The organism is Streptococcus halitosis, from assembly GCF_003143695.2.
GTDB classification, from domain to species: domain Bacteria; phylum Bacillota; class Bacilli; order Lactobacillales; family Streptococcaceae; genus Streptococcus; species Streptococcus halitosis.
Genome location: NZ_QEMY02000001.1, coordinates 847,843 through 963,185, shown reverse-complemented (window position 1 = coordinate 963,185; position 115,343 = coordinate 847,843). Strand labels below are relative to the sequence as shown.

The 115,343-nt window shown below is 41.8% G+C and carries 110 protein-coding genes and 1 pseudogene (2 of these 111 only partly in view); 8 read left to right on the top strand and 103 right to left on the bottom strand.

From position 1 onward, the window contains the following. From bgaA to miaA, 15 genes are all read right to left on the bottom strand, one after another. Positions 1-4,870, bottom strand: partial view of an LPXTG-anchored adhesin/beta-galactosidase BgaA gene (bgaA, locus tag DB729_RS04805; RefSeq protein ID WP_109290116.1) — the 5' portion only. It extends 2,369 nt beyond the left edge of the window; only the first 4,870 of its 7,239 coding nucleotides appear in the window; the start codon lies at positions 4,868-4,870; its stop codon lies beyond the left edge, outside the window. A 403-nt stretch (positions 4,871-5,273) separates the two neighbouring features. Next, on the bottom strand, positions 5,274-5,831 hold the full coding sequence (locus DB729_RS04800; protein ID WP_084939823.1) for an SMI1/KNR4 family protein: 558 nt from the start codon (positions 5,829-5,831) through the stop codon (positions 5,274-5,276). Between the two features lie 14 nt (positions 5,832-5,845). Continuing rightward, complete coding sequence (locus tag DB729_RS04795; protein WP_084939824.1) at positions 5,846-7,594, bottom strand: glycoside hydrolase family 13 protein; 1,749 nt, start codon at positions 7,592-7,594, stop codon at positions 5,846-5,848. A gap of 239 nt (positions 7,595-7,833) precedes the next feature. After that, positions 7,834-8,028, bottom strand: a complete 195-nt coding sequence (locus tag DB729_RS04790; protein WP_033584559.1) for a helix-turn-helix transcriptional regulator — start codon at positions 8,026-8,028, stop codon at positions 7,834-7,836. 6 nt (positions 8,029-8,034) lie between these two features. After that, positions 8,035-8,364, bottom strand: a complete 330-nt coding sequence (locus tag DB729_RS04785) for a hypothetical protein (RefSeq protein WP_033584556.1) — start codon at positions 8,362-8,364, stop codon at positions 8,035-8,037. Between the two features lie 151 nt (positions 8,365-8,515). Next, positions 8,516-9,370 (bottom strand): hypothetical protein, encoded by an 855-nt coding sequence (locus DB729_RS04780; protein ID WP_244201072.1) that lies wholly within the window; start codon positions 9,368-9,370, stop codon positions 8,516-8,518. Between the two features lie 120 nt (positions 9,371-9,490). After that, positions 9,491-10,240, bottom strand: a complete 750-nt coding sequence (locus tag DB729_RS04775; protein ID WP_109290118.1) for a hypothetical protein — start codon at positions 10,238-10,240, stop codon at positions 9,491-9,493. Further along, positions 10,237-10,824: an SMI1/KNR4 family protein gene (locus DB729_RS04770; RefSeq protein ID WP_001175979.1), complete on the bottom strand. Its 588-nt coding sequence runs from the start codon at positions 10,822-10,824 to the stop codon at positions 10,237-10,239. Before DB729_RS04770 ends, DB729_RS04775 begins: the two co-directional genes overlap by 4 nt. Before the next feature lie 44 nt (positions 10,825-10,868). Beyond that, complete coding sequence (locus DB729_RS04765; RefSeq protein ID WP_109290119.1) at positions 10,869-11,933, bottom strand: ankyrin repeat domain-containing protein; 1,065 nt, start codon at positions 11,931-11,933, stop codon at positions 10,869-10,871. Positions 11,934-11,935: 2 nt separating this feature from the next. Next, on the bottom strand, positions 11,936-12,373 hold the full coding sequence (locus tag DB729_RS04760) for a hypothetical protein (RefSeq protein ID WP_000394429.1): 438 nt from the start codon (positions 12,371-12,373) through the stop codon (positions 11,936-11,938). A gap of 219 nt (positions 12,374-12,592) precedes the next feature. Further along, positions 12,593-13,348, bottom strand: a complete 756-nt coding sequence (locus DB729_RS04755; RefSeq protein WP_109290120.1) for an SDR family NAD(P)-dependent oxidoreductase — start codon at positions 13,346-13,348, stop codon at positions 12,593-12,595. A gap of 20 nt (positions 13,349-13,368) precedes the next feature. Beyond that, entirely contained in the window at positions 13,369-14,298 is a 930-nt protein-coding gene (rnz, locus tag DB729_RS04750; RefSeq protein ID WP_000354325.1) for a ribonuclease Z, read from the bottom strand. A gap of 14 nt (positions 14,299-14,312) precedes the next feature. After that, positions 14,313-14,936, bottom strand: coding sequence for a cystathionine beta-lyase (locus tag DB729_RS04745; RefSeq protein WP_109290121.1), 624 nt, complete (start codon positions 14,934-14,936; stop codon positions 14,313-14,315). Continuing rightward, complete coding sequence (gene hflX / locus DB729_RS04740; protein WP_033584543.1) at positions 14,929-16,167, bottom strand: GTPase HflX; 1,239 nt, start codon at positions 16,165-16,167, stop codon at positions 14,929-14,931. The genes DB729_RS04745 and hflX overlap by 8 nt, the downstream gene beginning before the upstream one ends. Then, positions 16,160-17,044, bottom strand: a complete 885-nt coding sequence (gene miaA, locus DB729_RS04735) for a tRNA (adenosine(37)-N6)-dimethylallyltransferase MiaA (protein WP_109290122.1) — start codon at positions 17,042-17,044, stop codon at positions 16,160-16,162. The genes hflX and miaA overlap by 8 nt, the downstream gene beginning before the upstream one ends. A 120-nt stretch (positions 17,045-17,164) precedes the next feature. Here miaA and DB729_RS04730 point away from each other — a divergent pair, with 120 nt between their 5' ends. Next, positions 17,165-17,335 carry a DUF3042 family protein gene (locus DB729_RS04730; protein ID WP_001051782.1) on the top strand — a complete coding sequence of 57 codons (171 nt, stop codon included), beginning with the start codon at positions 17,165-17,167 and terminating at the stop codon, positions 17,333-17,335. A 42-nt stretch (positions 17,336-17,377) separates the two neighbouring features. Here the strand turns inward: DB729_RS04730 and DB729_RS04725 are convergent, their stop codons facing one another. From DB729_RS04725 to DB729_RS04575, 31 genes are all read right to left on the bottom strand, one after another. Beyond that, positions 17,378-18,217 carry a thymidylate synthase gene (locus DB729_RS04725; RefSeq protein WP_109290123.1) on the bottom strand — a complete coding sequence of 280 codons (840 nt, stop codon included), beginning with the start codon at positions 18,215-18,217 and terminating at the stop codon, positions 17,378-17,380. 52 nt (positions 18,218-18,269) lie between these two features. Continuing rightward, positions 18,270-18,704, bottom strand: coding sequence for an HD domain-containing protein (locus tag DB729_RS04720; protein ID WP_109290124.1), 435 nt, complete (start codon positions 18,702-18,704; stop codon positions 18,270-18,272). A 93-nt stretch (positions 18,705-18,797) separates the two neighbouring features. After that, on the bottom strand, positions 18,798-19,757 hold the full coding sequence (locus DB729_RS04715) for an ROK family glucokinase (RefSeq protein ID WP_049484369.1): 960 nt from the start codon (positions 19,755-19,757) through the stop codon (positions 18,798-18,800). Positions 19,758-19,857: 100 nt separating this feature from the next. Then, entirely contained in the window at positions 19,858-20,658 is an 801-nt protein-coding gene (locus tag DB729_RS04710) for an excalibur calcium-binding domain-containing protein (protein ID WP_165442224.1), read from the bottom strand. A gap of 104 nt (positions 20,659-20,762) precedes the next feature. Continuing rightward, the gene (gene pabB, locus DB729_RS04705) at positions 20,763-22,484 is read right to left on the bottom strand and encodes an aminodeoxychorismate synthase component I (RefSeq protein WP_109290126.1); all 1,722 of its coding nucleotides are present in this window, start codon (positions 22,482-22,484) and stop codon (positions 20,763-20,765) included. A gap of 74 nt (positions 22,485-22,558) precedes the next feature. Beyond that, the gene (locus DB729_RS04700) at positions 22,559-28,492 is read right to left on the bottom strand and encodes a ZmpA/ZmpB/ZmpC family metallo-endopeptidase (protein ID WP_109290127.1); all 5,934 of its coding nucleotides are present in this window, start codon (positions 28,490-28,492) and stop codon (positions 22,559-22,561) included. A gap of 2 nt (positions 28,493-28,494) precedes the next feature. After that, positions 28,495-29,058 (bottom strand): TIGR01440 family protein, encoded by a 564-nt coding sequence (locus DB729_RS04695; RefSeq protein ID WP_045616863.1) that lies wholly within the window; start codon positions 29,056-29,058, stop codon positions 28,495-28,497. 109 nt (positions 29,059-29,167) lie between these two features. Further along, the gene (locus DB729_RS04690; RefSeq protein WP_109290128.1) at positions 29,168-30,859 is read right to left on the bottom strand and encodes a cache domain-containing sensor histidine kinase; all 1,692 of its coding nucleotides are present in this window, start codon (positions 30,857-30,859) and stop codon (positions 29,168-29,170) included. Continuing rightward, the gene (locus tag DB729_RS04685; protein WP_033584528.1) at positions 30,856-31,593 is read right to left on the bottom strand and encodes a response regulator transcription factor; all 738 of its coding nucleotides are present in this window, start codon (positions 31,591-31,593) and stop codon (positions 30,856-30,858) included. Before DB729_RS04685 ends, DB729_RS04690 begins: the two co-directional genes overlap by 4 nt. A 70-nt stretch (positions 31,594-31,663) precedes the next feature. After that, positions 31,664-32,776, bottom strand: a complete 1,113-nt coding sequence (msrB, locus tag DB729_RS04680) for a peptide-methionine (R)-S-oxide reductase MsrB (protein WP_109290129.1) — start codon at positions 32,774-32,776, stop codon at positions 31,664-31,666. A gap of 9 nt (positions 32,777-32,785) precedes the next feature. Then, positions 32,786-33,349 carry a redoxin family protein gene (locus tag DB729_RS04675; protein ID WP_000759267.1) on the bottom strand — a complete coding sequence of 188 codons (564 nt, stop codon included), beginning with the start codon at positions 33,347-33,349 and terminating at the stop codon, positions 32,786-32,788. A 13-nt stretch (positions 33,350-33,362) separates the two neighbouring features. After that, the gene (ccdA2, locus tag DB729_RS04670) at positions 33,363-34,073 is read right to left on the bottom strand and encodes a thiol-disulfide oxidoreductase-associated membrane protein CcdA2 (RefSeq protein WP_109290130.1); all 711 of its coding nucleotides are present in this window, start codon (positions 34,071-34,073) and stop codon (positions 33,363-33,365) included. 162 nt (positions 34,074-34,235) lie between these two features. Then, positions 34,236-34,787, bottom strand: coding sequence for a GNAT family N-acetyltransferase (locus DB729_RS04665; protein ID WP_109290131.1), 552 nt, complete (start codon positions 34,785-34,787; stop codon positions 34,236-34,238). A gap of 297 nt (positions 34,788-35,084) precedes the next feature. Further along, entirely contained in the window at positions 35,085-35,909 is an 825-nt protein-coding gene (nadE, locus tag DB729_RS04660) for an ammonia-dependent NAD(+) synthetase (protein WP_109290132.1), read from the bottom strand. After that, complete coding sequence (locus DB729_RS04655; protein ID WP_109290133.1) at positions 35,906-37,366, bottom strand: nicotinate phosphoribosyltransferase; 1,461 nt, start codon at positions 37,364-37,366, stop codon at positions 35,906-35,908. Before DB729_RS04655 ends, nadE begins: the two co-directional genes overlap by 4 nt. Before the next feature lie 116 nt (positions 37,367-37,482). Further along, complete coding sequence (locus DB729_RS04650; RefSeq protein WP_000797158.1) at positions 37,483-37,971, bottom strand: DUF6773 family protein; 489 nt, start codon at positions 37,969-37,971, stop codon at positions 37,483-37,485. Continuing rightward, a complete protein-coding gene (locus DB729_RS04645) occupies positions 37,961-38,170 on the bottom strand; it encodes a helix-turn-helix transcriptional regulator (RefSeq protein ID WP_001107504.1) in 210 nt (69 codons plus the stop codon). The genes DB729_RS04650 and DB729_RS04645 overlap by 11 nt, the downstream gene beginning before the upstream one ends. A 148-nt stretch (positions 38,171-38,318) precedes the next feature. Then, complete coding sequence (locus DB729_RS04640; protein ID WP_033584516.1) at positions 38,319-38,915, bottom strand: HAD family hydrolase; 597 nt, start codon at positions 38,913-38,915, stop codon at positions 38,319-38,321. 59 nt (positions 38,916-38,974) lie between these two features. Further along, the gene (locus DB729_RS04635) at positions 38,975-39,385 is read right to left on the bottom strand and encodes a GNAT family N-acetyltransferase (protein WP_081730809.1); all 411 of its coding nucleotides are present in this window, start codon (positions 39,383-39,385) and stop codon (positions 38,975-38,977) included. A gap of 99 nt (positions 39,386-39,484) precedes the next feature. Beyond that, the gene (locus DB729_RS04630) at positions 39,485-40,849 is read right to left on the bottom strand and encodes an amino acid permease (protein ID WP_033584514.1); all 1,365 of its coding nucleotides are present in this window, start codon (positions 40,847-40,849) and stop codon (positions 39,485-39,487) included. 76 nt (positions 40,850-40,925) lie between these two features. Then, the gene (gene greA, locus DB729_RS04625; protein ID WP_000818770.1) at positions 40,926-41,408 is read right to left on the bottom strand and encodes a transcription elongation factor GreA; all 483 of its coding nucleotides are present in this window, start codon (positions 41,406-41,408) and stop codon (positions 40,926-40,928) included. 61 nt (positions 41,409-41,469) lie between these two features. Continuing rightward, positions 41,470-43,221, bottom strand: coding sequence for an endolytic transglycosylase MltG (gene mltG, locus DB729_RS04620; protein WP_109290134.1), 1,752 nt, complete (start codon positions 43,219-43,221; stop codon positions 41,470-41,472). A 90-nt stretch (positions 43,222-43,311) separates the two neighbouring features. Further along, entirely contained in the window at positions 43,312-43,800 is a 489-nt protein-coding gene (locus tag DB729_RS04615; protein ID WP_109290135.1) for a GNAT family N-acetyltransferase, read from the bottom strand. Further along, entirely contained in the window at positions 43,797-44,264 is a 468-nt protein-coding gene (locus DB729_RS04610) for a GNAT family N-acetyltransferase (RefSeq protein ID WP_084852411.1), read from the bottom strand. Before DB729_RS04610 ends, DB729_RS04615 begins: the two co-directional genes overlap by 4 nt. An 8-nt stretch (positions 44,265-44,272) precedes the next feature. After that, positions 44,273-45,607, bottom strand: a complete 1,335-nt coding sequence (murC, locus tag DB729_RS04605; protein ID WP_000048097.1) for a UDP-N-acetylmuramate--L-alanine ligase — start codon at positions 45,605-45,607, stop codon at positions 44,273-44,275. A gap of 11 nt (positions 45,608-45,618) precedes the next feature. Further along, positions 45,619-46,230, bottom strand: coding sequence for a divisome accessory protein ZapJ (gene zapJ, locus DB729_RS04600; protein WP_084853350.1), 612 nt, complete (start codon positions 46,228-46,230; stop codon positions 45,619-45,621). A 47-nt stretch (positions 46,231-46,277) separates the two neighbouring features. After that, positions 46,278-49,373 carry a pilus expression-regulating Snf2 family helicase gene (locus tag DB729_RS04595; RefSeq protein WP_109290136.1) on the bottom strand — a complete coding sequence of 1,032 codons (3,096 nt, stop codon included), beginning with the start codon at positions 49,371-49,373 and terminating at the stop codon, positions 46,278-46,280. Between the two features lie 92 nt (positions 49,374-49,465). Beyond that, positions 49,466-50,632: a MalY/PatB family protein gene (locus DB729_RS04590; RefSeq protein WP_109290137.1), complete on the bottom strand. Its 1,167-nt coding sequence runs from the start codon at positions 50,630-50,632 to the stop codon at positions 49,466-49,468. Positions 50,633-50,639: 7 nt separating this feature from the next. After that, on the bottom strand, positions 50,640-51,734 hold the full coding sequence (locus tag DB729_RS04585) for a cystathionine gamma-synthase (RefSeq protein ID WP_109290138.1): 1,095 nt from the start codon (positions 51,732-51,734) through the stop codon (positions 50,640-50,642). Between the two features lie 145 nt (positions 51,735-51,879). Next, positions 51,880-53,838 (bottom strand): peptide ABC transporter substrate-binding protein, encoded by a 1,959-nt coding sequence (locus tag DB729_RS04580; protein ID WP_109290139.1) that lies wholly within the window; start codon positions 53,836-53,838, stop codon positions 51,880-51,882. Positions 53,839-54,040: 202 nt separating this feature from the next. Next, a complete protein-coding gene (locus DB729_RS04575) occupies positions 54,041-55,663 on the bottom strand; it encodes a putative polysaccharide biosynthesis protein (RefSeq protein WP_070696319.1) in 1,623 nt (540 codons plus the stop codon). A gap of 105 nt (positions 55,664-55,768) precedes the next feature. On the opposite strand from DB729_RS04575, the gene DB729_RS04570 reads away from it, so the two are divergent. Next, positions 55,769-57,214, top strand: a complete 1,446-nt coding sequence (locus DB729_RS04570; protein WP_109290140.1) for a UDP-N-acetylmuramoyl-L-alanyl-D-glutamate--L-lysine ligase — start codon at positions 55,769-55,771, stop codon at positions 57,212-57,214. Positions 57,215-57,245: 31 nt separating this feature from the next. On the opposite strand, the gene DB729_RS04565 is transcribed toward DB729_RS04570, so the two are convergent. The 20 genes and pseudogenes from DB729_RS04565 to DB729_RS04470 all read right to left on the bottom strand — a co-directional run bounded on the left by DB729_RS04565 (position 57,246) and on the right by DB729_RS04470 (position 74,221). Continuing rightward, positions 57,246-57,446 (bottom strand): CsbD family protein, encoded by a 201-nt coding sequence (locus DB729_RS04565; protein ID WP_033584493.1) that lies wholly within the window; start codon positions 57,444-57,446, stop codon positions 57,246-57,248. Between the two features lie 101 nt (positions 57,447-57,547). After that, positions 57,548-58,198, bottom strand: a complete 651-nt coding sequence (locus DB729_RS04560) for a DUF1803 domain-containing protein (protein ID WP_109290141.1) — start codon at positions 58,196-58,198, stop codon at positions 57,548-57,550. Then, positions 58,182-58,694 carry a YiiX/YebB-like N1pC/P60 family cysteine hydrolase gene (locus DB729_RS04555; RefSeq protein WP_109290142.1) on the bottom strand — a complete coding sequence of 171 codons (513 nt, stop codon included), beginning with the start codon at positions 58,692-58,694 and terminating at the stop codon, positions 58,182-58,184. Before DB729_RS04555 ends, DB729_RS04560 begins: the two co-directional genes overlap by 17 nt. Positions 58,695-58,780: 86 nt before the next feature. Continuing rightward, positions 58,781-59,716 (bottom strand): manganese-dependent inorganic pyrophosphatase, encoded by a 936-nt coding sequence (locus tag DB729_RS04550; RefSeq protein ID WP_109290143.1) that lies wholly within the window; start codon positions 59,714-59,716, stop codon positions 58,781-58,783. An 85-nt stretch (positions 59,717-59,801) separates the two neighbouring features. Further along, positions 59,802-60,086 carry a GIY-YIG nuclease family protein gene (locus DB729_RS04545; protein ID WP_033606141.1) on the bottom strand — a complete coding sequence of 95 codons (285 nt, stop codon included), beginning with the start codon at positions 60,084-60,086 and terminating at the stop codon, positions 59,802-59,804. Then, positions 60,076-60,825: a tRNA1(Val) (adenine(37)-N6)-methyltransferase gene (locus DB729_RS04540; protein ID WP_084852423.1), complete on the bottom strand. Its 750-nt coding sequence runs from the start codon at positions 60,823-60,825 to the stop codon at positions 60,076-60,078. The genes DB729_RS04545 and DB729_RS04540 overlap by 11 nt, the downstream gene beginning before the upstream one ends. Before the next feature lie 53 nt (positions 60,826-60,878). Further along, positions 60,879-61,238 (bottom strand): S1 RNA-binding domain-containing protein, encoded by a 360-nt coding sequence (locus tag DB729_RS04535; protein ID WP_000689615.1) that lies wholly within the window; start codon positions 61,236-61,238, stop codon positions 60,879-60,881. A 1-nt stretch (position 61,239) separates the two neighbouring features. Continuing rightward, on the bottom strand, positions 61,240-62,640 hold the full coding sequence (locus DB729_RS04530; protein ID WP_109290144.1) for a bifunctional Cof-type HAD-IIB family hydrolase/peptidylprolyl isomerase: 1,401 nt from the start codon (positions 62,638-62,640) through the stop codon (positions 61,240-61,242). A 122-nt stretch (positions 62,641-62,762) separates the two neighbouring features. Next, a complete protein-coding gene (locus DB729_RS04525) occupies positions 62,763-63,866 on the bottom strand; it encodes a family 8 glycosyl hydrolase (RefSeq protein WP_109290145.1) in 1,104 nt (367 codons plus the stop codon). A gap of 8 nt (positions 63,867-63,874) precedes the next feature. Beyond that, a complete protein-coding gene (locus DB729_RS04520; protein WP_109290146.1) occupies positions 63,875-65,185 on the bottom strand; it encodes a glycosyltransferase family 2 protein in 1,311 nt (436 codons plus the stop codon). 142 nt (positions 65,186-65,327) lie between these two features. After that, on the bottom strand, positions 65,328-66,107 hold the full coding sequence (locus DB729_RS04515; protein WP_109290147.1) for a hypothetical protein: 780 nt from the start codon (positions 66,105-66,107) through the stop codon (positions 65,328-65,330). Positions 66,108-66,113: 6 nt separating this feature from the next. After that, positions 66,114-67,262: pseudogene (wecB, locus tag DB729_RS04510) on the bottom strand (non-hydrolyzing UDP-N-acetylglucosamine 2-epimerase). A gap of 437 nt (positions 67,263-67,699) precedes the next feature. Continuing rightward, positions 67,700-68,209 carry a GNAT family N-acetyltransferase gene (locus DB729_RS04505; protein ID WP_109290148.1) on the bottom strand — a complete coding sequence of 170 codons (510 nt, stop codon included), beginning with the start codon at positions 68,207-68,209 and terminating at the stop codon, positions 67,700-67,702. 342 nt (positions 68,210-68,551) lie between these two features. Beyond that, complete coding sequence (rpsR, locus tag DB729_RS04500) at positions 68,552-68,791, bottom strand: 30S ribosomal protein S18 (RefSeq protein WP_000068664.1); 240 nt, start codon at positions 68,789-68,791, stop codon at positions 68,552-68,554. A 31-nt stretch (positions 68,792-68,822) separates the two neighbouring features. After that, positions 68,823-69,293: a single-stranded DNA-binding protein gene (locus DB729_RS04495; RefSeq protein ID WP_109290149.1), complete on the bottom strand. Its 471-nt coding sequence runs from the start codon at positions 69,291-69,293 to the stop codon at positions 68,823-68,825. 11 nt (positions 69,294-69,304) lie between these two features. Further along, the gene (rpsF, locus tag DB729_RS04490; protein WP_001151775.1) at positions 69,305-69,595 is read right to left on the bottom strand and encodes a 30S ribosomal protein S6; all 291 of its coding nucleotides are present in this window, start codon (positions 69,593-69,595) and stop codon (positions 69,305-69,307) included. A 134-nt stretch (positions 69,596-69,729) separates the two neighbouring features. Continuing rightward, entirely contained in the window at positions 69,730-70,935 is a 1,206-nt protein-coding gene (locus DB729_RS04485; protein ID WP_057489460.1) for an MFS transporter, read from the bottom strand. A gap of 125 nt (positions 70,936-71,060) precedes the next feature. Continuing rightward, entirely contained in the window at positions 71,061-72,404 is a 1,344-nt protein-coding gene (gene asnS, locus DB729_RS04480; RefSeq protein WP_109290150.1) for an asparagine--tRNA ligase, read from the bottom strand. Between the two features lie 152 nt (positions 72,405-72,556). Continuing rightward, positions 72,557-73,735: a pyridoxal phosphate-dependent aminotransferase gene (locus tag DB729_RS04475; protein ID WP_109290151.1), complete on the bottom strand. Its 1,179-nt coding sequence runs from the start codon at positions 73,733-73,735 to the stop codon at positions 72,557-72,559. Between the two features lie 9 nt (positions 73,736-73,744). Beyond that, positions 73,745-74,221, bottom strand: coding sequence for a cell wall elongation regulator TseB-like domain-containing protein (locus tag DB729_RS04470; protein WP_057489463.1), 477 nt, complete (start codon positions 74,219-74,221; stop codon positions 73,745-73,747). Between the two features lie 118 nt (positions 74,222-74,339). Here DB729_RS04470 and DB729_RS04465 point away from each other — a divergent pair, with 118 nt between their 5' ends. Beyond that, on the top strand, positions 74,340-74,786 hold the full coding sequence (locus DB729_RS04465; protein WP_000816316.1) for a MarR family winged helix-turn-helix transcriptional regulator: 447 nt from the start codon (positions 74,340-74,342) through the stop codon (positions 74,784-74,786). A 91-nt stretch (positions 74,787-74,877) separates the two neighbouring features. Continuing rightward, complete coding sequence (locus tag DB729_RS04460) at positions 74,878-75,426, top strand: NADPH-dependent FMN reductase (RefSeq protein WP_000039632.1); 549 nt, start codon at positions 74,878-74,880, stop codon at positions 75,424-75,426. 31 nt (positions 75,427-75,457) lie between these two features. On the opposite strand, the gene yaaA is transcribed toward DB729_RS04460, so the two are convergent. The 5 genes from yaaA to DB729_RS04430 form a co-directional block, all read right to left on the bottom strand. Beyond that, positions 75,458-76,186 carry a peroxide stress protein YaaA gene (gene yaaA / locus DB729_RS04455; RefSeq protein WP_000697764.1) on the bottom strand — a complete coding sequence of 243 codons (729 nt, stop codon included), beginning with the start codon at positions 76,184-76,186 and terminating at the stop codon, positions 75,458-75,460. Between the two features lie 79 nt (positions 76,187-76,265). Next, positions 76,266-76,397: a DUF3953 domain-containing protein gene (locus tag DB729_RS04450; protein ID WP_002878149.1), complete on the bottom strand. Its 132-nt coding sequence runs from the start codon at positions 76,395-76,397 to the stop codon at positions 76,266-76,268. 86 nt (positions 76,398-76,483) lie between these two features. Continuing rightward, entirely contained in the window at positions 76,484-78,079 is a 1,596-nt protein-coding gene (locus tag DB729_RS04440; protein ID WP_084878688.1) for a hypothetical protein, read from the bottom strand. 11 nt (positions 78,080-78,090) lie between these two features. After that, positions 78,091-78,501, bottom strand: coding sequence for a peptide deformylase (locus DB729_RS04435; protein WP_000412252.1), 411 nt, complete (start codon positions 78,499-78,501; stop codon positions 78,091-78,093). Positions 78,502-78,605: 104 nt separating this feature from the next. Beyond that, on the bottom strand, positions 78,606-81,302 hold the full coding sequence (locus DB729_RS04430) for a cation-translocating P-type ATPase (protein WP_000032435.1): 2,697 nt from the start codon (positions 81,300-81,302) through the stop codon (positions 78,606-78,608). Positions 81,303-81,608: 306 nt separating this feature from the next. Here DB729_RS04430 and mntE point away from each other — a divergent pair, with 306 nt between their 5' ends. Then, entirely contained in the window at positions 81,609-82,796 is a 1,188-nt protein-coding gene (gene mntE, locus DB729_RS04425) for a CDF family manganese efflux transporter MntE (protein WP_109290152.1), read from the top strand. Between the two features lie 37 nt (positions 82,797-82,833). On the opposite strand, the gene DB729_RS04420 is transcribed toward mntE, so the two are convergent. The 8 genes from DB729_RS04420 to cdaA form a co-directional block, all read right to left on the bottom strand. Continuing rightward, positions 82,834-84,705 carry an ABC-F family ATP-binding cassette domain-containing protein gene (locus DB729_RS04420; RefSeq protein WP_109290153.1) on the bottom strand — a complete coding sequence of 624 codons (1,872 nt, stop codon included), beginning with the start codon at positions 84,703-84,705 and terminating at the stop codon, positions 82,834-82,836. After that, positions 84,702-85,901: a CCA tRNA nucleotidyltransferase gene (locus DB729_RS04415; protein WP_109290154.1), complete on the bottom strand. Its 1,200-nt coding sequence runs from the start codon at positions 85,899-85,901 to the stop codon at positions 84,702-84,704. The genes DB729_RS04420 and DB729_RS04415 overlap by 4 nt, the downstream gene beginning before the upstream one ends. Beyond that, positions 85,898-86,665, bottom strand: a complete 768-nt coding sequence (dapB, locus tag DB729_RS04410; RefSeq protein WP_000027878.1) for a 4-hydroxy-tetrahydrodipicolinate reductase — start codon at positions 86,663-86,665, stop codon at positions 85,898-85,900. The genes DB729_RS04415 and dapB overlap by 4 nt, the downstream gene beginning before the upstream one ends. Before the next feature lie 151 nt (positions 86,666-86,816). Next, entirely contained in the window at positions 86,817-87,665 is an 849-nt protein-coding gene (locus DB729_RS04405; protein ID WP_109290155.1) for a DegV family protein, read from the bottom strand. A gap of 2 nt (positions 87,666-87,667) precedes the next feature. Next, complete coding sequence (locus DB729_RS04400; RefSeq protein WP_001050092.1) at positions 87,668-88,042, bottom strand: DUF1149 family protein; 375 nt, start codon at positions 88,040-88,042, stop codon at positions 87,668-87,670. 73 nt (positions 88,043-88,115) lie between these two features. After that, a complete protein-coding gene (gene glmM / locus DB729_RS04395) occupies positions 88,116-89,468 on the bottom strand; it encodes a phosphoglucosamine mutase (RefSeq protein WP_109290156.1) in 1,353 nt (450 codons plus the stop codon). Between the two features lie 28 nt (positions 89,469-89,496). Beyond that, entirely contained in the window at positions 89,497-90,279 is a 783-nt protein-coding gene (locus tag DB729_RS04390; RefSeq protein ID WP_001230922.1) for a CdaR family protein, read from the bottom strand. Then, positions 90,266-91,123 carry a diadenylate cyclase CdaA gene (gene cdaA, locus DB729_RS04385; RefSeq protein ID WP_001011078.1) on the bottom strand — a complete coding sequence of 286 codons (858 nt, stop codon included), beginning with the start codon at positions 91,121-91,123 and terminating at the stop codon, positions 90,266-90,268. Before cdaA ends, DB729_RS04390 begins: the two co-directional genes overlap by 14 nt. Before the next feature lie 136 nt (positions 91,124-91,259). Here cdaA and DB729_RS04380 point away from each other — a divergent pair, with 136 nt between their 5' ends. Then, positions 91,260-92,228, top strand: coding sequence for an NAD(P)/FAD-dependent oxidoreductase (locus tag DB729_RS04380; protein WP_109290157.1), 969 nt, complete (start codon positions 91,260-91,262; stop codon positions 92,226-92,228). A 32-nt stretch (positions 92,229-92,260) separates the two neighbouring features. On the opposite strand, the gene whiA is transcribed toward DB729_RS04380, so the two are convergent. From whiA to DB729_RS04330, 10 genes are all read right to left on the bottom strand, one after another. Next, complete coding sequence (gene whiA, locus DB729_RS04375) at positions 92,261-93,172, bottom strand: DNA-binding protein WhiA (protein WP_000011266.1); 912 nt, start codon at positions 93,170-93,172, stop codon at positions 92,261-92,263. Further along, positions 93,169-94,146, bottom strand: coding sequence for a YvcK family protein (locus DB729_RS04370; RefSeq protein WP_109290158.1), 978 nt, complete (start codon positions 94,144-94,146; stop codon positions 93,169-93,171). The genes whiA and DB729_RS04370 overlap by 4 nt, the downstream gene beginning before the upstream one ends. Continuing rightward, positions 94,143-95,033 carry an RNase adapter RapZ gene (gene rapZ, locus DB729_RS04365; RefSeq protein WP_000163039.1) on the bottom strand — a complete coding sequence of 297 codons (891 nt, stop codon included), beginning with the start codon at positions 95,031-95,033 and terminating at the stop codon, positions 94,143-94,145. Before rapZ ends, DB729_RS04370 begins: the two co-directional genes overlap by 4 nt. A gap of 51 nt (positions 95,034-95,084) precedes the next feature. Then, entirely contained in the window at positions 95,085-95,465 is a 381-nt protein-coding gene (locus tag DB729_RS04360; protein WP_001140420.1) for a RidA family protein, read from the bottom strand. 9 nt (positions 95,466-95,474) lie between these two features. Then, on the bottom strand, positions 95,475-96,062 hold the full coding sequence (gene yihA, locus DB729_RS04355; RefSeq protein ID WP_000422603.1) for a ribosome biogenesis GTP-binding protein YihA/YsxC: 588 nt from the start codon (positions 96,060-96,062) through the stop codon (positions 95,475-95,477). An 8-nt stretch (positions 96,063-96,070) separates the two neighbouring features. After that, positions 96,071-97,303: an ATP-dependent Clp protease ATP-binding subunit ClpX gene (clpX, locus tag DB729_RS04350; RefSeq protein ID WP_002874765.1), complete on the bottom strand. Its 1,233-nt coding sequence runs from the start codon at positions 97,301-97,303 to the stop codon at positions 96,071-96,073. Between the two features lie 31 nt (positions 97,304-97,334). Beyond that, positions 97,335-97,505, bottom strand: coding sequence for a hypothetical protein (locus DB729_RS04345; RefSeq protein ID WP_000442251.1), 171 nt, complete (start codon positions 97,503-97,505; stop codon positions 97,335-97,337). Next, positions 97,505-98,011 carry a dihydrofolate reductase gene (locus tag DB729_RS04340; RefSeq protein WP_109290159.1) on the bottom strand — a complete coding sequence of 169 codons (507 nt, stop codon included), beginning with the start codon at positions 98,009-98,011 and terminating at the stop codon, positions 97,505-97,507. The genes DB729_RS04345 and DB729_RS04340 overlap by 1 nt, the downstream gene beginning before the upstream one ends. A 118-nt stretch (positions 98,012-98,129) precedes the next feature. After that, positions 98,130-98,804: a (d)CMP kinase gene (gene cmk / locus DB729_RS04335; protein WP_033584442.1), complete on the bottom strand. Its 675-nt coding sequence runs from the start codon at positions 98,802-98,804 to the stop codon at positions 98,130-98,132. Positions 98,805-98,813: 9 nt separating this feature from the next. Then, entirely contained in the window at positions 98,814-99,320 is a 507-nt protein-coding gene (locus DB729_RS04330; protein ID WP_001040924.1) for an SAG1386/EF1546 family surface-associated protein, read from the bottom strand. A gap of 45 nt (positions 99,321-99,365) precedes the next feature. Here DB729_RS04330 and DB729_RS04325 point away from each other — a divergent pair, with 45 nt between their 5' ends. Then, positions 99,366-99,569: a ferredoxin gene (locus DB729_RS04325; RefSeq protein WP_165442223.1), complete on the top strand. Its 204-nt coding sequence runs from the start codon at positions 99,366-99,368 to the stop codon at positions 99,567-99,569. An 82-nt stretch (positions 99,570-99,651) separates the two neighbouring features. On the opposite strand, the gene DB729_RS04320 is transcribed toward DB729_RS04325, so the two are convergent. The 7 genes from DB729_RS04320 to DB729_RS04290 all read right to left on the bottom strand — a co-directional run bounded on the left by DB729_RS04320 (position 99,652) and on the right by DB729_RS04290 (position 106,958). Then, positions 99,652-100,635 (bottom strand): glycosyltransferase family 2 protein, encoded by a 984-nt coding sequence (locus DB729_RS04320; protein ID WP_161802766.1) that lies wholly within the window; start codon positions 100,633-100,635, stop codon positions 99,652-99,654. Then, complete coding sequence (gene galE, locus DB729_RS04315) at positions 100,619-101,638, bottom strand: UDP-glucose 4-epimerase GalE (protein WP_033584440.1); 1,020 nt, start codon at positions 101,636-101,638, stop codon at positions 100,619-100,621. The genes DB729_RS04320 and galE overlap by 17 nt, the downstream gene beginning before the upstream one ends. Beyond that, the gene (locus DB729_RS04310) at positions 101,617-101,931 is read right to left on the bottom strand and encodes a hypothetical protein (protein WP_081730804.1); all 315 of its coding nucleotides are present in this window, start codon (positions 101,929-101,931) and stop codon (positions 101,617-101,619) included. Before DB729_RS04310 ends, galE begins: the two co-directional genes overlap by 22 nt. A gap of 6 nt (positions 101,932-101,937) precedes the next feature. Beyond that, positions 101,938-103,041 carry an NAD(P)/FAD-dependent oxidoreductase gene (locus tag DB729_RS04305; protein ID WP_165442222.1) on the bottom strand — a complete coding sequence of 368 codons (1,104 nt, stop codon included), beginning with the start codon at positions 103,039-103,041 and terminating at the stop codon, positions 101,938-101,940. Positions 103,042-103,057: 16 nt separating this feature from the next. Next, a complete protein-coding gene (locus tag DB729_RS04300; protein ID WP_084938991.1) occupies positions 103,058-103,855 on the bottom strand; it encodes a Nif3-like dinuclear metal center hexameric protein in 798 nt (265 codons plus the stop codon). Continuing rightward, positions 103,849-104,520 carry a tRNA (adenine(22)-N(1))-methyltransferase gene (locus tag DB729_RS04295; RefSeq protein WP_084938990.1) on the bottom strand — a complete coding sequence of 224 codons (672 nt, stop codon included), beginning with the start codon at positions 104,518-104,520 and terminating at the stop codon, positions 103,849-103,851. Before DB729_RS04295 ends, DB729_RS04300 begins: the two co-directional genes overlap by 7 nt. A 101-nt stretch (positions 104,521-104,621) precedes the next feature. Beyond that, positions 104,622-106,958 carry a cation-translocating P-type ATPase gene (locus tag DB729_RS04290; RefSeq protein ID WP_084938989.1) on the bottom strand — a complete coding sequence of 779 codons (2,337 nt, stop codon included), beginning with the start codon at positions 106,956-106,958 and terminating at the stop codon, positions 104,622-104,624. A 132-nt stretch (positions 106,959-107,090) separates the two neighbouring features. On the opposite strand from DB729_RS04290, the gene DB729_RS04285 reads away from it, so the two are divergent. Continuing rightward, on the top strand, positions 107,091-107,840 hold the full coding sequence (locus DB729_RS04285) for a lysophospholipid acyltransferase family protein (RefSeq protein ID WP_084938988.1): 750 nt from the start codon (positions 107,091-107,093) through the stop codon (positions 107,838-107,840). Positions 107,841-107,882: 42 nt separating this feature from the next. Here the strand turns inward: DB729_RS04285 and DB729_RS04280 are convergent, their stop codons facing one another. The 7 genes from DB729_RS04280 to DB729_RS04250 all read right to left on the bottom strand — a co-directional run. Then, positions 107,883-108,575, bottom strand: coding sequence for an alpha/beta hydrolase-fold protein (locus DB729_RS04280; RefSeq protein WP_084873396.1), 693 nt, complete (start codon positions 108,573-108,575; stop codon positions 107,883-107,885). Further along, a complete protein-coding gene (locus DB729_RS04275) occupies positions 108,556-109,566 on the bottom strand; it encodes an ABC transporter substrate-binding protein (protein WP_109290161.1) in 1,011 nt (336 codons plus the stop codon). The genes DB729_RS04280 and DB729_RS04275 overlap by 20 nt, the downstream gene beginning before the upstream one ends. 19 nt (positions 109,567-109,585) lie before the next feature. Continuing rightward, entirely contained in the window at positions 109,586-110,341 is a 756-nt protein-coding gene (locus DB729_RS04270) for an ABC transporter ATP-binding protein (RefSeq protein WP_000364120.1), read from the bottom strand. Between the two features lies 1 nt (position 110,342). Further along, positions 110,343-111,389, bottom strand: a complete 1,047-nt coding sequence (locus DB729_RS04265) for a FecCD family ABC transporter permease (protein WP_109290162.1) — start codon at positions 111,387-111,389, stop codon at positions 110,343-110,345. A 233-nt stretch (positions 111,390-111,622) separates the two neighbouring features. Continuing rightward, a complete protein-coding gene (locus DB729_RS04260; RefSeq protein WP_000531728.1) occupies positions 111,623-112,234 on the bottom strand; it encodes a CadD family cadmium resistance transporter in 612 nt (203 codons plus the stop codon). A 630-nt stretch (positions 112,235-112,864) separates the two neighbouring features. Then, positions 112,865-113,134: a 30S ribosomal protein S15 gene (gene rpsO / locus DB729_RS04255; RefSeq protein ID WP_001018251.1), complete on the bottom strand. Its 270-nt coding sequence runs from the start codon at positions 113,132-113,134 to the stop codon at positions 112,865-112,867. 144 nt (positions 113,135-113,278) lie between these two features. Beyond that, positions 113,279-115,343: the 3' portion of an ABC transporter permease gene (locus DB729_RS04250; protein WP_165442239.1), read on the bottom strand. The gene runs 641 nt beyond the window's last position; only the last 2,065 of its 2,706 coding nucleotides appear in the window; the start codon falls outside the window, past its right edge; its stop codon occupies positions 113,279-113,281.

Here is a 115,343-nt window from a genome sequence, read left to right as displayed (position 1 = left end):
TACGAATGCGAACCGCATAGGTTTCAACTTTATCAAAGCTGAAATGATTCATTTCTCCAGCTTTGAGTTGCGCTGGTGCTTTGAGATTGCTTACCTCTTTCCAGTTTGCAGGATCATTAAAGGCATGGTTTTCCTCACCTACAAAGCTAGGGTTTTTAGGGGCTGTTGGAACGGTCTTACCGACATAATATTCAATCACATAAGACTTAGGTACACCAACTCCGTGGTCTTCGTGGAATCCGACACTTAGATTATCAACAGAACGTTTGCTCAAGATACCTGAATCTCCGAATAGGACACCGACTGAAGCTTCTGGATTAGTACGATTCCAGTTTGTCCAACGGTTGGCTGGTCGGTCATTAAAGGAAATCAATTTATCGTTGACATTTGAAACAGGATCGCTTGGATTTGAGTCTGAAGCAAAGGCCAGTGGCAATTCTGAACCTGTCCATTGGTCAGAAATATTTGCTCCTTGCTCAGTTTGAGCAGACACACGAACATGAAGTTTGGTAGTTAATTGCGTACCTTCTAGGCGACCATTAACTGTAAAGACACCTTCCTTGGCGTATTGGTCTGATTGAATCGCATCCCATGTAACCTTGGCAGATGAAACGTGACCATTTGAATCGTAGGTACGAACACTTTCTGGTAATTGTGGCGCTTCTGCAATTGGTGTTGTCACGCTGACTTCTTCAACCGAAACAATACCTTCTACAGAGACTTTAGCACGCGCTTCAAGGTCAATTCCTTCAACTTTACCTAGTACTTCAAATGTTTGATAGGAGTCAAGTTTTTCTTTCGGAATAGCTTGCCAAGTGACTTTATGAGTTTTAGGGAAACCTTTGTCATACTCAACCGTTACTGTTGCTGGAAGAGTAGGTTCTTGATGCAAGTCTGTCACTACATTTACTGGACGGATAGATTGCGCAACCTTCTTCTCAGTATTGGCTTGGATAGTGAGTTCAACTTGGCCTTTAGCTCCATCATATTCCGCTTTCAGAGTGACTGCTCCTGGCTTATGTAACTCAAGCATTCCTTTACGAACTGCGACTTCCCCTTCACCACTTGTAGAGAAGGTTACTTTATCAGCTGGTAAAACTGCTTTTGTTCCGTCTTGATAGTGAGCGTGTACAGACAATTTCACTGTTTGGTCTTCTTTAAGACCGTCAGCTTGCTCTACTTGTAAGCTCAAGTGGTCAATTTTTGGTGCTTCTTCAAGGAATTGAATTGCATAGGTTTGAAGAGGTCCACCATCTTTTGGTTGAACATAGATGCTTGCACGCATGCCGTTTGCTGCACTTGCTTGGACTACAGTAACATCCGCATTTTCAGAACTTGCTACAACTTCTGGCAAGGATGCACCGTAAGCAAGAGTTCGATATTGCATTGGATTTTGAGTAGTAAGACCAGTGACAGATTCGCCACCAACCGTTACAGTTGGTACTGCAGGTACCGCAGCCTCACCTTCTTCTACTACAAGGGTAGCGTGAATAGTCTCACCACCCAGTTGACCAGTCATTTGAATACGTGATCCTGCAACTGACAGTTTAGCTTTATCTGCTTCCGCAATCTCCCACTTATCAACTTCGTATTCTTGAACGCTTCCATCCGTTACAGCGATAGAAACATATTTATCAACAGCACTCAAGTCTGTTCCTGGGGCAACACGTTTTACAGTAGGCAGTTCTTTCGCAATTGCTAGAACCTCAACACGAGCCTCTACCTCTCGTCCGTCAGCCGTGCCTTTGACCGTTACAATACCAGGCTTGCTCACATCAACTGAAGACCAAGTTACTGGACGTTTTTCACGACTGCCATCACTGTAGATAAAACCGACTGTCTTCGGCATTTTTGGCTCTTTCTCAATAACAGTACGTACTTTTGGTACCTCTGTTCCTAGAACGGTCTTTTCTTGGTCTTCTTTTTTACCTGTAAAGACCGTTACTTGACCAGATTTCAAGAGATCTGAATGAGCTGTTAGTGTGAATTTACCTGCTTGTTCAGTTGATTTAACAATGGCAACCCCTTTACCGTTAAAGGCTCTACGGATCCAAGAACCATCTGGTTGCGCCTTGTAGCGTTCACGGCTGGCTTGTTCCCCATTGTCGACACCGACCAGTTGACCCTGTCCATGCAATTGGAAACGAACCAAATTATTGGCAGTTGGTACCACATTTCCTTCACTATCTACGATTTCGTAGTAGATGTAGGTCAAGTCTTTTCCATCTGCTGCGATTGCATGTTCTTCCTTGACGAGGCGAACACCTGCTGGTTGGCCTGCAGTAGTGATCTTATCACGTGCAATTTCTTTTCCAGCTTCATCGCGAGCTACAGCTTCCAAAGTACCTGGTTGGTACGCAACCTTCCACTCAAGGTAGAGTTCCTTGGCATTGGCACCTTCTTGGTAGGTACGGCCATCACTAGTTTGTTTTTTGTTGAACTTTTTAACACCGAGAGATTGACCGTTCAAGAACAATTCTACGCTTGCAGCGTTTGAGTACGCACGAACTGGAATCTTTCCTTGTGCATCTTCTACTTTAGATGCCAATTCTCTATTTTCCCAGTTCCAGTGAGGAAGGAGGTGCACCATCGGTTTCTTCTTGGCAGAAACCCATTGGCTTTGGTAGAGATAAAAGTCATTTTTTGGAATACCAGCTGTATCTACGATACCAAAGTAAGAGCTCTTAACGGGAGTTTGGTTTTGATTGTGCCATGGTGTAGGTTCACCGATATAGTCCGTACCTGTCCAGATAAACTGTCCAGCATAGCCAGCGTTGTCACGGTCAAAGGTCCATGAAGCGGTTGCCGTTTTACCCCAACCAACACGATCATTTCCATAATCTGACTGTTCATAGTTACGATAAGCTTGGTTGCTATGTACCAATTCTTGTTCAGGACGATAATAGCTACCGCGTGTACGGGTTGCTGAAGATGTTTCTGAACCATAAATCAACCAGTTTGGATGTTTCGCACGAAGTTTCTTGTAGTTGTCTTCTGAGTAGTTGAAACCAACTGCATCCAGTTCATTAGCAATTTTCTCATGATCACCGCTACCATCACCAAAGCGGAACTTATCTGCTCCCATGGTAACATAACGTGTAGTATCAACATCTTTAATCACTTTTACTAAGCGTTTAACCGTTGCAAGAGAGTGAGCCTTTCCATCTGCTTCACCAATTTCATTCCCGATAGACCACATGAAGACAGCTGGGTTATTTTTATCTCTTTCGACCATGGTACGAAGATCGTAGTCAGACCATTTTTCACCTTTTCTAGCTTCTGGGTGAGTGGCATCTTTTTCAAAGAAACGCCCGTAGTCATAAGGTTTCTTTCCATTATACCACGTATCAAAGGCCTCTTCCTGAACCAGCAAACCAAGTTCTGCTGCGATTTGCAAAGTCTGTGGACTTGCAGGGTTATGAGTTGTACGGATGGCGTTAACGCCCATCTCCTTCATTTGTTTGAGACGACGGTATTCTGCCTTATAGTTTTCTTCTGCTCCAAGCGCTCCGTGGTCATGGTGCAAGGAAACACCATGGAATTTAATGCGTTCACCATTCAAAGAGAAACCTTCATTTGGAGTCCAATGATAGTAACGGTAACCAAACAAATCTTTCTTAGCATCGACTAATTGACCATCACGGTAAACACGCGTAATCAATTCGTACAAAGCAGGTTTATCATTTAAAACTGTCCAGAGTTTTGGTCTTTCAACTTCTAGAATCGCATCAAGGCTTGTTGACTCATGTGCTTTCAGGGTACGGCTAGCTGTACGAACCAAGCCTGTTACAGCCTGGCCACCACGTTCAACGATTTGATACTCTGCCACCAGTTCATGGTCTTTATCATCTGTATTGACGATTTTGCTGGCTACATGAGTTTCAACCTTGCCATGTTGCTGTTCTTCCAGTTTTGGTGTTAAGATAGTTGTTCCATTTTTCTCAACATGAACCTTATCTGTCACTTGCAAGGTCACATCACGGTAAATACCGCTACCAGAGTACCAACGGCTACTTGGTTGTTTGTTAACCGCATGGACAGCAATCACATTCTCACGACCATCTTTGTGAAGGTATTTGGTGATATCGTATGAGAACTGGTTATAACCATTTGGATAATGCCCCACTAACTGGCCATTGACATAGACTTGAGAGTCCATATAGACACCATCAAAGGTCACACGAACATTTTTCTTGAGATCTTTTTCATCAAGTTTAAAGGTCTTGCGATACCAAGCTTCACCACCATTGAGCTGTCCACCCTCATTTTGGGCAGGTGACTGATGGTCAAAATCGTTAAAGATACTCCAGTCGTGTGGGAGATCCAATTTTTGCCATGTTGATACATCGGCATCTGATTTCACAGCTTCTTTAGGATTCGCATTGAGTTTAAAGTGCCAATTTTGATTAAAATTCACTTTTCTATCTTCAATCATTTGATTCACTTCTTCATTTGTCGCAGCTTTCAACTCTTCCTTGACAGGCTTTTCTTGACTTGAAGCTTGAGATTCTACCTTTGGAGCTGTTTCTTCAGGTTTTAGAGATGCTTTCTCCTCTTTTGGAGTTACAGGTTCATCTTCTTTCACCTCTGGTTTGCTTGCTTCAATTGGTGCAGCTTGACTTTGGTCGACACTTGCAGCATCCTTGTGCTCTGCTACAGCTTGATTTTCTTTTTCCTCCACTGCCGGACTTTCCTCTTTTGCTTGTTCCACGGTGTGAGTAATTGGAGTTTCATCCGCGAAAACTGGTGATTCTCCAATGACACTTCCTCCAAATAGAACCGCACAGGTTCCAATCATGACAGAGCAAGCTCCTACGGCAAACTTACGAATGCTGTAGACTCTTTTACGATTCCAATGGCCTTTTTCCATAAAATCCTCCTTTAGTAACCGCTTCCATTTTCTTGTAAACGTATTACTTTTTCATAGCCTTTTATCCTTATTCTATAAAATAATATAGGAAATTTCAATAGCCTAAACACAAAAAATCATATTTTTGATTGTTTTTTCTATAATTTGTAGAAAAGTTTAAAAATCTGAATGTAGATTTAGTGAATGGTTTTACTAAAAAAGGCGGTGGGACAGAAATCGATAGACAAAGTCTCGATTTCGTAGTCCCAGCCTCGCGAGGATGATTAGGAGCTTTTTGGAGTCTAAAAGACGAACAAAAAGTTCAATCAGCTAACGCGTCAAAGTTTGATTGCTAAAAAAGTGAGGTCGGGATCTTTTGTCCCAACCTCTTTTACGGACTATCAAACTGATATTTCCTTATAGATTATTGACTAGATTTTCCCTTTTCCAAAAGATTGACCATCTCATTTTTACGCTCTTCTAGCTCGGCAATTTGCTGGAGTAAAAGTCCTGAAAAATCACAATTAAGCTCTTCAGTTTCGCCACTATTATACCAATCCAAAGCTACTATGTGATTGTCCTTATCAAAGCAGAAAATTACATCTCCATCACCGATGATAGACAGAAATGGAATATAATCCTCAAAGCCCAGAGCGTGTAATTCCTTGGTTTTAATTCGAATATCTAAGAAATCTGGGATGCCATTTGCAATTCCCAAGACCTTAATACCTCGACAGAAAGTCCAAAAAGGGGCTACATCGTAAGCCTTGGCTCTTGGCCATAGCTCTTCCCTGACTTCCATAAAGAGACCTCCCAGAGATGACATGGTGAATTCCCTGAAATCTCCTGGCAGACGAATGCCGTATTGATTTTCAAAATCCTGAACATCTTCTTCCGATGGTTCATTACCCATGCAGGCGACAACCTGATAAGTTTCCTTATCATAGTGACGAAAATACTCATAAACTTCCTTGAGTGCCATTATTTTAATCCTTTTTACTCAGAAATAGTAACTACAAATCCATCTGGCAAGATGACTTGCTGACCATCTTCAAACTGGCAATGACTCGCTAAATCAACTGAATCTCTGTCTAAGATAACATTCTCCTTAGACTGATTAAAGATAGCCTGAACTTCTTTTCCTTCGTAGGTCCATTTCAAGGAAAGAACATATGGTTTCACTTCTTGCAAGCTATATGAACCATGCTGAATAATGCTTGCAACTCCTTTACGGACTTGGATTAATTTCTTCATGAAATTCAGCATATCATTGTCCTCAGACACACGGTCCCAAGGCATGACACGACGGCAGTCGGGATCTGGTCCACCTATTAATGCAAGCTCTGTTCCGTAATAGATACAAGGAGTCCCTTTTTGAAGGTAGAGGAAGGTTAAAGCAGCCTTGACATGTTGCACATTGCCTTTGGCAGTTGTGAGGATACGCTCTGTATCGTGAGAATCCAGAAGGTTAAACATCACTTCTGAGATTTGTTGCTTGTAGTACATTGACTGGCTATTGATTTCTGAAATAAACTGCTCTGTCTTTTTATGCTGACGCAAGAAATAATCCTTGATACTTTCAGAGAGCGGGTAGTTCATGACAGCATGGAACTCATCCCCTTTTAGCCAAGGTTGAGACGTATGCCAGATTTCACCTAAAATATACAAATCAGGCTTTTTAGCGAGAACTGCCTTTCTAAAATCTTTCCAGAACTGATGGTCAATTTCATTGGCAACGTCCAAACGCCAAGCATCGATATCAAAATTCTCAATCCAGTAGGTCGCAACACTTAAAAGATAGTCTTTGACTTCAGGATTTGCTGTATTTAACTTAGGCATATAGCTAGCAAAGGCAAAGGTATGATAAGGGAGTTCTCTTGGATTCTGAAGTTTATCCTCTGTAATTGGAAACTCTTGAATATGGAACCAATCTTTATAAGGAGAATTTTCTCCATTTTTTAGAACATCCTGCCATTGGGCAGACTGGTAGCCGATATGATTGAAAACAGCATCTAGCATAATCTTAATGCCACGTTTATGGGCTTCCTCGACTAGATTACGAAAGACTTCCTTGTCTCCAAAGTGACGGTCAATTTCAAAATAATCCGTCGTATCGTACTTGTGATTGGTCGTTGCTTCAAAAATTGGACATAGGTAAAGTCCAGTGATTCCCAAATCTTTAAGATAGTCTAAATGGTCAATAATCCCTTGTAAATCTCCACCAAAAAAATCATCCATGTTAGGTGCAATGACAGCATCCCACTCTCGAGCTCCATCTGGAGTTAGATTAGGATTTCCATTAGCAAATCGTTCTGGGAAAATCTGATACCAAACGGTATTTGAAACCCAGTCAGGAACTTGGCAACCATCGATTTCGTGAATATAAGGAAGCTTGAAACCATTTCCTTCAGCATCCAAGTTTTCTTGAGTATGTTCTACGCAACCCTTATCACCGTAAAAAACACCTTGACCTTCTTTATCAAGGAGCTCAAAGAGATACTGAATGCGAGCAAAATCAACAGAGACCGTAACCTGCCAATAGTCAAATAGGGCATCTGAGGTTACTTTAGTCATTTCTTTCTTGGCTTCATACTTATCCTCGATGAAGATAAAGGGATCTCCATAATGTAAAATGACCTGCTGGACATCATCTTTCTTGGTTTTGATTCGGATATGTAACTGACCTTCTTTGTAAAGATAAGCATACTCTGATTCTGGTCTATGATAAATGGCTGTCAATTCCATGTCTTGTCTCCTAAATAATCATCATCAACAAAAACGCAAACGTTTTCATAACTAACAGAACTAGTATACTATTTAAAGATCCGATTTGCAATTTTTATACCAGTTTTACGATAGACATATAGATGGACAAGGGTAAAATTGAGTAGAATCTTTATGAGCTTTAAAAGAGAGTTTCCATGAACCGGAAAACTCTCCATCATTACGAATCAGATGATTAGAATAAATGCTATCTGATATCTTTAATCTTCTAAAATGAAAATTTCTTCAACATGTAGTTGTAGCAACCTTGCAATTTTCATTGCTAGTTCAAGTGTAGGATTGTACTTGTCATTCTCGATAGCAATAATGGTTTGTCGACTAACGCCTAATATTTTTGCCATATCTTCCTGACGTAGTCCTTCAGACTTTCTTAGCTGTTTGATATTATTTTTCATACAGCATTAGTCTTTCTGAAAACAATAAATGCCAATTGCCAAAACTACGATAAGGATAACAACCATCAAAATTACTCCTTGAACAAGTTTATTAGGTTCTTTAAAATCTTCATCACCATCAACCATTTTCTGTTTTATGGCAATTTGTGTAAATCCTTGAACAGAAATAGATAAACATAAAATCAGACATGGTAACATTTCAAGTTCAATGCCTTTTGTAATAGATTGATAAATATTAAATACTGTCCATCCACATAAGCCAAATAGAGCCGTTTTATAACCCCATTCCTCAGAACGTAGCTGAATCGCTCTGTCCATTTCATCCATTTTTCTCATAGTCCTGTTCCTCCAATCTGTCAAAACAATGTCAAGAGCTCTTTACATTTTTTATTATACTCTAAATCGATGAAATGTCAAGATGTTTTAACATTTTTAGGCTTTTTTATTTTCTTCTATTCTAAGAATATTTCTAACTCTGATTTACAGCCTAGTCAATCCGACAAAGGGCAAGTTCTTTTAATCCTCTGTCGTAAAGGAAGGTTAAACAAAAGTTGTCTGTCATATTTTGAAGCTTGTGTTTACTCATTCCTCTAGGCAAAGCTATATCGCACCATTCTCTCGTTGCCAGAGAAAATAGCTTTTGCTTACCCTTCCAGTCATCATTCTTAAGTAGGGGGCTCAGGATAAGATAAGGCGAATCCGTAAAAATTCCATTGACACCAGCTTTTTTGCCTAAAGCCTTTAAATGTTCAGATTCTAATAACTTTTCGATAATACGACCATCACTAGAGATTTTAACAAGAGCATAATAGTCCATGCCCCATTTATTGACAGAGGTTTGACTTTCTCCAGAGCTAAAGGCATAGAGCTCTTGCTTCCAAGATTTCATACTATCGATTTTAGGACAAAAACTTGAGTTCGTGTCGTGGTGGTTTAAATCTTTTTTATCAATATGCGAATAAGTGGTCCACTTCGCCTGCTTTTTCTCTCGATCAAATTCTAAAAGGGCAAAGTTTCTTGCCTGATTTGTATAAACTTGATTTTCAAAACACACGGGTATCTGGTCGCTATCTGATACGATTTGAAAATATCTCTCTTGTGCCTTTTTAGGAAGTATACTTTGCGGATCCTTTATGGCAATAATTTCTGGATTAGAAAAATCACCAGTATAATAGACTATTTCCTTGCCAGCCTTGATGATGCCAATATTTTGTCCATCTGTAAAGAGTAGAGGCTCTTCCTCCCAAACATGGTCACAATACCAAGCATCTATCTCCTTCACACCCAAAGGTGATACTTCAAGCAGACAGTAGAGATTGAAAGTTTCCTTCTCACTGGTCAAGACAAAGGCTCTACCATCATGTAACATGACAGAATTGAAAACACTATTGTAGTCCTTGTCTAGTTCCCATTTATTCAATAGACTTAACTTTAACTTCCCCATTTTCTCTCTCCTAATCCATCACCACTCGTTGATGGCAAATAGAATGGCTGATCTAATATTTCTTAGCAATTGATCTGAAAGTTCATCGTATACTTGACCCAGTCCCTTATCTTGTGCCAGCCATCCAGGTTCATCATTCCAGGAGCCCATTCCTCCAAAAACATCCGCTGAGCTTGCAGCTCTAAATATGCTTAGATGTTGCAGTGGAATTTGAGGTTCTACCAGCCCTTTACCAGATTCTGGGTCTAGCAAACAGTTTCTAGCAGATTGAAAGACTTTGGCAAAGTTGTCACATTCAATTTTAATTGCTAAATCTTCTATACGAGTCAATATGTCCTTAAATTCTTCGATATTATTTTCATAGTGGGGAATGTCTTGAGAAGACCTTTCCCATTCATACTCGGTGTAGGTAACATCCCAGCCCCTACCTGGGGAAGCAGATTTCCAATTTGGTAGGAAATAACTTGCCTTCCCATCTTTATAAAAACAGAGAATTGAACTCTGTGTTGTATTAGAGAAGCCTAAAATACCTCTGTCTTCAACTGAAATAGGACAAAATAATTGTAAGTCCTTCAAACCTTTTTCCTTAAGATTTTCAAACCAATCAGATACAGAAAGTTCTGTAGCTTCCCCATTTTTTGACGGCAAAATTTGAAAGCAAATCTTATTGATATATTGGTCAGGATGATACAAGATTGCCTGATCAGTTTTTAAAGCCTTCCTAGCTGCTGCCACGATACAGGCTATTTGGTACATTTGTCCATTCATATGATCTCATCCATTATCCCTTCAATCAGATTTGTAAGGCTTTCAGCCGCATAGATCACCTGGTCAGGATCATGGATGTAGCAAATAACCTGACCTTCCTGAGCCTCCTGGTCTGGATCAAAATCCAGCATAAGATAACAAGAGTCACAATACTGAGCAAAAGGAAGCCATTTTTTATTAAAAAGATAGGGCTTAATTCTACTATCATGCATGTTTTCTAGGTCTTGACTAGAAAAATAGTCGGGAAATTCGGTTAACAGAGCATCTCTATTTTGAAAGTACTTTTTACAAGTCTCAATTTCCTGTAGACTCATGAGAGAAAAAGTAAAATCTCTCTGGTCAATTACACAAGGTAAAATAGAGAGGTATTTACTCCCATTTTTATAGCTATAAAGCTCTTTGAAGTCACTAGGTAGACGAATGCCAAATATTTCCTCAAAGGCTTGAAGCTCTTCCTCAGAAGCACCAGAAATGCCCTGATAATCTTCCAGATATCCTTCCTCTACAGGATCATCCAAATCCCAGTCTTCAAAACACTCACAAATATAAGTTTCTATTTTTTTAACTTGGTCAATTAGTTGCATCATTTCACCATGATTTCTTTATTTTATCTGTCTTCCAATGCTTTTTACCGCTTATAACTTGTTTTTTCTAGGAGAAGGGGTTCAGGATTTTGCTTAATCCAAGCAATAGCTAGCTGACACAGGCGGTCTAGGCGAGGCTCGTCATCAAAATCTTTCCCATGAACTTGAGCAATAAGCTCTTTAGCCTCTTCTAATTTTTGATCTGAAAGGGGGATTCCTAGAGACAAGTATTGAGGGAGAGCTTGAAGCATTTTTCTATAGTCCCTGTCCCAGTTGACCCCACCATTGCGATCCAGTTCATCTCGAACTCGACCTGGTATACGAATAACTTCTCCCTGAACAGTTTTGGCTGCTCCACTTGAAGGAATCAAGAAAGACCATAGTTCCTCATATTGCTCCTCCCAACTACCTTCTTTTACGAGAATCGGAGAAACTCCATCGTGGGTTATTCGTTTGGCTACCGGCTTGACATCAAACAAAGCATAAAGTTTTTCTAGACCCTGATCTGCTGCTTCTAGATAGTCGGGATTGATCCCTTCTCTATGAAATTCAAAATCTTTACCGATATTTTCGACCTTTTCTTTCATAGTAGATGTTTTCTTAGCACCTGCATCCAACAGCATAGAGGCAATTTCAGCTGTTTGGGCAATATAGATTCCCCGACAGACAGTGAGAACGGAGTCTAGTGGAGTCTGTCCCCTATCATTTTTAGGGTTAACATCTGCTCCCTTTTCTATGAGAAGTGCAACGGTCTTAGGATGAAAAAACTCAGCTGCCATATGCAGAGGTGTATTTTCATAAGTATTGCTTTTTTCAATATCTGCCCCCAATTCGAGCAAGAGTTTTACAGTCTCTCTTCCCATGGTTGCCTGACGGTACAAAGGAGTCGCTCCATAATAATCAGGGATATTGATATCCAAGCCCTGTTCGACAAGCCAGATAACCAATTCATCCGGGACTCCTCCCATATGCAGAGGTGTACATAAGCTAAATCTTCCATCATGAGCGGTTAATTCACAACGGTCATAGACTGCTTTAAGGGCTTCAATATTTCCTTCATCCATTAAATCCTTAAACTCTTTTGGTAATGTAACTCTTTTCTTTGCCATTTTTAGTTCCTTTCTTCTGATTCAGCATCTAGGGCAAGCCAATGAAGTTTATCAACCGTTTTCAAAGTCAGGACTTGTCCATCATAATCATTTTTCAACTCAAGACCGTTTTGCTCAATAGATATATGATTGTACCAGTGGTCTAGGCTGGCGTATTCCCCCGTATGAATGTTGATGAGCATACTCGTTATGGGATTCCAAGTCCCTTTCTTAACTGTTTCTGCTAAGAGGTAGTAAGCATCTAAAAATATGAGATTTCTCCCATAGATCCAAAAGGGCAGATCAAGCCCCAACAAAGGCAACTTGGCAGAAAAAATCTCATCACCGTGTGGTGGAACGGTTTCATAATGAAATTCTATCTCACTGCCATAATAGGCAATCAGGGCTCCCTGACATCCGATATTTTGAGGAATCCCTTCCTCAGCTACAATAAATTCCATGGCCTGCTCCTTCTATCTTGACTTCATAAGCTTCTACTATAGATATACTTTTAGTTATGTTAGACTCGGAGTTTATTCTCTCTTTAATCTGCTCTCTTATCTCAATTATACTCCAAAACTATCAAATAGAGATAAACTACCAGTATTTTCAGGGATTATTTTTGATCAACAACTTCTCCTTATTAAAGCAAAAAGCCATTCCTCAAGGGAACAGCTTTCTCACTTATAATTAAAGATTCCCCCTGCCAACTTATCTGCTAACTTAGGAAAGAGGGTGTAAAACTTATGGGCTAGGTTCAACAAAACTGGGAGATTGAGTTCCCGTTTGTTTTTTCCTATACACTTAACAATCTTTTTAGCGACTGCATCTGGTTCTAAAAGAAAGCGGTCAACCGACTTGAGGTAGGTCCCATCTGGGTCTGCCTGGTCAAAAAAGGCAGTACGAATCGGTCCTGGATTAACCGTCGTTAGATAGACACCATAGGGCATGAGTTCGAGGCGCAGAGCATTTGAAAATCCAATAGCCGCAAACTTGGTTGCTGAGTAAAGACTAGACTTGCTAGTCGCTATCAAACCTGCCATACTGACGATATTGATGATATGGCCTTTTCGGATTTCTTTCATACGAGAAGCAATCAAACGTGATAGGTTCATCAGGGCAAAGGTATTAACCTCAAACATCTGGTGAATGTCTTGATCAGAGATCTTGTCAAACTCTTCAAAAATACCATAACCAGCATTGTTAATCAAGACATCAATCTTGCCATAACGGAGATAGAGGTCAGCGACCAGAGCTTCTAGGGCTGAGTCATCAGTAATGTCGATTTCAATCCATTCCACATTAGGATGATTCCCGTAGAGTTGTGCCAGTTTTTCCTTGTTTCTACCTAGCAAGATCAGTTGGTCATTTGGCAAGAGTTTGACCATTTCTTGGGCTAATCCACCGCTAGCTCCGGTAATGAGAATAGTACGCATACTTATCCTTTCTCAATCTTCTAGATTTCCACTTCTTCCAAGTCTTTAACCACATGGACATTCTCAAAAATACTAGCTGCATCTTTCTTAAGCTGGCTGATATCTTTTGAGAGGAAGCGAGCACTGATATGATTGAGCAAGAGGCGCTTAGCACTGGCTTCTGCTGCTACTTGTGCTGCCTGCATATTGGTTGAGTGACCGTGATTGCGAGCAATTTTTTCATCTCCCTTGCCATAAGTCGACTCATGGATAAGGACATCGGCATTGACAGCTAAACGCACACTAGCATTGGTTTTTCGGGTGTCACCCAGAATAGTAATAATCTTACCCGGACGGGGAGCTGAGATATAGTCTGCCGCCTTGATTTCAGTCCCATCATCCAAAACAACATCCTGGCCGTTTTTGATTTTTCCAAAAAGCGGACCAAATGGGACACCAGCAGCCTTGAGCTTCTCAGCATCCAAGGTTCCTTCTAAGTCCTTTTGCATGACACGATAGCCAACACAGAAAATAGTGTGATCCAGCTCCTCTGCATACACAGTGAATTTATCGGTTTCAAGGATTTTCCCTAGAGAATCTTGGTCAAACTCATGAAAATAAATGCGGTAAGGCAGACGAGAACCTGACACACGTAAACTAGTTAAGACAAAGGACTTGATCCCTTGCGGTCCATAGATGTCCAAATCTGTCTGCTCTTCATTGGCCTGAAAGGCACGACTAGAAAGGAAGCCTGGCAAGCCAAAGATATGGTCTCCATGCAGGTGAGTGATAAAGATTTTGCTGACCTTACGTGGTCGAATCGTGGTTTCCAGAATGCGATTTTGCGTTCCTTCTCCACAGTCAAAGAGCCAAACTTCGTTAATCTCATCCAAGAGTTTCAGGGCGAGACTTGAGACGTTGCGGGCTTTAGAGGGCTGACCAGCCCCCGTTCCTAAAAATTGAATATCCATTTGATACTTTCTAATTAATCAATATATAACATAGCTGTGCGATTTTCCGATCGGAAATAGCGCTTGCCAGAAAAAGTAACAGCTTCTTGTAATAAATCCTCTTGGCTATAACCTTTGAGACGTTTGCGACCATCAGCCAAGCTTTCCAAATCTGTCAAAGCTGTGAGACTCTCCACACTAACAACTTCTTCGTCTCCGGCATCCTTCATGTAAATCTTTCCAGACTCTTCAAAGACGAGCTGATGGGGGAAAATTTGCGCAATCTCAAAAAGCAAGTCATTCGAGATTTCCTCTTCATTTTCAGAGAAAATCCTTCCCAGTCCTTCACTCTCGTAGCAAAATCCAAAAGATTTGCCAGATAAATTAAGACGAATGAAAGGCTTATTTTCAAAGGTGAAACTTGGCTCAGCATTGTAGAGGTTCAATTCCTTGCTTAGTTCTGCAAAATAATCCGTCGCAGCTTGAGGACTCTTTTTCTGGTAGAGTTCTGCAAAGTAAGCATTCACTACACTGGGCGGAGGGGTAATGAGAGCCAACTGCTCTTGTTCTGTTTTGCCAGCTAGAAGTTGATCCAGATAGACCTTATCCAGACTTGTATAGCCCCCATATTTTAGAGCCAAGGTTTTAATATCAGTCATAAAATTCCTCTAACCTCCATTTGTTTTTCTCCGAAATATAGCCTGTAATCACTTCTCCATCATCTTGGTAGTCACGATCTTCAAGAATCGCTACACTTTCCAAATCATGAATCTTGTAGGACTTAGAAAAAGGCACCCGTAGAGTAAAGGATTCAAAAATATCCTTGATTTTCTCTAAAAATAAAGCCTGCAACTGCTCACGACTATCCTCAGACTTGGCAGAAATGAGGGTATACGGCGTTTGAGTAGGCGTGAAATCCTCCACCAAATCCGCTTTATTATAAAGGGTCAGACGAGGAATATCCTCCATATCCAAGTCTTTCATGATAGACAGAACCGTTTTTTCATGCTCCTCGTGGTAAGGATTGCTGGCATCAATGACATGAACTAGAAGGTCTACATGCTTACTTTCTTCCAAGGTTGACTTGAAACTGGACACCAATTCTGTTGGCAAATCTTGGATAAAGCCAACGGTATCAGTCAAGGTAACCTGTAGATTGCCCCCAAGATGGATGCTCTTCGTCGTCGCATCCAGGGTCGCAAATAATTCATCTGCTTCATACTGAGTCTTGCTGGTCAAGGTGTTCATGATGGTTGATTTCCCAGCATTGGTGTAGCCAATTAAGCCAATCTTAAAGGTACTCGACTCCAGACGTTTTTCTCTGACTGTCGCCCGATTTTTCTCAACCACCTTGAGCTGGCGCTCGATATCTGTAATTTGATTACGAACACTACGACGGTTCAGTTCCAGCTGGCTTTCACCAGGTCCACGGGAACCAATTCCCCCAGCCTGACGACTGAGCATGATTCCTTGACCAACCAAGCGAGGCAAGAGATATTTGAGCTGGGCCAGGTGGACTTGGAGTTTCCCTTCATGGCTTCGAGCCCGCATAGCAAAGATATCCAAAATCAACTGCATACGGTCAATCACCTTGACACCCAGAACTTCTTCTAGATTGACATTTTGCCGTGGAGTCAAGCGATTATTGACGATGACAGTGCTAATTTCTTCCGCATCTACCATGAGTGCAATCTCTTCCAACTTACCAGAGCCAACAAAGGTCTTGGAATCATATTTTTCACGTTTTTGTCTGTAGCTATCGACTACGACTGCCCCAGCTGTCTTAGCCAGACTGGCCAACTCTTCCATGGACAGGTCAAAATTATCCATGCCCTGCAGTTCAACACCAATTAGCAGGACCCGTTCTTCTTTTTTCTCCGTTTCAATCATTTAAAAACTCCTCAATCTGGCTTAGAATACGCTCCTTCACGCCAGACTCTCCTATCTGATAAAAGGTCACCTGCATGCGATTACGGAACCAGGTCAACTGACGCTTGGCAAAACGACGGGTAGCCTGTTTGAGACTCTCACTAGCTTCCTCTAAAGTCTGCTCCCCACGGAAATATGGAAATAGTTCCTTGTAGCCAATTCCTTTGGCTGCCTGCACATCTGGATAATGGTCAAAGAGCCACTTAGCCTCATCCAAAAGTCCAGCCTCAAACATCAGATCTACTCGACGGTTGATACGTTCATAAAGCTGACTGCGTTCATCATCCAAGCAGATAATCAGTGGTTCATAAGGACTTTCCTGATTTTCCAAATCCTGACCAAAATGGACAATTTCCAAGGCACGCATGGCACGACGACGGTTAAACTGGGGAATTTCAAGACCTGCTTGCTCCACAAGATGGGCTAATTCCTCATCTGAATAAGGCTCCAAACTAGCCCGATAAGCTACAATCTCCTCATGAGGTGTTTCCCCACCTAGATGGTATCCTTCCAGCAAGCTCTGGATATAAAGTCCAGTTCCACCAGCGATAATGGCTAGCTTGCCACGGCTTTGAATATCCTCAATAGCCTTCTTAGCTTCTGAAACAAAATCAAAAGCCGAGTAAGACTCGGTCACCTCTCTGACATCAATCAAATGATGAGGAACAACCGCTTGCTCCTCTGGGCTAGCCTTAGCCGTCCCAATATCCAACCCTCTGTATACTTGCTGACTGTCACCACTGACCACCTCTCCACCAAAGCGCTTAGCCACTTCAATAGCAAGGGCTGTCTTCCCAACAGCAGTCGGTCCAACAATCACAATTATTTTTGTTTTCATCTTTTTTCCTTGAAAAATTTCCATTTTTTCGTTACTATTATTATATCACAAAAAGGTCAGTCAGAAAAATGCTACCACTTGAGGAGCTAGGCTGATCGGGAAGATAAAGGAGGAAGACTCATGGCTAAAGGATTCGCTAAAGGTCTTGTAACAGGTGTCGCAGGAACTGTCGCTGCCGTTGCAGGTGCAGTATACGCAATTAAAAAGAAAGTGATTGAGCCAGAAGAGCAAAAAGCAGCTTTCATCGAAGAAAACCGTAAAAAAGCGGCTCGCCGTCGCGTATCACATTAAGCAACAAAAGAAGTTGAGAAATCTCAACTTCTTTTTATGTTATTAAATAGCCAAATCAAACTTCAGCTGTGGCTTAACCGGATCATAGTCAACCAACTCAAAGTCTTCTGCTTTGATATCAAAGAAATTGGTCCCATCAGGAACATTTAAAACCAAGCGTGGTTGGCAGTTTGACGGCTCACGACGGAGCAATTCCTCAGCTTGTTCAAACTGATTATCATAGATATGAAGGTTGTTGATAAAATAGAAAAACTTCCCAACCTTCCATCCAAAATGTTTGGCAATCATCATCTGTAGAGCCACATACTGCATAGCATTAATGTGGTGGGCCACCAGCATATCATTCGAACGCTGGGTCAAGGTCGCATCCAGATAGATTTCCCCATCTACTCGACGAACATCAAACATAGTCTGAAAGGCGCATGGAAGGAGGCCGTCTGTCTCCTCAAATGCTTGGTAATCCCAGAGTGAGATGATATTGCGACGATTCCAAGGATTGGCTTCCAGCTGCTTGAGAATCTTATTAATGATATCGTGTTTCTTAACGACTGCCCCATAACGCTCACCAATAGTTCCCGTATCTCCCACTTCCCAGTCATTCCAGTAGTGGACATTGTACTTGTTATTCAGCACTTCTAGGCTATTCGACTGATCCTGGTAGATCCAAAGTACTTCCTTGATAGCTGATTTAATCGCAATGGGACGCAAGGTTGTAATGGGGAATTCCCCCTTGGCCAAGTCATACTCCGCAAAGGCACCCGTTACGTACTTGGAATTGGCAACTGTCCCATCCTTGTACTTGGGACGAGCCTGCTCAGAAAAGACACCATCTTTGAGGATTCGTTCAATATTCTCTTTAAAAATTGTATCTGCTTTTGTCATTTACTCTCACCTCATTTATTGTCCTAACTAGTATAGCATAAAAAAATCTTTTCTACATACTCAGATAATCGATGGCCTTTTTATATTTTTCTAATCGTTCCAAATCCTTGTCAGTGATAGAACTCAGTCTAGATAAATCTGAATTATGCTTCAAATCTGCTAATTTGACAACGCGTGCTAGGGGATTAGATTTCACATTTTCTAGATATGTTTGATAGTCTTGCCCCTTTTTCTTTGACAAAATCTGAACGGTAGCAACTACTGTTTCTGGTAAACCAGCTAGTAATAGTTCTTCAGCTGTAAAAGGACTATCCTCAATAACATCATGTAGCAGAGCCACTGCTTTCTCTTCTTCAGAATCAACTTGGCTCGCAACAAAAATTGGATGTTCTATATAATCTATCCCTGCCTTATCAAATTGCCCCCTATGAGCTTCCGTAGCGATAGACAATGCTAGTTCAAGCATGGGTTGTTTTGATGTGTTCATCTAGCGACTCCTTCCCAAAATTTAAACCTATTTCGTTTTATTCGATTTTTAAAAAAGAGCTTGATAAACACCAAGCTCTATTATCAATCTATCTTATTGCAATACAAGTGATGCTGCTCCGATAACTCCAGCGTCATTTCCTAGAGTTGCAAGAGCTAATTTAGTTGTTGTGCGTACTTGAGGGAAGGTATTTTCATCATAAACCTTTTGCACGCCTTGGAGAAGGAATTCTCCCGCAGCTGACACCCCACCACCGATAACGATTGTTGATGGGTTGAGGATTGAACCGATGTTAGCACAAGCGATTCCCAAGTAACGTGAAAAGTTACGGTAAACGATCAAGGCAAGGTCGTCTCCTTCTTTAGCCAAATCAAAAACAGTTTTAGCAGTTACTTCTTCCCCATCGTCAATCAAACGTTTCAAGGCTGCATCGCCTTCGTATTCATCTGCATAACGACGAGTCAAGTTGACAATCCCTGTTGCTGAAGCAACTGTCTCAAGACAGCCTTTTTTACCACAGGTACATGCGATTGGTTGGTCAAAGTCAACAGTGATGTGACCAAGCTCACCAGCAGCACCAGCAACACCGTGAAGCAATTTGCCTTCTGCCACGATACCGCCACCAACACCTGTACCAAGTGTCATAAAGACAACGTCTGGTTGGTTTTCACCAGCACCCATCCAGCGCTCACCAAGAGCAGCAACGTTGGCATCATTATCAATGAAGAATGGAATACCCAAGGCTTTTTCAATCTTTTCTTTAATCGGTTGAAGGGTTTTCCAGTTTAGATTGTAGGCACCGATAACAGTCCCTTTCTCACGATCAACCACACCAGGTGATCCCATTCCAATCCCTCGGAAGTCTGTAGCTGACAACCCAAGCAAGTCCAAACGATGCTGAATAGACTCAATCATATCATCTACAATATGGCTTCCTTCATCCAAAATATTAGTCTTGATAGACCATTTTTCTTGGATTTCTCCCTCTTGAGTTAAAATTGCAAACTTGATAGATGTTCCACCAAGGTCAATCCCAATAATCTTTTGACTCATCGTCTTCTCCTTTTTAATTGAAAATGCTTACAGATATAGTATAACAAAATCGTTTCTTTTGTGCAAAGGTTTGCATTAACTTCCTAGAAATTATTCTGAGTTATGGTTTCCAAAGGCCAGAACCATCTACGTAGTATCTGCCACCATCAACTCGCTCATTCTTTGCCATTTTACCATCTGATTTCAAATAGTAATTTCCTTGCCAAGTATTACGAGCGTATGAACCATCTGATTTCAAGTAGTACCAGGATTGATAAGAAAAGTCATAAATCCACTCACCTTGTGCCATTTTACCGTTTGCTTTGAGATAAAAAGCGCCTTGCCAAGCATTTTGGGCATAGGATCCATCTGATTTCAAATAATACCAAGCTTGGTATGATGAATCATAAATCCATTCACTTTGAGCCATCTTTCCGTTTAGTTTTAGATAATAACTTCCTATCCATGTGTTTCGTGCATACGAACCATCCGATTTGAGATAATACCATCCTTTGTAATATGAGTCATATATCCACTCACTCTGAGCCATTGTCCCATCTGATTTGAGATAGTAGTCTCCTTTCCAAGAATTTGTTACTGGATTACCATTGTCAGAATAATAATACCAATATCCATCCTGCTTAACCCATCCACTAGAAGAAACTCTATTCTGTAGACTAGATTGGCGTGGTTTAAAAACACCTCGAGGAGCTTTTGAGCGTTCACAGGCAACTCCATCACCATCTTTGTCTAGTCTTGAAGAATATCCAGGCTCTCCTCTATGGATATCAGAATAGCCATTTTCCCACGCTTCTGTACAATTTGAAAAGTGAATTGTATCATTAGCAAAAGTCGGTTGAGCGAGCATCATCAACGCAGAAAAGCTAGCTAGACCAGCTTTAAAAAGAACTGTTTTTTTCATCATTTCCTCCCATAAAATGATATCGTTTTCCTCTTATTTTATCAAACTTAATCCAACAATTCAAACAATTCAACATATCCATTATGTTTTTTAGTTTATGAAGTTTATTTAGAATTCACTTCCAACTCATACAAGCCTCTGACTGCATTACAGCCATAGACAGCTTCTGCTTGGTTCAAGTCTGCCAAAGTCAGAATTTTCTCTTCTACCTGTCCTTTTCCTAGCAAATGCTGACGATAGATTCCTGACAAGATGCCAAGATTGATAGGCGGTGTGTAGAGCTTCCCGTCAATTTTCAGAACCAAATTCCCGATAGACGTTTCCAAAAGCTCCCCTGCTGCATTATGGTAAATGATTTCCTGTTTACCTAGACTTAAGTGTGGTCTATGAGTTGTTTTAAAGTAGGTAAACGCCTGATTCAAATCTGCTTCTTGCAGGCAGAGTTTAGCTTTGCAGAAGGTCGGACTAAGAGGTGTTAATACTTGCCGACTGAGTTCCATCTCTCCAGATTTGCTGAGACTAATTCGCAAACGGTAGTCTTGGTGGGAATCACAAGCTTGGCACTCTTCCTCTATCTTTTGTCTCAGTTCTTCTGGATCAAAAGGATAGGCAAAATAACGACTCGCCTTTGTCAGTCTTTCCAGATGTTGATCTTCAAACAGTAAGCTCTTCTGGCTGATTTTCCCAGTTGTAATCAATTGGAAACGAGCTTGTTTACGATAGAGAACCGCCGCCTTTTGATGAACTTCACGATATTCAGATTCCCAAGTACTATCCCAAGTAATGCCACCACCCACTCCATAGATGGCTTTCCCTTGATGCAGTTGGATAGTCCGAATGGCGACATTAAAAATCCGTCGCCCATTTGGAAGCAAGAGACCAATAGTTCCACAGTAAACCCCTCTAGGTCGAGGCTCCAAGTCCTTGATGATTTCCATGGTAGCAATTTTCGGAGCTCCCGTTATGGATCCACAAGGAAAGAGAGAGCGAAAAATGGCAACCAAGTCCACATCCAATCGTAACTGACTCTTGATGGTCGACGTCATCTGCCAAACAGTTGAATACTGCTCCACTTGGCACAGACGTTCTACATGCTCACTGCCCACTTCAGAAATACGGTTCATATCGTTGCGCAAGAGGTCCACAATCATCATGTTTTCAGAGCGATTTTTAGGATCCTGTTCTAGCCAGCTAGCTTGGGCAAGGTCTTCTTGGTCAGTCACTCCACGCTGGGTTGTTCCCTTCATTGGTCGCGTTGTCAACTCACGGTCATTTTGCTCAAAAAAGAGCTCTGGACTCATGGAAATCACTGCCATCTCGTCATGTTCAATATAAGCATTGTAGCCCGCCTCCTGCTCTACTACCATACGATTGTAGATGGCAAAAGGATTGGCACTTAAGTCTTGCTTGAGTTGGACGGTGTAGTTGACCTGGTAGGTGTCCCCCTGACGCAAATGATGGTGAATCTGGGCAATAGCCTTTTCATAGTCTGCTTCAGACGTTACTTCCTGCCAATTTGAAGGCAAATCAATATCATCATAAGTCAGAGGAATAGGCGATGTTTCTACCCTATCATGAACTGTAAAGTAAAGCAAGTACTCGCCCAGTAAAGGAGCTTTATGAACTGCTAATTTCTCCTCAAATGCAGGTGCGGCCTCGTAACTGACATAGCCCACGACATAATAGCCTTGCTCTTGGTAGCTTTCCACTTGTGCCAGCAGGTCCGTCACTTCTGCTAAATCTCTCGTTTTTAACTCTTTGATCGGCTGGGTAAAGATGTATCTCTCGCCCAAAGCTTTAAAATCAATCACTGTTTTTCTATGCATATCTTAAGTATAGCACAAAAAGGCAGATACAGACAAAGCTGATCTACCTTTTTTCATTTTACTAGTCCTATCTACTATTTAGTGAATAAATCTCCAGTAAATCCGTCTGATTTCTGCAAGAGTTGTTTGTAAACTTTCCATTTAAGATTCACTGTATTATCAAATTTATTACCTTGAAGGTCTTTTTCAACTGCAGCATCGAATAGCTCTTGAAGTTTTTCATATGTTGAAATCTTTTGACCATCAATTTCAATTTCTACAAAACCTTTCTCAGCTTTAGCTCTGACTTCTTTATACCATTCTTTCTTCCACTCTTCTAATGTATTAAATCTACCTTTAGAAACTTTTTGAATGATAAAGTCATCACCTAGACCTATGTTGCCGGCTGCTTTAGATTCTTGTTTATACTTGTTAGATGCATACCCTAAGAATCCATCAAGGTAACCGTAGTAGCCCCACATACGGAATGTATTGTGTTTGAATGAGATTGAGCCAGCCGTACTCTTACTTGTGTTACCACCGTAAATACCAGTCATCATATTCACAACAGTATAAGCAGAATCGAATCCTTCAGTACGGTAATGACCATTACCTGGTAGCCCGTGTTTAGTAGCGAAGTTGTTATCTACAAGTTGATCAATAGCTGTCAGTTTCATACTCTTCTCATCATCATTTAAATCACGAACTAAATCCCATTGGTGTGGTGCACCTTCTAACTTATTATAGCTCGCTTTTTCGCGATATTTCTTATCGATTTTCTTGAACCACTTATCGTTAGTTCCAGTATTTTTCTTGATGACAGATTCTGCTTCTAAGTAATCAAGCATCATCATTGATTCGTTATAGTTCTTCATGTAGTGATCAATCTTCTCACGACTACTTAACATATTAGGATCATAGTTATAAATTTGTGTACCATCATTTTTACGTTCGTACGCCATATTCAATCCAAGTGAACCATATTCACCATTATAGTTTGTAAGAGATGGTGATTGTAGCATACCTTGAGCAAATGATTCAATATCTGTCCCTTCACGGTGACGCCATGTTCCTAAGTAGGCCATACGGTCATTGATATGAGTTGTTTCGTGAGTGAATGCAGATGTACCATAATCACTAATCATACTAGAGATGATGTAGTATACAGCTTCTGAATTTTGTGGGTTAGAAAAGATATAAGCGTACGCACCCATACCGTTATATCCGTGCCATTTACCTGTAGGTCCATAGAACTCACGAACTGGAGCATAGTCACCATTCTTATTATGACCCATTCGGTCAGCCCATCCATTACCTGGAACATCTTGGTTATCCCAAATTGCTGATGGAACCATGTTTTCAGATTTCAACAACTGATTACGTACATTATCAGCAGCAAGTCTTGACCAGAAGTCTAAGTAATTAATTTGCTCTTGAGCACGTAAGTCGATTTCTTTCTTAAACGCTTCACGTTCAGATTCTGTATTCTTACCATATTTCTCAAATGCACTAAACGCTAGCGTATTGTACGTTGAAATTAAGAACATGTGAGCCTTCTTCGTATTAAGAAGTGGTAAAATGTATCGACCATGTTCACCGTTATTTAAGTTTTCATATAAGTGATATTTCTTATTAGCAAAATCAGGGTTAGATGATTGTTTCTCAACTACATAGTTAGTATGAGAAATAGCTTTCTTATACCATACATTCATATCAGTATCTTCTGTAAAGAGTTTCATGTTATATGTTAAGAAGTCATTTAAATTACCTTTACCTGTTGCTCCCGCAATCACATCACGATAAGCATCTTGAGTTCGGTCCCCTTTCAAGAAATGTTCACGTGAACCAATTTGAATCAATCTATCGATAACGCTAACGTTCTTACCATAAAAATCAGGCTTGAACATCATAAGGTCTTTAATGCTCATATCATTGTATTTAAATCCATAATAACGATTTAAATAAGTAAGACCCATCATAATCTTAGCTTTATTGTCTTCCACTTTTTTAAGAAGAGCTTTCATAGCCGCATCATCACTATTCAATTGATGGTCTTCGTTTTCAACTAAAGCTTTGACTAATTTATCCAAATTAGCTTTCGTTTCTTCAAAGCTTTCTTCAAGGAATAGATTTTTAATATAACCATCTTTACGACCATCAGTATTTTCTTCAGCTTTACCACGTTTATCCATTAACGCACGCACTTCAGGTGAAATCAATTCAACACCTGCTAATTTTGCTTTAATATCGTTGATTAATTGTGTTCTATCTTTAACAACCATATTCGGTGTATAAACGACGTCACCAAGACCTTCGATACTATATTCGCGAACTTGTTGGACTTGAGAATCAGCTTTACGTGTGACAACTTTTTCTTCCTTAGTACCATCAGCATAATGAATCATAATATGATCAACATCTGACAAGTCAGTTACAAATTGCCCATCTTTCATACCTGTCACAGATAATACTTCTGTAGTTAATAATTTAGATCCTTCAGGAGTCTTATTACCTTGATTCACAATCCACTCTTTATTGTAGAACGGTTGAAGTTTTTCAACATTTCGGTAAGCAAGTTCACGTTCTGCATTATAATCTTGAGTAGTTTTGTACGTGTCTTCTTTATACGCTACGTGATTTAATTTATCAGTCAAATATGGTGTGATTTCATATTTATCGGCTGTGATATTGAACGAAGCAATCCGTTTATCCGCTTCTGCTTGGTCGACACCCTTAATCTGTTTTGAACGGTTATAAGAAACGTTACCTGATGCAACATCGTTCACATACACATTGTTCTTGAAGTAATCAAATCCGAAGTATGGGTCACCTGAGTCAACTGACCCTGAACCATACATCATTTCACCATTTGTCACTTTCATCATGCTGACGTTATTTTCAACCCAACCCCAGTCATAGTTTTCGTGAATTAAACCACCGCTTTGATTATTGGTTTTGAGTGTCAATGTCCCTTTGATCACAGATTTAGTTAAACGACCTTTTTGTTTAACATCATTTGGATTTCCACCATGGTTGACTTTGGCAATCAATCCACCAAATTTAGCATTGTTGGCTTTAATGTCAGCTTCAACATAAGAACTATCTACATTGCTTCTCCAGCTTTCACTTACGAGTCCACCAGACCACCAACCTTTGTTACCTACGCTTTCGATTTTACCGATAAAGGCTACATTACGCATATTGGATTCATCTAGTTTGTTGACCATACCTGTAACGTCGTTATTACCAACCACATTACCCGTAACCTTAATATTCTCAATCGTTGAGTTCTTAAACACATCTCCAAGTGGAGCTGTTTTATCAGCCCACGGCATATTGATATTCACATTACCAAAGTTGATGTCATGAATATGAGCATTTTCAACACGGTTGAACAATGGTCGAGCTAGATTGTGAATGGTATAACGTTTATCACCTTCACTATACAACTTACCTTTAAAAATGTTCGTCACGTATTGTTTATTCGGAGTCGGAACATTTGCTGCATTAAGATCCGCACCAAGTTTAAACTCACCCGTTGGGTTAGCTTGCATATCTTTTACAAGCTCATTGAAGTTGTAATATACATTACCTTCTTTTAATTTTTGTTTTTCAAAGTAATGAACATACTCTTCACTGAAAGTATCATCTGCTCTACGTTGAACTAAGTTTGGAGCTTTTGCTACCACTTTGTACAATATTTTTCCATCGACAACCACTTCTTCAACAGAACTTACCGTAAGTCTTGTTGTCTTATTATCATGAGTTGTCACTCGTAAGTAAAGTGGAGCAACGTCTGTCGGTTTTTCAGTAAGTAAGCTCTTATCTGTTTCAACACCAGCATCATCCACACTCATCAAGCTTGTTTCTTTGATATTTTTGATTTCAACTTTTTTAAGGTCAAGTCTTAGCGGTTCTTCTTTCAGAACTTCTTCCTCATCACCCTCACCACGGTCATAAACCATCTTCGTTTCAAGTTTATAATCCTTGTAGTACTGTAAATCTGTCAGGGTAGTTGTCAAGTCGTCTGGTGAAACATTCAAGGTTTTGACAATCTCATCACCTTTTTTCAGAGTTAAGGTAATAGATTTAATGGCTGCCTTACTTGGATTTTCTAGACTATACTTAACATCTGAAGTACGCTTCAAATCCTTAGGCTCAACTGCTGTGATGGTCAATACTGGTTTTTCAAAGGTCTTGGCACCACGTTTCAAAATTTTGTCTTGAGGTGCCTCAAGAATTTCCTCTGTAACTTTTGGAGCGTCCTCTATTTTAACTCCCTTAATGGTATTAAAGGTCTTGGTGATTTTTTTCTGGCCTTCTTTTCCTTCTTGAGCTACAACTTCTAAGCCTTTTTTCAGTTGGTCATCTTCTTTAACAACTTCCTTAAATGGAATCTTTTCAAGACTTTCTTCTACAAGAGTTCCTTCAATTGGTTTAGTCCCACGACTTACCTGTTGGTTTACAGGCTCCTTGGTAACTTCTGTGCTAGTTGAAAGAACTTGGTCAGTTTTAACACCTTCTACTGTTTTATAAGTTGTTTTAGTAACTTGACTACCTTTTTCACCATTTCTTACGACAGTTTCTTCGTCCGTATACTTGGTTGGATCCTCAGTCGTTTCAGTTTTGTAGTCTAGGTCTGTAGTCGATGTTTCAACAAGGGTTCCCTCAGTTACTTTGTACTCAGGTAACTGTTCTTGTACAAGAGCTTGACCTACTTTACCTTCCTCTTGTGTACCTTTTACTTCTACTGGAGCATCTGGTAATGTTGGTTGCGTCAAAGCTTGACCTTCTTTGCCTTCTTCTTGGGTTCCTTTTGCTTCAACTGGAGTCTCTGGCAATTCAGGTTGCGTTAAGGATTGTCCTGCCTTACCTTCTTCTTGAGTTCCTTTTGCTTCTACTGGAGCCTCTGGCAATTCTAGTTGCGTTAGGGCTTGGCCTATCTTACCTTCTTCTTGCGTACCTTTAGCTACTTGGTGAGTTGGTTCAGCTTGTGGTACTGGAGTTGGAGCAGGTTGCACCTCTTTCTTAGTTCCGACTGCAATGACTTGCGACACAGGTTTTTGAACCACTTGGTCTTCAATGACTTCTCTAACTTCTTGACCGTTAACCATCGAAACTTTGGTTACAAGACGACGCTGACCATTTACTCCGGCTGTGACGATACGAGTCTGTCCTTCTGCTAGATTCGCATCTGGGCTTGTGACCGTTTCAAAAGGAATCTCTACCAAGCTCTCTTCCTGTCTAGCCTGAGGCTTCTCAGAAACTGGTTTTTCTTCAACCGCAGGAGCAACTGGATTCTCTACTACAGATTTTTCGACGGCAATTTCCGAAGCAACAGCAGGTCTTTCCTGAGCTACTTCTGTTTTCTCGATTTCTTTTGAACTTTGCTTTTCTACTGGCAACTGAGACTTTTCAGCTGAAGCTGGTCTTGATGGATGAAGTTCCGCTTCCTTGAAGTAACCGATGTATTCATAGCCATCAATATGAATAATCCCTTCAGCCAAGCCTTCATGTGTAGAGGCTGAAATAGTTTGGTTATAAGAAAGCAATTCCTTATTTTCAAAAGCAAATGTCCCATAAGGAACAAAGGTGCTAGCTCCTAAAGAACCAATCAAGAGAACACCTAGAACTTCTCTACGACCTTTTTTGGACACCAAAAAGACTGCTAGAGAAGCAGTTGCCAAGCCAAGACCTGCCAAAGCTAGTTCCTTACTTCCTGTGTAAGGAAGTTGTTGACTGTTAGTTGCCTTCTTACGATAAACTACATAAAGAATATCATCATCTTGAAATTCTGCTGGAACCTCATGGTGAATCAAGGCTTTTTCAGACTCAGTCAATTCCTGCTCCGCCAGATAACGGTAATGAACGCTATGAGCTCCGCCAACTTCATTGGCTTGCACCTTATCTACTGAAAAGGTACTAGCACCAAAAAGGAAGGCCCCGATGGCTACAGGACCTACCCCAACAGTTAGCTTACGAATCGAATATTTGGTGATTTTTTCTAGTTGTTGTTTTGTTTTTCTCATTCTCACGACTTTCTGATAGAATCTTGTGGATACTGCGCACGCGCACCTCCGATTAATTTTGGACGACTTGCAAGAGCCGTTACATGGGCATGCCCAATTTCTCTCAAAAGAGGGCGAATCGGAACCTGAACATGCTTGACATGCATGCCAATTGCAGTGTCTCCAATATCCAATCCAGCATGAGCCTTGATGAATTCGACCTCAACTGGATCCTGCATAAACTTGAAGGCTGCCAACTGACCCGAACCTCCTGCATGAAGTGTAGGAAGGACACTGACGATTTCAAGACCAAACTGCTCTGCCACCTGACGTTCAACGACGAGGGCTCGATTGACATGTTCACAACCTTGAACAGCTAGATGAATCCCTTTTTCCTCTAGGATATCTAGGATGGTCTTCACAATGATTTCCCCAATTTCTTGGCTGGATTCCTTGCCAATCTGACCACCTATCACCTCACTAGAAGAAAGGCCCAAAACAAAGATAGCTCCTTGCTTCAAATTAGCCTTTTCTAATACATCTTCTACAATCTGGCTTGTTGCTCTTTGAATGTCTTTTTCCTTCATACTTGATACCTCTTTTGTCACTATCTATCATATCTTTTTTTACTGATTTTATCAAGGCCAACTAATCATTCTGATTTTTAAAAGCAAAACTCCCAGAATAGACTGGGAGTTAGCTTGTTGCGATTTTATTGAGGTATATTTCAACTGTCGTTCCTTTTTCGGGTGCAGAATCAATCTTCATCTGGTAATTGTCTCCAAAATGAAGTTTGAGTCGTTGGTCGACATTTTGAAGGCCAACTCCCCCACGTTTGAGCTGACTTTGACTACTATCGCCAGCAGCTTGGAAACCAACACCATCATCCTCAATGCAGATGACAAGCCCTGTATCCTTTTTCTGAACAGAGACTTTAATATGGCCCTGACCTTCCTTCTCCTTAATGCCATGGTAAAGAGCATTTTCTACAAGAGGTTGTAACACCAGCTTGGGCAAGACTAAGTTACCAAAAGCAGGATCTTCATCAATCTCATACTCCAGCTTATCACCATAGCGTTGTTTCTGGATAAAGAGATACTGGCGGACATGATTGATTTCATCAGAAAGAGAAATCAAATCCTTTCCTTGATTGAGCGCCAAGCGGAAATAGGTTGCCAGAGACTTGGTCACCTGAACCACTCGCTGACTATCCTGAAATTCAGCCATCCAGATGATAGTGTCCAAGGTGTTATAGAGGAAATGGGGGTTAATCTGACTTGACAAGGCTTGAAGCTCATACTGCCGGGTCGCTTCTTCCTGCCTGCGAATAGCTGCCATCAGCTGATCAATCTGATCCAACATGGCATTGAACTGACGAGTCACTTCTCTCAGTTCATAGGCACCAGCTTCCTTGGCACGCAGATTTTGTGTACCAGAAGCAATTTCCAGCATGGTTTCTCTCAAATCCTTCAAAGGGGCAATCCAGCGCTTGAGACTGAACCACACCAAGCAGAGACAGGCAAGAAGAGATAAGGTACTAGCACCAAGCAAGGTCCACATGAGTTGACTCCGAACCTGGTCTAACTTCTCCAACGAAGACACGCCTATAACCGTCCAATCTGTTCCTGCAATCTGTTCCTGACTGACATAGGATTGATGATCCAGCGTATAGCCCTGCCCTGTCTCAATATAGGGTTTCATGGCCTCCATTTCGCTAGACGAACTATAAACTGTGTGTTTAGGATGGTAAACAAATTCATGGTTTTCATTGATGATAAAGGCAAAGCCCTGCTGCCCCAACTGAAGTTGGTTGAGATAGGCTTCCAGAGTTTCGTAGGAAATGTCCAAACGAAGCACACCAAGATTGGCCCCCTTTGCATCAACAAGTTCCTGAGTAACAGAAATGACCCATTGACTATCTGATTTACGAGCTGGGGTTAAAACTGGCTTAGCTCCCTGATGAATAGCCTTTTGGTACCAATCCTCAGCCATCATATCTGAGGAAGTTTTCATCTGCACACTGTCATCTGTAGAAATAACCTGACCGGATTTGGTTACCAGTACCACCGTTTTCAAGTCCTGGTCTGCCTTTAAGATAGTCAAAAACAGATCTCGGATTCCCTTGACCTTGTCTTGACTGGGATTCTCAGCATAGGCTAGCACATCCTTCTGCTGGGTTAAACTGGTAGAGGTGGTTTCTAATTTTTTGATATATGACTGAATAAAGTGGCTAGTTTGGCTGATAGTTGTTTGGCTATTGCCCTCAATAGTAGCCTCAATGGCTGATGAACTAGATTGATAATAGAAAGTCCCGACCACAGCTAGTAGAATGAGAAAGACCAGAAAGATGGAAATAACCATTCTGACTAAAAGAGAAGAACGCTTCATCGGCCTTCTCCCTTCTTAAACTGACGAGGTGTCACACCTGCAATCTGTTTAAAACGTTGAGTAAAGTAGTTCATATCTTCAAAACCAACCTTTTCGGCTATCTCATAAATCTTTAAATCTGTGGTCAGAAGCAAGAGCTTGGCTTGTTTGACACGCTCTCTCACCAGATAATCCTGAAAAGGCAGGCCCAACTCTTTCTTAATTAAGGAACTCAAATAAGTTGGGCTAAAGCCCAAATCACTGGCCAAGCTCTTTAAACTAAATTGACTGTCAGCCAGATGAGACTGGATTTTCTGGGCCAGATTTCCCTCAAACTTATCGGTTAATAAATCTTGTAACTGCTCTTCTTTTTCTTCCTTGTCTAGTTTTTGCTTTATTTTCCCCAACATTTCCTCAATATCTTGACGAGAAAAGGGCTTGAGCAGATAGTCATCTACACCGAGTTTGACGGCAGACAAGGCATAATCAAAATCATCGTAACCCGTCAAAAAAACTAGGTGAACCTGAGGATAGGTTTCTCGTACCAGACTAGCCAACTGGATGCCATTCAGCTGAGGCATGTTGATATCAGTTAAAATGATATCTGGCACCTGCTTTTGAATCAAGTCCCAAGCCTGTCTTCCATTTTCAGCCTGACCGATGATTTCCATATCGTAGGCTGCTACATTGACCAACTTGGTCAAGCCTTGTCTTACCAGATACTCATCTTCTACGATTAAGATTGTGTAGGTCATGCTCTGCTCCTTTACCACTTACTAGTATCAGTATAGCAAAATTCTCCTCTAACTGCTTAGGAAAGACTTCTTAATCAACATAATCTAGTAAATAAGCATAGCCTTTTTCTTCCATTTGGTCTTTGGGAATAAATCGGATAGAAAGACTATTGATACAGTAGCGTAAGCCACCCTTGTCCTTTGGACCGTCCGTAAAGACATGGCCAAGGTGAGAATCTCCAACTCGGCTTCTCACTTCCATGCGCGTCATATTGTAGGACTTATCTTCCTTGTAGGTAGCAACATCTGGACTAATTGGTTGGGTGAAACTAGGCCAGCCACAACCAGACTCAAACTTGTCTTTTGATGAAAAGAGGGGTTCACCAGTTGCCACATCCACATAGATACCGGATTCAAATTTATCCCAATAGCGGTTTGAAAAAGCTCGTTCTGTTTGATTTTTCTGGGTAACTGCATACTCCTCAGGTGACAAGGTCTTTTTCAATTCTTCATCGCTTGGTTTAGGATATTTGCTGGCATCAATGACAGGGTAGGCCGCCTGATTGACATTGATATGACAGTAGCCATTTGGATTTTTCTTGAGGTAGTCTTGATGGTAATCCTCAGCCACCACAAAATTCTTCAAGTTTTCCTTTTCAACTGCCAGAGGTTGGTCATATTTTTTAGCAACTTCATCAAAGACTTGGTTGATTACTTCCAAATCCTTTTCATCTGTGTAATAAACACCAGTACGGTACTGGGTCCCCACATCATTTCCTTGTTTATTTTTGCTGGTTGGATTGATAATGCGGAAGTAATGAAGCAGAATTTCCTTGAGGGAAATTTGCTTAGCATCATAAGTAACATGGACAGTCTCTGCATGGCCTGTTTGATTAATCAATTCGTACTTGGTTGTTTCCCCTCTACCATTTGCATAGCCTGAAACGGCATCGATTACTCCAGGCACGCGTGAGAAGTATTCCTCCACTCCCCAGAAACATCCCCCAGCTAGATAAATTTCGTGCAAGTCTGCGTCTTTACTCACTTCTGTTTTTTTCACTGTTTTTCCTCCTTGGCTAACGGATGCTTTCTCAATTTGCGAGCTATCTGTCTGCCCTGTATTTCGCATCAATAGAAAATAAAAACCGGTTATGGCTAGGAGAATGACTCCTGCCAAGACAAAAAGTTTTACTTTATCATTCATAGCCTTTCTCTACCCCATTTCTTTCAATTCTTTTAAAATCATTTCCTTATCCATAAAACCTGGTTGCGTTTTGACCAGCTTGCCTTCCTTGTCTATAAAGGCTTGAGTCGGATAAGAACGGACACCATAACTTTCCAAGAGTTTACCTGATGGATCAATTAAAACTGGAAAATTTTTATAATCCAATCCCTTGTACCAATTCTTAAAGTCCGCTTCTGCTTGTTCACCTTTGTGTCCAGGAGAGACCACTGTCAAAACTACATAGTCATCACCAGCATCCTTAGCGATTTCATCCGTATCTGGAAGGCTAGCTAGACAGATGGAACACCAAGAAGCCCAGAATTTAAGATAGACTTTCTTGCCCTTGTAATCAGATAAACGATAGGTCTTACCATCTACTCCCATCAGTTCAAAATCAGCGACTTCCTGACCTTTAGTCGCAGTTTTCGAACTAACTTGTTCTGTTTTGGATTGCTCCTTCATAGTAGACTCGTCTGACATGTTTTTAGTCGAACAGGCTGCCAAGCAACAAATTGAGCCTACTCCAAGGAGACATGTTTGCCATTTTTTCATTTCTTTTTCCTCTCTATTCAAATAATGTAGTCAAAATGGAAGCATTTCCCAAAAGCACCAAGATTCCCATCACGATAATGAGAAGACCACCCATTTTTTTGAGGGTTCCGAGATAAGGATGGAGTTTTCGGAAATGTTTCAAAACATAGCTGGAAGCAAGAGCTAGAACCAAAAATGGTAGCGCCAAACCCAGCGTGTAAATCAACATGAGACCAGCACCCTGCCAAGCTCCTGAACCACCTGAAGCCGCCAAGGCCAAAACAGACCCCAGAACCGGCCCCACACATGGCGTCCAAGCAAAACTAAAGGTTAACCCCAGTAAAAATGCCTGACTATAGCCGTTACCCTTTTGCTCCTGTCTCTTTAATTGTAGCCTTCTTTCCTTGTAAAGTCCCTGCAAATGTAAAACATCCATCTGGTGCAAGCCCAAGAGAATGATAATCGCACCCGTCATATACTGAAACCAAGAAGCATACAGCAAATTGCCTAAAAAACCAGCTCCATAACCCAGTAAGATAAAAACAAAGGAAATCCCCGCTATAAAGGCCAGAGTTCGCAATAAACTTACAACTGAGATTGAAATTTTTCCGCTAGAAACCTGAGCACCATCTTTGTCATCCAACAAGACCCCTGCATAGACTGGCAACAAGGGTAATATACAAGGAGAAAAGAAGGAAAGAATTCCAGCAAGAAAAACACTGATAAAAAAGATTACATTGTCCATATCTTTTCACCCTTCTTTCTTTTGATAAGTCTATTATAATTCCCAACTCTAAGAAAAAACAGGGACAATAATAGGGAAAAATAGGAATTTAATCAGTTTATTCAGAAATATGGTACAAAAAAAGCCAGACAAGGTCTGACTTTGATAGAAACAGAAAAGAAATCACCTGTCTTCCCTACTTATCTGGTAATAAATAAGGTCCGCAACGTAGTCTTTTCTCTCCACACCATTAGCAATGGTTTTTAGATAAGACATTCCCGCTTTTTCCATCACACGGCCTGAAGCTGGGTTGAGACTAGCGTAACGAGCTCTGACTTTTTGAAAGCCTGTTTGAGTAAAACAAAAGTCTAACACAGCTTTCAAGGCCTCCGTCATCATACCATTTCCCCAATAATCTTTTCCTAAAACATACCCAATTTCACAACTTGAATCAGGCTCATTCATCTCAACGATGCTGATATCTCCTATCACATGCTCAGGATCTTCTTTGAGACAAATGGCCCATTTGTAATAGTTGGGATTGGTATAGGATGCAACCCAATTTCGAATCGAATTCCGAGTCACCTCAACATCAGGATGAGGATCCCAGGTGACATAGATTAGATTCTCAGCAGACGAGGCCCAATTTTGAAACATGGCTTCCGCATCACTCTCCACAAATCTTCTCAAAATCAAACGTTCTGTCTGTAACATTTGCGTACCGATTGCTTTCATAATGTTACCTCGCTTTCTAAGCTTAAGGCTCAGGGTAAAAAGACTATACTCAGTAACAGCTAGAAAACAAGTTTTTCATCTAGTTACTTGACGCAGTCGCTGTCTGGTTTGAAATGCGCTTTACCAAGCTTTTTCAAACCTAGTCATCCTTGCGGGGGTGAGACAAGGAAAATCAAACTCTTCGAGTTACCGAATCTACCTCGTTTTCCTGTTTCTAGACTCGGGCTAAAAAGGTCCCCCGGACCTTCCTCGCTTTCTCATTTCTAGACTCGGGCTAAAAAGGTCCCCCGGACCTTTTTACTCCCAAAAGTCATCAAATACGGTGATTGGTAGGTGGCGTTTGTGTTGGCCTTTGTGCCACCAGTTTTCGATAGTCTCTTGAGCTTCTGGGCTGATTGTTTTGCCTTCTAGGTAGTCATCAATCTCTTCATAAGTGACTCCAAGGGCGACTTCATCAGCCAGCCCTGGTTTATCTTCTTCTAGGTCTGCTGTTGGGATTTTTTCATAAAGGGCTGGGTCTGCACCAAGCTCCTTCAAGAGTTGTTTTCCTTGACGTTTATTGAGGCGGTAAAGAGGGAGAATATCTGCACCACCGTCACCAAACTTGGTAAAAAAGCCTGTGATATTTTCCGCAGCATGGTCTGTTCCAATGACAGCTCCACTATGGGCACCCGCAAGGGCATATTGGGCAATCATACGACTACGAGCCTTGATATTTCCCTTGTTAAAGTCTGAAACAGGACTTCCTGTCGCTTCGACTGCAGCTGTCATGGCATCAGCTGATTCCTTGATATTCACAACAAAACTGACATCTGGCTGGATGAAAGCAAGGGCTTTTTGAGCATCTGCCTCATCTGCTTGCACGCCATAGGGCAGGCGGACAGCGATAAATTGGTAGCTGTCATCTCCTGTCTCTGCTCGCATTTCTTCCATAGCTAATTGCGCCAAGCGCCCTGCTAAGGTTGAGTCTTGTCCTCCAGAAATCCCTAGTACAAAAGTTTTAAGGAAGGGGTGTTTTTTCAAGTATCTCTTTAAGAAATCAATCGAACGACGGATTTCTTCCTGAGCGTCAATCACTGGCTTGACACCCAGTTGCTGGATAATGGTCTCTTGCAAACTCATTCTTCTTCTCCTTCACCAAGGGCTTCCTTACGCATCTTATCAATCAAGTCCATCTTATCTTGCCAAATATCACGCGCCAAGTCTACTGGGTAATGTTGCGGATTGAGAACCCGTTTATACTCATCCCAAAGCTTGTCAAATTCTTTGCGAGCATAGGCCTGAATCTCAGTCAAACTAGGCAAATCGTAAACCAATTTTCCTTCTTTAAAGATATCCACCAAGAGAGGAACGGCATCAAAATTACGAACGGTTTTTTTGATATAGGTATAGGTCGGATGGAACATCTTGATTTCAGTCATGCTGGCAACGTCAACTCCATCATAAGTGATGTAGTCGCCTTCTGACTTCCCTTTTTCACGACTGGTAATGCGCCATACCTGCTTCTTACCTGGCGTAGACACTTTTTCAGCATTATTAGACAGTTTGATGGTATTGCGCATCTGACCATTTTCATCTTCGATGGCAACAATCTTATAAACTGCCCCAAGAGCTGGCTGGTCATAGGCTGTAATCAGCTTGGTTCCCACACCCCAGACATCAATTTTAGCCTTTTGCATCTTGAGATTGAGGATGGTATTTTCATCTAGGTCATTAGAAGCATAGATCTTAGCCTCTGTGAATCCAGCCTCGTCCAGTTGCTGACGGACTTTCTTAGAAATGTAGGCAATATCCCCAGAGTCAATCCGCACACCCATAAAGTTAATCTGATCACCCAGTTCACGCGCCACCTGAATAGCAGCTGGCACACCGATGCGAAGTGTATCATAAGTATCTACTAAAAAGACACAATCACGATGGGTCGCCGCATAGGCCTTGAAGGCTTCATAGTCGTTTCCATAAACCTGTACCAAGGCATGGGCATGAGTCCCCAAGACTGGAATATCAAAGAGCTTACCTGCTCGCACATTGCTAGTTCCGTTGGCTCCACCAATCACAGCTGCGCGTGTTCCCCAAATAGCCGCATCCATTTCTTGTGCACGACGTGTCCCGAACTCCATCAAGGGTTCATCTTCGATAACCGAACGAATACGTGCTGCCTTGGTCGCTATCAAGGTTTGAAAGTTAACGATGTTCAAGAGAGCCGTTTCGACCAACTGGCATTGGGCTAGAGGGCCTTCAACTTGAACAATTGGCTCATTAGCAAAAACCAAGTCCCCTTCTTGGGCAGAACGAACCGTCAACTCCAACTTGAGATTGCGGAGGTAGTCTAAGAATGCCCCATGATAGCCAAGCGACTCCAAGTAGGCAATATCGCTATCTGAAAAGCGCAAGTCTTTAAGATAATGTACAATTCTTTCCAAACCAGCAAAAACTGCATAACCGTTCTGAAAAGGTTGCTGACGGAAATAAACTTCAAAGACCGCCTTTTTATTGTGAATTCCTTGGTCAAAGTAAACTTGCATCATGTTAATCTGGTACAAGTCCGTGTGCAATGTCAAACTATCATCTGGATACATCTGTTTTCCTTCTTCCTACTTTACAAAGGTATGAACGTATTCTACCACTTTCACACCATCCGATAAATTAGTACTATTATAACACATTTTACTGAGATTGATAAAAAGCTAACAAGCTATTCTCCATTCTCCAGTTCATCCATATCTTGCTCAAACTTTTTTTGAGCCCATTCGCCATAACTTTTAAGCCCAAGATTGCCGATAAAAACCCAAGGAAGGTAAATCAGATAAGTAATAACCCAAGCAGACAAATATTTAAGGTTCAGAGGATTGTGCTGATAAATTTCGATATTGAATTGATAATTCTGCAACATCAAAAGAGTTGTAATAGCGAGAGTTACCAGCAAACACCCTCCAATCGTAAAATGAAAACGACTATAGTAGTTCACACCCAAATCTCGAGCACGGCCGAAAAAGTAAGAAGTTCCAATAATGATAATGATGAGAATCATTATCGGATTAAAAAGACTTGGTGCTAATACTGTAATCATATAAGATAAAAGCAAGAAAGCTATAGAGATATAGAAACTTTCAGCCCCCGCTTTATTCATCAGTTGTTCTTCTCTTTCGTCTAGTAATTGATAATAAAAAAATCTATTTTTCATCTTCTTCCTCCCAAAATAGTTGGTCTAAAGTTTTGCCTAAACATCTGCAAATGGACTGGCAGAGGGAGAGACTGGGATTGTATTTCCCAGCTTCAATCAAGCCTATAGTCTGCCTAGTAACACCTACATCTTCTGCCAATTCCCCTTGTGTTAAATCACGCTCTACCCGAGCTAATTTTAATTTTAAATTTTTAGCCACTAGAGTCCTCCTTCACATTTTTAAAAAAGTTGCGCTTCTTTTAAAAACATTATACCATATATCTAACTTAATGCAATATATAAATGTCATTTTGTAAGATTTTATTAACAAAAAAACTCTCTACCACAAAAAATAGAGAGTGTTGAGTTCAAATATAGGATTTCAAAATATCGACGACATCACTTCTTTTCTTGACCTGATAGGACTTGATGCCCAATTTCTCAGCTGCTATTGTATTGTCCTCAATATCGTCTAGAAAGACACAATTTGTAGGATCTAGCTGGTATTTATCGAGAATCCCCTTAAACATTGCCAAATCAGGCTTTATAGCTTTTATATCACAGGATAGGACAAAGCCATCTAAAAGTTCTTTTAAGGGAGACAGTTGCTCTTCCAGCAAGTCATAAAATACCTTTGAGGTATTGGACAAGACGAAGATGCGATGCCCCTTTTTCTTTAGTTCTGACAAGACAGGAAAGACTTCCCTATAAATATCAATGTAGCTAGGCCAATTCCAGATAACTTCTTCAACCTTCTTTTGATAGCCCCTTCCAATCATCGACACAAGTTTAAGCACCAACTCTTCTCTCGTCATAGTCCCAAGATCTAATCTTTCCCAAAGCCCCGACTGAAAAATGCTCTTATCTAAAATGAGATAATCTTTCTTCGTATTCGAAACACTTTGTAAAATCTTATCCTTGTTCCATTCTAATAAAACGTTGCCCATATCTAGTATGATATCCATTAGCCCACCTCCATAGTGATGTGAAGATTTCCTCTTTGCTTTATACTTTCATATTCAGCTTACAAATCCTTTTGGTAATAAAATCTTTGCCCTGTGTAGGGATAGTCTTGCAAGGTAAAGACTTCCTTGTAGCCATGCCTTTTATAAAAATCTGGTGCTTGAAACTGGTAAGTATTCACGAAAGCAAACTGACAGTTTCGATTCTTAGCTTCATTTTCAGCTTGCTCCAATAGTTTTGAACCGATTCCCTGTCCTCGCAATTCCTCTTTCACAAACAAATATTCGATTTCCAGCCAATTTCCGAAAGTCTCTGCTACTAAGCCCGCCAAGAGATTGCCCTTTTCATCTTCGACATAAAGGTTCAGTGGCTCACTTATAGCCTCTTCTCTTTTGGAACGATTATAAGCACGAATCAAATCCTCTATTTCTTGCGCTTTATGAGACTCCTTATTTTCCAATCTAACGTGCATCCAAACCTCCTTAGAACTGTTACAGCTTGATTATAATCTTATTTCAATAGACTGTCAAACTAGAAAAAACTCACCAAGCTGAGTTGATGAGTTTATGATTTATTTTCTAAATTTCCACTGGCTATAAATTCCGAAAACAAGAATCCAGATGGCAGAACCAACTGCCCCCATGAAGGTAGACTCTTGTAAAAAGAGGGTTGCAAAGACAAAGATGAAAAAGAGGATGGTTAGGGGATTGAGCAAGCGATACTGAGGCATGAGGTAGCCGTCCGCCATGAAGTCTTGTGACTTGCGGTATTTGAGATGAGCCACCATGATCAAGATATAAATCGCGATGTAAACACCTGATGAAGACGCCGTAATCAAAGCAAAAGCATCGGAAACACCTGGCAAAACGTTGATAAAGGCAGCCAGAGCAATCAAGATTGCTGAAGCAATAATAGCATTTTGTGGAACATTATGGCGAGAGAGAGTATCTGCCTTGATCGCTTTTAAGAATCGATTGGGTGAATCATGAGCAATCTGGTAGAGGTGTCGTCCTGTTGAATAGAGGGTTGAATTAAGAGCCGATGCGGCCGACGTCAAAACGACGAAGTTAATCAGAGCTGCCGCCCACTTGATCCCTGCCAGTTCAAAGACCGTTACAAATGGAGAATCTGAAGAAGCAAGTTCTCTCCAGGGAATAATAGACATAATGGCTAATAGAGCTCCACCATAGAAGAAGACAATTCGGAGAGGAATTTCCTTAACTGCTTTTGGCAAAACCTGACGAGGATTCTTCGTTTCAGAAGTTGTCACTCCGATAAATTCAATCATCAGATAGGCAAAAAATACCATTTGAAAGGCCATAACAAAGTTCATGACTCCATTTGGGAAAAGAGAGAATTGATTGCTGATATTTGCCAGACTTGCAGCACCATATGGTGTTTCAAATCCTGTCAAGACCATAAAGACCCCTGTTGCAATCATAGCTAAAATAGCCACAATCTTAACCATAGCAAACCAAAACTCGACTTCTCCAAAGAGCTTAACCGCAATCAGATTGACCAAGGCCAAAATCGTTAAAAAAACAATCTGAATCAACCAACTAGGCCAAGAAGGAAACCAAAACTGAACATAATGCGAAATCGCAGTGATTTCTGCCATACCGATAAAGACAACAGACAACCAATAAGACCAAACCGAGAAATACCCCCAGCCTTTCCCCAAATGACGGGTGATAAAGTTGATAAAAGTATGTTGTTCTGGATCCTGATATAGCATCTCCCCAACAGCCCTCATCATCAAAAACATAAAGGCTCCTGTAATCATGTAAATCAGGATGATAGAAGGTCCAGTAAGGCTGATAGAACGACCAGCACCTAGGAAAAGTCCTGTTCCGATTGTCCCCGCAATGGCCATCACCTGAACATGGCGATTGGTTAAACCACGCTCCATTTTATTTTTTTTCTTATTTGAACTCATATAGTCTCCTATTTATTCAAAAAATCAAAAAGGAGTTGAGCAAGTCAAGACCTCCACTACTCCATTTTCATTCTATTTAGGCTGTTTTTTCAACCTTTAAAATTTTGACATCGTAACTACCAACAGGTGTCTCAATCGTAACAATATCGCCTGTTTTTTTGCCGATCAAAGCTTGTCCAATCGGACTTTCATTTGATACCTTCCCAGCGAAAGCATCCGCACCTGCAGAACCGACGATGATGTAGACTTCCTCTTCCTCTTCACCGATTTCTTGGATGGTTACTGTCTTACCGATAGCTACCTCATCTTGGGCAACTGCATCGCTATTAACAATTTCAGCATAGCGAATTTTTGTTTCTAGACTTGAAATTTGTCCTTCAACAAAAGCTTGTTCATCCTTAGCTGCTTCGTACTCACTATTTTCTGAAAGATCCCCGTACGAACGAGCAATTTTGATACGCTCTACGACTTCAGGACGACGAACGAGTTTCAATTCTTCTAATTCTTTTTCTAGCTTTTTCTTTTCTTCAAGGGTCATTGGGTAAGTTTTTTCTGCCATTTTTTCAACTTTCTTTTCTATTACTTTTTTAAAACAAAATTATGTGGAAAACCACATAATTTTAGTTTGAACTACTTGATTGTGTTAATTTACTATTGATATGTTCTGCAACGTTTTGGTCATGCTCTTCTTTTGTCGTTGCAAAGTACACTTTACCGTCTTCAACATTGGCTACAAAGTACAAGTACTCACTCTTTGTCTGATTTACACTTGCTTCAATAGCATCGAGGCTTGGACTATCAACTGGGCCGGGCATGAGGCCAAGATGTGTATAAACATTATAAGGTGAATCAATCGTAGTATCAATTGCAGTATCATCAGCCAAGCTAATCTTTTGGCCAAGTTTTCCTTCAGCATACAAGATAGCAATGTTGCTTTGAAGTGGCATACCAAGATTCAAGCGGTTATAGAAGACTCCCGCAATCAATTTACGATCTTCGGTCTTAGCACCTTCTTTTTCGACAAGAGAAGCAATACTGAGCAATTCATTAACTGTCAGATTCTTTTCTTTTATCGTAGTGTAGTACGGTGACATGGCCTTGTCCATAGCTGCTAACATATCATCAATCAAGCTTTCAACTGTGGTGCTGTCTTTGATAGTGTAGGTTGCTGGGAAAAGGTAACCTTCAAGGCGATAACGAACGCCACTGTCTTTTGTTGGAAGACTTCCAAGAAGGTTTGGATACTTGGCTACTAGTTGGGAGATGAAGGTTTCATCTTGAGCTTTTGCCAGAAAAGCATCCGCTGTAAGAGGTTCTTTAAAATCACCTTGGAGTTGACCTACTGTCTGAGCAATTTGCTCTAAAGTATAACCTTCCGGAATAGTTAAGTTTGCAAGCACTGGTTCTTGAGGTTCAGGAGTTCCACCTTTTTGCAATTCTTGAATCAAGTCATCCGTACTCATGCTCTTCTTCAAATTGTAATAACCTGACTTCAAGTCTGAACCCTTATACTTAGCATAAATACTAAAGATAAGTCCATGTTTGACCAAACCAGATTTTTCCAAAGTGCTCCCAATTTGTTGCACATTTGATCCTTCGGGAATTTGAACTGTCATATACTCCTTAGAGCTCGCATCAACAGGTTTCAAAGAGTCTTGAACATAACCGTACCCAAAGTATCCACCAGCAGCCACAAGCACCAAAAGAACTAAAAAGGTTACTAGGAAACCTTTGGCTTTTGATTTTTTCTTTTTCTTAGTTGGTTTTTTACCTTTACGACGACGGTCACGACGTGATTCCTCCGTTAATCTGTCTGAGGATCCAGTTGAAGCTAGCGCTTCAGCTTTATTCTCAGAAGAAGGAATTGATGTATTGGCCTCTTCTGTCTTATAAGTCACATCTATCTTGGTCGGAGTGTCGTTAAATTCTTTTTCTTCAGGTTCAAGTTCAACTGGTTCCACCTTAGGTTGAACGGACTCCACTACAGATTCTTCAGCTGGATAAATCGGTTCTACTAGAGGTTCTTCAGATTCTACAACTTCTATCTTGTCAATGACAGGCTGTCTAATCTCTTTCTCTTCTTTTTCATCCGTTTTATCAGCTTCAGCACTCGAAAGTGGAGGAACACTTGGCGCATTCTTTAGAATTTTATCGACAACAGATAGGGAATCAGCCATCAACTCTTCTGTTGAAGCATCAGATTCAGGATTTGCAGGAGTTACTGAACTAGCTTGAGATGATGAAGCTATCAGATTTGGAATGTCTACTTCTTTCTCTTTTCTATCTTGTTCTTTTACTCTCTCTAAATCACGTAGAATCTGCTCTTTAAAGCTTAATTTTTCTTCTTCTCTTGATTTTTCAGTCAAAAGCATTACCTCCTTGTTGACAATCCATAATATTATATCTTAAAAGTTACAGAAAAGCAACAAAACATCCCTTTCTATAGCTATGATTCTCATTTTTTAAGGTTGCCAAACCATATCATACCAACTTTCACCCGCAAAGCTTGACTGGGATATTCCCTCATTAACAAAGCCATTTTTTTCATAATAAGGGATGAGATAGTCATGACAGGTCAAATTGATACCTTCTCGTTCATGTTCTAAAGCAACTTCTTTCAGAGCCCCTAACAGTCTTTTCCCCACGCCCAAGGCTTGTGCCTCCTTAGCTATGGAGAGACAGGTCACAGAGATATAGCCTCCAGGTCGATGGCTATAGTCTTTTATATCTTCTGTAAAGGACTGATCTTGTAGATGACGATATGGGACGACTGGGCCTTCGATATACCCAAGGATACGTCCCTCCTTTTCAGCTACGAGAAAACTGGTCTGAATTTCACGTAAGTGCGCCTCAAAGACCGAACGAGGAATCGCTTCTTCAAGGGAGAAATTCTCCAGCTCTATCTCTAAAATTTGATCTAAATCCGAAAATCTTGCTTGTCTGATTTTCATACTTCCTCCTGATAAAAAGGATTGGCCCAAATCAGATTCCATCCCGAAAATCTTGCGCATGAAGCTTCTGGCACTTCTTCCTCAACAAAGTCATTCATCTCAAAATAAGAGAGCAAGTCATCAGGACAAGTCAAGCGAAGATACTCATACCCTCCTTCTACCGCCACTTGTTTCAAGCTAGCAAGAAGAAGGGTCCCCAAGCCTTGCCCGCGATGGTCAGGATGAATAGCAAATGATCTTATTTCTATCCATGTGGGATGAAGAGACTGAGACTCTCCTAAAACATAGCCTACGAGCTGGTTTTCATCTCTAGCTACAAGAAAGGTATCCGTAAGATTACGGATACTCTCTTCTAAAAACTCGTAGCTCACTATTTCTTCTGAGGATAAACAAGATTCTTCAATTGCTACAATTTCTTCTAAATCCGATAAAGTAGCCCGTCCTATGGTGATTGGAATTTCCATTCTTTTTCTTATTGGACGTTACTTGTCAAATTAGACAAAAGACGTTCAAATGAGTACTCATAGGTTTGGATATCTCCTGCTCCCATAAAGACATAGACTGCATTATCATGCTCAAGGAGTGGTGATACATTTTCAACTGTGATGACTTGGCTTTTCTTCTTAATTTTATCTGCTAGGTCTTCTACCTTGACGTCACCATGGTCCACCTCACGGGCTGATCCATAGATTTTCGCCAAATAAACAGCATCTGCCTGGCTCAAAGCTTTAGCAAAGTCGTCTAATAGGGCAATGGTTCTAGTGAAAGTGTGTGGTTGGAAGATTGCAACAATTTCCTTGCTTGGGTATTTCTGACGAGCCGCATCTAAGGTCGCAATGATTTCCGTTGGATGGTGGGCGAAATCATCAATAATAATGGTACCATTGACAACCTTTTCAGTGAAACGACGCTTGACACCAGCAAATGTTTTCAAGTGTTCACGTACCAAGTTCAAGTCAAACCCTGCTGTATAAAGTAAACCAATAACGGCTGTCGCATTCATGATATTGTGACGACCAAAGGTTGGAATGTGGAATTGACCCAACTCTTGTCCGCGGAAATGAACTGTGAAGGTCGAACCAGTTGTAGAACGTAGAAGGTCGCTAGCTACAAAGTCATTTCCCTCAGCATCAAAGCCATAGTAATAGATTGGCGCATTGGCTGTAATCTTACGCAACTCAGCATCCTCACCGTAGACGAATAAACCTTTGGTAATTTGTTTAGCATAGTCATTAAAGGCATTGAATACATCCTCTAGACTCGTAAAGTAGTCTGGATGGTCAAAGTCAATATTGGTGATAATAGAGTATTCTGGGTGGTAAGGCATGAAATGACGCTCATATTCGTCAGATTCAAAAACAAAATACTTAGCATTTTCAGAACCTCGACCCGTTCCATCCCCAATCAAGAAGCTAGTGTCTGTGATGTGAGACAAAACGTGAGACAGCATCCCAGTCGTTGATGTCTTTCCATGCGCTCCTGCAACCCCCATGCTGACAAAGTCACGCATAAAGCTACCTAGGAATTCATGGTAACGTTTGTAGCTGATACCATTTTTGTCGGCATAGGCGATTTCAACATTGTTATCTGGACGAAAGGCATTTCCAGCAATAATTTCAAGATCCCCTTGCAGGTTCTTTTCATCAAAAGGAAGAATCGTAATTCCTGCCTGCTCTAGTCCACGTTGAGTAAAGTAGTATTTTTCAACGTCTGAACCTTGAACCTTGTGTCCCATTTGATGCAACATCAAGGCTAGGGCACTCATCCCTGATCCCTTGATTCCAATAAAATGATATGTTTTTGACATGCTTTTCTCCCTTACTCAGTAATTCTTGTCAGATTCAACTCTTGGGCAACCTGACGTTCCTGTTCTGTTTGCTTATTCTTTTTATTATAGATTTGACTCTTCTTTAGAAAATCATAGTTGTTCTTTTTAGCTTTTTCCATTTGGGTTTTCGGAGTTGGATTCGCCACTTGGCCAACCTCCTCAGCTAAGATATAGTGTGACTGACTCAAGTTTCTGCTAAACTTGGCAAACTCACCTGGATTTTCCTTTTGAAATGGTGCTGTTGGTTGGTTTCCTTGACGAACAAGTGTTGAACCATTGTGTCGTCTAGTATGACTAACATCCTGAGTCAAATACTTGGCCGAACGTTTCTTCTTCAGATCCGCACGCGCCTCTTCTCGAGCCAATTCAGCATACGTTTTTTCAACTTTTTTAGGTTCTGGGCCTGGTTTTGGCTCCTTGCTAGCTACCGAAGGAGTTACAGCCTGTTCCTCATTGATAGGAGACCATTCCAAATAGTTCTTATCGCGGTAATCACCCTTGATATTGCTAATAAAGTCTGACTCATCGTACAAGTCCATGACTGGCATTTTAGTCAGCATGATCTCATCATCTGACACCAGTGGAAATCGATCTTGTTTCATTTTGTATTTCCTTTCAACACTTCATTATAGCGTATTGTCTTGATTTTTCAAGTGCTGGCTTCAGAAATCCCTAAAATTTCTCGAATTTCTGCCAGACTAAGACTCGCACGCGATTCCGTTCCATCCAAAACTTGGGAAACCAGGTGTTTCTTCTGTTCTTGGAGTTCTTGAATCTTTTCTTCAATGGTTCCTCTAGTAATCAAACGGTAAACCTCTACCTTCCGCTCCTGTCCCATTCGGTGAGCTCGTCCGATAGCCTGAGCCTCGACAGCAGGATTCCACCAGAGGTCCACTAGGATGACGGTGTCAGCTCCTGTCAGATTGAGACCGACACCACCCGCCTTAAGAGAGATGAGAAAGATATCCCTTTCCCCTTGATTAAATATTTTAGTCATTTCTTGCCGGTCTTGAGCAGGAGTTGAGCCCGTAATTTTGAAGGAGGTCAAACCCAAGTCTGGGAGTTCTTGCTCGATTTTTTCCAACATTCCTTTAAATTGAGAGAAAATCAAGACCCGATGCCCACCATCAGCCACTTGTAGCAATAAATCTCGGAGACTATCCAATTTACCACTAGCTCCTTGGTAATCGTCCATGAAGAGAGCTGGCGTATCGCAGATCTGGCGCAAACGCATGAGTCCAGATAAGATTTCTACCCGACTTCTCTGGAATTCTTGATCTGTCACTTGCGCTAGGCGGTCTCGCATCTGTTGCAACTGGGCGAGATAGATGGCCTTCTGCTGGTCTTCCAGTTCATTTTTATAGACAACTTCGATCAGATCAGGCAGTTCTGTAAGGACTTCTTCTTTCTTACGCCTCATGACAAAGGGCTTGATAAACTGCGCGACCCGGTCAGCCGGTAATTTCATAAACTCCTTTTTACTTGGCAAGAGCCCCGGAAGCACAATTTGAAAGATAGCCCACAACTCTCCTAAATGGTTTTCGATGGGCGTACCTGACAAAGCAAAGACCGACGGCACCACAAACTGGCGCAAACTCTGAGCAATCTTGGTCTGGGCATTTTTCATGACCTGGGCTTCATCTAAGAAGAGAAAATCAAAAGCTATCTCTTGATAAAGCTCGCTGTCTTGACGAAAGGTGGCATAGCTAGTCACATAGATTTGGTGATTTTCAGAAAGAATTGCTTCTCGATTCGCTTTCAAACCATGAACGACAGCCAAATCCAACTGTGGTGCAAATTTCCTGAATTCATCTGCCCAATTGTAGATTAAACCTGACGGCGCTAAAATCAAGACCCGACTGTCTTCTGTCACCTGACTGGTCAAAAAAGCGATGGTTTGCAATGTTTTTCCCAGTCCCATATCATCTGCCAGAATGCCACCAAAGCCATAGTGATGAAGCATCTGGAGCCAACGGACTCCCTTTTCCTGATAGTCTCTCAAACTCGCCTGCACCCGTATATCTCCCAAAGGAAAATCCTCTGGATGGGTCAAATCATGAGCTAAATGCTGAAATTCTTCCGAGAAGGAGATCCTGTCTCGACCTTCAAAAAGCTGAGAAAGACTATAAGCTAGAGATTTTCGCGCTTGGAAAGAACCATCTTTTAGCTCAACCCCCAGTTCCTGCAAATTTTGACGAATCTGCTTGGTTTCCTCATCAAAAAAGTACACTTGGTCAGAAGAACTGATATAGAAATCCTGATTGCTGGTCAGGGCTTTAAGAGCTTGATCAATCTCTTCTTGGGCAATCTCTTGGAAATCAAACTGAATCTCCAACAGTCCTCCCTTGGACTCAATCTGAACCTGAGGAGCTTGGACGCTGTAGAGCTGATTGATTTCATCAGATAAGAAGACCTGACCCAACTTATCAAAAGCTGGAATCGTATGGTGAAAGAAAGAATAAACTGCCTCTGACTTCAAAGCCTGTCTCCAAGACTGAAAATCAGCCTCAAAACCAGCCCCTAAACAGACTTGAAATAGCTGATTTTCCAAGACGGCATCGCTTGAAAATGGTAATTGTTCCAGCTGTTGACGACTAGTTACCTTAACATCTCCATAGTCAAACTGGATATCCAAACGGATGCGGCCGTCATCCTCCCTATCAAAGTAAAAGATTGGTGAAAAGGGTCTGATTTGTAAGCGCTCAGGAGCAGAAACTGTTCCTAGCTGTCCAAACAAAGGCAGACAGGCGGCTAGGCGGTCACGATCACTATTGTCAAACTGGAGGCATTTTCTCCCTCTTTCCTCCTGAGAAAGCTCCTTGATTTCCTTTAGGAGGCTGATTTGTTTAGGGTTTAAGAGATAAAGATTCCCCTTACGAAAGAGAACTGCCCCTCCATAGAATACGTTAACTCGCTCACTTTCAGAAATCTCCATCTCAAAATAATCGGGATACTCCTGCACGGAAAAAGAGAAAAGGTTTGCTTCTGGATCTAAATCATGAAAGAGAAGATTTTCATAACTAGTAATCTGGTGTTCGAAATGAAAATCTTCCAAGTTCATCAATAACCCCACTCCCTGCTCAAAAAAGGTCAGAGGGAAAAAGAGGTGACGACCTTGATTGGGGAAAAAGAGCTCTTGACTCAGTCCCTCCTCAATCAAGCCACATAAAAAAGTAAGAACTTCCTGACTAGCTGTATCAAAAGCATCCCAAGACAAGTCATTTTCATAGTGTTTCCCAATCATATATGGCTTTCGATGGACCAAGACCTTCAAAAAGAGAGGGATGTCACGAATGACATAATATTTTTGACTATCAACTAAACCGATTCGAAGAGTCCAAAGGAGGCGATTGGTTCCAGCTTCTACCTGGCCTTGAGACGACAAAGTGTAGATTTTTTCTCGCTTCTGAGGTTGGATCCGCTCCAAAAAACTACCACCAAAACTAACCTTGGTTTCGACCTCTTCTTGCTCTTCATGTCCTTTTTCTAAGGCTCGTAAAATCACCTGGCCTTCTTCATCATTCTTCAGATAATGCTCGAGCGCTGCGAGGTGAACACAGTAACCTCTTTTTTGGAAAAAATCGCAAGCACAAAAAACCAGATCATCCTCTAAACTGTAGCGCAAGTCTTCTCCCGCCACACGAGTATAGAGGCGATTCCCTTTTTCCTTGATAATCTCAATGTTGCCTGTTTCATAGAGTGTAACCCCCTCCATGCGCAACTTTCCCGGAATCAATTTAGCCATAGTTACCCCTTTATCTTATCTTTTTATTATACCACATTTTCCCCTACGAAAATAGCCTTCTAGGAAGACTTTCCTCCTAGAAGGCTCGATTTTTAAAGTGTAGCAAAAGTGGTCACGATGCGTTGGCAAACCTCTTCCAGTACGGACTTCGGCATAGCCACATTGAGGCGGGCATGAAGAGTTCCCTCCTCTCCAAAGTCCAAACCTCGATTCAAGATAACCTTGGCTTCATTCTTCAAAAGCTCTTGCAAGCGGTCATCCGTTAGGTCATAGGCTGAAAAATCAAGCCAGATCAAGTAGGTACCTTGCGGTTTCATGACCTTAATCTTGGTTTCGTTGCCCAAAAAATCCACTACATAGTTAATGTGGTCCTCGATGACTTCTTTTAAGTCTCCTAACCAGTCCTTACCATAACGGTAGGCAGCTTCTGTCGCCAAATAGCCCAAGCCTGAGATTTCATGTTGGTTATTGGCCAACTGACGTTTTTGGAAAGCAACTCGAAGCTTGGGATTTTCAATAACTGCATAGGAATTTTTGGTCCCAGCAATATTAAAGGTCTTAGTGGCACTGCTCAAGATAAGGGCAAAGTCTTTAAAAGCAGGATCAATGGTATTAAATGACTGGTGTTTGTGACCAAAGAGAGCCAAATCTTGGTGAATCTCATCTGAAACCAACAAAACACCGTGTTTTTGGCAGAGATGCCCAATCTTTTCTAACACTTCCTTTTCCCAAACACGTCCACCAGGATTGTGGGGATTGCAAAGGATATAAAGCTTCACATCCTCTTCCACCAATTCCTTCTCCAACTGGTCAAAGTCAATCTCAAACAGCCCATCCTTTTCCACCAAAGAATTGGTAATCAATCTGCGATTGTTCAGTTTGACACTGCGGGCAAAAGGTGGATAGACCGGTGTGTTAATCAGAACCGCCTCTCCTTCTTTTGTAAAGGCTTGAATAGCTGTTGAGATAGCTGGTACCACTCCCTCTATAAAGACGAGGGCATCCTTGTCAAAGTGATAGCCGTGTTGTGTGGCTTCCCAGTCCTGAACCGATTCAATCAAAGCATCGCTAGCATAGGTATAGCCATAGACCAACTGATCTGCGTAGGCTTGTACAGCTTGTCGAACTTCAGGCAAAACCACAAAGTCCATATCTGCTATCCAAGCTGGTAGAACTTCTCGATCATCTTCCGCTTCTTTCCATTTATAAGTATGATGTCCAAAACGATTGGGCAGACTTGTAAAATCATATTTTTCCATATCTGTCTTATCCTTCCAAAGCTTGTCGCAAGTCCGCAATCAAATCTCTGGCATCCTCAATCCCAATTGACAAGCGCAAGAGGTCATCTGTTAAGCCATAGGAATGGCGCACTTCTGCCGGAATATCCGCATGGGTTTGCGTCATCGGATAGGTAATCAGACTCTCTACCCCACCCAAACTTTCCGCAAATGAGAAGAGCTTGAGGCTATTTAAAATACGAGGAATACGTTTTTCATCCACTACTTTAAAGGAAATCATACCCCCACGTCCTGTATAGAGCACTTCCTTGACAGCAGGTGAATCCTTCAAAAAAGCAACCACTTCTTGGGCATTGGCTGTAGAACGCTCCATACGAAGAGGTAGAGTTTTAAGGCCACGAATCAACTGATAACTATCAAACGGTGACAAGACTGCACCTGTCGTATTCAAATTGTAGAACAGTTGCTCATATAGTTCTAAACTATTAGTCACAACCACCCCAGCTAAGACATCATTGTGCCCTGCTAGATACTTGGTTGCTGAATGAAGAACGATATCCGCACCATCTTCAATCGGACGTTGGTAAATCGGACTGTAGAAGGTATTGTCCACCACTACCTTGGCACCCTTGGCATGAGCTAGTTTGGCTAGTTTGGCAATATCAAATTCCAACATCAAGGGATTAGTTGGTGTTTCAATATAGAGAACATCCACATCTTTCTCTAACTCAGCAATCAACTCTTCTTCTGTATTGGCATAGGTAAAACGGAAACGACCTTCCTGTTCCACTTGGTTGAACCAACGGAAAGAACCACCATAAAGGTCTCGCACTGCCAAGACTTTACTTCCTACTGGAAAAACACTAAAGGCCAGTACAATCGCAGCCATTCCTGAGCTCGTCGCTAGGGCATAGTCCGCTGATTCAATAGCCGCCAAAACCTCCTCCGCCTTACTGCGAGTTGGGTTTTTAGTCCGAGTATAGTCAAATCCCGTAGACTGACCGAACTCCGGATGCTGATAAGTGGTTGAAAAATGAAGCGGTGTTACCAAGGCACCTGTTGCCTTATCTGACTTGATTCCCGCCTGGGCCAAAATTGTGTTGATGTGTAGTTCTTTGCTCATACAATACCTCCAAATCTATAGTAACTATTGTACCACTTATTTTCACTAACTCATTTTCTTGTTTTCAAGAGCTAGCTATAGTTTCAAACTATATAAAAACGATAGTTCCTTAAGAAACTATCGTTTTTCCTGTTGAATAGACTGGTTATTTAACGTGTTTTGCCAGTTCTTCTTGCGCTTTTTTATTTGATTCTTCTTTTTCTTTCTGCCATTTTTCTTTAGCTTTTTCATACTCATCAGCCGTTACAGTCTTATCTTGTAACTTGAGATACTTGTATGATTCGACACCCTTATTTCCAGCTTGTGAGAATGGTGATGAGAATGGAACTGTCTTTCTCAAGGTCGGTGTTCCACCCTGAGAAACGTTTGGAATAGCAAGGGCGCTATCAACGAGCCAAGCTTGAATTTCAGCATATTTTTCATAACGTTTTGCTGGTTCTTGCTCTTTATTAGCTTCTTCCAACATTTGAGTGTAGGTATCCAGACCAACCGCCTTAGCCTTGTCATTGACCTCACCTGGTTCTAGACCAATGTTTTGCAACATACCACCGTTATTGACATTTAAGATATCAAGATAGCTTGATGGATCCAAGTAGTCCGCACTCCAACCGCCATTATAGATATCAAAGTCTTTTTGAGCTGCAGTTTGAGCTAGGTAGCTAGAGTTGTCAAAGTCATCTGTTGATAGCTGTTGGATATCGATAACCACATTCTCAGCTCCTAGAACAGATTCGATGGATTGTTTCAAAGAACTTGCTTCAAGTACACCTTTTTTAGCTGATTGGTCAACTGTTACATCCAAGTGGATTGGAAATTGCACACCCTTAGCTTCCAATTCTTTCTTAGCTTCTGCAAATTTAGCCTTGGCCTTATCAGGATTGTAGTATGGATCTTGCGCATCTGCAAAGTTGATTCCTTGCCATTCTTGGCCATAGTTGACCATCTTTTCTGAAACAACATCGCCAAAGTCTTTTCCGTTGATACTTACAAATGTTGGAGGTACAACCAAGTTACGAATAATCTTTGTCGCTCCGTCCTCCCCTTGAGATTGTGCTCCATAGGCTGTACGGTTATAAGCATAGTTGAAGGCTTGACGGAAGTTTTTATTCAGAACTGCTTCTTGGGTTGATTTCTTTTCGATATCTGATGTTTTAGACGTGAAGTTATAAGACTTTCTGTCCAAGTTGAAGTTCAAGTAATAAGAAGTTGCGTTTTGCATACTATAGATGATGTTATCCTTGTTCTTCTCTTTAATACCTTCAAAGCTTGAGCTATTTGGGTAGAGACGCGCGTAGCTGTATACTCCTTCTACAAAGTTACGTGCTAGTGCATCTTGGTCACTACCATCATAATAGGCCAATTTCACATCATCCACAAAGACATTTTTTTCATCCCAGTAATTTGGATTTTTCTTGTATTCGATAACAGATTTTGAAACAAACGATTTCATCAAGAAAGGTCCATTGTACAAAATACTAGAAGGGTCTACCTTACCAAAGTCATCCCCTTTTGATTTTAAGAAATCTGCATTGACAGGGAAGAGAATGGTTGAAGTTGTTTTAGAATTCCAATAAGATTCTGGACGTGTCAAAGTGTACTGAACTGTTTGGTCGTCAATCGCCTTAACACCGACAGTTGAAAAGTCAGTTGTTTTCCCGTTGATATAGTCATCCAAACCTGCTACAGAGTCTTGAACAAGGTACAAGGCTTCGGATTTTTTATCAGCAGCATATTTCAAACCTGTCACAAAGTCTCGTGCCGTTACAGGGGCATATTCTTCACCCTCATAAGTATACCATTTTGCATCCTTACGCAATTTGTAAGTATAGGTCAAACCGTCCTGAGAAACAGTCCAATCCTCTGCCAATGATGGAACATAGTTACCGTATTGGTCATTTTCCATCAACCCATCCACCAAATTGGTCACGATGTCATTGGTTGTTGCACGGTTTTCTGCAAGATAGTTCAAACTAGATGGATCGCTCGAATAAACATAGTTATATGTTTTAGTAGCGCTACTTGAATTTCCACATGCGCTCAGTAAGATACCTGCGCTTAACACGACACTTGCAAGTGTCAGATACTTGGCCTTAGACTTTTTCATTTCCAGAACCTCCTGTTTAAAAGTTTTGTCTTATTATACAGCTTTGGTTTTATTTAGTCAAGCAATTTCTGAAGAAAAACTTAAAAAAGCATATTTTTTGCTCTTAATTTTAGAAAAAGTTCTCTTTTTTTAAGAAAAATGTAGTATAAAAACCTTTCTATTAAAGAAAGGTTAAATTCATTGCTTTTATTTATAAATCTTTTTACGATATTTTCAATCGTGTACGTAGCCGGTCTGCTTGAGCTTTGCCGATTATCTTGTCTAAGAGTCGTGTCCGTAGGCTCATCAAACCATAAAGACCTCCTCCAAGCCCTCCGATGAGAGCCACATAAAGGAAACTCCAGAAACGTCCACTTGGTTGGAAGACAAAACCGAGTAGCCACTGCAAGAAGCCAACTAGGATAAACATGACAAGTGTTAAGATGGTAATCAAAATGGTTCGCTTCAAGATTATCTTTCGACGAGCACCCGTTACCTGACAGATGTCTCGGTACATTAGGACATTTGGAATAATCAAGCCGATAGTCGTTGAAATCAAAGGACCGTAACTATGGAAAATAGCAATGGTTGGCAATTGCAAGACAATCTTAGCAATGGAACCATAGATAAAGTATAGAACTGCCTTGCGGTTTCGGAACATGGCCTGAAGCATAGGAGACAAGACCATATACAAGCCTAGGATAGTAGACTGCAAAACTGCAAAGACAAACAAGCCCATGGCCAGACTATCTGGCTTACCGTAAAAGACTGTATAAAGAGGCTCCCCTACCATGACCACTCCAACCGTTGCAGGTAGTAGAAATAAGAAGAGCATGGTAAGGCTATCTTGGACTAGGCGAGCCGCCGCTGGCAAGTCACCTTTTACATAGTTTTCCGTCAAAAGCGGCAAGCCGACACTACCAATGGAAACCCCTACAGAGATTAAAATCATGGTAATTTTATTAGGATTGGCAGAGAAATAAGAAAACATGACAACCAAGTCTTCATTGCTGTAGTTGGTAAACCACTTCATACTATTGATAAAGGTCATCTGGTCTAAGATTTGGAAGAGTTGAATGGCTGATCCTGTCAGGATAAAGGGAATGGCTTCCTTGATGGTATCGACTAAGAGTCGCTTACTATTGATCCTATCCCGTGTTTCAAAAACTCTTTTAAGCAAACCTTCTTGAGCAAGGAAGTAGATCAAAACTGCAAAACTTGCTACCATCCCTACAAAGGCTGCAAAGGTCGATTGGGTAACGGCTGATAAGTAGTCACCAGAACCCATCTTCATAATGAAGAAGGTTGCCATCAACATCCAGATAACACGGATCACCTGCTCAGCGATTTGACTCATAGCATAGGGTTTGAGGTTATTCATCCCTTGGAAGAAACCTCGGATGACACTCATAGATGGGAAAATCAAGACCGCCCAAGCCAAGCTCTGCATGATGGGAATCAGATCTTTCCCCACACCTGACAAATCTGCTAGCCAGGGAGAAAAGAGATACAAGACCAAAGCAAAGACTAAGCCCAAGCCCGTCATAAAGCTTAGGAAACTCCGAATCAAGGCAAAGCTATGCTCTTCTTCTCGCATAGTATTGTACTTAGCCACTTGTTTGGCAACCGCAACTGGAATACCAGCTGTCGAAATCAGCAAAAACCAGGCGTAAATATTGTAGCCCATGGTAAAGAGACCATTTGCCTTGGCTGCATAGGTTCCCATCCAGATATACCAGGGAATAATGTAGATAGCCCCAAGAAGGCGACTAATAAAGTTACTAGCTGTTAGCCAAGCAGTCCCTCGCAACATCTGGGCCTGCTGGTGATTGTTTTCGTTAGACATAGCTTCCTCATTCAATTTTGATAACTAGGAAATTTTCCTCATCTTCCATTATAAACTTTTCCTTGTTACTTGTAAAATTCAGACTTTCGGTTTACAATAGAAAGTATGATAAAGATTGAAACCGTGTTAGATATATTAAAGAAAGATGATCTCTTCCGCGAGATTATCGACCAAGGACACTACCACTACAACTACAACGCAGTTGTTTTTGATAGCATCAGTTACGACAGCCGAAAAGTAAAAGAAGGCACTCTTTTTTTTGCAAAAGGCGCTGCCTTTAAAAAAGAATACCTTCTTTCTGCTATAACTCAGGGCTTAGCCTGGTATGTTGCCGAAAAGGACTACGAAGTCGGTATCCCCGTCATAGTTGTGAACGATATCAAGAAAGCCATGAGTTTGATTGCGATGGAATTTTATGGTAATCCGCAAGAGAAACTAAAAATTCTCGCTTTCACAGGGACAAAAGGAAAGACAACATCTGCTTACTTTGCTTACCACATTCTATCTCAACGCTACCCAACAGCCCTCTTGTCAACTATGAATACAACTCTAGATGGCAAGACCTTCTTTAAATCTTCCTTCTCAACGCCTGAAAACATCGATCTTTTCGACATGATGGCTCAGGCTGTTAAGAATGGTCGAACCCATCTTGTAATGGAAGTCTCTAGCCAAGCCTATCTTGTTAATCGAGTCTATGGCCTGACCTTTGATGTAGGTGTCTTTCTCAACATCACTCCTGACCATATCGGACCGATTGAGCATCCTAGCTTTGAAGATTACTTCTACCACAAACGTCTCTTGATGAAAAATAGCCGAGCAGTTGTCATTAACAGCGACATGGATCACTTTTCTGTACTGAAAGAACAAGTGGAACATCAAGAACATGACTTCTATGGTAGCCAGTCAAGCAATCAAATCGATAACTCCAAAGCCTTTAGCTTTTCAGCTACAGGTAAACTCGCTGGTGATTATGATATTCAACTCATTGGCCACTTTAACCAAGAAAATGCCGTTGCTGCAGGACTTGCCTGCCTCCGTCTAGGCGCTAGTCTTGAAAATATCAAAAAGGGAATCGCTGCAACCCGCGTTCCTGGACGTATGGAAGTCCTGACTCAGAAAAATGGAGCCAAAGTCTTCATCGACTATGCCCACAATGGCGATAGTCTTAAAAAACTGATTTCTGTTGTTGAAACTCATCAAACTGGAAAGATCGCTCTGGTTCTCGGTTCGACTGGAAACAAGGGTGAAAGTCGTCGCAAAGACTTTGGTCTCCTCCTCAATCAACATCCTGAGATTCAAGTCTTTCTCACCGCTGATGACCCCAACTATGAAGATCCAATGACCATTGCAGATGAAATCAGCAGCTATATCAGTCATCCTGTTAAAAAGATTGCCGATCGTGAACAAGCCATCAAGGCAGCTATGGCCATCACAAATCAAGAACTCGATGCCGTGATTATTGCTGGTAAGGGAGCTGATTGCTACCAGATCGTCCAAGGAAAGAAAGAAGACTATCCCGGAGACGCAGCTATCGCAGAACGTTATCTATAAAAAAATCAAGGGAATGTTTCCCTTGATTTTTTTAGTCTTCTTTCTTAAATGAATTTTTAAGACCTTCAACGGCACCTTCTACAGCACCTTTAGCTTCTTCAACAACTTCTTTTGCTTTCGCAACTGTTTTTTCTACAGTACCTTCTGCTTCTGTCTTGCTATCGCCAGTAACTTTACCAAATCCTTCTTTGATAGCACCAGTTGCTTGATCCAATTTATTTTCAAGTGACATAGCTCTGTCTCCTTTGCTTTTAATACGATAAACGTTATCGCTTACATTCAGTTTATGCTTATTCTTTAGCAAAGTCAAACAATCAGCTCAAAATGAAGCAATTAAGGTAAATAGAAAATCAACCGTTCCTTATCAAAATCAGCAGCTAACTCATACTTTCCATCTTCGTTTTGCACAACATAGCCCAAGACGACTAGACTCTCAACGAAGATATCACGGCGTTTCTGCATCAGTTGGTCTTTTTTGAGGAATTTTAACAAAAAAGTCGTCATATATTTGAGGGCATACTCAGGGTTAACATCTCCTAAAATATCATAGAGTTTCTGCTGATCTTCTGTCAGTGGATACTGGTTCTTAACTTTATAAAAATAATTAGACAAGGTCATTTTTTGCCTTGCAAAGTCCGTATGTTCGATTAAAATGGCTGCATTGGTTTGATTGCGCAATTCCGTCTCAAAAGTCTTCTCCAGCAAGCCTTGATAGACTGGACTGTCCTCTCTGATAAAAATCTCTTGATCAAGGGCTAAATCATCCGTAGATTCTAAAAAAGGGAGATTGAGCGAATAGTGTTTATTTTCCCTTAGAATCAAGCCTGCCTTTATATACTCTTCCATAAGCTTATCAACTGATACATCTGGAAACTGGGCCTTGATTTCTCGTAGAATCACATCGTCATGCTGATCCAGATAGTCAACCAAATCTATAAAAAATAGTTGTCGAGTCAAACGAGAAGGATTAAAAATCTGAATCATGAAGATTCCTTTCTTTACATTTTAAAAGAGGGGATGCTGCTAACTGACTAGGATTGGTCCCCGGCTGGTTCAGAGGCACAGCTATTCCTAGTTCTCTATAGTATTCATTCCAGAAATCACTAATCTCCTGCTCCCCGTCCCCAAATTGCATCGGAATAGTCTCAAAAATAGGCAGGATTTTTGCGATGTACTGGGAACAATAGAATCCTTCCCCATCAGGATAAAAAGAAGAATTATAAGGAGCTCCAAGATGCTGGTTAGCTCTTTTCTTTACTTTTTGAATATCTATTTTTGGATAAAGATAAAGATCATACAGACAAGCTGGCTCTAAGAAGTCTCTTAGTTTTTGACAGATAACACCAGCTTGCCCACTAGCATGGTAAATCATCCCATCCAAATAGATGGCAACATGACTATAGTTCCCAGTAGAAGCCTGGATGGCCTGCCCCAAATCCGACTCATCTCTTACAAAAATCAAATCGCCATTTGCTAACATGCTTCTCTCCTAGAAAAAAAGGAGTTAAAACTCCTTTTGATATAAGACAAACTAGCCTTTCCTATTTTGAACTGACACTCAGGAACTTACCCATTAAAGCTTTCAGTCAACTGAGGCACTACTTGTTTCTTACGTGAAACAGCACCTGAAAGGAAAGCGTGGTTGTTTTCAAGTTTGAAGTTAAAGGCTGCTTCCACCTTGTCCATGTTTGATCCAAGAGCCAAAATTTCAGAGTTTGAGTTGACGATGTCTGTAATCATCAAAACAAAGTCAGAGTAGCCGTTTGCCGCATTAGCCGCTTGCATTGCTACTTCGATTTCTGCTTGGCGTTCCAAGACTTCAGCAATATCAACAGTATTGACTTGGGCAACACGAACCTTATTTCCGTTGAGTTCAAAAGTCTTAGCATCAATGTCAATCAATTCTTCAGCAGATTTGCTAGCCAAGTTAGTACCAGCTTTGAGCATAGCAAGACCGTACTCTTCCAAGTTCACACCAGCCAATTCAGCCAATTCAGGAGCAATGACTTTGTCAGATGGGTGTGTTGTTGGTGATTTCAAAAGAAGGGTATCTGAAATCAAACCTGAAAGCATCAAACCTGCGATTTCTTTAGGAACTGCTACACCATGTTCTTTGAACATACGGTAAACGATAGATGAAGCTGATCCAACTGGTTCCAAGCGCATGTAAAGTGGGCTTGCAGTTTCAAAATTAGCCACACGGTGGTGGTCCACAACTCCGTAAACTTCTACTTCAGCGATATCTGACACTGATTGTTGGAATTCATTGTGGTCAGTCAAGATGACTTGTTCTGCACCTTCTGCTTTAGCAGATGTGATGACGCGTGGTGCTTCTACACCAAAATAGTTCAAAACAAAGGCTGTTTCTTCATTTGGAGTACCGAGAGCTACTGCTTCTGTATCCAATCCATAAGCCTCTTTTGCAAGATAGGCAAAGGCTACAGATGACCCGATGGCATCTGAGTCTGGATTTTGGTGACCAAATACTAGAATCTTAGACATGATAATACCTCTTTAAATTTATTCATCTTATTTTAGCACTTTTTTCCTCTTTTGACAAAAGTAAGAGGAGTCAAAGGACTCCTCGTTAGACATCAATATCGTTAACTAGATTTTTCTCTTGATTTTCAGATAAAAACCGTTCTTTCTGTGAACGTTTCTTTCGTTTTAGGAGAGCCTCTGCAGACATGGCTTCTTCCTTACTGGCAAAACCCTCTACATAGATAAGCTTGACTGGCAAGCGAGCTCGGGTATACTTGGCTCCCTTACCACTATTATGAACGGCAAGGCGCCTCTTCACATCCGTTGTATAGCCTGTATAGTAAGAACCATCACGACACTCCACCACATACATATAGGCCTTATGATCCATAGTAAATCTCTTGAATTTCTGGGGTATAGGAACCATCATCATTGTGAACAATGAGTGGTGGTAAGACCTTGAAGCCACTGGTCGAGCCATCCTTGATAGCTTCGATTAAGAGCATATTGGCCTCCTTCTCTCGTTTTGGATAGACAAATTGCAGGCGCTTGGGTGCCAAATTATGGCATTTCAACATGTCCAAGATATCCAAGAGCCGATCAGGACGATGGACCATGGCCAAACGGCCATTAGACTTGAGAATACTCTGAGCACTTCGGCAGATTTCTTCTAGGTTAGTCGTAATTTCGTGTCTGGCCAGAAGGTAGTGTTCACTCTCGTTAAGATTAGAATGCGGATCCACCTTAAAATAAGGCGGATTACACAAAATCATATCCACCTTACTTCCCTGAATGTGGGCAGGCATATTTTTCAAATCATCACAGATGACCTGCATCTGCTCTTCCAAGCCATTCAACCGAACCGAACGCTCTGCCATATCCGCCAAGCGCTCCTGAATCTCTACAGAGAGAATTTTTGCCTTGGTACGACTACTTGCAAAAAGTCCCACTGCACCATTTCCAGCACAAAAGTCCACAATTAAACCCCGTTTAGGGAAGCGAGGAAAGCGTGATAAGAGAACACTATCCACCGAATAGCTAAACACCTCTCTATTTTGAATGATCTTGATATCTGTCGAAAAGAGCTGGTTGATTCGCTCTCCTGGTTTTAATAATTGTTCTTCTTTCATACTTTTATTATAACAAACAATGTTAATATTACAAATGATTTAGATAATCGTATTTATGGCTTCTTCTTTAAATGCTCTAGTGCCTCACGCGTCCAAACAGGCATCATTCGTCCAAGTGGTGCAAAACCGTGCTTGATCCGATCATTTGAAAAACGTCTCCGTCTTGGCAATTGATGTTTTTCCTCTTCTAAGGTACGGATAGAAAGGCTGGCCTTCCCAGTGTATTCGTCAAAATCCACCACCTGAACTTGGACTTCATCGCCAATTTTTAAAATGTCATAGATATTTTCAATAAATCCCGTCCGAATCTCCGAGATGTGAATCAGCCCTGTCACCCCTGTCTCTAACTCAACAAAGGCACCATAGGGCTGAATTCCTGTAATACGCCCGTTTAGCTTATCACCTATTTTCATCCTAGTCCTCAATTTCAATCGTTTCAATTACTACATCTTCAACTGGTTTATCCATCGCTCCAGTCTCAACAGATGCAATGGTATCTAAGACAGCAAAAGATTCAGCATCTACCAATTGCCCAAAAACAGTATGGCGGCGGTCAAGGTGAGGAGTTCCTCCTTGCTCTGCATAAATCTCAGCGATTGGTTCGGGCCAACCACCACGTGCAATCTCTTTCTTAGAGTATGGCAAGTGTTGATTTTGGACGATAAAGAACTGGCTACCATTGGTATTTGGACCAGCATTGGCCATAGAAAGAGCACCACGGATATTGTAAAGTTCTTCTGAAAATTCATCTTCAAAAGCTTGACCATAAATGGACTCTCCGCCCATACCAGTACCAGTTGGGTCTCCACCTTGGATCATAAAGTCCTTGATAATGCGGTGGAAAATCACACCATCATAGTAACCGTCTTTTGACAGAGCAACAAAGTTGGCTACTGTTTTGGGAGCTTGCTCAGGGAAGAGCTTGATACGTAAGTCTCCGTGATTTGTCTTAATAGTCGCCAACGGACCTTCTACTGTTTCAATTTCTACTTGTGGAAAATGCAATTCTTTTTCTACCATACCAAATCCTTCTAAGGCATCAAAAATGCCATCTTCTTCTACTGTTTTTGTAATATAATCTGCTTTTTCTTTGATTTTATCATGGGAAACACCCATAGCAACGCTGATTCCAGCATAATCAAAGAGTTCCAAGTCATTGAGACCATCCCCAAAGACCATAACATTTTCTGGTTTCAAGCCTAGATGTTCTACAACCTTGGCTACACCAGTTGCTTTGGATCCTGAAATCGGCACGATATCAGATGAATGTTCATGCCAACGCACCATGCGAAGTTTATCTGATAAATACTCTGGTAGGTGCAAGTCATCCCCTTTATCCTCAAAGGTCCACATCTGGTAAATATCTGCTTTTTCATGGAAGTTAGGATCCACATCCAAGTTTGGATAAATCGGATCAATCGCCTCACTGATCAGTTCTGTTCGCGTGGAGAGTTTGGCGTCATGACTACCAACCAGGCCGTACTCAATTCCCTCGTCCTTCGTCCAAGAAATGTACTCCTCAACATCTGACTTGTCAATCTGATGCTGATAAATGACCTGGCCTTTTTTATCTTCTATATAAGCCCCATTTAGGGTTACAAAAAAGTCCGGTTTGAGCTCTAGAATCTCTGGAACAACACCGAAAATACCTCGCCCAGAGGCGATACCTGTTAAAATCCCTTTCTCTCGCAACTGCTTAAAAACAGTGGGAATTGTAGCTGGAATAAAGCCCGTCTTTGACGTACGCAAGGTATCATCAATGTCAAAAAAGACAATTCTAATCTTCTTTGCCTTGTATTTTAATTTTGCATCCATCTCTCTACCTCTTTTTTATCACTCTTTCCATTATACCATAAAGCTGATGAAATTCCCTTTTTGAAAAAAGATGAAAATCCTATCAAAAAGAGAGCCAGTAAAACTAGCCCTCTCTTTTCATCCTAGAACATCTCTAGAGCAATCATGGTAATCATCGTTGCATCATAGTAGTTGTCCAAAGGTAAATCTTGTGTGAAAATGTATTTATTTTGCTGAAGAAGTTTTAGATAACCTTCTCCCTTGTCAGATGCATAGGTAATCGGTGCCAAGAAACTACCTGCCTGGTATTGATTGAGGGCAGATCCATTCAAGTCATATCCAGCATAAATGCGTTGCTCTTTCATAAAGAAATCCATCATCTTTTGAACGAGTTTTTGGCTTCTTTCATCCTGGCTCTGTGACAAGTGATAAGGCAAACGACAAGCGTTATAAGAATACGCTCCATCGTATTGAGATTCGATAGTATTGGCATCAACAAGGCGTGCCCCTGACTTCTCAGCCCAGATAAAGTCTGGCAAGAGACCCGTATCAGAATGAGAACTGATTTGCTCCAATTGCCCAAGCATCTTATCCTTAATGTCTAACCACTGTTTATTCCCAGTCAGGTCATAGAAAGACTGGAAATAGTGGGGAAGGGTATCAGACGTCCGCATCAAGTAATAATAATCAGAATCCTTGTTTGCCCAGTTTCCTACTGTTAAAACACCTGTCTCTTCATTGTAGTTGTACTTAAGGATATCATCCAAGATTTTTTTAGCTTGCTCTTGGTATTCCTGCGCCTTATCTGGCCACTGTTTGGCAGCTTCAATTAAAGAATAAGCGATATAGAGATCTCCATCAGTTGCATTTTGTTTCTCGACCGTTTCGCTATCATTTGTGATCACTTGCTTCCAAGACATCAACTGCGTTCCCTCAATACGATGATTTTGATAATAGCGATAAAGACTCTCAAAATCTGCTTGACTTGCTTGCCCTTTTTGGGCTGCTAAAACCGTTATGAGCATGCCGTAACTTTGGGCTTCAGATAGAACTGTTGTTCCCTCCGAATCACTCGTCGTACGAACATAAGACTGATCGCCTTTTGTAACAAGGAACTGTTGGCTCCATTGGCTGTAAATTCGATTCCGCATCTCTATTTTAGTCCTTCCTCTTGCTAAAAACAAGGCTAAACAAAAGATAGAAAGGATGAGCACAAACCAGACATATTTTAATTTATTCGTTTTCATAGAACCTCCTATCCTGCAAATCGTTTGGTTTTAACCCACTTGGTTTCTTTTCGTCGGAGTACTTTATCCAGCACGATCGAAGAAATGGAATCAATGGAAACAACGATAAACATCTGTGCATAAGTGAAATAGGCAGCCAAAGCCAACCAGATTTGCTTTGTAGTAGCTTGTCCAAATTGACTTGCCAATGCTGTCATAATTTGCATCAGATAAAGACCAATCATGAGAATCCAGTTGAAGAGCATGAGCTGGGCGATGTAGATATTGTCCGCATCAAAAGCAAATGGAACCCTGACATCTGGGAAGAAAAGATTAAGGAAGATCGCTAGCACATTCGCTAGGAAAATCAAATCCGATAGGACAATGGCAAAGTTAAACCAAAAGAAAACACAAGAATAGTTAAAGACTTCTAGTTTAACGCGCCAGTTTGCTCTGCCAAATAGATGCTTAAAGTTTGAGAGAACAACTTCGTAATTTCCTTTTGCCCAGCGTTTCCGTTGCATATAGTAACTCTTTAAGGTCTCAGGTTCTTGTTGGAAAGCCTCTGAATTATAGGCAAGGGCAATCAATTTACCACTCTGCATAATTTTGAAGGAAATATCGGTATCCTCGGTTAAGGCACCATTTTTCCAACCACCGATACTCTTTACAAAGTCGGTTTGAATGATAAAGTTGGTTCCTGGAATACGCCCAATTTTAAAGAGATGCCACATCCCAACGTGGTGCACGCGCTGAGTAACAACGATTTCCTGGTTGATACAACGAGTCAAGAAATTTTGATTGGCGTTTCGAGTCTTGTTGCGGCCGAAAGATGCCACGTGGCGTTCTGGGTCCTTCATCACTTCTTTGACAAGGAAATAAAGGGCGTTCTTTTCAGGCATAGCATCTGCATCATAAACACAGATGTATTCGCCTGTTGCCATCTCCAAAGCATCGTTTAGAACGCCCGCTTTTCCTCCCGTACCAGTACGGTCGATAATAGTCAGATTTCTTCCTGCATATTCAGGCATGGCTTGTACAGACAAACATTCTGCATAGGTATTGTCCGAACAGTTATCCGCAAACAAGAGCAACTCCACACGGTCGTGAGGATAATTCATGTCCAAGATAGCTTTTGCCGTTTGGGCAATAACCACATCCTCATTATGAGCAGGAACAACAATGGTAACCTTCGGATAATAAGGTAGTGGCGAAGTGTCTACACGAAAATCACTGTGTTTAAACCAAAAGTGTACTGCCGAAAAGAGAATTACCAAGCCCCAAGCTAGAGAAATCCAAATTGTAAGCAAGGTAAAAATCATTAACATTTGACTAATCATGATTCACCGCCTTAAAATTTTTGTTCACTCGATGGTAAAGAATATTGTATGCAATAAATAGTATGATAAAACAAATGCCAAAGGCGAGACTGAGTCCCAAAGCAATACCAAAAAATAGTTCGGTTAAAGTCATGTTTCCCTCCTAATATTCTACAATTACATCTGTCTCTAGTTGACGTTTGAGATGACTGGCAACATCTGCGTAGTCTTGGTATTTATCTTTATTATCAGAGTTAATCACCAAATAGCCTGTTTGGAACTGAATTCCTTGATTGCCATCTTCTCCATGAAAAACTAAACTGCTTAGTTTCTCCTGCAAACCATTCAAATAAAGTTCCTTCAAAGAATATTGGTTAGTACTCGATAGAACGAGAAAATTACCATCCGAAACGTAATAGAGCTTATCGTTGTAACTCAATTCCTGAGCAATTACCTCTTGAATACGACTGAGCATCTGGTTATGTTCTTTTGGTTTAATCTGGAAGAACAAATCTTCATGTGCCCAATGAATCAATAAAGATTGAACCGTAACATCACTTTGTTCAGTGACCATAGCTTGGTAATCTGCTCGAGCTTCGTCCTCCTGTTCTTGGACCTTTGAGATCACCTTGAAGAAATAATAACGAACCTTAAGTAGAATCCCAATCAAAATTGGAAAACTGATTAATAAGAAGATCAGTTGAATGATTGGGATATAAACCACACCCGCAACCAAAACGATAAGTCCAAAACCAAATGCTAAGATAAGGGTCCAAGTAAGTAAAAGGTCAGATAATACCAACACTGCAAACAAGGCTAAAGCTAAAAACAAGATTTGTTCTAAAATGATTGCTCGAGCATACAAAAAACAAAGCACCAAAAGAATGACCTCACAAGCAAGCAAAGCCATAAGCCAGTTTTTAAATTGACTCCAATTTTTCATTTTATCTTATTTCCCCCCTTTGAATTCAGACACAGAAGTCGCTGCCCCAAAGTACTGTTGAATGGATTGTACGATTCGTTCAGAGGCTCTTCCATCTCCATAAGGATTTGGTGCCTGAGACATTTGTCTATAAAGAGTTTCATCTGTTAAGAGTGCTACCATCGCTTCTTTCACACGTACTGGATCCGTACCAACTAGCTTCAACGTACCTGCTCTTACTCCTTCTGGACGTTCCGTAGTGTCACGAAGAACAAGGACAGGTTTGCCGAGAGAAGGCGCCTCTTCTTGAACACCTCCAGAGTCAGTCATGATAAAATAGCTTCTTGAAGCCAAATTATGAAAATCAAGTACATCTAAAGGCTCGATCAAGTGAATACGATCGTGACCAGATAAGATATCGTTTGCTGCTTCTTGCACAGCAGGGCTAAGGTGAACAGGATAAACAACTTCAATTTCCTGATGAAGATCGACCATCTCACGTAAAGCTGCAAAGACATTTCTCATTGGTTGACCTTGATTCTCACGACGGTGCATGGTTACCAATACAAGTTTCTTATCTGGATCCAATTGATCTAGAACTTCATGATAGTAATCCGATTGAACGGTTAGTTTCAATGCATCAATGGCTGTATTTCCCGTAATGACAATAGCAGACTCAGGGTGATTTTCCTTGAGGAGATTTTCTTTACTCTCACTAGTTGGAGCAAAATAAAGATCCGCTAAGTTATCAGTCATCTGACGATTCATCTCTTCTGGGAAAGGAGAATACTTATCAAAGGTCCTTAGGCCAGCTTCAACATGGCCGATACGCACCTGATTATAGAAAGCAACTAAGCTTGCTGCAAAAGTTGTCGTTGTATCTCCATGAACAAGAATTATATCTGGAAGTTCTTGCTTAACAACTGGATCAAACTTTTCTAAAATTTTTCCAGTAATATCTAAAAGGGATTGATTTTTCCCCATAATATCCAGGTCATAATGTGGCTCGATGCGAAACGTTTCAAGAACTTGATCCAGCATTTGACGGTGCTGAGCTGTCACAACTGTGATCGTCTCAATGCTGTCACTATGTTTTTGCAATTATAACACTAAAGGGGCCATTTTAATAGCTTCTGGTCGTGTTCCAAAAACAACCATCACTTTCAGTTTCTTCATTATGCTATCCTTCTACTATAATAAAACTTGACACATCAGATTAATCTTTATATCGAATTATTGCGCAAATCAATTAATTTGATTATCTTAGTTATTTTACCGTCAATTAATTTATATGTCAAATTTTTCCCAAATTATATTATTGCATTTAATTTAATTTTAACAATTTGTAACCTTTTTGTAACAATATTATTTACAACCTTTAAAAAGCCTTATTTTAGGAAATTTTAAGACTTTTTAAAAGAATCCGTATTTAAAAAAACTAAACCTTATATGTTTTTTTCGATATTTATTTTTAACTTGATAATTCAAACAATTATATTTTACCAATTTGAGGAATAAATCAAACAATTTCAAACAAAAAAATCCCTTTTTCGAATGAAAAAGGGACTATGATTGTTTACTATATTTAAAATTTAAACCTTATAAAATTTGTCTTAAAACAAATTTTTTGACAGATATAAAACAAGGTCACCGATATCTTCACAAACTGCATTCATGGCCGGTTGATGGTTCTGATACCAAACACCCGTCCCATCTGGAATATAGCCTCGTTTGATGTACAATCTCTGGGCAGGTCCATACCCTGAATGGAGCCCAACACCAAGGGTCACCTTATCCGATATGAGCCTAACTCGTTTTTCTGCTTCTTCCAGCAAGAGATTTCCAATACCTTGATTTTGAAAGGGCTCGAAGACATTGAAGTCTGAAAGTTCTGGAGCCATTCCAGCAAAGGGACCCTGCTTAGCATCGGGTAAAATCGTAATGTAACCCGCTACAGCACCCTCAACCTCTGCAACTAAGACTTCTCTCTCCTCACTTTCTTGCTCCTTAAAGTATTGAGTTAAAATCTCCTCTCTACTTGGCCAACCTTGATTGATAAAACCTTGGGATAGTTCTTTAACATCAGATGTTTGCATTTTTCTAATCAGACACGTTGTTTCCATAAGGTACTCCTTAAAAGCCTTCTCTCACTATTATAGCACGATAATAGTGATAAAAAGGAAAAGAAAGAGCTGTCAAACTAAAAATAGAATCCTACTAGACCCCAAAATATCTGCTTTTGATTGTTCACAGTAAGGAGCTTAATTCGCTTTCTTGTTTCCGAGCTCATGAAAAGAGGTCCCCCGGATCCAACTCGCTCTCTCATTTCCATGCTCGTAAAAAAAGACCCGTAAGGGTCTTAATTCGCTTTCTTATTTTCAAGCTCATGAAAAAGAGGTCCACTGGACCCAACTCGCTCTCTCATTTCCATGCTCGTGAAAAAAAGACCCGTAAGGGTCTTTTCTTTAATCTTCGTTTACGAAAGGCATCAAAGCCATTACGCGAGCGCGTTTGATAGCTGTTGTTACTTTACGTTGGTTTTTAGCTGAAGTTCCTGTTACACGACGAGGAAGGATTTTCCCACGTTCTGAAACGAAACGGCTAAGAAGCTCAGTATCTTTGTAATCAACATATTCAATTTTGTTTGCTGCGATGTAATCAACTTTTTTACGGCGTTTGAATCCGCCACGACGTTGTTGAGCCATGTTTTTTCTCCTTTATAGTATTAATTGTCCATTAGAATGGTAAATCATCATCTGAAATGTCCAATGGATTTGTTGCTCCAAATGGATTTTCAGAACGTGAAAAGTCTGGTACTGGGTTTGCAGGTGCTGATTGAACAGCAGTTGGTGCAGAATAAGCGCCACCTGAATGTCCTTCACGCACTCCGCGACTTTCCAACATTTGGAAATTATCCGCCACGACTTCTGTTACGTAAACACGTTGTCCTTGCTGGTTATCGTAACTACGAGTCTGGATACGGCCTGTGATCCCGATAAGAGAGCCTTTTTTAGCCCAATTAGCAAGATTTTCAGCCTGTTGACGCCACATAACGACATTGATAAAATCAGCCTCACGTTCGCCATTTTGACTCTTAAATGTACGGTTTACTGCAAGAGTAAAAGTCGCAACTGCTACATTTGATGAGGTATAACGCAACTCAGCGTCACGCGTCATACGCCCTACAAGTACAACATTGTTAATCATAATCTACCTTCTTACGCGTCAAGTTTGACGATCATGTGACGAAGAATGTCAGCGTTGATTTTTGAAAGACGGTCAAACTCTTTAAGAGCTACGTCGTCGTTAGCTTCAACGTTAACGATGTGGTAAAGTCCTTCACGGAAATCTTGGATTTCGTATGCAAGACGACGTTTTTCCCAGTCTTTTGATTCAACAACAGTTGCACCGTTGTCAGTCAAGATAGAGTCAAAACGTGCTACCAAAGCGTTTTTCGCTTCTTCTTCAATGTTTGGACGAATGATATAAAGAATTTCGTATTTAGCCATTGATATGTTCCTCCTTTTGGTCTAATGACCCCCAGTCTTTGCAAGGGGTAAGTGAGGTTCGCTCACAATAAACCATTATACTAGAAAAACTGATAGATAGCAAGTAAAAAAATAAAAGTTAAAAAATAACTTTATTACTTATAAATAACTTCCTCTTTCAGTTTCAAAGCTCCGGCCATCTCTTTCAAAATGAAAAATAGCAAAAAGCTGGCTAGTACTAAAATGAGCCCTAAGTAAAGGAAGGCTACTACAAATCCTAGATAGTCAATCAACCATCCCGTCAGAGGAAAAATGATAATCATGCTTAGGCTGAACATCATAGAGTAGACACTTAGCATGGTTGCCCGTACCTCACTTGGGAGTCGCTTTTGTAAATCATTATCAAAAATCGGTTGAAAGAGAGCATATAAGGCGTTACTGACCCAATAAACCAAAATGTAAATCAGTGGCGTACCAAAGTAGGAAAGCAAATAAGTTCCTCCCGTCAAGAGTACAAGAATGGGAAAGAGTTTTAAGGCTGAATACTTCTTTCCAATCTTACTTGCTAGATAAACTGCCCAGATATTCAAAACACTGCCCATCAACATGACCATCGAAATCTGCCACCCTTCTAAGTCAGGCAGTTGATTTTGATAGTAAAAATAAAACATGCACATCAGTGTTCCGATGATTTGGGAAAGAATCATCCAACTAAAAAGACTAGGGTTTCTACGCAACTCCTCTTTGACAGTCCAGATTATTTTTTTCATCGTCAGGCGCTCAGATTTTTGCGCTTTAACACTAGGCTCTTTTAGCATCCAAGTTAGGAAAAGAACGATTATAGAAGTAACAATCATGATATAGTAGGTCAAGTGCAATTGACCATGGACAAAAAATCCCGCTAAAACGGTCCCCAAAGACCGAGTCCCTTCTGCGACTCCTGACATAAAACTGGAGATAGACAAGTAGCGCTCTTTTAATCCAGCCTCCACAGCCGAATCATAAACCATGGCTGCACTCGTCCCCGAATCAAAATTATAAGACAAGGCACTCACCACCATAGCGAGTGCGTAAATCCAAAAATTACCTTGCCCTGCTAACATGAGAATAGACGAGGCAATCCCAGCTATTCGACTTAAATATAGATTGGTTTTATAGGAATAGCGGTCAGCTAACATTCCCGAGGGAATTTCACAGATGACACTGGTGGCATGAAAAATACTTTCCAATAAGCCAATCTGCCAAAGCGACATCCCGTTTTGACTGAGAAATAGAATCCAAAAGCTGGTAATGCCCAGAAAAGCAAAAAATTCCACACCAGCCATGAGACCGATATTCTTCCGGTAATTTCGTTTAAACATAGTTTCTCCTTTAACAAGTGTATTTGTATCTTTGTGTTTGTCACTTGTTAAGCTGTGCTTTACATGTTCTCCACCTCTTCTTTCTTCTACTTTGAAAAAACGCCCTAAGGGCGTTTGGATTTGTTTTATGGTTTGATACGATGCAACATACGTGGGAATGGAATGGCTTCACGGATGTGTTTTGTTCCAGCTGCGAAGGTTACCATACGTTCGATACCGATACCAAATCCTCCGTGTGGAACTGTGCCGTATTTACGAAGGTCAAGGTAGAATTCATACTCTGTACGATCCATACCAAGTTCTTCCATCTTAGCGACAAGGGCATCATAGTCTTCCTCACGCATAGAACCACCGATGATTTCTCCATAGCCTTCTGGTGCAAGCAAATCTGCACAAAGCACGCGCTCTGGATTTCCAGGAACTGGTTTCATGTAGAAGGCCTTGATAGCTGCTGGGTAGTTCATGACAAATGTTGGCACACCAAAGTGGTTTGAAATCCAGGTTTCATGTGGTGAACCAAAGTCATCTCCATGCTCCAAATGCTCATAGTCAGCATCTTCATCATTCTCATACTCTTGCAAGAGGTCAATGGCTTGATCGTAAGTGATGCGTTTGAATGGCTCTGCAATGTAGCGTTTCAAAAGATCTGTATCACGTTCCAAAGTTTCCAAGGCTTGGGGAGCACGGTCAAGTACACCTTGAAGAAGGGCTTTTACGTAAGCTTCTTGCAAGTCAAGTGATTCATCGTGTGTCAGGTAGGAGTACTCAGCATCCATCATCCAGAACTCAGTCAAGTGACGGCGTGTTTTTGATTTTTCAGCACGGAATACTGGACCAAAGTCAAAGACACGGCCAAGAGCCATAGCCCCTGCTTCTAGGTAAAGCTGACCTGATTGGCTCAAGTAGGCTGGAGTTCCAAAGTAGTCTGTTTCAAAGAGTTCTGTTGAATCTTCTGCCGCATTTCCTGAAAGAATTGGGCTATCAAATTTCATGAAGCCGTTCTTGTCGAAAAACTCATAAGTCGCATAGATAATCGCGTTACGGATTTGCATAACCGCTACTTGCTTACGAGAGCGAAGCCACAAGTGACGGTTGTCCATCAAGAAGTCTGTGCCGTGTTCTTTTGGAGTGATTGGATAGTCTTGAGATTCACCGATCACTTCGATGTCTGTGATATCGAGCTCATAGCCAAACTTAGAACGCTCGTCTTCTTTGACAATCCCTGTCACATAAACAGAAGTCTCTTGGCTTAGGCGTTTAATCGTATCAAACTTCTCTAACCCCACTTCTTCACCAAATTTTTCTACAAAGTTTGGTTTAAAGGCTACACCTTGGAAGAAGGCTGTTCCATCACGCAATTGCAAGAAGGCAATTTTCCCTTTTCCAGATTTGTTGGCAACCCAGGCTCCGATGGTCACTTCTTGACCAACGTAGTCTTTTACATCGATAATTGTTACACGTTTTGTCATAATCTATCTTCCTTTTTTCGTTTAACTTGTCCGAAGACATTATTACCCACTATTTTACCATAAATAGACTGCGATAGCTAGGTTCTACTAGAGAAAAATCGCGAGATTTTCGTTACAAAAAATCTTCGCTAAAAAGACGAAGATTCTAAGTTTTATTTTTCCATAAATTGATGCAAGCGACGAATAGCTTCTTTTAATGTATCCAAGTCTGTGGCATAGCTGAGACGAACATTTTCTGGTGCTCCAAATCCAGCTCCTGTAATCAAGGCAAGGCCGACTTCTTCGAGGATAGCTGTTGTAAACTCTGTCACATCGGTATACCCCTTCATCTCCATCGCTTTTTTAACATTTGGGAAGAGGTAGAAAGCTCCTTGGGGCTTGACAGCTTCAAATCCTGGCACTTGGCACAAGAGAGGATAAATGGTATTCAAACGCTCCTCAAAAGCCTGGCGCATGGTTTCAACAGAGTCTTGCGGTCCAGTCAGCGCCTCAATCGTTGCATATTGAGATACTGCTGTCAGATTGGAAGTCGTTTGTCCTGTTAGCTTGCTCATGGCAGCGATAATTTCAGGATTTCCCACAGCATAACCTACCCGCCAACCAGTCATGGCATAGGCCTTAGATACACCGTTAATCACGATAGTTTGCTTGCGAATAGCTTCTGACAAACTAGAGATTGGAACAAATTCGTTTCCGTTATAAACCAGACGACCGTAAATATCATCTGCTAGGATAAGGACATCATGTTCAACAGCCCAATTTCCGATGGCCAAGAGTTCCTCACGAGAGTATATCATACCGGTTGGATTCGATGGTGAATTGAGAACTAAGACCTTGGTCTTATCTGTTCGGGCTGCTTCTAGCTGCTCTACTGTTACTTTAAAGTGATTATCTTCCTTAGCCTGGACAAAGACTGGCACACCTTCTGCCATCTTGACCTGATCTCCATAGCTGACCCAGTACGGTGTAGGGATGATGACTTCATCACCTGGATTGACCACAGCCATAAAGAAGGTGTAGAGAGAGAACTTGGCACCAGTGGCAAAGGTAACCTCGTTTGCCGCTACGGAATAGCCATAATAGCGTTCAAAATAGGTATTAACCGCCGCTTTTAACTCTGGTAGGCCTGAAGCAACTGTATAGAAGGAAGCTCGTCCATCTCGAATCGCTTCTATCGCTGCATCTTGAATGTTTTCAGGAGTATGAAAATCAGGCTGTCCCAAGGTTAAGAAAAGAACATCTTTTCCCTGAGCTTTTAATGCTTTGGCTCTTGCATCACTGGCTAGAGTGACGCTTTCTTCCATTTCTAGTACACGTTTGGATAGTTTCATATGCCCTCCTTATTGGATCACTGCTCCTGTTTCAAAGTCGACCAGATAGTACTGATTTCCTGACTTGACTTCCCAAATCGGCTTGTCCTGATAGCGACCAAAAGTAATCTTGTCGATGTCGCTAGCTCCTTTTTCCCTCGAAATCGTCGCTGCCTTGTCTTGAGAAATCCCTTTATCAAGCTGATAAACATAAATCTTGTGGTCATTCTTTTCAATCAGTACGGCAATGGCCTCTTGCTTTTTATTATGTCCCAGAACGCTGTAATAACCTTCTAGTCCATTATAGAAATCAACCTGATCTGCCTTTTCCAATTCTGCATACTGCTTGGCTAGTTTTTCTCCCTCAACTCTAGCATCTTGATAGGGTTTCATGCTGAGTGATATCAGATAAAGGAAGGAAGTGGTCATGACTAGTAGTACCAGAGCAATGCCGATTCCATACTGTAAAAGTAGCTTGTTTTTTGCTTTTTTCTGTCTTAGTTTCACTCGTCTATTTTACCATCTCTCCTCTTTTATTACAAGTGAAGACAGGAACATTCTAAGAATCTTTTCCTATAAAATATAAGTTCTTGTTTTTCTCTCTCATTATTGATAAAATAACCTTATGAAACAATATTTGAAAGAGAAAATTTCCGATAATCAACTAGACTTAAAAACGGCTATCGTCCTTAATAAAGCCATACGGACTTTTAAACCATATGAAGCCAAGGCTGCTAAAGAACACGGGCTAACACCCACCCAATTTTCAGTTTTGGAAACCCTCTATAGCAAGGGGGAACTGCGCATTCAGGATTTGATTGAAAAAATGCTAGCCACTTCTGGAAACATGACTGTTGTCATTCGAAATATGGTTCGAGATGGATGGATTTCTAGAACTTGCGACCCCAAGGATCGTCGCTCCTTTTTCCTGAAATTAACACCTGCAGGACGCAGAAAAATCGAGGAGGTTCTTCCTGACCATATCGATTCGATTGTAGAAGCACTCAGCATCTTGGAAGATGGCGAAAAGGAAGACTTAATCCAGATTTTAAAAAAATTTAAAAATTTGTGAGCAAAATTATTGCTAATTAGTATCATTTGTTGTAACATGGATGGTAACAAAAGAGTTCGCTCTTTGAATTTTAAACTAAAGGAGACACATCATGTCTAAAAAAGTATTATTTATCGTCGGTTCACTACGCCAAGGTTCTTTCAACCACCAAATGGCCCTCGAAGCTGAAAAAGCACTTGCTGGAAAAGCAGAAGTTAGCTATCTTGATTACTCAGCTGTTCCTCTCTTCAGCCAAGATTTGGAAGTTCCAACTCATCCAGCTGTAGCTGCTGCTCGTGAAGCAGTCCTTGCTGCGGATGCCATCTGGATTTTCTCTCCAGTCTACAACTTCTCTATCCCTGGAACAGTGAAGAACTTGCTTGACTGGCTCTCGCGTGCTCTTGACTTGTCTGATACACGTGGAGCTTCTGCCCTCCAAGACAAGTTTGTTACTGTCTCATCTGTAGCCAATGCCGGTCACGATCAACTCTTTGCTATTTACAAAGACCTCTTGCCATTTATCCGTACACAAGTCGTTGGTGACTTTACAGCTGCTCGTGTCAATGACTCTGCTTGGGCAGACGGAAAATTGGTGTTAGAAGAAGCAACTGCTTCATCACTTGCAAAACAAGCTGACGACCTTCTTGCAGCCATCAACTAATCCAGCAAAAACCAGCTCGAATGAGCTGGTTTTATGCTTGTTTCACAAAGACGAGTTCTAAGTCACTGGATAAATCAGGTCGGTAGTCAAAGCCGGCAAAGCGGAGCTTGCGAGCTTGTTCGACTGTATGGACTTGCCCCTCTATCAAGGCGGTTAAAAAGGCACCACGGGCTTTTTTTGAAATGGTTGAGTGGATTTTCAGCTGGCCTGCCTTGTCCTCCATAAATTTGAAGGTCACCATCTTTTCTCTAATTTCCTTCGAAAATACGGTTTCAAACTCTGATGATAGGAGTGAGAATATCAAATCCTCATCCTCTAGTGCCTCATCGTAGGCTGACTTCCAATGACTCTTTAAAGTCTTCCCAGCAACTTTTAACTTCATCAAGAAATCCAAACGGTGAGGAGCCATGGGCGACAAGGCGGGGACAACACCGTATAAAGCCGAGGTAATTAGGACATGATTTTCAAGATAGGTTTGTTCAGCCTTGGTTAACTCATCTCGTTTGATGTGACGATACATGAGACCATCGAAAAGTTTCAAGGCTGGATAATGTTTAGCCCTGTGATCTTTTAAAGCTTGAATATGAGCGTACTCTTCTTCTGCTTTCTCGGCAGATACCTTATAAAAAGTCTCTAATTCACTGGCTGAGTAGTGCGCCAGTGAGTCAAGGACTACCTGACTTTCTTCCCTCAAGGGGAGCGCTTCGATACAAGGATGGTCTGTGTTCATTTCTTTTGCTGTTGGGATTAAAATTTTCATATTGTTAGTGTAGCATATTTTTCAACCACGACCAAGAATTTCATCTTAAAAACCTCGGTTCATACCGAGGTTTCTCTGTTTATTTTGTCCATCCTAACCAGATAGCCGCGAGAACAAGGGCTGTGCCAGCTAAGCTTGTTAAGATAGATAAGAATTTATCTTTTTTCTCCTTGAACTGAGAAAACCTATTTTTATACTCAATGAAAATCAAAGAGCAAACTAGGAAGCTAGCCGCAGGCTGTACTTGAGTACGGCAAGGCGACGCTGACGTAGTTTGAATTTGATTTTCGAAGAGTATTATTGTACTTTAAAGGTCTTGAGATAGTTATCTTTTCCAACTTGACCTTCGAAGGATTGGCCATTTTCGAGGTAAGGAAGGTCGTCTGACACGGAAGCCTTGACCTTATAAATCTTGCCATCAACTTTAAAGAAGTAGACGGTATCACCCTTGATGACAGCTGATTTAAGGTCTGAGACGATACCCTTGATGTTTTCTACCGTTTCATTATCCAACTCGAGGTCATTTTTATTGGCATACTTGCTGAGGAGTTCATCTACCGTAGTTGCTACGATGACGTTTTGGTACTCCACGGCATCGACCAATGCATACTCCTTGACCAAGCCTGCATTGTCCTTCAAGCCCATGATATAGAGCGGTTTGTCATTGAGATTGACAAGAATAGGGAAGGTAGCCTTGTAGGCCTTCTCTTGCACTGCTCCCTCTGCAGAAGCACGGGCAGATTCTTCGGTTGCTGAAGCTAGATTGTACTTGGTGATTTCACCAGTGCGCATATTTTCAAGGATAAATCCTAGATTACTTTCGTCAGCGTTGGCTGAAGTCACCCCAGTGTAGAGATAAATGTCATTTCCGATAGAAAGATAGTTATAGCCTTCTGTCGTTTGGGTAACGTTTTTCTTAGAAATCAAGGCATTCCAGAGGCCGTCTTTATACTTGCCGTTGTAGTTGATTTGCTCGATGGTTTCTTCAGCTGGATAGACACGATCCACCCATTCTGGGACTTCATCCAAGCTGTATTCCTTGGTTTCTCCATTGGTGGCATCTAAGATAATAACAGATGAAGGACGCGGGACTCCTAGACCAAACTGCTTTTGATAAACGGTTGCTACATAGAAGGGATTGCCTTCATCATCCACCTCAAAGGAGGGCGTTTTAAAAATCTTGGTTGGGTACTTAATCCGAAGATGGCGTTTGACGTCTCGGTTAAAATACTCAGAGTCTGAATACTTCATGGGCGTTTTTAAATCCACCAATTCCGCATTTCCTGTCACCATATCAACCTTGATATACTCTCCAATTCCCTTGGACTGATTATTAAACCATTTGATCGGGTCGGCATACTCCAAAGGGGTCACCCGATAGGGTTTGCCATCAACCGTCAGCTGAGTATAAGTATCTGCTGCTACGTACTGGGAGACCTTATCCGTCAGAGAGCCTAGATAACGGTCTCCAATCTTTTCTGCAGTGCTCCGATCTAGGATTGGAACCTTACTGGTATCACTCTTAGGAAAATCTTTAAAGTCTTTTTCTGTGATAGACACTACATTAGCATAATTTTTTGCTTGGAAAAAGCTAGAGGTTACTAGGCTTACCAGACCAGCAAGGACAAAGATGATAGCTGCAGTCAGAAACAATCCTCTACTAAGTTTGGTAAAAAGGAATCCTTCTAGATTGAGATCTTTGGCAGCCTTGCCATGACGTAGGTGAACTGTCTTGAGGAGGTTGGTATCCTTGCGGAAACTAAACAAAATTCCCATCACCACCAGATGCCCACAAAGAAAGAAGATGAATTCCCAACTAGTAAGATTAAGTGGCGGCAAAAAGATATACCAAGTCGTTGCGATAAAAACAAGTTCAAAAAGTATGCGTTTCATCTGAGTTCCTCCTAAATAATCCGTCCTTCCAAATGATCCAGTTCATGTTGGCAGATCTGAGCTGGAAAACCTGTTAACGTAATGGTCTGTTCCTCCCACTTACTATCACGATAGGAAACCGTAATCGTTTCATAGCGAGTTGTTGGTCGCACCCCAGTCAAAGACAAACAACCTTCCTCTGTCTCGTAAGGTCCTTTATAGGAAAGGAGAATGGGGTTAAACATGACCATGGGAACCAAGCCAAGATTAAAGATAATGACACGCTTCTGCACACCAATCATATTGGCTGCCAGACCGACACAGGTCTCGCGATTAGCCAGCAGGGTATCCTGCAAATCCTTAGCCAGATAAAGGTCTTCCTGACTTGCAGGTTTCGAGACCTGCGACAAGAATAAGACATCTCGGACAATTTTCTTTTCCATTCTCTTTCACTCCTTGCTACTTTACTTTATTATAGCACAAAAGGGAGCAACTCCTAGTCCTTTCTCTCAAATGCAAAAAAAGCCATCCGAAGATGACTTTCTTTTTAAATCGCGTTCTTATCAAGACCAAGTTTACGTTGAACAAACTTAACGATTTCGACGATAAGTATCATTGAGAAGCTTCCAGCTAGAACAATACCCCATTGAGACAAGTCTAGTTTGGTTACGTGGAAGATACCTTCAAGCGGTTCTACAACGATTGTTGCCATCAAGAGGATGAAGGATACCAAGATAGACCAGTTGAAGGTCTTAGACTTGAATGGTCCGACTGTCAAGATGGATTGGTAAACAGACTTGACGTTGTAGGCATGGAAGAGCTGGATCAAACCAAGTGTTGCAAAGGCCATAGTGAGGGCATCTGCGTGAATAGCATGATTGTCACCCACGTGAACTGGGTAAGCAATCGCAAGGCCATAAACACTCATAACAATAGCTGCTTGGAGTACACCTTGATAAATGATAGAACTCAAAACACCACCTGAGAAGAAGCTTGCCTTGCGTCCACGTGGTTTATGGTTCATGACACCAGGCTCAGCAGGCTCAACACCTAGAGCGATAGCTGGGAAGGTATCTGTTACCAAGTTGATCCACAAGAGATGAACTGGCTGTAGGACATCCCAACCAAACAAGGTTGATAAGAAGATAGTTAATACTTCAGCAGTATTGGCAGAAAGTAAGTACTGAATAGTCTTTTGAATGTTTGAGAAGACCTTGCGTCCTTCTTCAACTGCGACGATAATGGTCGCAAAGTTATCATCTGCAAGAATCATGTCAGAAGCCCCCTTAGAAACCTCTGTACCAGTGATTCCCATACCGATACCGATATCGGCTGTTTTCAGAGCTGGCGCATCATTAACACCGTCACCTGTCATAGCAACAACCTTACCTTGTTTTTGCCAAGCCTTGACGATACGAACCTTGTGTTCTGGAGATACACGCGCGTAGACAGAGTATTGACCAACGACTTTTTCAAATTCTTCATCTGAAAGTTCGTTGAGTTCAGCACCAGTCAAGACATGGTCTTCCGAGTCATTTTCATCGATGATTCCCAAACGTTTGGCAATGGCTTCCGCTGTATCTTGGTGGTCACCAGTGATCATGATTGGACGGATTCCCGCTTCCTTAGCGACACGAACAGCTTCTGCTGCTTCGGCACGTTCAGGGTCAATCATTCCAATCAATCCAGTAAAGATCAAGTTGTTTTCAAGCTCTTCAGAAGTCAGGTTTTCTGGAATGCTGTCTACAATCTTATAAGCACCCGCAAGAACACGCAAGGCTTGGTGAGCCATTTCAGAGTTGTTTGTGTGAATTAAGTCATTAACTTTCTCATCAATCGGAGCAACATCTCCAGCCTTATCACGAGCAACACAACGTTTCAAAAGTTGGTCAGGGGCTCCCTTGACTGCTACGAGGAATTTACCATCTGGTAATGGATGAACCGTTGACATGAGTTTACGATCTGAGTCAAATGGTAACTCAGCTACACGAGGATATTGCTCTAAAAATCCTTTAACATCATAGCCCTTGTCCAAGGCATACTGGATGAAGGCTGTTTCCGTTGGATCCCCAATCAGGTTTCCTTCTGCATCAATCTTAGTATCATTAGCCAAAACAACAGAACGAAGAAGAGGCATTTCAAGACCTAGTTCAATATCATCAGCTGAATCATGTAGGACTGCATCATAGAAGACTTTTTCGACTGTCATCTTGTTCATGGTAAGCGTACCAGTCTTATCAGAAGCGATGATCTCAGTTGAACCAAGTGTTTCAACTGCTGGCAACTTACGAACGATAGAGTTTCGTTTTGCCAAAACTTGAGTACCAAGGGCAAGAACGATGGTCACGATAGCAGGAAGTCCTTCTGGGATGGCTGCAACAGCAAGCGCAACAGATGTCATCAACTCACCAAGTGGATTTTTACCTTGAATGAAGACTCCGACTACAAAAGTAACAAGGGCAATGACCAAAATTGCATAGGTCAAGACCTTAGAAAGGTTGTTCAAGTTTTGTTTGAGTGGTGTATCCGTCTCATCCGCATCTTGGAGCATGCCAGCGATATGACCCACTTCCGTGTACATACCTGTATTGACAACAACGCCAAGACCACGACCATAAGTCACATTTGAGTTTTGGAAGGCCATATTGACACGGTCACCAATACCAGCATCTGCAGAGAGCTCGACAGTCAAGTCTTTTTCGACTGGAACAGACTCACCTGTCAAAGCTGCTTCTTCGATTTTAAGAGAATTAGCTTCTAGCAATCGTAGGTCTGCTGGCACCACGTCACCTGCTTCAAGAGCAACGATATCACCTGGTACCAATTCTTTTGAATCAATCTCAGCCATATGCCCATCACGAATAACGCGAGCAGCTGGACTAGACATAGACTTGAGGGCTTCGATGGCTTCTTCTGCTTTTCCTTCTTGGTAAACACCGAAGGCAGCGTTGATGATAACCACGGCTAGGATAATGATGGCATCTGCGATATCTTCCCCACCAGAAGTTACGACTGACAAGATAGCCGCAGCAACTAGGATGATAATCATCAAATCCTTAAATTGCTCGATAAACTTGACTAGGAGTGATTTTTTCTCACCCTCTTCCAGTTCATTGCGTCCATATTCAGCTAGACGTTTCTGCGCTTCGCTTGACGAAAGACCCTGTTCAGTTGCTTCAACTGACTTCAAGACCTCTTCAGGACTTTGAGTGTAAAACGCTTGGCGTTTTTGTTCTTTTGACATGTGTCTCCTCCTTGACATTGTGTGCAAAACAAGTTCTCTTTTAGTTTTATGACAAACAAAAAGAGACCTGTTAATCATAACAAGTCTCGCTGTTTAAGATAGTGCCGGAAAACATACTTTTCAGTATACAATTCGGAATGACGACACTATCACAGGTTTCTGCCAGCTACTCCCTTGAGTAGTACTATTATATCAAAATTTGAACATTTTTCAAGGGTTTAAATCCGATGAAACAAGACTAAATTTGAATTTTCCCTTGAAAACCAGTATAATGGTAGAATACTATATGCCTAGAAAGGAAGCCCGATGAACCAATCCATGTCAAATCTCAAATTGGCAGAACGTGGAGCCATTATCAGCATTTCGACCTACCTCCTCTTGTCTGCGGCAAAATTAGCGACTGGCCACCTCCTACATTCTTCCAGTTTGGTAGCGGATGGTTTCAACAACGTATCTGATATTATCGGAAATGTTGCTCTTCTGATTGGCATTCGGATGGCACGCCAGCCTGCAGACCGTGACCATCGTTTCGGTCACTGGAAGATTGAAGATTTGGCTAGTTTGATTACTTCCATCATCATGTTCTACGTTGGCTTTGATGTTCTTCGGGACACCATTCAGAAAATCCTCAGTCGGGAACAGACAGTTATCGACCCTCTGGGTGCAACTCTCGGAGTCGTCTCTGCGGCGGTCATGTTTGCCGTTTATCTCTATAATACTCGCCTCAGTAAAAAATCCAAGTCCAAGGCGCTCAAGGCTGCCGCCAAGGACAATCTTTCCGATGCTGTTACCTCGCTTGGGACTTCTATTGCCATTCTAGCCAGCAGTTTTAATTATTCAATCGTGGATAAACTGGTCGCTATCATCATCACCTTCTTTATCTTAAAGACAGCCTATGATATCTTTATCGAGTCTTCCTTCAGTCTTTCAGATGGTTTTGATGAACGTCTGCTAGAGGACTACCAGAAGGCCATCATGGAGATTCCAAAGATTAGTAAGGTTAAGTCCCAAAGAGGTCGCACCTATGGTAGCAATATCTACCTTGATATCACGCTGGAGATGAATCCTGATTTATCAGTCTATGAAAGTCACGAAATTGCAGACCAGGTCGAATCCATGCTAGAAGAGCGTTTTGGAGTATTTGACACCGATGTCCATATCGAACCTGCTCCTATACCCGAGGATGAAATCTTAGACAATGTCTACAAAAAACTACTCATGCGCGAGCAATTGATTGACCAAGGAAACCAACTAGAAGAACTCCTTGCTGAGGACTTTATCTATATCCGTCAAGATGGAGAGCAGATGGATAAAGAGGCCTATAAGGCTGAAAAAGAACTTAAAGCTGCAATTAAGGACATTCAGATTACCTCCATTAGTCAGAAAACCAAGCTCATTTGCTATGTGTTAGATGGTATCATCCATACCAGTATCTGGCGTCGCCATGAGACTTGGCAAAATATTTTCCACCAGGAAACTAAAAAAGAAGAATAGAAAAATCCTGTCGTAATGACAGGATTTTTCTATTCACCTAACTATCAAAGTCACTTAGGTATTCATAGCGTTCATATTTTTCCAGCAAGGCTTCATTCTTCTCGTCTAGTTCTTTCTGAAGGGTCGCTAGTTTGCCAAAGTCAGAGCCGTTTGCCTGCATCTCTTCTTCAATAGCAGCGATACGACCTTCCAATGTTTCAATATCGCCTTCAATGCTTGCCCACTCCTGCTTTTCTTGGTAAGTCATGCGTTTCTTGTCCTCTCGAACTTTGACCACTTTCTCCTTTTCGGCCTTTTGCACTTGATTGGCTATCTCTGTTTCAAAGGCTTTTTCGTCAAGATAGTCTGTGTAATGACCAAAGAAAGGACGAATCTTTCCATCCTCAAAAGCGAGAATCTTGGTCGCTACCTTATCCAGGAAATAGCGGTCATGGCTAACTGTCAAGACAGGGCCTGCAAAACTCTGCAAGAAATTCTCCAAAACTGTCAAAGTTGCAATATCTAGGTCATTGGTCGGCTCATCCAAAAGAAGAACATTGGGTTTTTCCAGGAGCAATTTGAGAAGATAAAGACGTTTTTTCTCGCCACCTGACAATTTCTCAATCAAGGTTCCATGGGTTGAACGTGGGAAAAGGAACTGCTCTAGCAACTCTGCAATGGAAGTCGTAGAACCGCCACTAGTCTTAACCTCTTCTGCTACTTCCTGCAAGTAATTGATAACGCGCTTGCTCTCATCCAAGCCCTCAATTTGCTGAGAGAAATAGGCGATGCGAACTGTTTCTCCAATCACAACTTGTCCTTCAGTCGGCTCAAGATTTCCTGCAATCAGATTAAGCAGGGTTGACTTCCCAACACCATTGTCCCCAACAATTCCGATACGGTCTTTGGCCTGCACCAAGAGGTTGAAATCTTGCAAAATGGGCTTGTTTTCATAGGCGAAGGAAACATTCTGAAACTCGATGACTTTTTTCCCAATCCGACTGGTTTCAAAGTTCATGGTCAAGTCTGTCTCAGCAGCACCTACTGAAACATCCTTTTTCAAATCATGGAAACGATTAATACGAGCCTGCTGCTTGGTCGCACGCGCCTGCGGTTGTCTGCGCATCCAGGCCAATTCTTGCTTATAAAGTTGTTCCTTTTTATGGAGAAGGGCCGCATCACGCTCATCCTGTTCCGCCTTTAGGCGAACATAGTCCTGATAATTCCCCTGATACTCGGTCAAGCCTGCTCGGTCCAACTCGAAAATCCGCGTTGACAGCGCATCTAGGAAATAACGATCGTGGGTGATAAAGAGAACGGTCTTCTTGGAATTTTTCAAAAAGAGGGTTAGCCACTCAATGGTCGCAATGTCCAGATGGTTGGTCGGCTCGTCCAGAAGCAAGAGGTCGTGGTTTCCTAGGAGAACTTGCGCCAACTGAACCCGTCTTCTCAGACCACCTGACAGTTCCCCAACTGGAGTGGACAAGTCCTGAATACCTAGTTTGCTGAGGACCGTCTTGACCTGGCTTTCAATTTCCCAGGCTTGAAGAGAATCCATCTCTGCCATAACCCGTTCCAAACGAGCCTGCTTGTCCTCACTGTAGTTGAGCATGATTAACTCATACTCACGAATCAACTGGATTTCCTTGAGGTCGCTGGAGAGAACCGTGTCCAAAACTGTCTTGCTATCATCAAAATCTGGATTCTGAGTCAAGTAGCCAATCTTATAGTCATTCTTAGCTGAAAAAGGACTGACATCCCCGTCAAAGCCAGAAACACCAGAAAGGACATCTAACAGAGTGGTCTTACCAGTCCCATTGACACCAATCAGACCGATTCTGTCCAAGTCATGGATGATAAAAGAAATATCCTTAAAAACGGTCTTGTCACCGATGGATTTGCTTAGTTTTTCAACGATAAAATCACTCATTTTTTCTCCCTCAGGTAAGCATGGATTGCTTGACGATCATTTTCCAATTCTCCATCGACAATGGCAAACTCAATCTCTGTTAAAATCTCTCCCAAGTCTGGTCCTGGCTGGTAACCATATTCCTTAATCAAAATTCCACCGTTAATCTGAATTTCTTTCTTGTCATGAATGGTCAAACTCTGGTAAGTTTCTGTGATGGCTTGTGGATTGACTTCTTTTCCTTGGGCCTGACGAAGATTTTCAGCCTGTAAAAGTAAATCCAAGTCAAAGCGATAACAATCACGCTTGCTCAGCTCTCCTTCTTCTCGCAAAGCCAAAATGGTCAGCAAATCCTGAACCTGCTTGGCAAACTGGCGTGAGGTTTTCCATGCCTTCAAAAATGGCTGTGCATCTTTAATCTCCAAAGCCCACAACAGAGCCGCCCAAGCTTGTTCGGAGGATTCAAAAGTGAAATCATTCTCCAAATCAAACAGTTTGTTGAGCTTGTCCCGGCTTCCTGCCATGTCTGGAAGATAGTCATAAGCTCGACTCTCAATCATGGAAGACAGACCCACTCGCCAAAAAGGTGCCCGCAAGAGTTTATCAAACTCAACGAAGGTGCGCTCTACAGAAATTTTCTCCAAAAGCGACGTCAAAGTCTTCATCGCCTCAAAAGTTTCTGACTCAACTTTAAAACCGAGACTGGCCTGAAAACGGAAACCACGCATAATCCGCAGAGCATCCTCGTTAAAACGCTCACTAGCTACTCCAACTGCTCGCAAGACTTGGTTTTCCAAATCTTCTAAACCATGGAACAAGTCAATGATTTCGCCTGTCTCATCCAAGGCAAAGGCGTTGACTGTAAAATCACGGCGCTTGAGGTCCTCTTCTAGCGAACGCACAAAGGAAACCGCGCTGGGCCTGCGATAGTCCACATAGACATCTTCGGTCCGAAAGGTGGTTACCTCATACTCCTCGTCCCCTTCTAAAACTAAGACGGTTCCGTGCTCGATTCCAATATCAGCTGTTCGTGGAAAAATCTGCTTGGTCTCCTCTGGATAGGAAGAAGTCGCGATATCCACATCATGGATGGGACGATTGAGGAGGGCATCTCTGACGGAGCCCCCAACAAAATAGGCCTCAAAGCCTGCTTCTTTAATTTTTTCTAATACTGGTAAAGCCTTCTGAAATTCAGAAGGCATTTGCGTTAATCTCATAATAAGTGTTCTAATCCATAGACAAGCTCATGACGCTTGACAACTTCTTTAATTCCCAAATTGACCCCTGTCATGAAGGAGCTGCGATCATAGGAGTCATGCCGGAGAGTCAATCCTTCTCCCTGATTTCCAAAGATGACTTCCTGATGGGCTACCAAGCCTGGTAGACGGACCGAGTGGATGCGCATGCCATCAAAGTCAGCACCGCGAGCACCTGCAATCAATTCTTCCTCATCAGGCGCACCTTGCTGAATAGACTCTCGAACTTCCGCCATTAACTCAGCCGTTTTAATGGCTGTTCCGCTCGGAGCATCTTTTTTCTTGTCATGATGGAGCTCGATAATCTCTACATTTGGGAAATATTTGGCAGCCTGCGCCGCAAATTGCATAAGCAAGACAGCTCCCAAGGCAAAGTTAGGAGCAATCAAGCCACCCAAATCTTGTTCACGGGAAAATGCTTTTAGTTCAGTAATTTCTTCACTAGTGAATCCTGTTGTTCCAACTACTGGAGCAAAGCCATTTTCAAGAGCAAAGCGTGTATTTTCGTAGGCAACGGCTGGTGTAGTAAAGTCTACCCAGACATCCGCTTCAAACCCGGCTAAATCAGCCTTATCATTAAAGACAGGAATCCCTTGCCATTCTGACTCAGACTCAAAAGGATCCAAAACTGCGACCAAGTCCAAGTCTGGATCAGCCAAGACCATCTGACAAGCAGCTTGGCCCATCTTTCCCTTAAACCCGGCAATAATTACTCGAATACTCATCACTACTCCTGACTAAGATACAAAGGACGTTAGCTGCCCATGAAAAATAGGGAATGGCGCTGACTTTCCATGAAAGGCAAGACAGGCATCTTTTTTCAAGAGGCAGGTAGGCCGTGTTCAATTGCTAAGATACAAAGCTTGTAAAAACAATTTAGACGATTGGTGTATAGCTCAAGGCGATACTACCTTCTCCAAGGTGGGTCCCAATGACACTACCAAAGGTTTCAATTGGAATTTCAGCAGTCACACCACTCTCCATCAAAAGCTGACGTAAATCCGCTGCCTTTTGAGGAGCGTTCCCATGGATGACTGTTATACGGTAGTTCCCATCTTTTGTCAACTCCTTGATGATTTCCACCAAACGTTTAATTGCTTTCTTTTCTGTACGAACTTTTTCGTAAACTTCAATCACACCTTGGTCATTGAAATAAAGAATAGGCTTGATACTGAGGAGATTCCCTAAGATGGCTGCCCCATTTGACAAACGTCCTCCTTTAACCAAGTGGTCGAGGTCATCTACTATGATAAAGGCTGAATTATCAGCAATTTGAATCCCCAACTTCTCCTGAATCTGGGCAAAATCATCGCCTTGTTCTGCCCATTCAAAGGCACTCTCTACCATAAATCCTAGAGGGGAACTTGTGATATGGGTATCTGGAAAGGCAATGGTCAAGTCATCATACTCATCCAACATGTATTGGATGTTCTGATAAAAGCCTGAAATTCCTGACGAAAGAAAGAGTCCCAAGACATGGGTATAGCCTTCATCTTTCAAGGAACTTAGAATCTCATCCAATTTGGCAATACTCGGTTGACTAGTTTTAGGCAATTCTGCAGACTGAGCCATTTTTTGATAAAATTCCTCAGCAGTTAGATTGACACCTTCAACATACTCCTCTCCATCAATATTGACAGGAATATCCAAGATAAAAAGATTCTCTCTTTGCAGCGTCTTCTCCTCTAAATAGGCTGAAGAATCTGTAATGACAGCTAATTTCATGACTAAAACTCCAAATTGATCCCTGGAAGATCCAAGGCGATTTCTGTTACTTCATACGTCAAACGATTGAGCATGTTCAAACATGGACGTGCCAAGGTTTCGACTTCTTCTTGGTTAAATTCGCTTGGTTCGTTGACAATACGACCTTCCACATGGTTAACTTGGGAAATCGTTCCGCTGATGACAAATTTGTCAAAGACAATCATGAAGCTCAAGATAACGACAAGCGAAGTCACTTGATTTTCTTGGTCATGTTGGAGCAACTGAAAGTTCACGTCTACCTTGGTTTCAGGAGCTCCATTTTCATTTTCCCATTCAAAGTTACGAGCATCAAAGTGATACTGGCTAACAAATTCTTGTTCTCGTTTAAGATTCATTTTTCTCTCCCATTGCTACAATTTACTATGCAATTGTACCACATTTTTATCATTTCATCTAGTTTTCTAGGCTTTAGTCAATTCCGATTTCATCTTTAACAACAGCAGCAATCGTATCTACGTAGTAGTTCACTTCTTCTGTTGTTGGCGCTTCTGCCATGACACGCAAGAGGGGTTCTGTTCCACTTGGGCGGACAAGGATACGACCGTTCCCTGCCATCTCTTCTTCCATCTTTTCGATGATTGTCTTGATGGCTGGTACTTCCATGGCTTTCTCTTTCATGGCATTTTCCACTCGGATATTGACCAGTTTTTGTGGGTAAATCGTCACTTCTGATGCTAGTTGAGACAAGCTCTTGCCTGTTTCTTTCATGATTTTAGTCAATTGAACAGCTGATAATTGACCATCACCAGTTGTATTGTAGTCCATCAAGATAACGTGACCAGACTGTTCACCACCAAGGTTGTAGCCTGATTTTCTCATTTCTTCAACGACATAGCGGTCTCCAACAGCAGTCACTGCCTTGTTAATACCTGCGCTGTCCAAGGCCTTATGAAACCCAAGGTTAGACATAACGGTTGTTACGATGGTGTTTTGAGCCAACTGTCCTTTTTCAGAAAGATATTTTCCGATGATGTACATGATCTTATCACCATCGACGATGTCGCCATTTTCATCGACAGCAATCAAGCGATCACTGTCTCCGTCAAAAGCCAAACCGATAGCTGATTGGCTTTCTTTGACTACTTCTTGAAGAGCTTCTGGGTGAGTTGAACCAACATTCAAGTTGATATTAAGACCATCTGGTGTCTCACCGATAACTGTCAACTGAGCACCAAGATCAGCGAAAATCTGGCGAGCACTTGTAGACGCTGCACCGTTCGCTGTGTCCAAGGACACTTTCATTCCCTCAAGAGGCGTTCCAGTTGAAACAAGGTAGCCTTCATACTTACGCAAACCTTCTGGATAGTCCACTAAGGTTCCCAAGCCTTCGGCACTTGGACGAGGAAGAGTGTCTTCGGTAGCATCTAGCAAGGCTTCAATTTCTGCCTCTTTTTCATCATCAAGTTTGAAACCATCCCCACCAAAGAACTTAATCCCATTATCGAGGGCTGGGTTGTGGCTGGCAGAAATCATAACACCTGCACTGGCTCCCTCAGTTTTGACCAAGTAAGCTACTGCTGGTGTTGCAAGGACACCAAGTTTGTAGACGTGAATCCCTACAGAGAGAAGACCTGCCACCAAGGCTGATTCTAACATTTCTCCTGAGATACGTGTATCACGTCCTACAAAGACTTTAGGGGCTTCTGTTTCGTGTTGGCTAAGAACATATCCACCAAAACGTCCCAGTTTAAAGGCTAATTCTGGTGTCAGTTCTACGTTTGCTTCTCCACGGACTCCATCGGTCCCAAAATATTTACCCATTTTATTTATCATCCTTTTCTATTATTTATTATTGTTTAGACGAATCTGATTTTGTTTCTGAACTCGTTGAAGACGAACTGCCTTCTGAGGAACTTGTTGACGAGTTACTTGAACTAGACGTTGCTGTTTTTGTTGTAATTTTCATAGTTGTGTCAAACGGCATAATGACGCTTGGTAAGACATTTCCATTTTTATCGACTGCTTGTAGAGGAACAGAGGACGAGTAGTTTCCAGTTATCCGTTCACTCGTCGGTAAGATAGCAATGACACGATCTACTTTGGAGAGGGTTTCCTCATCACTAATAACCGTTACTTTTTCATCTGATACAGTAACTGTATCGATTTTCACGCGAGAATCAATCTGACTAGGATCAATCTCCGGCACAACAATGACATTGTCTCGTTTTGCTTTTTTACCAACCTTCACTGTTATCTTTTGCGGTGTCGCAACAGCCGTCAAACCACTCGGTAAATTTTCAATAGTCAGAGGAACTTCGATGGTTCCTACACTAGCATCAGAAAGATCAGCCGTCACCTTAAATTTGCGGGTACTTTCCTGCATCTCACTCGCTAAAGCAACTCTGTTTGACCCTGTTAGAAAGACCGTCACCTCAGATGTAAAACCACTGATAAAATACTGATCACTGTCATACTGAATATCAATTGGGACATTAAGAACTGTGTTTGTATAAGTCTCCGTCCGCACCTGTCTGGCACTGTTGCTATTCTGATAGTTTGTCAAAGTTGCATAGATAAAGAGAATGCAGGCGAAAAAGAAGGAAGAAATGATGTATAGACTATTTTTTCTCATGTTTCAATCCTCCTAGCAAGCGCTCTTTCAGACCTTGCTTTTTCTCTGATTTTGGAAGTAAGATTCTTCTTAATTCAGATTCAAACTCTTCCAAGGTCAAATCGTGCTTAAAGACTCCATTATAGGTGATGGAGATTCCACCCGTTTCTTCCGAAACCACAAAGGTAAGAGCATCTGACACTTCCGACAAACCAATCGCCGCCCTGTGACGCGTTCCAAACTCCTTGGAAATCCCGGTATCTTCAGTCAAGGGTAGATAGGCTGAAGTTACAGCAATCCGGTCTTCCTTGATAATGACAGCACCATCATGCAAGGGAGTATTGGGAATGAAAATATTGATAAGCAATTCAGCCGAAATTTTAGCATCTAAAGGGATCCCTGTCGAGATATATTCCTGCAAGGTTCTCACTCTCTGAACCACTACAAGCGCCCCAATCTTACGAGGACTCATGTATTCAACTGATTTCACAAATGCACGAACCATCTGCTCTTCCGCACTAATAGGGGCATTGGAGAAGAAATCAGTAGCCCGGCCCAATCGTTCCAAACCAGTCCGAATCTCTGGTGAAAAGATAACCACCGCTGCAATCACCCCGTAGGTGATGATCTGATTGATTAACCAGGAAATAGTCGTTAAACCAATCATATTGGAAAGAATCTGGGCTAGAATAAAAACTAAGACCCCACGGACCAATATCATAATCTTGGTGCCTGCAATAGCTTTAGTAAAATGATATAAAATATAAGTCACAATGAGAATATCAATCAGATTGGTGACTATACTCCAAGGACTTGAAAACAAACTCGTCCAGTATTGTAAATTGGATAATTGTTGAAAATTCATCCTTGGCCTCCTCCCTGTCAAAACACTTTACTCATCATTATACCATTTTTTGCCCATTTTTTCCCTATCCTACCTCATTTTAAATTAAGCAAAAATATGATAAAATAAACTGACTAGAAAAAACAAAGGAGAAATCATGTCTCAACTCTATGATATTACCATTATAGGTGGCGGTCCTGTCGGGCTCTTTGCTGCCTTTTACGCTCACCTACGCCAAGCCAAAGTCCAAATCATCGACTCCCTTCCCCAGCTCGGTGGTCAACCAGCCATCCTCTACCCTGAAAAGCAAATCCTTGACGTGCCAGGTTTTCCAAACTTAACTGGGGAAGAGCTAACCAATCGCTTGATTGAACAGCTAAACGGCTTTGATACCCCTATCCATCTCAATGAAACCGTTCTTGAAATTAATAAACAAGATCAAGGATTTACCATTACAACCAACAAGGGAAGTCACCTGACTAAAACCGTTATCATTGCTATGGGTGGTGGCGCCTTCAAGCCACGTCCGCTCGAATTGGAGAACGTTGAAGACTATGAAAATATCCACTACCACGTTTCCAATATCCAACAATACGCTGGCAAGAAAGTAACCATCCTTGGTGGGGGAGACTCAGCTGTGGACTGGGCTCTAGCTTTTGAAAAGATTGCCCCAACTACTCTCGTTCACCGCAGAGATAATTTCCGCGCCTTGGAACATAGTGTGCAAGCCCTGCAAGAATCGTCTGTAACCATTAAAACACCGTTCGTCCCTAGCCAACTTCTCGGAGATGGAAAAACACTCGACAAACTAGAAATCACCAAAGTCAAATCAGATGAAGCCGAAACTATCGAAGTAGACCATCTCTTTGTCAACTATGGTTTTAAATCATCTGTCGGAAATCTTAAAAATTGGGGTCTAGACCTCAACCGTCACAAGATTATCGTCAATAGCAAGCAAGAATCTAGCCAAGCAGGTATCTATGCTATCGGCGACTGCTGCTACTATGAAGGAAAAATTGATTTGATTGCGACAGGACTAGGGGAAGCTCCAACAGCTGTTAACAATGCCATTAACTACATCGACCCTGACCAAAAAGTGCAACCAAAACACTCAACAAGTTTATAAGAAAAGAACCACGGATTGAACAATCCGTGGTTTTATAGTTCATCAGCAATCTTGTTTATTTTTCGGAGTCTGTGGTTGACGCCACTTTTGGTTAGGGGATTGCTCAGGCTATCTGCCAACTGCTGGATAGAGTAGTCTGGATGCTGGATTCGCAACTGAGCCACCTCTTGCAAATCCACAGGTAAATTTTCCAAACCCATTCTATCTTTGATTTTACTGATATTATTAATGGTCTTCATACTAGCAGAAACCGTCCGAGCGATATTGGCTGTTTCAGCGTTATTGGCTCGATTGAGATCGTTACGAGTTTCACGCAAAATCTTGACGCGCTCAAAATTATCACGCGCCTGCATGGCCCCAATCACAATCAAGAAATCCATAATGTCTTCTGCCCGCTGGAGATAGGTAACTGCACCTTTCTTTCGCTCAATAACCTTAGCGTCCAGCAAAAACTGCTGGAGGAGAGAGGCCAATCCTTGTGCATGGTCCAGATAAACGGAACTAATCTCCAACTGATACTTACCAGACTCCGGATCTCGGATGCTACCATTTGCCAGAAAGGCCCCACATAAGTAAGCACGACCAGCTTCTTCATCTGCTAAGATATCGGGATCAATACCCGTCTCCAAACCAAAGAAGGAATCCGCAAGCCGCAAATCAGCCAAAAGCTCCTGCACCCTCTCATCGGTATAGACCGTGTAGACACGATTCTTGCGAAGATTGCTTCTCTGATGGTGACGAATTTCTGACTTGATGTCATAAAAATGGAGAAAAGACTCATAAAGATGACGAGCTAACTTGGCATTTTCGGTCACGACGGACAAGGTCAGGCCTGAAGTAGAGAGACCGATACTGCCAGACATCTTGATGATGGCAGACAATTCATGACGACTGAGATGGTGTTGACCAAGAATTTCTTCTTTTACTGCAACTGTAAAACTCATTTTCTCACCTGTATGATGCGCATCAATTCGTCTACAATCAAATCGCCATCATGGAAGGCTCCTCCATTTTCCAAACGAAGGAAGTTGGATGAAATCACACGAGGAACCTGCTTGCAAAGACCAGCAAAATCATGCTCTACCTGAACCAAATATTCATCAAAACGGTTGGTATCCATGTATTCTCTAGGAACCTTCTCGATATTAACTAAGACCGTATCGATAAAAGGCCGACCTAAGTGTCGATGGAGGACTTCCACGTGGTCACTGTCTGAAAAGTACTCTGTTTCCCCACGCTGGGTCATGATATTGCAGACATAGGCGATCTCTGCCTTAGTCTCCAAGAGAGCCTGCCCAATCTCCTCAATGACAATATTGGGCAAAATCGATGTAAAGAGGGAACCAGGCCCCAAGACGATCATATCACTCTCGAGGATAGTATTGACCACTCGACGGCTGGCTTGGGGTATTTCATCATCCAAGGTATTGGTCACATAGACATGGTCGATCATACCTGGATGATCTGCAATGTGGCTCTCACCTGCCACCTCAGAACCATCTTTAAAGACTGCATGCAGTGTCAAAGGCTGATCGCTTGAGGGGTAGATTTTTCCTGTTGTGTGGAAAAAGAGACTTAGCAGCTGCATGGCATTATAAGTGGACCCTTGCATTTCAGAGAGCCCAGCTATGATGATATTCCCCAGTGGATGACCCGCAAAAGCTCCAGCCTCTTCTGAGAAACGGTACTGAAAAACCTTCTCATAAAACTTAGGCATATCCGACATGGCTACCAGAACATTGCGAAGATCACCTGGTGGTGTCAGCTGTTGGATATTCTTTCTTAGTTCACCAGAAGATCCACCATCATCAGCTACCGTTACGATGGCTGCGATATCAACATCCTTTTCTCGCAAGCTTTTCAAAATGACGGGGATACCAGTTCCTCCACCAATTACCGTTATCTTTGGTTTTCTCATGAACGGTTTACCGTTTCCTTTCTTCTGTCTTTGTCACGATGGCTTTCATTGACAGGCCAGTTTTTAGCAAGGTCCTCAGCGATTCGCTTAGCAAAGGCAACACTACGGTGCTGTCCACCTGTACATCCTACTGCAATGGTTAAAACAGACTTGCCTTCTTTTTTGTAACTTGGCAAAATGGGCTCAATCAAGGCGAGTAAGTGTTGATAAAAACTTTCAGACTCTTCATGATTCATCACATAGTCATAAACTGCTTGATCCTCACCTGTCTGATTGCGAAGTTCAGGGAGGTAGTATGGGTTTGGCAAGAAACGGACATCAAAGACCAAGTCTGCATCGATAGGGATACCATACTTGAATCCAAAAGACATGACTTCGATACGGAAAGACTGGGCCTGTTCTTGATCTGAAAATTGCTCTGCAATGGTTTTACGAAGCTCACGCGGAGTGAGTTCGGTCGTATCCACCACATTTTGGCTCATGTTTTTCAAAGGTGCCAAGAGTTCGCGTTCCAGCTTGATGCCATCTAAAATCCGACCATCTGCAGCTAGAGGGTGACTTCGTCTAGTTTCCTTATAGCGTGCCACCAATTCCTTATCTGCTGCGTCTAAAAAGAGAATTTTGAAGTCCAAATCGTCTTGGTTTTCCAATTCATCCAAAACAGCCTGAATCTCTGAAAAGAAAGAACGGCTCCGCATATCGACTACTAGGGCTAACTTATGGTCATCATCCTTGGTCTCAACCAACTGCAAAAACTTTGGCAAGAGGGCTGGTGGCATATTGTCAATAGTGAAATATCCCAAATCCTCGAAGGACTGAATGGCTACCGTTTTCCCTGCGCCACTCATCCCTGTCACAATCACCAGGTGAAGTTGTTTCTTTGTCATCTATCTCTCCTTATATCAAAAAAAGTTTGGCAGAGCCAAACTTCAACTAGCTTATCCAATCTCTGCAATCACTTCAATTTCGACTTTTACATCACGAGGAAGACGTGCAACCTCTACAGCTGAACGAGCTGGAAATTCCTCTTTAAAGGCAGTCTGGTAAACCTCGTTAAAAGGAACAAAGTCATTCATATCGCTCAAGAAGCAAGTTGTTTTGACAACATGGTCAAAGTCTGTTCCTGCTTCAGCCAAAATAGCACCGATATTTTTCAAGACTTGTTCTGTCTGTTCTTGGATCGTTTCTCCTACAATTTCTCCAGTTTCAGGAGATAGGGGAACTTGACCGCTAGCAAACAAAAGATTGCCAACGATTTTTCCTTGAACATATGGTCCGATAGCTTTTGGAGCTTTGTCTGTATGAATTGTTTTTGCCATTTCTTTCCCTCACAATTTTTCTAATATTGCATCCCAAGCCTGATCCATCCCTGTCTTGCTGACAGATGAAAAGAGGATGAAGTCGTCACTTGGGTCAAAGTTTAATTTCTTTTTGATTGCTGATTCGTGCTTGTTCCACTTACCGCGAGGAATCTTGTCCGCCTTGGTCGCAACGATGATAACCGGAATCTCATAATACTTGAGAAATTCGTACATCTGCACATCATCTGCTGACGGGTCATGACGAAAATCCACCAGACTGACCACGGCACGGAGATTTTCCCTAGTCGTCAGGTACTCCTCAATCATGCGCCCCCACTTTTCACGTTCCTTTTTGGAAACGCGGGCATAGCCATAACCTGGTACATCCACAAAACGCATCTTGTCATCAATATTAAAGAAGTTGAGCAGCTGGGTTTTACCAGGTTTCCCCGATGTACGAGCAAGATTTTTGCGGTTCAACATGGTGTTGATAAAGCTAGATTTACCAACATTTGAACGTCCTGCTAGAGCAATCTCTGGCAGTTCATCCTGCGGATAGTGGGATTTATTAGCCGCACTGAGCAAGATTTCAGCATTGTGTGTATTAAGTTCCATAGTCACCTCTAGGCTGTTTCTAGGATGGGTTTTTCCGTTCCATCGACAGCTTCTTTCGTGATGCGAACCAATTTCACATTTTCTTGACTTGGTACTTCAAACATAACATCTAGCATGGTTTCTTCAATGATTGAGCGAAGACCACGCGCACCAGTTTTACGTTCGATAGCCTTATTGGCGATTTCTTGAAGGGCTTCATCGTCAAATTCCAACTCAACATCATCATAAGAAAGCAAGGTTTGGTATTGTTTGACCAAGGCATTTCTTGGCTCTTTCAAGATGCGAACCAAGTCATCAACCGTCAATTGCTCAAGAGCTGCAAAGACAGGCAAGCGTCCAATCAACTCAGGGATAATACCAAATTTTTGAATGTCTTCTGCGATGATTTCTTGCATGTAGGAGCTATTTTCGTCAATCGCCTTGTTATTTTGGCCAAAACCGATGACTTTTTCTCCCAGACGTTGTTTCACAATTTCTTCGATGCCATCAAAAGCACCACCCACGATAAAGAGGATATTTTTAGTATCCACCTGAATCATCTCTTGTTGTGGATGTTTGCGTCCTCCTTGAGGTGGCACGCTAGCGACAGTTCCCTCGATAATCTTGAGAAGGGCTTGTTGTACCCCTTCGCCCGAAACGTCACGTGTGATAGACACATTCTCGCTCTTCTTGGCAATTTTGTCAATTTCATCCACGTAGATAATCCCACGTTCTGCACGTTCGATGTTAAAGTCAGCAGCCTGCAAAAGTTTGAGGAGGATATTTTCCACGTCCTCACCCACATAACCAGCCTCAGTCAGAGCTGTCGCATCTGCAATAGCGAAAGGCACGTTCAAGCTCTTAGCCAAGGTCTGAGCCAAGAAAGTTTTCCCTGAACCAGTTGGGCCAATCATCAGGATATTTGACTTCTGCAAATCCACATCTTCTGACTCTTCACGCGTATCGTGGAAATTGATGCGTTTATAGTGATTGTATACAGCCACTGCCAAGGCACGTTTGGCACGATCTTGACCAATCACATAGTGGTTCAAGATATTGAGGAGCTCGATTGGTTTTGGCACTTCAGACAAGTCTGCCAAAACTTCCTCGGCCAACTCCTCCCGAATGATTTCCTGGGCCAACTCCACACATTCATTACAGATAAAAGCGTTGTTCCCAGCGATTATTTTCTTTACTTCTTCTTGGCTTTTGCCACAAAATGAGCAATAAACCATCATATCATTTTTCCTATTTGTAGGCATGATTTCCTTCCATTCTAATTTATCATTCTATCTAAAATAAGTTCATGTAAAAAGCATGAATACTGTTTACCAGATTGGTAAAGGCATTCAACCAGAGTAAGGCAGACAGTCCATAGCGCTTCTTACGAAAAGCCTGTGCTCCAGTCAAGATACAGATTACACACAAAAAAGCTGTGAAAAATCCAAATATACTGCGCTCCATTAGACTTCCTTTCTATCTCGGTATTCGATGGTAAAATCATAGTCGTTTTTCTCATCTCGGGTGTAAGATTTGCTTGCGACCGTCTCAAAACGAGACAAGTCAAACGCCTCAGGGAAATAGGTATCTCCCTCTATCTGAGCATGAATCTGTGTCACGATGATTTCATCTAAATAAGGCTCAAAAGCCTGAAAAATCTGTTTTCCGCCAATGATATAGAGATTTTTTTCTTGACTCTGATACCACGCTAAAACAGACTCCACATCTTGAAATACGAGCGCCCCATCTATGACCTCTTCGCTATTGCGCGTTAAAATCAGGGTTTGCCGTTTTGGAAGCAGACGACGTCCCATGCCATCAAAGGTCACTCGTCCCATCAGTATGGCATGATTTAAAGTTGTTTCCTTAAAATGTTGCAACTCTGCCGGCAAATGCCAAGGGAGACGATTTTTCTTCCCAATCACACCTTTTTCATCCTGGGCCCAAATGGCTATGATTTTCTTTGTCATGCTTCCGTCCTTTTTATTGATATTACTATTTTATCAAAATTCTCCCAAAAAGACTGTTTTGAAACGCGCGCAAAAGAGAGAAAAGGAGCAGGCATCATCTAGCCTGCTCCTCTCGTCCCTAGGACATATATTTTTTTGCTTCTGATTCAATTTTTTCGACCACTTCTTGGATACTTAGTCCAGTTGTGTCAAGATAAACTGCATCCTCAGCCTGCTTGAGAGGTGAGGTTTCACGATGACTATCCTTGTAGTCACGCGCCGCAATCTCTTCTTTCAGCGTTTCCAAGTCAGTCTCAATCCCTTTAGCAATATTTTCCTTGTAACGACGCTCTGCTCTTTCTTCAACAGAAGCCACTAGGAAAATCTTGAGTTCAGCTCGTGGTAAAACAACTGTCCCAATATCACGCCCATCCATGACGATACCACCTTGCTGGGCAATCTCTTGCTGGAGCGAAACAAGTTTCTCACGCACTTCAGGAATGGCAGCAATGCTTGAAACCTTGTTGGTCACTTCATTTTCACGGATAGGATGAGTGATATCCACATCCCCTACAAAAACAAGTTGATCACCTGTTTCTGAACGTCCAAAACTAATGGGATGTTGATCAAGCAATTCCAAAAGTTGCTCTACTTTTCCTGCATCCAACTGGTTTTTGAGAGCTATATAAGTCGCAGCACGGTACATAGCGCCCGTATCGAGATAAGTATAACCAAAATCTTTAGCGACAATCTTTGCAACCGTACTCTTACCACTGGAAGCTGGACCATCAATAGCAATTTGAATTGTCTTCATTCCCGACTCCTATCTTGTCTTGATCACATCACCTGGATTGGCAAACCAAGATCCAGATGACATATGAGAAGGATTTAACGCTTCCAACTGGGCAATGGAAATCCCTGCACGCTGAGCAAGAGCTGCCTCACCCTCTCCAGGATGCACAGTGAGTGTTCCCTCTCCTTCTGTGTGTTCTTCTGAACTGCTCTCTGAAGGAGTTGTTTCAGAAGAAGATGTTTCTTCTACCTTGCTACTTGAAGATGACGATGCTTCTACTTTAGAACTTGAACTTGTAGAAGGAGACGATGTATCATAGAAGTCCTTCAAAGATGAAGTACGATTGCTTCCTCCGGTTGATAAGTAAATCAATACAACTACCATCGCTACAACGATCACAAAGAAGAGGCTAGCTAGAACTGTTAAGACACGATTCGCAACAGCGCCTTTTCCTTTTTGTTTACGGCGACGACGCTCTGATCTTGATTCTTCCTCACTATTTTCATAGATATCTTCTTGCCATGGTTCCTTTGCCATACCTTACTCCTTGTATTTTTTAAACTTTCTTATTACAATATAAATATGAAACTCACACTTATACCTGAACGGTGCATCGCCTGCGGGCTTTGCCAAACCTATTCTGAACTCTTTGATTACCATGATAATGGAATCGTTCGATTTTGCGATGATCCAGTTGAATTGCAAAGAGAAATCGCTGAGACCAGAGATGTTCTGGAGGCCATCAAAAATTGTCCTACACGTGCACTTCTAAAAGATCCATCATAGTTTAAAAGGGAGATTGATTTTGTAGATTCTCTTTATCACTTTAATCCCTTCACCTACTAGTTTAGCATATTTCTAGGTAAAATTATAGTCTTTTCCGGTTATTTTTTCCTTCAAAAATAGAAAGATCACTTTTTTCTTTGATGAGGTAGAGTGGTCTTTTTTTGGTTTCCAGGTAAATCTTACTGATATACTTGCCTAGAATTCCAATGGTCAGAAGTTGAATCCCTCCAAGAAAGAGAATGACAGCCATCAGAGAGGTCCAGCCAGATGTTGGATTTCCCAAAATAAGAGTCCGAAACACTACAAAAACAGTCATCATAAAAGAAATAAAACAAGATAGAAGTCCAGCTACAAAGGCTATACTCAAGGGGAAATCTGAAAAATTGAGAATCCCTTCAATCGAGTAGAAAAAGAGCTGTCTAAAACTCCAACTGGTCTTGCCAGCCTGTCGTTCAACGTTTGGATAATCAAGATAGTGCGTTTTAAAGCCCACCCAGGCAAAGAGTCCCTTAGAGAACCGATTGGACTCGGTCAGGGTTAAAATAGCATCTACCACAGACCTTCTCATCATGCGGAAATCACGGACGCCTGAGGGGAGAGCTACTGGGCTGATTTTTTGCATGAGACGATAAAAAAGATCAGCACAGAAACTGCGAAAGAGGGGTTCTCCCTCCCGACTAGTTCTCCGTGTCCCAACACAGTCCAAGTCTGCATTTTGGTCTAGTAAGGCTTTCATCTCAAGTAGCATACCGGGAGGGTCCTGGAGGTCTGCATCCATCACAACCACCAGGTCCCCAGTCGCATACTGTAAACCTGCGTACAGAGCTGCCTCCTTCCCAAAATTTCGTGAGAACGAGATATAATGCACCGCAGGATTTTGCTCCCGATAAGCCTTCAAGAGCTCTAAGGTTCCATCGCTTGAGCCATCGTCTACAAAGACATACTCGACCTCTGCTCCCAGATCAGGAAGCAAATCTTCAACAGACTGATAAAAAAGAGGAAGTACTTCCTCTTCATTTAAACAGGGGACAATGATCGAAATCATTATCTTAGTCTTCAAATCCATTTGGATGCTTACTTTGCCAACGCCATGCGTCTTCACACATTTTCGTGATATCAAATTCTGCTTCCCATCCGAGTTCTGCTTTGGCTTTTGCAGGATCTGAATAGCAGGCAGCGATGTCTCCTGGTCGGCGTTCTACGATGCGGTAAGGAATGGGATGTCCCACTGCTTTTTCCATATTTTGAATAATTTCAAGAACAGAGTAGCCCTTGCCTGTTCCAAGGTTATAAATGTTAAGGCCAGACCCTTTTTGGATTTTTTGAAGAGCTGCAACGTGACCTTTAGCCAAATCGACAACGTGGATATAGTCACGAACACCAGTTCCATCTTCCGTATCGTAATCGTCTCCGAAGACTTGCACTTGCTCTAATTTTCCAACAGCTACCTGAGTCACATATGGTAAGAGATTGTTTGGAATTCCATTAGGATTTTCTCCTAAATCTCCACTCTCATGCGCTCCGATTGGATTAAAGTAACGAAGCAAGACCACATTCCATTCTGAGTCTGCTTTGTAGATATCAGTCAAAATTTCCTCTAACATAAGCTTAGTACGGCCATACGGATTGGTCACTGAAAGTGGAAAATCTTCTAAGATTGGAACCGTGTGAGGATCTCCATATACTGTCGCAGAAGAGCTGAAGATGATATTCTTACAGTTTGCTTCTTCCATAACTTTTAAAAGACTAAGAGTTCCAGCGATATTGTTGTCATAGTAGGCAAGAGGGATACGTGTTGATTCACCTACAGCCTTCAAACCAGCAAAGTGAATCACACCTGTTGGCTCTTCTTGCTTGAAAATATCTCTGAGAGTATCAGTATCACGGATATCTGCCTCATAGAAAGGAATTTCAACTCCTGTGATTCTTTCAACAACTTCTAAACTTTTACGGTTGCTGTTGACAAGGTTATCCACTACAACCACTTGATGACCTGCTTGGATCAATTCAATAACAGTGTGGGTTCCGATAAAACCTGCTCCACCTGTTACCAAAATCTTTTCTTGCATCTTTTTTCCTCGATTCTCGAATTATTTTTTCTTATTTTACCATTTTTGGTAGGGAATGTCATTTGCCATCCTAAAGGGGAGACTAAAATTTTAGTAAAATGCTTATACTCTTCGAAAATCTCTTCAAGCAATGTCAGCTTCGCCTTGCCGTGGGTATGGTTACTGACTTCGTCAGTTCGATCCACAACCTCAAAACAGTGTTTTGAGCTGACTTCATCAGTTCTGTCCACAGCCTCAAAGCCGTGCTTTGAGCAGCCTGCGGCTAGCTTCCTAGTTTGCTCTTTGATTTTCATTGAGTATTATTCGCTTTTTACTCGTTTGACATAGTTTGCAATTGGGTAGTTTACTGGGTCCAAGGTCAATTCCTTGTCTTGGACCAATTGGGCTAGATGGTAACCGATGATAGGCCCCGTTGTGAGACCTGATGACCCTAGTCCGCTAGCAGCATAGACACCTGCTAAGCCTGGGACTTGCCCAAAAAATGGCGAGAAATCACTGGTATAGGCGCGGATTCCCACACGCTCACCTCTTATAGTAGCTTCAGCCAAGGCTGGGTAGTGAGGCAAGGCCGCATCCTCCATTTGTTGGAGCAAGGTTTCATCCACCGTCAAATCAAATCCCATATCATTTTCATGAGTAGCGCCTAAGGACAATTTCCCACCTGCAAAAGGGATCAAATCCCACTCCCCTTCTGGCATGACAACAGGGTATGATTCCATGTCTTGGGCAAGCTGATAATCTCGGAGTTGCCCCTTTTGGGGACGAACATCTACCTCATATCCTAAAGGTTCCAAAATGTCCCCCAACCAAGCTCCCGTCGCTAGAATAAGCTGATCAAACACCTCTTCGCCAATCTGATAGCCAGTTGCTAAAGGTGTCAGACTCACTTTTTCTTTGACCAGCTTGACTTGACTGGCTTCTAGCAAACGAGTCACTAATAGGTGGCCATCCACCCGTGCCCCACCAGAAGCATAGAGCAGGCTGTCAAATCCCTGCAAACCAGGGAATAATTCATTTGTAGATGCTTGGTCTAAAATGGCTAATTGACCTATCAAGGGAGATTCTTCCCTACGCTGGAGTGCTAGTTCATAGAGTTCTTCTAACTTGGATTCATCCTTTTTCAAGAGAAAAACTCCCGAACGCTGGTAAAAGTCGGTTTCCTGTCCTGACTTTTCTAAATCAGCCAACAAATCCACGTAAAAGTCAGCTCCCAAGCGCGCCATCTTATACCAGGCTTTATTACGGCGTTTTGAAAACCAAGGACTGATAATTCCCGCTGCTGCCTTGGTAGCCTGACCTTGACCATGGTCAAAAACGGTCACCTCTAAATCTGCTTCTTTGGAGAGGTAGTAGGCAGCAGTTGCCCCTACAATCCCTGCTCCAATAATGGCAACTTTTTTCATTGTCTTCACTTCCTAACTAGATATGGTGGAAAGGATTGGTCGATGCTTGGCTAGGTATGATATCAATGGCCCAATCCTTTTCTGCCTTCCATTGAGTAAGTAGGTCAGCAATTTTTTCGACAAAAAGAATTTCGATATAGTGGCCCGGGTCCAATGCCAGCAAACCATCAGACAGCATATCCTGAGCTGTGTGATAGTATATATCACCAGTTATATAGACATCTGCTCCCTTTGCTAAAGCATCCTTATAGAAAGATTGACCACTACCACCACAGATGGCTACTCTTGAAATGGGCTTCTGCAAATCACTCTCTTGATAATGAACCATTCGAAGACTATCTAGACCAAAGACTTGCTTGACATGCTGAGTAAATGCTCCAAAAGTCTGTGGTTGAATGTCACCAATACGCCCAATCCCACGTCCTGGGCCTGTTTCCTGGAGATAAGTCGTCTCCTCAATGCCTAGCATCTGGCAGAACCAGTCATTGAGACCATTCTCTACAATGTCGATATTAGTATGACTGACATAAACTGCGATGTCATGCTTGATGAGGTCGATGTAAATCTGATTTTGCGGACGGCTAGCTACCAAGTCCTTGATCGGACGAAAGATAGGCGCGTGCTTGACGATAATCAAGTCCACATCCTTTTCAATGGCCTCTGCCACCGTTTCTTCACGAATATCGAGAGCCACCATGACACTTTGGATATCCTTGTCCAAAGTGCCAATTTGCAGGCCACGACTGTCACCCTCCATTGAAAATTCCTGAGGGCAAAAGGCTTCATAAGCTTGTATTACTTCACTTGCTAGCATGGAAGCACCTCCTTGATGGCTTGAATTTTATCTACTAAAATTTGACGTTCCTCCAGATTTTTTTCTGGGATTTGGCTAAGAGCAAATTCTAGCTTAGCCGCTTCTTTTTGCCATTTTTGGACAAAGATTGGGCTGGCTTCTTTGGACAAGAAGGGGCCAAAGCGAAGGTCACTGGCTGATAGCTTCATTTGTCCCGCTTCCACCACTAGAATTTCATAAAATTTGCCAGCTTCTTCTAAGATGCTTTCTGCTACAATCCGAAAACCGTTACCCTGTAGCCAGATGCGCAAGTCGTCTTCACGATTATTAGGCTGGAGGATTAAACGTTCTACACTCGCAAGTTTATCCAATCCTTCTCCTAATATGGTCGCAATCAAACGCCCTCCCATACCAGCAATGGTGATAACCGATACCTGGTCTGCCTCTTCAAAGGCTGCCAAGCCATTGGCTAAACGGACTTGGATTTTTTCTTCCAAGCCGTGGGCCTCAACATTTTTGACCGCAGATTGGTAGGGACCAACCACAACTTCGCCTGCAATGGCAGCTTCAATTTGCCCTCTCTCGACCAACTCGATAGGCAGATAAGCATGGTCACTCCCCACATCAAGTAAAATGGATCCTTGAGGCACAAAGGACGCCACCAATTCTAATCTCTTTGAAATCATCTTCTCTCACTTTCCAAAACTCTGTTACCTCTTATTATACCATATTTCAGCTAGCAATCTTGCACCTAAAAAGACCGCAATCCACAGATTGCAGCCTTTCTTTATTTTCTAGCTTGATAACGACTGGTTAGAATGAAAATCACGGTAAAGACCAGCATCATGGCACCATAAACAGGCAATGTTTGTCCTGTAAGTGTCGAAATTTCAAGCAGTTTTTGAATTCTTGGGAAGAGAGCTGTAGCTAGGAAACCTCCTACTGACCAGACAATCAAGAGGGTACGCCAGAGAGTGAATGGCATGCAAGCTCTAAATACGGATAAGAAACCAATTGATCCAAGGAGATAATAGAGGAGGGTTGAGATTTCTATCTCAGACCAACCTTGACTCGCTCCAAATATTTTCACAAAAAGGACGCTAAATACGACCATGAGAGCGCTTGGTAGGGCACGAAGCATAGATCTTCTGAGGAAATTTGGCTCAACAGGCTTGATATTCCGCTCAAAAGTCAGAACGAATGGCGGGAAACCTTCCACAAATTGGTCAATCATGGTAATCTGGATCGGAATGAAGGGGAAAATCAAGATCCACTCAGACCGTCCTAGAAGTGCGCTGGCGATACAAATCACCGCTAACAGGAAGGAATAGATGGTCTTAATCAAGAAAATCGGTGCGATGTGGGCGATGTTATTGACCACACGACGACCTTCAAAGAGAATCTCAGGAACATCATTAAAGTCTGAGTTCAAGAGAACCAGATTGGCAATCTGACGAGTCGCCGGATCTCCCTCCGCCATTACAATCGAACAATCCGCCTCACGAAGAGCTAGGATGTCATTGACTCCGTCCCCTGTCATTGCCGTTGTATGCCCTGCTTTTTTCAGCGTTTGGATGATGAGTTTCTTTTGATGAGGGGAAACCCGTCCGAAAATGGCTGTTTCCTCAGCCATGGCAATCAATTCCTCATCCGTGATTTTTGAACAATCTACATAGCTGTGATAGTCTGCAAAACCAGCCTTCTGGGCAATGCTGGAAACCGTGACTGGATTATCACCAGAGATAATCTTGAGGCCTACTTCCTGGGAACGAAGATAGTCTAGGGTCTCAGCCGCTCCTTCTCGAATCGGATCCAAGATCTCCAGCAGTGCCAAGGCTTGAATATCAGATGGTTTCTGGGGCTTGTGATGGTCTAGTTTTTCCTGACTGAGAGCCAAGACTAAGACACGTGACCCTCTCTCCAAGGCCTCTCTGGCTTCAGGGACTTCAGAGTCCAACAACATCTCAGGTGCCCCTAAAAAAACCGTCCCCAAACCTTCTAACTCCATAGCTCCCCACTTACGGTCGCTTGAGAAAGGAAGATTCGAAATCATAGGGTAAGCAACCTTTCCTTGGAAACGCTGGCGAATAGCCTGAGCTGTTGGATTTTTATCCTCACTATGAGCGATATAGCTAGTCAAAATGCTGGCAATAGCCTCATCACCATAAGTTTCCGTCAGAGGAAGAAAAGCCTCCACCTGCATCTTTCCTTGGGTGATGGTGCCCGTCTTGTCCAGACAGAGCATATCCACGCGCGCCAAGGTCTCGACAGAGTACATCTCCTGCACTAAAACCTTTTTCAAGCCCAGCTTAATCACCGCAGTCAAGAGCGAAGTAATGGTCAAAAGGGCAATTCCCTTGGGTAACATTCCCAAAAGGGCTGTCGACGAATTTACAACGGATGACTTGAGGGGCAAGCCCTTTAACATCAAGGCTTCTAGCAGGAGAGCTAGACCAAAGGGAATGATAATCTTTCCAGTAAAGCCAGCTAGCTTGTCTAGCGATTTCATGATACGGGAGTTGATCGGTTTCACTGTCTTAGCTTCCAGCATGAGTTTGGCAGCATAATTATCAGCCCCGACATGGTGAACTTGAGCCAAAACCGCGCCACTGGCTAGGAAACTCCCTGACAAGAGCAAGGCATCCACTTCCTTTTGTACTAAATCACTCTCACCCGTCAACATGGCTTCATTGACTTCCGCAAATCCTTCCAGAACCAGGGCATCACTAGGAATCTGCTCCCCAGCAGACAAACGAATGACATCTCCTAGGACCAATTCTTCTGGATCGAGAGCAACTTCTTGACCATCACGGATGGTTTTGACCTTTTCCTTGGTCATGAGATTGAGCTTGTCCACCATATGTTTGGCTCGCAGCTCAGTCACAATCCCAGAAAAAGCGTTAAAGCAAATAACGGCAAAGAAAACCAAATTGCTCCAAGCCTGCACAAAGGCCAGCGCTAGAGCAATAACAAAGTTTAATGCGTTAAAAAGTGTAAAAACATTTCGTTTGATGATTTGCCAAGTACTGGTACTAGCTGATGCGGTAAAGTCATTGACCAAACCTTGAGCCTGTCTTTCTTTGACTTCTCTTTGGGTTAATCCCATTATCTTATTTTTATCCATAAAATCTATCATATCATTTTTTTTAAAAGAATTCTAATCCCATCTAAAACTGTTGGCTGATAACTGAAAAAGTTTGCCAGCAGTCTTTTGATAAGGTATAATAATAAAAGCAATACAATCGAAGGAGATCTCATGTTTTATACTTATTTGCGTGGACTAGTCATGCTGATCTTGTGGTCCATCAATGGCAATGCCCACTATCACAATACTGATAAAATCCCTAGCCGAGACGAAAACTATATCCTCGTCGCACCTCACCGTACCTGGTGGGATCCTGTTTACATGGCCTTTGCGACCAAGCCAAAACAGTTCATCTTTATGGCCAAAAAAGAGCTGTTTAACAACCGCATCTTTGGCTGGTGGATCCGTATGTGTGGCGCCTTTCCTATCGATCGGGAAAAACCTAGTGCCTCTGCCATCAAGTACCCTATCAACGTCCTCAAAAAAAGCGACCGCTCTCTCATCATGTTTCCAAGTGGGAGCCGTCACTCAAACGATGTCAAGGGTGGCGTAGCCCTGATTGCCAAGATGGCCAAAGTCCGTATCATGCCGGTTACCTACACAGGTCCTATGACCTTGAAAGGCTTGGTTAGCCGTGAACGTGTGGATATGAACTTTGGAAATCCCATCGATATCTCAGACATCAAGAAAATGAATGATGAAGGGATTGAAATGGTTGCAGACCGCATCCAAGCTGAATTCCAACGTTTAGACGAAGAAACCAAGCAATGGCACAATGATAAAAAACCAAACCCACTCTGGTGGTTTGTCCGAATCCCTGCCCTCATCCTTGCTGTGGTTGTTGGTATCTTAACAATTATCTTTACCTTTATTGCAAGCTTTATCTGGAATCCAGATAAGAAGAGAGAGAAACTTGGTTAAAAAATACAATTATCCCTTGGCTTTTGCCAAGGGATAATTCTTTTATTCGATTTTCCATTTTTGGGCCAACCAGTTGGAAAAGGCTAAAAATCTCTCAGCAACTTGCTCATGATGCCCATAGGGATCAAAGACAAACTGACCGGTCGGATAGTGTTTCTGAAGGCTGGTATGGATCTGCTTAGCATAGGCTGGTGCTTGAGCCAAGCGATTGGTATGATGGGCTCCTTCTGTTTGACCATTTAGTAAATACAGCAAGCAGTCCAGATTCTTCAACTTTTGTTCCTTGCAGTAAGCCACAAAATCAGGATACCAAAAGGAACCGCAGATCGAGAAGACACAGGATACCTTGTCAAAGCTGAAAAGACTGTAAACTGCCGCCAAACCACCTAATGAATACCCTCCATAGGCAAGACGAGCTTCGTCCAGGTGATAAAGAGACCGCAACTTATCTAAAAGACCTCCAAATAAATGACCATGATAGGCATTTGCCTGACCGCCAAAATCTTGAGCTCCATCTCTCAGACCAGCTGCCTTCCATGGAGTGTAGTCGTCTAGGCGATTTTTAGAGGTTAAGCCCACTAAAATCACAGATTCTGAAAGGGAAGATAGGAAATCCAAGTTTCCATCATTCAAGAGAATAACTGGATAGGTTTGATTGGGATCATAGGTCGAAGGAAGGCTGACCTTGACTTGGATCCCTTCCCAATCAAACTCATTATTTATTGATAAAGTCATTGATTTTCTCAAGGGAATCAATCACTGCTGGACCATAGTCCATCAACTCATCGTAGGAAATGGTCATGATTTTTTGATTCTTAATTGCAGGAACGTTTTCCAAAACTTCATTTGCCTTCATCAACTCTACTGCGTTGGCATCCAATTTTTTATTGCGGTCGCTGGTCACATAGATAATCAACTCAGGATCCATTGACACAAGATTTTCCAAGGTCAAGCCTGATGTTCCCGTTGCAACGTTGGTATAACCAAGTTGATTCAACAAGCTCTCTTGCAAAGCAGACTTGTAAGCACCGAAGGTTTCGTCATTATAAGCAACCATAATCAATGCCTTTTTCTTTTCACCTTGGCTTTCTGGGTTTGCTTTCTTAACAGCATCAATTTTAGCTTGTAATTGGGCTGCATATTCATTGGCCTTGTCCTGCACATTAAAAATCATTCCAAGATTTTTGACATCTTCTACAATATTTCCCAAATCTTGCTGAATGGTTGAGAGAGAAGCTTTTTGTGTATAGACTGGGATTTTATTTTCATTCCAAGTGCTAACTGTTCCCAAGGATTTTTCAGAAAACATCATGTTTCGACCCATCACAGCGTCTGGCTCATAAGAAAGGACTGTCTCTTGTGAGACTGTTTTTTTATCGCCAATTTGAGGAATAGTCGCAATCGCGTCCTTGTATTTGTCCGTCACAGCATTGTCAGGGTTGAGCATGCCAGCAATTTTATCCTTCAAGCCTAACTCCAACAAGATTTCAGTGGTTGAAAGATTGTTGGTGATAACTTTTTCAGGTGTCTTGTCAAAGACTTGTTCAACTTCATTTCCCTTAGCGTCATAGGTCTTGACCGTTAACGGATAAGTCGTCTCTGTGCTGGCCTTCTGACTTGTTTCTGTGCTAGACTGTGTGGTAGCTTTTTCTGTAGTAGTATTACCACAAGCTGCCATGGTTAGGGTAGCTACTGTTACCAGTAAAATGCTTAGTGTTTTTTTCATCTTGTTTTCCTTTTCATTCTTATAAATAGTGAATCATAGCTTGCTGATCCTCGGTCCAAGTAACCTGACTTTGAACTCCATATACAGTTTGTAATGACTCAGGGGTGATGGTCTCCTTTGGAGTCCCTTGGTAAAGGATTTCCCCCTCCTTCATCAGATAGAGATAATCCGAATAGCGACAAGCAAGTTGAATGTCATGTAGGACAGCTAGAACATTGACCTTAAGATTCTTCACAATAGCCAACAAGTCTAACTGGTACTTGATATCCAGGTGATTGGTAGGTTCGTCCAGGAGCAAGAGAGTCGGTTCTTGCGCCAAGGCGCGTGCTAATAAGACTCGCTGTTTCTCCCCACCTGACAGAGACGAATAGAGACGAGTTTTCTTCTCAAGCATATCCACCTTGACGAGAGCATCTTGAACGAGGGCGTAATCCCTTTCCTTTTCCTTCTGTAGAAAAGAGAGATGGGGAGTTCTTCCCAGCAAGACGATTTCCTCAACTGTACAATCAAACTGCAATTGATTAAACTGGGTGACGACCGCCATTTGCTTGGCTGTTTCTTTGAGTGACCAATGCTCCAGTGGCTTTCCATCTAGGCTTATCAAGCCTTTGTCCGCCTTTTCCTGGCGATAGAGGAGTTTAAGCAGGCTGGTTTTTCCACTTCCATTTGGCCCTAGTATCGTATGAAATTGATGCCCCTCAACCTTAAGAGAAACTCCTTTGAGGATTTTTTTCTCTCCTAGTCCAAAGTGGACATCCTGACAAATCAAGTCCATATCAGGCCCTCACCTCCCTTCGCTTACCTCCTACAATGTAGATGAAGAAGGGAGCACCTACCAAGGCTGTGAAAATACCAATCGGCAGCTCAGCATTTGGAATGATGACACGAGAAAGTACATCTGCCCAGACGACAAAGAGGGCACCCAGTAAGGTCGCAACGGGAAAAAGTCTCCTGTAATTCGTTCCTACTAACCCTCGAGCTAAGTGAGGAGTAATCAGACCAACAAATCCAATAATCCCACAGGTTGCTACTAAGACTGCTGTCAGAACAGCCACCATGGTCACATAAAGATACCAATAGAAGCGTAAGGGTATCCCCAAAGTTAAAGCAGCCTCATCTCCCATCATCATCGCATTAAAAACACGATACTGGGTAGCGAAAAATAGAAAGGCTACTCCCACTACCATAGTTGGCAAAAGTAAGTCAGACCAAGTAGTCCCGGCAAGCGAACCCATGGTCCAAAACTTAATGGTCATCACACTGTCCGCATTAGCGCCAACTGAGATAATAAAGTTGGAAAATGCCAGAAAGAGAGCATTGACCACCGTTCCTGATAAAATCAGACTAGAAGTCGTCATCCTGCCCTGCATAGAGGCAATGATAAGGACAGCGATTGTTGCCAAAATAGCTCCAAGGAAAGCTCCAAGGCTAATCACCAATTTTAAACCAAGAATGATGCTTAAGGTTGCTCCTAGAGTTGCACCCGCAGAAATTCCTAAGACATAGGGCTCAGCAATAGGATTGTTCACTGTAGACTGCATCACGCTGCCACACATAGAAAGACCAGCCCCTACTATCAGACCTAACAATACTCGGGGGAATCTCATGTTCCATACAATGGCAAGAGTAGACTTGGAAACCTCTCCTATCTCAAGAGGAAAACCCAACCTGCTCAAAATAATCCGATAGGTATCTCCTAGATCAATCGCAACGGATCCCATAGAAACAGCTAGAAAAAGTGAAATTCCTAAAACACTTAGCAAAATAACTAAAAGTAACACAAATTGCTGGTCTTGTCGGCTTCCAGAAAATTTGGAAAGCATGCAAACCTCCTTTGATAGAATCTTAAAAATTTAGAAAATTCTCATGAAAAGTATACCATATTTTCAACAATGGAACAAGATGAGAAAAATAAATATAGCTGGTCTTACAGTGCTAATAATCGTAACCGAAGATTATACTTGGGTATATCGAGGTAAAGTGACAACATAAAAAGCCCTCTAAAATTAGAGAGCTGATTTGAGCCCGGGCTAAAATCCTAGTGAAACAAAAAAATCTACACGATCAGAAAAGTCTCTATCGTGCCATTTTCATACATGATGTATAGTCCAAGTAGAATGAATACTATGGGCACAATGATTCGCTCGTATTTTTCAATTGTCTCGAATATTAACGGAATAGAGGATAACATCCGACTAATCTCGCAAAAGATAATTATGCCGATTACAAACACAAGCAACGCCACGAGGGTCTGTGACCAATCTAACGAAGCAAAATAAGGTATATAGATACCTAAATTATCTCCGCCAGACGCAATTGTCAGCAATGTAACTGTCCAAAACAGTTGATTTGCCTTGCTTTGTTCTAATCTTTCAATAATTTCTTCCTCTTCTTCCTCACCTTCTCCAACAATTGCAAAGCGAATCCCTAAATAGATAGGGATTAAACCAAGCAATCCAACCATCCATTCTTCAGGCACGAAATTAACGACATAAGCAGCAACTAAACTCGCCCCTACAAGTAAGCCTGTTCCTAGATATTGCCCCGCATAAATATGCCATTTCTGTTTATTCTGTGATAGCTGTGCAAATAAAATAATTAAAATAATTAAATAATCGATACTGGTGGAAATATAAACACCAATAGCAGATATGATTGTCTGTCCCATAAAAACCTCCTGTATTAGTCAGTAATAAATCAGCAGATTTTAGGAGAGCACAGACACATTAATTTAGCTATCGCTAGTGGGTAATGTCGAACGTAGGAAAGCATTTTACTCCTCCTCAAAACGTAGTTACAAAGTAATTTCTAACTGAAATTCGGTGACTACTTCTATGTAAAGTATAACATACTATACTTTACTTCGTAAAGTGTGGGCTCTCCGAGGGGGCTTGCAGACAGCTACTCGACTTTTCAAGCCGAGTAGATGCGCACCTTTATGGTGTAATTAGCTGATACTATTTGAGGTTTTTGTAGTCTCCAAAATTGTGACCGATAAAACAATGGGTATCAAAACAAAAAAATAGGCTCTGTTTTTGTAGTCTCCAAAATTGTGACCGATAAAACCTCAATAAAAAAGCCCTCTGAAATCAGAGAGCTTTATTCTTGCTGGATAAAACGTTTATAGACTAGGCGACAAGCCAAAGATTGTACGAAAATTTTAGTGAAACAAAAAATCTCCCCGAAGGGAGATGATCTGGTTTATTTTACCTTACAGTGCTAGGAACCGTAACCGAAGATTATACTTGAGTATATCGAGGTAAGGTGACAACGCAATGTAAGTGGAAAATAAAGCAGATTAGCGACGAAGTCCAAGAGAGTTGATTAACTCACGGTAACGGTTAACGTCGTTTTTACGCAAGTATGCAAGCAAGTTACGACGGCGACCAATTTTCTTCATCAATCCACGGTAAGTAGCGTGGTCTTTTTTGTGTTGTTTGATGTGTTCGTTAAGGTGGTTGATTTCCCAAGTAAGGACAGCAACTTGAACCTCTACTGAACCTGTATCACCTTCGTGACGTGCATATTGTGCGATGATTTCATTTTTTTTCTCTTTTGAGATTGCCATGATGTTTCTCCTTTTTATTTGGCTTCATCCGAGTGACAGGTTGGCATGCCTGCAACCAAGAAGAAGTTATTTGTCTTTACGACAGTTCTTATTCTACCAAGAAGCAGGGACTTTGTCAACTGATTTACTATTTAAACCCGTGAATTACTCTACTGATTTCAGGGCTTCGAGCATATCTACCTTTCTTAGGTGGTGATTGACAAAGAGGCCTAATAAGGCTAAGATTACAGTCACTGCGACGATTGGAAGGGCATAGACTTCCCAGCTGACTCGTGGATAAAAAAGTATGGTGGCTGGTGAAATCATTTGAATCAAAAATTGATGTAAATAGTGGCCAGCTACCAAACCAAGAGTAATTCCCACAAGGGACAGCACCATAGTCTCACGGTAGATATAGAGGGTCACTTCTTTATTATGGAAACCGAGAACCTTGATAGTGGAAAGTTCACGGATACGTTCTGCCACATTGATATTGGTGAGATTGTAAAGAATGACAATGGCTAGTAAAACGGAAACAAGGACAAGGATGGCCATGGTTTTATTGAGCGAACTAGCTACAGATTCAAAGAGATGGATGGCCGTCGCATTTTGGACGACCCCAGAAACAACAGGTTTTTCCATGAAGCTAGCCGCTTCTTTCTCGATATTGGAAGGTGTTGGTTCTTTTAATTTTACTAGGTAGGTATTGTCTTGTGGACGGGTATCGTAGACTTGTTCGTAAGTCGCTCTGTTGAGATAAACAAAGTGTCCAACATAGTTTTCAGAAATAGCCGCGACCTTGATTTCCTTCCCATCAAGCTCCAGCTTATCTCCAATTGTAACACCTGCTAGTTGGGCTAATTTTTGACTCACGACCGCTCCATCAGTGAACTGCATCTCTCGCCCATTTTCCTCTAATGTGATAAAGGGCTTGAAGTCTTCTCCACTAGTAACCATCATGGTGATGGTTTGAAGTCCTGCTTTGCCTTTGAAATCTTTTTCAATGGATTTAGAGTAAATCTTTTGATAAGCATGTATAGGTTCAGCTTGCAAGGCACTTTCTAAATCTGCTTTTTCTTGCTCCGTCGCACTGCTCTTTTCCGCTACAATCATCTGGTATTGCTGGATTTGTTCAAATTGACGCTCGACAACTCCTCCTACAGAAGACTGAATGCCAAGACCTGCAAATAAGAGAGCCACCGAACCTGCAACTCCAAAAATAGTCATCAACATCCGTTGCTTATAACGGAAAATATTTCGCGCCGTAACCTTATGAGTAAAACTCAAACGACTCCAAATAAAGCTCAGGCGTTCCAGCAAAATCTTTGATCCCTTAACGGGAGGTTTTGGAAGTAAGAGTTGGGCTGCTTCATCGTGTAGTTCCCTCCGTGCCACCAAATAAGCCGGCAAAACACTGGATACCCAACTTAAGGTTAGGGCAAGGAGGCTATAAGACCAGTAAAAATACTCCTGACTTTTACCAACGACCATCCCAGCTGTTATAACATCCGAAATCACGCCTGCAAGGAGATAATGTCCTAGAAGCGTTCCTAAAATGGTTCCTACAGTTCCTGCAAGAAAACCATAGAGGACAAACTTGGCAACTATATCTCGATTTCGGTAACCTAGAGCCTTAAAAATACCAGCATTGGTGCGTTCTTCGTCTACAAAGCGAGTCATCGTTGTAAAGGTCACCATTGCAGCGACCATATAAAGCACCACGGGGAAGATATTCCCGACGGAACGAATGCTTGCTGAAGCGTTACTGTACATGAGATAGCCTTGACCACCTAGCATAGTTTGGCGGTTGTATACATGGTATTTCGGCTCTGCCAGTTCATCAAGCTCTTTCTGACGCTGTTCAATCTTCTCTTTTTCCTTAGTTAGATCACTCTCTGTCTGAGCCAGTTTTTCTTTTTGAGTCACTAGTTCTTCCTTTGCTTTTATCAGCTGTCCCTCGATTTGACTCTTTTGCGGTTCTGGTAAAGCGGTCGCTTGTTCTTCTTGGGTTTTCAAGCGACTTTCAGCCTGCTCTAACTGACTCTTGCCATTTTGAAAGTTACTTTCAGCAGTTTGGAGCTGTTCTTTCCCCTCTTCCAAGCTCTTTTGCCCATTTGCTTTGATACCTGTCAATCTTTTTTGACCATTATCGGACAGCAAGTCTTGCAACTCTTCCTGGTGTTGGGTTCGTTTGGTCTTATAGTCTGATGAAAAAGCATCCAGATTTTTT

What these genes read in the sequence shown, in the direction of transcription:
- DB729_RS04400 (WP_001050092.1), bottom strand. Translation starts at nt 88,042, where the DNA reads ATGAATCTTAAACGAGAACAAGAATTTGTTAGCCAGTATCACTTTGAT.
- DB729_RS04340 (WP_109290159.1), bottom strand. Translation starts at nt 98,011, where the DNA reads ATGACAAAGAAAATCATAGCCATTTGGGCCCAGGATGAAAAAGGTGTG.
- DB729_RS04290 (WP_084938989.1), bottom strand. Translation starts at nt 106,958, where the DNA reads ATGGATAAAAATAAGATAATGGGATTAACCCAAAGAGAAGTCAAAGAA.
- DB729_RS04715 (WP_049484369.1), bottom strand. Translation starts at nt 19,757, where the DNA reads ATGAGTCAAAAGATTATTGGGATTGACCTTGGTGGAACATCTATCAAG.
- dapB (WP_000027878.1), bottom strand. Translation starts at nt 86,665, where the DNA reads ATGAGTATTCGAGTAATTATTGCCGGGTTTAAGGGAAAGATGGGCCAA.
- DB729_RS04415 (WP_109290154.1), bottom strand. Translation starts at nt 85,901, where the DNA reads ATGAGATTAACGCAAATGCCTTCTGAATTTCAGAAGGCTTTACCAGTA.
- DB729_RS04775 (WP_109290118.1), bottom strand. Translation starts at nt 10,240, where the DNA reads ATGAATGGACAAATGTACCAAATAGCCTGTATCGTGGCAGCAGCTAGG.
- DB729_RS04285 (WP_084938988.1), top strand. Translation starts at nt 107,091, where the DNA reads ATGTTTTATACTTATTTGCGTGGACTAGTCATGCTGATCTTGTGGTCC.
- DB729_RS04610 (WP_084852411.1), bottom strand. Translation starts at nt 44,264, where the DNA reads ATGGAAATTCCAATCACCATAGGACGGGCTACTTTATCGGATTTAGAA.
- rpsF (WP_001151775.1), bottom strand. Translation starts at nt 69,595, where the DNA reads ATGGCTAAATACGAAATTCTTTATATCATTCGTCCAAACATTGAAGAA.
- DB729_RS04590 (WP_109290137.1), bottom strand. Translation starts at nt 50,632, where the DNA reads ATGGAAAAATATGATTTTACAAGTCTGCCCAATCGTTTTGGACATCAT.
- DB729_RS04710 (WP_165442224.1), bottom strand. Translation starts at nt 20,658, where the DNA reads ATGAAAAAAACAGTTCTTTTTAAAGCTGGTCTAGCTAGCTTTTCTGCG.
- galE (WP_033584440.1), bottom strand. Translation starts at nt 101,638, where the DNA reads ATGCAAGAAAAGATTTTGGTAACAGGTGGAGCAGGTTTTATCGGAACC.
- cmk (WP_033584442.1), bottom strand. Translation starts at nt 98,804, where the DNA reads ATGAAGACAATTCAAATTGCTATTGATGGTCCAGCTTCCAGTGGTAAG.
- yaaA (WP_000697764.1), bottom strand. Translation starts at nt 76,186, where the DNA reads ATGAAAATTTTAATCCCAACAGCAAAAGAAATGAACACAGACCATCCT.
- DB729_RS04435 (WP_000412252.1), bottom strand. Translation starts at nt 78,501, where the DNA reads ATGGAAAAGAAAATTGTCCGAGATGTCTTATTCTTGTCGCAGGTCTCG.
- greA (WP_000818770.1), bottom strand. Translation starts at nt 41,408, where the DNA reads ATGGCAGAAAAAACTTACCCAATGACCCTTGAAGAAAAGAAAAAGCTA.
- DB729_RS04520 (WP_109290146.1), bottom strand. Translation starts at nt 65,185, where the DNA reads ATGATTAGTCAAATGTTAATGATTTTTACCTTGCTTACAATTTGGATT.
- DB729_RS04265 (WP_109290162.1), bottom strand. Translation starts at nt 111,389, where the DNA reads ATGCTTTCCAAATTTTCTGGAAGCCGACAAGACCAGCAATTTGTGTTA.
- DB729_RS04320 (WP_161802766.1), bottom strand. Translation starts at nt 100,635, where the DNA reads ATGGATTTGAAGACTAAGATAATGATTTCGATCATTGTCCCCTGTTTA.
- DB729_RS04690 (WP_109290128.1), bottom strand. Translation starts at nt 30,859, where the DNA reads ATGAAGCGTTCTTCTCTTTTAGTCAGAATGGTTATTTCCATCTTTCTG.
- DB729_RS04765 (WP_109290119.1), bottom strand. Translation starts at nt 11,933, where the DNA reads ATGGCAAAGAAAAGAGTTACATTACCAAAAGAGTTTAAGGATTTAATG.
- DB729_RS04640 (WP_033584516.1), bottom strand. Translation starts at nt 38,915, where the DNA reads ATGGATATCATACTAGATATGGGCAACGTTTTATTAGAATGGAACAAG.
- rapZ (WP_000163039.1), bottom strand. Translation starts at nt 95,033, where the DNA reads ATGACAAAGAAACAACTTCACCTGGTGATTGTGACAGGGATGAGTGGC.
- DB729_RS04485 (WP_057489460.1), bottom strand. Translation starts at nt 70,935, where the DNA reads ATGTTTAAACGAAATTACCGGAAGAATATCGGTCTCATGGCTGGTGTG.
- DB729_RS04495 (WP_109290149.1), bottom strand. Translation starts at nt 69,293, where the DNA reads ATGATTAACAATGTTGTACTTGTAGGGCGTATGACGCGTGACGCTGAG.
- DB729_RS04545 (WP_033606141.1), bottom strand. Translation starts at nt 60,086, where the DNA reads ATGGATCATAAGGCCTATATGTATGTGGTGGAGTGTCGTGATGGTTCT.
- DB729_RS04720 (WP_109290124.1), bottom strand. Translation starts at nt 18,704, where the DNA reads ATGAACACATCAAAACAACCCATGCTTGAACTAGCATTGTCTATCGCT.
- mltG (WP_109290134.1), bottom strand. Translation starts at nt 43,221, where the DNA reads ATGCTTTTGACTGAAAAATCAAGAGAAGAAGAAAAATTAAGCTTTAAA.
- DB729_RS04755 (WP_109290120.1), bottom strand. Translation starts at nt 13,348, where the DNA reads ATGCGTACTATTCTCATTACCGGAGCTAGCGGTGGATTAGCCCAAGAA.
- DB729_RS04515 (WP_109290147.1), bottom strand. Translation starts at nt 66,107, where the DNA reads ATGAAAAATTGGAGTCAATTTAAAAACTGGCTTATGGCTTTGCTTGCT.
- DB729_RS04540 (WP_084852423.1), bottom strand. Translation starts at nt 60,825, where the DNA reads ATGAAAGAAGAACAATTATTAAAACCAGGAGAGCGAATCAACCAGCTC.
- DB729_RS04305 (WP_165442222.1), bottom strand. Translation starts at nt 103,041, where the DNA reads ATGAAAAAAGTTGCCATTATTGGAGCAGGGATTGTAGGGGCAACTGCT.
- DB729_RS04360 (WP_001140420.1), bottom strand. Translation starts at nt 95,465, where the DNA reads ATGGCAAAAACAATTCATACAGACAAAGCTCCAAAAGCTATCGGACCA.
- nadE (WP_109290132.1), bottom strand. Translation starts at nt 35,909, where the DNA reads ATGAGTTTGCAAGAGACCATTATCCAGCAACTGGGTGTCAAGCCAGTG.
- DB729_RS04295 (WP_084938990.1), bottom strand. Translation starts at nt 104,520, where the DNA reads ATGATTTCAAAGAGATTAGAATTGGTGGCGTCCTTTGTGCCTCAAGGA.
- zapJ (WP_084853350.1), bottom strand. Translation starts at nt 46,230, where the DNA reads ATGAAACAAGATCGATTTCCACTGGTGTCAGATGATGAGATCATGCTG.
- DB729_RS04615 (WP_109290135.1), bottom strand. Translation starts at nt 43,800, where the DNA reads ATGAAAATCAGACAAGCAAGATTTTCGGATTTAGATCAAATTTTAGAG.
- DB729_RS04685 (WP_033584528.1), bottom strand. Translation starts at nt 31,593, where the DNA reads ATGACCTACACAATCTTAATCGTAGAAGATGAGTATCTGGTAAGACAA.
- DB729_RS04800 (WP_084939823.1), bottom strand. Translation starts at nt 5,831, where the DNA reads ATGGCACTCAAGGAAGTTTATGAGTATTTTCGTCACTATGATAAGGAA.
- clpX (WP_002874765.1), bottom strand. Translation starts at nt 97,303, where the DNA reads ATGCCTACAAATAGGAAAAATGATATGATGGTTTATTGCTCATTTTGT.
- DB729_RS04725 (WP_109290123.1), bottom strand. Translation starts at nt 18,217, where the DNA reads ATGACAAAAGCAGATACAATTTTTAAAGAGAATATTGAACGAATCCTC.
- DB729_RS04745 (WP_109290121.1), bottom strand. Translation starts at nt 14,936, where the DNA reads ATGACTGATATTAAAACCTTGGCTCTAAAATATGGGGGCTATACAAGT.
- DB729_RS04785 (WP_033584556.1), bottom strand. Translation starts at nt 8,364, where the DNA reads ATGAGAAAAATGGATGAAATGGACAGAGCGATTCAGCTACGTTCTGAG.
- DB729_RS04555 (WP_109290142.1), bottom strand. Translation starts at nt 58,694, where the DNA reads ATGTTAGCAAATGGCGATTTGATTTTTGTAAGAGATGAGTCGGATTTG.
- DB729_RS04440 (WP_084878688.1), bottom strand. Translation starts at nt 78,079, where the DNA reads ATGAAACGCATACTTTTTGAACTTGTTTTTATCGCAACGACTTGGTAT.
- DB729_RS04630 (WP_033584514.1), bottom strand. Translation starts at nt 40,849, where the DNA reads ATGAGTTCAAATAAGAAAAAAAATAAAATGGAGCGTGGTTTAACCAAT.
- DB729_RS04505 (WP_109290148.1), bottom strand. Translation starts at nt 68,209, where the DNA reads ATGGAAACAACGTGTCTGATTAGAAAAATGCAAACATCTGATGTTAAA.
- DB729_RS04700 (WP_109290127.1), bottom strand. Translation starts at nt 28,492, where the DNA reads ATGAGAAAAACAAAACAACAACTAGAAAAAATCACCAAATATTCGATT.
- msrB (WP_109290129.1), bottom strand. Translation starts at nt 32,776, where the DNA reads ATGAATGATAAAGTAAAACTTTTTGTCTTGGCAGGAGTCATTCTCCTA.
- DB729_RS04665 (WP_109290131.1), bottom strand. Translation starts at nt 34,787, where the DNA reads ATGAAAGCAATCGGTACGCAAATGTTACAGACAGAACGTTTGATTTTG.
- DB729_RS04695 (WP_045616863.1), bottom strand. Translation starts at nt 29,058, where the DNA reads ATGAAGGAAAAAGACATTCAAAGAGCAACAAGCCAGATTGTAGAAGAT.
- DB729_RS04535 (WP_000689615.1), bottom strand. Translation starts at nt 61,238, where the DNA reads ATGAAAATAGGTGATAAGCTAAACGGGCGTATTACAGGAATTCAGCCC.
- DB729_RS04580 (WP_109290139.1), bottom strand. Translation starts at nt 53,838, where the DNA reads ATGAAAAAGTCTAAGGCCAAGTATCTGACACTTGCAAGTGTCGTGTTA.
- DB729_RS04635 (WP_081730809.1), bottom strand. Translation starts at nt 39,385, where the DNA reads ATGCACGTTAGATTGGAAAATAAGGAGTCTCATAAAGCGCAAGAAATA.
- DB729_RS04345 (WP_000442251.1), bottom strand. Translation starts at nt 97,505, where the DNA reads ATGGAGCGCAGTATATTTGGATTTTTCACAGCTTTTTTGTGTGTAATC.
- DB729_RS04560 (WP_109290141.1), bottom strand. Translation starts at nt 58,198, where the DNA reads ATGATTCAGATTTTTAATCCTTCTCGTTTGACTCGACAACTATTTTTT.
- DB729_RS04790 (WP_033584559.1), bottom strand. Translation starts at nt 8,028, where the DNA reads ATGAAAAATAATATCAAACAGCTAAGAAAGTCTGAAGGACTACGTCAG.
- rnz (WP_000354325.1), bottom strand. Translation starts at nt 14,298, where the DNA reads ATGGATATTCAATTTTTAGGAACGGGGGCTGGTCAGCCCTCTAAAGCC.
- DB729_RS04570 (WP_109290140.1), top strand. Translation starts at nt 55,769, where the DNA reads ATGATAAAGATTGAAACCGTGTTAGATATATTAAAGAAAGATGATCTC.
- mntE (WP_109290152.1), top strand. Translation starts at nt 81,609, where the DNA reads ATGAACCAATCCATGTCAAATCTCAAATTGGCAGAACGTGGAGCCATT.
- whiA (WP_000011266.1), bottom strand. Translation starts at nt 93,172, where the DNA reads ATGAGTTTTACAGTTGCAGTAAAAGAAGAAATTCTTGGTCAACACCAT.
- DB729_RS04275 (WP_109290161.1), bottom strand. Translation starts at nt 109,566, where the DNA reads ATGAAAAAAACACTAAGCATTTTACTGGTAACAGTAGCTACCCTAACC.
- DB729_RS04655 (WP_109290133.1), bottom strand. Translation starts at nt 37,366, where the DNA reads ATGTATCCAGATGATAGTTTGACATTGCACACGGACTTGTACCAGATT.
- ccdA2 (WP_109290130.1), bottom strand. Translation starts at nt 34,073, where the DNA reads ATGGACAATGTAATCTTTTTTATCAGTGTTTTTCTTGCTGGAATTCTT.
- DB729_RS04420 (WP_109290153.1), bottom strand. Translation starts at nt 84,705, where the DNA reads ATGAGTGATTTTATCGTTGAAAAACTAAGCAAATCCATCGGTGACAAG.
- DB729_RS04460 (WP_000039632.1), top strand. Translation starts at nt 74,878, where the DNA reads ATGTCTAAAAAAGTATTATTTATCGTCGGTTCACTACGCCAAGGTTCT.
- DB729_RS04390 (WP_001230922.1), bottom strand. Translation starts at nt 90,279, where the DNA reads ATGAGAAAAAATAGTCTATACATCATTTCTTCCTTCTTTTTCGCCTGC.
- DB729_RS04300 (WP_084938991.1), bottom strand. Translation starts at nt 103,855, where the DNA reads ATGCTAGCAAGTGAAGTAATACAAGCTTATGAAGCCTTTTGCCCTCAG.
- DB729_RS04310 (WP_081730804.1), bottom strand. Translation starts at nt 101,931, where the DNA reads ATGAAAATCAAAGAGCAAACTAGGAAGCTAGCCGCAGGCTGCTCAAAG.
- yihA (WP_000422603.1), bottom strand. Translation starts at nt 96,062, where the DNA reads ATGGAACTTAATACACACAATGCTGAAATCTTGCTCAGTGCGGCTAAT.
- DB729_RS04465 (WP_000816316.1), top strand. Translation starts at nt 74,340, where the DNA reads ATGAAACAATATTTGAAAGAGAAAATTTCCGATAATCAACTAGACTTA.
- DB729_RS04260 (WP_000531728.1), bottom strand. Translation starts at nt 112,234, where the DNA reads ATGGGACAGACAATCATATCTGCTATTGGTGTTTATATTTCCACCAGT.
- DB729_RS04525 (WP_109290145.1), bottom strand. Translation starts at nt 63,866, where the DNA reads ATGAAAACGAATAAATTAAAATATGTCTGGTTTGTGCTCATCCTTTCT.
- miaA (WP_109290122.1), bottom strand. Translation starts at nt 17,044, where the DNA reads ATGAAAACAAAAATAATTGTGATTGTTGGACCGACTGCTGTTGGGAAG.
- DB729_RS04370 (WP_109290158.1), bottom strand. Translation starts at nt 94,146, where the DNA reads ATGAGAAAACCAAAGATAACGGTAATTGGTGGAGGAACTGGTATCCCC.
- DB729_RS04550 (WP_109290143.1), bottom strand. Translation starts at nt 59,716, where the DNA reads ATGTCTAAGATTCTAGTATTTGGTCACCAAAATCCAGACTCAGATGCC.
- DB729_RS04795 (WP_084939824.1), bottom strand. Translation starts at nt 7,594, where the DNA reads ATGGAATTGACAGCCATTTATCATAGACCAGAATCAGAGTATGCTTAT.
- asnS (WP_109290150.1), bottom strand. Translation starts at nt 72,404, where the DNA reads ATGACAAAACGTGTAACAATTATCGATGTAAAAGACTACGTTGGTCAA.
- hflX (WP_033584543.1), bottom strand. Translation starts at nt 16,167, where the DNA reads ATGATTGAAACGGAGAAAAAAGAAGAACGGGTCCTGCTAATTGGTGTT.
- DB729_RS04585 (WP_109290138.1), bottom strand. Translation starts at nt 51,734, where the DNA reads ATGAGCAAAGAACTACACATCAACACAATTTTGGCCCAGGCGGGAATC.
- DB729_RS04650 (WP_000797158.1), bottom strand. Translation starts at nt 37,971, where the DNA reads ATGAAAAATAGATTTTTTTATTATCAATTACTAGACGAAAGAGAAGAA.
- DB729_RS04380 (WP_109290157.1), top strand. Translation starts at nt 91,260, where the DNA reads ATGTCTCAACTCTATGATATTACCATTATAGGTGGCGGTCCTGTCGGG.
- DB729_RS04475 (WP_109290151.1), bottom strand. Translation starts at nt 73,735, where the DNA reads ATGAAACTATCCAAACGTGTACTAGAAATGGAAGAAAGCGTCACTCTA.
- rpsR (WP_000068664.1), bottom strand. Translation starts at nt 68,791, where the DNA reads ATGGCTCAACAACGTCGTGGCGGATTCAAACGCCGTAAAAAAGTTGAT.
- DB729_RS04730 (WP_001051782.1), top strand. Translation starts at nt 17,165, where the DNA reads ATGGCTAAAGGATTCGCTAAAGGTCTTGTAACAGGTGTCGCAGGAACT.
- DB729_RS04325 (WP_165442223.1), top strand. Translation starts at nt 99,366, where the DNA reads ATGAAACTCACACTTATACCTGAACGGTGCATCGCCTGCGGGCTTTGC.
- DB729_RS04430 (WP_000032435.1), bottom strand. Translation starts at nt 81,302, where the DNA reads ATGTCAAAAGAACAAAAACGCCAAGCGTTTTACACTCAAAGTCCTGAA.
- DB729_RS04530 (WP_109290144.1), bottom strand. Translation starts at nt 62,640, where the DNA reads ATGGATGCAAAATTAAAATACAAGGCAAAGAAGATTAGAATTGTCTTT.
- DB729_RS04770 (WP_001175979.1), bottom strand. Translation starts at nt 10,824, where the DNA reads ATGCAACTAATTGACCAAGTTAAAAAAATAGAAACTTATATTTGTGAG.
- DB729_RS04330 (WP_001040924.1), bottom strand. Translation starts at nt 99,320, where the DNA reads ATGGCAAAGGAACCATGGCAAGAAGATATCTATGAAAATAGTGAGGAA.
- rpsO (WP_001018251.1), bottom strand. Translation starts at nt 113,134, where the DNA reads ATGGCAATCTCAAAAGAGAAAAAAAATGAAATCATCGCACAATATGCA.
- DB729_RS04270 (WP_000364120.1), bottom strand. Translation starts at nt 110,341, where the DNA reads ATGGACTTGATTTGTCAGGATGTCCACTTTGGACTAGGAGAGAAAAAA.
- murC (WP_000048097.1), bottom strand. Translation starts at nt 45,607, where the DNA reads ATGTCAAAAACATATCATTTTATTGGAATCAAGGGATCAGGGATGAGT.
- cdaA (WP_001011078.1), bottom strand. Translation starts at nt 91,123, where the DNA reads ATGAATTTTCAACAATTATCCAATTTACAATACTGGACGAGTTTGTTT.
- glmM (WP_109290156.1), bottom strand. Translation starts at nt 89,468, where the DNA reads ATGGGTAAATATTTTGGGACCGATGGAGTCCGTGGAGAAGCAAACGTA.
- DB729_RS04575 (WP_070696319.1), bottom strand. Translation starts at nt 55,663, where the DNA reads ATGTCTAACGAAAACAATCACCAGCAGGCCCAGATGTTGCGAGGGACT.
- DB729_RS04595 (WP_109290136.1), bottom strand. Translation starts at nt 49,373, where the DNA reads ATGGCTAAATTGATTCCGGGAAAGTTGCGCATGGAGGGGGTTACACTC.
- DB729_RS04565 (WP_033584493.1), bottom strand. Translation starts at nt 57,446, where the DNA reads ATGTCACTTGAAAATAAATTGGATCAAGCAACTGGTGCTATCAAAGAA.
- pabB (WP_109290126.1), bottom strand. Translation starts at nt 22,484, where the DNA reads ATGCATAGAAAAACAGTGATTGATTTTAAAGCTTTGGGCGAGAGATAC.
- DB729_RS04675 (WP_000759267.1), bottom strand. Translation starts at nt 33,349, where the DNA reads ATGAAAAAATGGCAAACATGTCTCCTTGGAGTAGGCTCAATTTGTTGC.
- DB729_RS04760 (WP_000394429.1), bottom strand. Translation starts at nt 12,373, where the DNA reads ATGGAATTTATTGTAGCTGAGGAAGGGATTCCTCAAAATATCGGATGT.
- DB729_RS04405 (WP_109290155.1), bottom strand. Translation starts at nt 87,665, where the DNA reads ATGAAATTAGCTGTCATTACAGATTCTTCAGCCTATTTAGAGGAGAAG.
- DB729_RS04280 (WP_084873396.1), bottom strand. Translation starts at nt 108,575, where the DNA reads ATGACTTTATCAATAAATAATGAGTTTGATTGGGAAGGGATCCAAGTC.